This window comes from Shinella sedimenti (assembly GCF_022601905.1).
Lineage (GTDB): Bacteria > Pseudomonadota > Alphaproteobacteria > Rhizobiales > Rhizobiaceae > Shinella > Shinella sedimenti.
Genome location: NZ_JAKVIN010000006.1, coordinates 55,368 through 168,793 on the forward strand (window position 1 = coordinate 55,368; position 113,426 = coordinate 168,793).

General features: G+C 62.4%; 107 protein-coding genes and 2 riboswitches (2 of these 109 cut by a window edge). Of the genes, 47 read left to right on the forward strand and 60 right to left on the reverse strand.

The features are described 5' to 3' along the window. From thiO to MKI86_RS14670, 15 genes are all read right to left on the reverse strand, one after another. Nucleotides 1-419, reverse strand: the 5' portion of a protein-coding gene (gene thiO / locus MKI86_RS14600; protein ID WP_241601663.1) for a glycine oxidase ThiO. Its footprint begins 562 nt before the window's first position; only the first 419 of its 981 coding nucleotides appear in the window; it begins with the start codon at nt 417-419; its stop codon lies beyond the left edge, outside the window. A 2-nt stretch (nt 420-421) separates the two neighbouring features. Next, complete coding sequence (thiC, locus tag MKI86_RS14605) at nt 422-2,245, reverse strand: phosphomethylpyrimidine synthase ThiC (RefSeq protein WP_241601665.1); 1,824 nt, start codon at nt 2,243-2,245, stop codon at nt 422-424. A 90-nt stretch (nt 2,246-2,335) separates the two neighbouring features. After that, nucleotides 2,336-2,452: riboswitch (TPP riboswitch) on the reverse strand. 134 nt (nt 2,453-2,586) lie between these two features. After that, nucleotides 2,587-3,303, reverse strand: a complete 717-nt coding sequence (locus tag MKI86_RS14610; protein ID WP_241601666.1) for a Bax inhibitor-1/YccA family protein — start codon at nt 3,301-3,303, stop codon at nt 2,587-2,589. A gap of 27 nt (nt 3,304-3,330) precedes the next feature. Beyond that, a complete protein-coding gene (locus tag MKI86_RS14615; RefSeq protein ID WP_241601667.1) occupies nt 3,331-4,104 on the reverse strand; it encodes an anti-sigma factor family protein in 774 nt (257 codons plus the stop codon). Beyond that, on the reverse strand, nt 4,091-4,636 hold the full coding sequence (locus tag MKI86_RS14620; protein WP_241601668.1) for a sigma-70 family RNA polymerase sigma factor: 546 nt from the start codon (nt 4,634-4,636) through the stop codon (nt 4,091-4,093). The genes MKI86_RS14615 and MKI86_RS14620 overlap by 14 nt, the downstream gene beginning before the upstream one ends. A gap of 54 nt (nt 4,637-4,690) precedes the next feature. Continuing rightward, complete coding sequence (locus MKI86_RS14625; protein WP_241601669.1) at nt 4,691-5,128, reverse strand: YqaA family protein; 438 nt, start codon at nt 5,126-5,128, stop codon at nt 4,691-4,693. Between the two features lie 140 nt (nt 5,129-5,268). Continuing rightward, nucleotides 5,269-5,493, reverse strand: coding sequence for a hypothetical protein (locus MKI86_RS14630; RefSeq protein WP_241601670.1), 225 nt, complete (start codon nt 5,491-5,493; stop codon nt 5,269-5,271). Between the two features lie 121 nt (nt 5,494-5,614). Then, entirely contained in the window at nt 5,615-6,322 is a 708-nt protein-coding gene (locus MKI86_RS14635) for a TfuA-like protein (RefSeq protein ID WP_241601671.1), read from the reverse strand. Beyond that, the gene (locus MKI86_RS14640) at nt 6,319-7,503 is read right to left on the reverse strand and encodes a YcaO-like family protein (RefSeq protein ID WP_241601672.1); all 1,185 of its coding nucleotides are present in this window, start codon (nt 7,501-7,503) and stop codon (nt 6,319-6,321) included. Before MKI86_RS14640 ends, MKI86_RS14635 begins: the two co-directional genes overlap by 4 nt. A 4-nt stretch (nt 7,504-7,507) precedes the next feature. After that, on the reverse strand, nt 7,508-7,747 hold the full coding sequence (locus MKI86_RS14645; protein WP_241601673.1) for a hypothetical protein: 240 nt from the start codon (nt 7,745-7,747) through the stop codon (nt 7,508-7,510). Nucleotides 7,748-7,780: 33 nt separating this feature from the next. Then, entirely contained in the window at nt 7,781-9,598 is a 1,818-nt protein-coding gene (locus MKI86_RS14650; RefSeq protein ID WP_241601674.1) for an AfsR/SARP family transcriptional regulator, read from the reverse strand. A 7-nt stretch (nt 9,599-9,605) separates the two neighbouring features. Further along, nucleotides 9,606-10,043, reverse strand: coding sequence for a helix-turn-helix domain-containing protein (locus tag MKI86_RS14655; protein WP_241601675.1), 438 nt, complete (start codon nt 10,041-10,043; stop codon nt 9,606-9,608). Nucleotides 10,044-10,179: 136 nt separating this feature from the next. Beyond that, nucleotides 10,180-10,941 (reverse strand): amino acid ABC transporter ATP-binding protein, encoded by a 762-nt coding sequence (locus MKI86_RS14660; RefSeq protein ID WP_241601677.1) that lies wholly within the window; start codon nt 10,939-10,941, stop codon nt 10,180-10,182. After that, nucleotides 10,938-11,618, reverse strand: coding sequence for an ABC transporter permease subunit (locus tag MKI86_RS14665; RefSeq protein ID WP_241601679.1), 681 nt, complete (start codon nt 11,616-11,618; stop codon nt 10,938-10,940). Before MKI86_RS14665 ends, MKI86_RS14660 begins: the two co-directional genes overlap by 4 nt. Nucleotides 11,619-11,722: 104 nt before the next feature. Further along, entirely contained in the window at nt 11,723-12,496 is a 774-nt protein-coding gene (locus MKI86_RS14670) for an amino acid ABC transporter substrate-binding protein (protein ID WP_241601681.1), read from the reverse strand. A 355-nt stretch (nt 12,497-12,851) separates the two neighbouring features. Here MKI86_RS14670 and MKI86_RS14675 point away from each other — a divergent pair, with 355 nt between their 5' ends. The 5 genes from MKI86_RS14675 (at nt 12,852) to MKI86_RS14695 (ending at nt 17,981) form a co-directional block, all read left to right on the forward strand. Beyond that, nucleotides 12,852-14,018 carry a gluconeogenesis factor YvcK family protein gene (locus MKI86_RS14675; protein ID WP_241601684.1) on the forward strand — a complete coding sequence of 389 codons (1,167 nt, stop codon included), beginning with the start codon at nt 12,852-12,854 and terminating at the stop codon, nt 14,016-14,018. A gap of 163 nt (nt 14,019-14,181) precedes the next feature. After that, the gene (gene osmF / locus MKI86_RS14680; protein ID WP_241601686.1) at nt 14,182-15,093 is read left to right on the forward strand and encodes a glycine betaine ABC transporter substrate-binding protein OsmF; all 912 of its coding nucleotides are present in this window, start codon (nt 14,182-14,184) and stop codon (nt 15,091-15,093) included. Between the two features lie 52 nt (nt 15,094-15,145). Continuing rightward, nucleotides 15,146-16,306: an ABC transporter permease gene (locus MKI86_RS14685; RefSeq protein WP_241601688.1), complete on the forward strand. Its 1,161-nt coding sequence runs from the start codon at nt 15,146-15,148 to the stop codon at nt 16,304-16,306. Next, nucleotides 16,303-17,241 (forward strand): ABC transporter ATP-binding protein, encoded by a 939-nt coding sequence (locus MKI86_RS14690; RefSeq protein ID WP_241601690.1) that lies wholly within the window; start codon nt 16,303-16,305, stop codon nt 17,239-17,241. The genes MKI86_RS14685 and MKI86_RS14690 overlap by 4 nt, the downstream gene beginning before the upstream one ends. Continuing rightward, the gene (locus MKI86_RS14695) at nt 17,238-17,981 is read left to right on the forward strand and encodes an ABC transporter permease (RefSeq protein WP_241601692.1); all 744 of its coding nucleotides are present in this window, start codon (nt 17,238-17,240) and stop codon (nt 17,979-17,981) included. The genes MKI86_RS14690 and MKI86_RS14695 overlap by 4 nt, the downstream gene beginning before the upstream one ends. A 53-nt stretch (nt 17,982-18,034) precedes the next feature. Here MKI86_RS14695 and MKI86_RS14700 read toward each other — a convergent pair whose 3' ends face one another. The 8 genes from MKI86_RS14700 to MKI86_RS14735 all read right to left on the reverse strand — a co-directional run bounded on the left by MKI86_RS14700 (nt 18,035) and on the right by MKI86_RS14735 (nt 26,723). After that, a complete protein-coding gene (locus MKI86_RS14700; RefSeq protein ID WP_241601695.1) occupies nt 18,035-18,352 on the reverse strand; it encodes a Dabb family protein in 318 nt (105 codons plus the stop codon). An 8-nt stretch (nt 18,353-18,360) separates the two neighbouring features. Then, on the reverse strand, nt 18,361-20,016 hold the full coding sequence (locus MKI86_RS14705) for a GMC family oxidoreductase (protein ID WP_241601697.1): 1,656 nt from the start codon (nt 20,014-20,016) through the stop codon (nt 18,361-18,363). Between the two features lie 172 nt (nt 20,017-20,188). Beyond that, entirely contained in the window at nt 20,189-20,968 is a 780-nt protein-coding gene (locus MKI86_RS14710; protein WP_241601699.1) for a 3-ketoacyl-ACP reductase, read from the reverse strand. After that, complete coding sequence (locus tag MKI86_RS14715) at nt 20,965-22,473, reverse strand: FAD-dependent oxidoreductase (RefSeq protein ID WP_241601700.1); 1,509 nt, start codon at nt 22,471-22,473, stop codon at nt 20,965-20,967. The genes MKI86_RS14710 and MKI86_RS14715 overlap by 4 nt, the downstream gene beginning before the upstream one ends. An 8-nt stretch (nt 22,474-22,481) precedes the next feature. Further along, the gene (locus MKI86_RS14720; RefSeq protein ID WP_241601701.1) at nt 22,482-23,597 is read right to left on the reverse strand and encodes an ABC transporter ATP-binding protein; all 1,116 of its coding nucleotides are present in this window, start codon (nt 23,595-23,597) and stop codon (nt 22,482-22,484) included. A 3-nt stretch (nt 23,598-23,600) separates the two neighbouring features. Beyond that, a complete protein-coding gene (locus MKI86_RS14725) occupies nt 23,601-24,482 on the reverse strand; it encodes a carbohydrate ABC transporter permease (protein ID WP_241601702.1) in 882 nt (293 codons plus the stop codon). Next, nucleotides 24,479-25,360, reverse strand: a complete 882-nt coding sequence (locus tag MKI86_RS14730; RefSeq protein ID WP_241601703.1) for a carbohydrate ABC transporter permease — start codon at nt 25,358-25,360, stop codon at nt 24,479-24,481. The genes MKI86_RS14725 and MKI86_RS14730 overlap by 4 nt, the downstream gene beginning before the upstream one ends. A 151-nt stretch (nt 25,361-25,511) precedes the next feature. Beyond that, nucleotides 25,512-26,723: an ABC transporter substrate-binding protein gene (locus MKI86_RS14735; protein ID WP_241602515.1), complete on the reverse strand. Its 1,212-nt coding sequence runs from the start codon at nt 26,721-26,723 to the stop codon at nt 25,512-25,514. Between the two features lie 366 nt (nt 26,724-27,089). On the opposite strand from MKI86_RS14735, the gene MKI86_RS14740 reads away from it, so the two are divergent. Beyond that, nucleotides 27,090-28,142 carry a LacI family transcriptional regulator gene (locus MKI86_RS14740; RefSeq protein WP_256465736.1) on the forward strand — a complete coding sequence of 351 codons (1,053 nt, stop codon included), beginning with the start codon at nt 27,090-27,092 and terminating at the stop codon, nt 28,140-28,142. A gap of 47 nt (nt 28,143-28,189) precedes the next feature. Here the strand turns inward: MKI86_RS14740 and MKI86_RS14745 are convergent, their stop codons facing one another. From MKI86_RS14745 to MKI86_RS14765, 5 genes are read right to left on the reverse strand one after another with little or no spacing between them, the layout of a single operon-like run. After that, complete coding sequence (locus tag MKI86_RS14745; protein ID WP_241601704.1) at nt 28,190-29,695, reverse strand: aldehyde dehydrogenase family protein; 1,506 nt, start codon at nt 29,693-29,695, stop codon at nt 28,190-28,192. After that, nucleotides 29,695-30,474 (reverse strand): enoyl-CoA hydratase/isomerase family protein, encoded by a 780-nt coding sequence (locus MKI86_RS14750; protein ID WP_241601705.1) that lies wholly within the window; start codon nt 30,472-30,474, stop codon nt 29,695-29,697. The genes MKI86_RS14745 and MKI86_RS14750 overlap by 1 nt, the downstream gene beginning before the upstream one ends. Next, nucleotides 30,467-32,080 (reverse strand): acyl CoA:acetate/3-ketoacid CoA transferase, encoded by a 1,614-nt coding sequence (locus MKI86_RS14755; RefSeq protein WP_241601707.1) that lies wholly within the window; start codon nt 32,078-32,080, stop codon nt 30,467-30,469. Before MKI86_RS14755 ends, MKI86_RS14750 begins: the two co-directional genes overlap by 8 nt. A gap of 20 nt (nt 32,081-32,100) precedes the next feature. Continuing rightward, nucleotides 32,101-33,102: a Gfo/Idh/MocA family protein gene (locus MKI86_RS14760; RefSeq protein ID WP_241601709.1), complete on the reverse strand. Its 1,002-nt coding sequence runs from the start codon at nt 33,100-33,102 to the stop codon at nt 32,101-32,103. Further along, on the reverse strand, nt 33,099-34,142 hold the full coding sequence (locus tag MKI86_RS14765; RefSeq protein WP_241601711.1) for a LacI family DNA-binding transcriptional regulator: 1,044 nt from the start codon (nt 34,140-34,142) through the stop codon (nt 33,099-33,101). Before MKI86_RS14765 ends, MKI86_RS14760 begins: the two co-directional genes overlap by 4 nt. A gap of 372 nt (nt 34,143-34,514) precedes the next feature. On the opposite strand from MKI86_RS14765, the gene MKI86_RS14770 reads away from it, so the two are divergent. Both MKI86_RS14770 and ung read left to right on the forward strand, forming a co-directional pair. After that, a complete protein-coding gene (locus MKI86_RS14770; protein ID WP_241601714.1) occupies nt 34,515-35,681 on the forward strand; it encodes a dihydrodipicolinate synthase family protein in 1,167 nt (388 codons plus the stop codon). A gap of 89 nt (nt 35,682-35,770) precedes the next feature. Further along, on the forward strand, nt 35,771-36,466 hold the full coding sequence (gene ung / locus MKI86_RS14775) for a uracil-DNA glycosylase (protein WP_241601716.1): 696 nt from the start codon (nt 35,771-35,773) through the stop codon (nt 36,464-36,466). 15 nt (nt 36,467-36,481) lie between these two features. Here ung and MKI86_RS14780 read toward each other — a convergent pair whose 3' ends face one another. The 6 genes from MKI86_RS14780 to MKI86_RS14805 form a co-directional block, all read right to left on the reverse strand. After that, nucleotides 36,482-37,432 (reverse strand): nucleoside hydrolase, encoded by a 951-nt coding sequence (locus MKI86_RS14780; RefSeq protein WP_241601718.1) that lies wholly within the window; start codon nt 37,430-37,432, stop codon nt 36,482-36,484. 40 nt (nt 37,433-37,472) lie between these two features. After that, complete coding sequence (locus MKI86_RS14785; protein WP_241601720.1) at nt 37,473-38,708, reverse strand: NAD(P)/FAD-dependent oxidoreductase; 1,236 nt, start codon at nt 38,706-38,708, stop codon at nt 37,473-37,475. Between the two features lie 110 nt (nt 38,709-38,818). After that, entirely contained in the window at nt 38,819-39,661 is an 843-nt protein-coding gene (locus tag MKI86_RS14790) for a metal ABC transporter permease (protein WP_241601722.1), read from the reverse strand. After that, nucleotides 39,658-40,530, reverse strand: coding sequence for a metal ABC transporter permease (locus MKI86_RS14795; protein ID WP_269470866.1), 873 nt, complete (start codon nt 40,528-40,530; stop codon nt 39,658-39,660). The genes MKI86_RS14790 and MKI86_RS14795 overlap by 4 nt, the downstream gene beginning before the upstream one ends. Next, nucleotides 40,527-41,396, reverse strand: a complete 870-nt coding sequence (locus MKI86_RS14800) for a manganese/iron ABC transporter ATP-binding protein (protein ID WP_269470867.1) — start codon at nt 41,394-41,396, stop codon at nt 40,527-40,529. Before MKI86_RS14800 ends, MKI86_RS14795 begins: the two co-directional genes overlap by 4 nt. Continuing rightward, the gene (locus MKI86_RS14805; RefSeq protein WP_241601724.1) at nt 41,393-42,283 is read right to left on the reverse strand and encodes a metal ABC transporter substrate-binding protein; all 891 of its coding nucleotides are present in this window, start codon (nt 42,281-42,283) and stop codon (nt 41,393-41,395) included. Before MKI86_RS14805 ends, MKI86_RS14800 begins: the two co-directional genes overlap by 4 nt. Nucleotides 42,284-42,519: 236 nt before the next feature. Here MKI86_RS14805 and MKI86_RS14810 point away from each other — a divergent pair, with 236 nt between their 5' ends. The 3 genes from MKI86_RS14810 to MKI86_RS14820 all read left to right on the forward strand — a co-directional run bounded on the left by MKI86_RS14810 (nt 42,520) and on the right by MKI86_RS14820 (nt 45,957). Then, nucleotides 42,520-43,197, forward strand: coding sequence for a hypothetical protein (locus tag MKI86_RS14810; RefSeq protein WP_241601726.1), 678 nt, complete (start codon nt 42,520-42,522; stop codon nt 43,195-43,197). Between the two features lie 137 nt (nt 43,198-43,334). Further along, nucleotides 43,335-45,449, forward strand: coding sequence for a glycine--tRNA ligase subunit beta (gene glyS / locus MKI86_RS14815; protein WP_241601728.1), 2,115 nt, complete (start codon nt 43,335-43,337; stop codon nt 45,447-45,449). A 13-nt stretch (nt 45,450-45,462) separates the two neighbouring features. Then, nucleotides 45,463-45,957 (forward strand): 2-thiouracil desulfurase family protein, encoded by a 495-nt coding sequence (locus MKI86_RS14820; RefSeq protein WP_241601730.1) that lies wholly within the window; start codon nt 45,463-45,465, stop codon nt 45,955-45,957. A gap of 100 nt (nt 45,958-46,057) precedes the next feature. On the opposite strand, the gene MKI86_RS14825 is transcribed toward MKI86_RS14820, so the two are convergent. The 3 genes from MKI86_RS14825 to MKI86_RS14835 all read right to left on the reverse strand — a co-directional run bounded on the left by MKI86_RS14825 (nt 46,058) and on the right by MKI86_RS14835 (nt 48,221). Continuing rightward, nucleotides 46,058-46,528 (reverse strand): plant virulence effector HPE1-like domain-containing protein, encoded by a 471-nt coding sequence (locus MKI86_RS14825; RefSeq protein WP_241601731.1) that lies wholly within the window; start codon nt 46,526-46,528, stop codon nt 46,058-46,060. Nucleotides 46,529-46,633: 105 nt separating this feature from the next. Further along, on the reverse strand, nt 46,634-47,905 hold the full coding sequence (purD, locus tag MKI86_RS14830) for a phosphoribosylamine--glycine ligase (RefSeq protein ID WP_241601733.1): 1,272 nt from the start codon (nt 47,903-47,905) through the stop codon (nt 46,634-46,636). A gap of 76 nt (nt 47,906-47,981) precedes the next feature. Beyond that, complete coding sequence (locus MKI86_RS14835) at nt 47,982-48,221, reverse strand: hypothetical protein (protein ID WP_241601735.1); 240 nt, start codon at nt 48,219-48,221, stop codon at nt 47,982-47,984. A 191-nt stretch (nt 48,222-48,412) separates the two neighbouring features. On the opposite strand from MKI86_RS14835, the gene MKI86_RS14840 reads away from it, so the two are divergent. After that, nucleotides 48,413-49,192 (forward strand): MipA/OmpV family protein, encoded by a 780-nt coding sequence (locus MKI86_RS14840; protein WP_241602523.1) that lies wholly within the window; start codon nt 48,413-48,415, stop codon nt 49,190-49,192. Between the two features lie 78 nt (nt 49,193-49,270). Continuing rightward, a complete protein-coding gene (ubiA, locus tag MKI86_RS14845; protein WP_241601737.1) occupies nt 49,271-50,224 on the forward strand; it encodes a 4-hydroxybenzoate octaprenyltransferase in 954 nt (317 codons plus the stop codon). A gap of 3 nt (nt 50,225-50,227) precedes the next feature. Here the strand turns inward: ubiA and MKI86_RS14850 are convergent, their stop codons facing one another. Next, on the reverse strand, nt 50,228-50,389 hold the full coding sequence (locus MKI86_RS14850) for a hypothetical protein (protein WP_241601739.1): 162 nt from the start codon (nt 50,387-50,389) through the stop codon (nt 50,228-50,230). Nucleotides 50,390-50,547: 158 nt separating this feature from the next. Continuing rightward, nucleotides 50,548-51,111: a DUF6101 family protein gene (locus MKI86_RS14855; RefSeq protein WP_241601742.1), complete on the reverse strand. Its 564-nt coding sequence runs from the start codon at nt 51,109-51,111 to the stop codon at nt 50,548-50,550. 192 nt (nt 51,112-51,303) lie between these two features. On the opposite strand from MKI86_RS14855, the gene MKI86_RS14860 reads away from it, so the two are divergent. Then, on the forward strand, nt 51,304-53,979 hold the full coding sequence (locus MKI86_RS14860) for a DUF1217 domain-containing protein (RefSeq protein ID WP_241601744.1): 2,676 nt from the start codon (nt 51,304-51,306) through the stop codon (nt 53,977-53,979). 2 nt (nt 53,980-53,981) lie between these two features. Here the strand turns inward: MKI86_RS14860 and MKI86_RS14865 are convergent, their stop codons facing one another. Further along, nucleotides 53,982-55,412, reverse strand: a complete 1,431-nt coding sequence (locus MKI86_RS14865; protein ID WP_241601746.1) for an FAD-binding oxidoreductase — start codon at nt 55,410-55,412, stop codon at nt 53,982-53,984. Nucleotides 55,413-55,483: 71 nt separating this feature from the next. Next, nucleotides 55,484-56,458 (reverse strand): L-threonylcarbamoyladenylate synthase, encoded by a 975-nt coding sequence (locus MKI86_RS14870; RefSeq protein ID WP_241601747.1) that lies wholly within the window; start codon nt 56,456-56,458, stop codon nt 55,484-55,486. A 157-nt stretch (nt 56,459-56,615) separates the two neighbouring features. On the opposite strand from MKI86_RS14870, the gene MKI86_RS14875 reads away from it, so the two are divergent. Continuing rightward, the gene (locus MKI86_RS14875; RefSeq protein WP_241601748.1) at nt 56,616-57,680 is read left to right on the forward strand and encodes a diguanylate cyclase domain-containing protein; all 1,065 of its coding nucleotides are present in this window, start codon (nt 56,616-56,618) and stop codon (nt 57,678-57,680) included. Between the two features lie 19 nt (nt 57,681-57,699). Here MKI86_RS14875 and MKI86_RS14880 read toward each other — a convergent pair whose 3' ends face one another. Further along, nucleotides 57,700-58,314 (reverse strand): DUF6656 family protein, encoded by a 615-nt coding sequence (locus MKI86_RS14880; RefSeq protein ID WP_241601749.1) that lies wholly within the window; start codon nt 58,312-58,314, stop codon nt 57,700-57,702. A 294-nt stretch (nt 58,315-58,608) separates the two neighbouring features. Then, nucleotides 58,609-58,862, forward strand: a riboswitch (cobalamin riboswitch). Nucleotides 58,863-58,969: 107 nt separating this feature from the next. Here MKI86_RS14880 and MKI86_RS14885 point away from each other — a divergent pair. Both MKI86_RS14885 and MKI86_RS14890 read left to right on the forward strand, forming a co-directional pair. Beyond that, entirely contained in the window at nt 58,970-60,214 is a 1,245-nt protein-coding gene (locus tag MKI86_RS14885) for an aromatic ring-hydroxylating oxygenase subunit alpha (protein WP_241601750.1), read from the forward strand. A gap of 1 nt (nt 60,215) precedes the next feature. Next, a complete protein-coding gene (locus MKI86_RS14890) occupies nt 60,216-61,319 on the forward strand; it encodes an FAD-binding oxidoreductase (RefSeq protein ID WP_241601751.1) in 1,104 nt (367 codons plus the stop codon). Between the two features lie 80 nt (nt 61,320-61,399). On the opposite strand, the gene lysS is transcribed toward MKI86_RS14890, so the two are convergent. From lysS to MKI86_RS14915, 5 genes are all read right to left on the reverse strand, one after another. Beyond that, nucleotides 61,400-62,893, reverse strand: a complete 1,494-nt coding sequence (lysS, locus tag MKI86_RS14895; RefSeq protein WP_241601752.1) for a lysine--tRNA ligase — start codon at nt 62,891-62,893, stop codon at nt 61,400-61,402. 12 nt (nt 62,894-62,905) lie between these two features. Further along, the gene (gene gltX, locus MKI86_RS14900) at nt 62,906-64,375 is read right to left on the reverse strand and encodes a glutamate--tRNA ligase (protein WP_241601755.1); all 1,470 of its coding nucleotides are present in this window, start codon (nt 64,373-64,375) and stop codon (nt 62,906-62,908) included. A gap of 128 nt (nt 64,376-64,503) precedes the next feature. Next, a complete protein-coding gene (locus MKI86_RS14905) occupies nt 64,504-66,276 on the reverse strand; it encodes an SLC13 family permease (protein WP_241601757.1) in 1,773 nt (590 codons plus the stop codon). Between the two features lie 304 nt (nt 66,277-66,580). After that, complete coding sequence (locus MKI86_RS14910) at nt 66,581-67,333, reverse strand: TerC family protein (protein ID WP_241601760.1); 753 nt, start codon at nt 67,331-67,333, stop codon at nt 66,581-66,583. A 138-nt stretch (nt 67,334-67,471) separates the two neighbouring features. Further along, nucleotides 67,472-68,131, reverse strand: coding sequence for a TetR/AcrR family transcriptional regulator (locus MKI86_RS14915; protein WP_256465737.1), 660 nt, complete (start codon nt 68,129-68,131; stop codon nt 67,472-67,474). A 145-nt stretch (nt 68,132-68,276) separates the two neighbouring features. Here MKI86_RS14915 and MKI86_RS14920 point away from each other — a divergent pair, with 145 nt between their 5' ends. The 7 genes from MKI86_RS14920 to MKI86_RS14950 all read left to right on the forward strand — a co-directional run bounded on the left by MKI86_RS14920 (nt 68,277) and on the right by MKI86_RS14950 (nt 78,057). Beyond that, complete coding sequence (locus MKI86_RS14920) at nt 68,277-69,479, forward strand: HlyD family secretion protein (protein ID WP_241601771.1); 1,203 nt, start codon at nt 68,277-68,279, stop codon at nt 69,477-69,479. A gap of 26 nt (nt 69,480-69,505) precedes the next feature. Then, nucleotides 69,506-71,098, forward strand: coding sequence for a DHA2 family efflux MFS transporter permease subunit (locus MKI86_RS14925; protein ID WP_241601773.1), 1,593 nt, complete (start codon nt 69,506-69,508; stop codon nt 71,096-71,098). Between the two features lie 78 nt (nt 71,099-71,176). Next, nucleotides 71,177-72,295, forward strand: coding sequence for a metallophosphoesterase (locus tag MKI86_RS14930; protein WP_241601775.1), 1,119 nt, complete (start codon nt 71,177-71,179; stop codon nt 72,293-72,295). 82 nt (nt 72,296-72,377) lie between these two features. Continuing rightward, nucleotides 72,378-73,442, forward strand: a complete 1,065-nt coding sequence (locus MKI86_RS14935) for a LacI family DNA-binding transcriptional regulator (RefSeq protein ID WP_241601777.1) — start codon at nt 72,378-72,380, stop codon at nt 73,440-73,442. 10 nt (nt 73,443-73,452) lie between these two features. Continuing rightward, nucleotides 73,453-74,907, forward strand: coding sequence for a xylulokinase (gene xylB / locus MKI86_RS14940; RefSeq protein ID WP_241601779.1), 1,455 nt, complete (start codon nt 73,453-73,455; stop codon nt 74,905-74,907). A 24-nt stretch (nt 74,908-74,931) separates the two neighbouring features. Further along, entirely contained in the window at nt 74,932-76,242 is a 1,311-nt protein-coding gene (xylA, locus tag MKI86_RS14945) for a xylose isomerase (RefSeq protein ID WP_241601781.1), read from the forward strand. 306 nt (nt 76,243-76,548) lie between these two features. Next, nucleotides 76,549-78,057 (forward strand): globin-coupled sensor protein, encoded by a 1,509-nt coding sequence (locus MKI86_RS14950; protein ID WP_241601782.1) that lies wholly within the window; start codon nt 76,549-76,551, stop codon nt 78,055-78,057. A gap of 3 nt (nt 78,058-78,060) precedes the next feature. Here MKI86_RS14950 and MKI86_RS14955 read toward each other — a convergent pair whose 3' ends face one another. After that, nucleotides 78,061-79,092, reverse strand: coding sequence for a LacI family DNA-binding transcriptional regulator (locus tag MKI86_RS14955; protein ID WP_241601784.1), 1,032 nt, complete (start codon nt 79,090-79,092; stop codon nt 78,061-78,063). 218 nt (nt 79,093-79,310) lie between these two features. On the opposite strand from MKI86_RS14955, the gene MKI86_RS14960 reads away from it, so the two are divergent. From MKI86_RS14960 to MKI86_RS14980, 5 genes are all read left to right on the forward strand, one after another. Beyond that, a complete protein-coding gene (locus MKI86_RS14960) occupies nt 79,311-80,837 on the forward strand; it encodes a sugar ABC transporter ATP-binding protein (RefSeq protein WP_241601786.1) in 1,527 nt (508 codons plus the stop codon). 51 nt (nt 80,838-80,888) lie between these two features. Beyond that, nucleotides 80,889-81,899 carry an ABC transporter permease gene (locus tag MKI86_RS14965; protein WP_241601788.1) on the forward strand — a complete coding sequence of 337 codons (1,011 nt, stop codon included), beginning with the start codon at nt 80,889-80,891 and terminating at the stop codon, nt 81,897-81,899. Between the two features lie 106 nt (nt 81,900-82,005). Next, nucleotides 82,006-82,959 carry a substrate-binding domain-containing protein gene (locus tag MKI86_RS14970; RefSeq protein ID WP_241601791.1) on the forward strand — a complete coding sequence of 318 codons (954 nt, stop codon included), beginning with the start codon at nt 82,006-82,008 and terminating at the stop codon, nt 82,957-82,959. 182 nt (nt 82,960-83,141) lie between these two features. After that, the gene (locus MKI86_RS14975) at nt 83,142-84,194 is read left to right on the forward strand and encodes a sugar phosphate isomerase/epimerase family protein (protein ID WP_241601793.1); all 1,053 of its coding nucleotides are present in this window, start codon (nt 83,142-83,144) and stop codon (nt 84,192-84,194) included. Between the two features lie 108 nt (nt 84,195-84,302). Then, nucleotides 84,303-85,487 carry a Gfo/Idh/MocA family protein gene (locus tag MKI86_RS14980; protein ID WP_241601795.1) on the forward strand — a complete coding sequence of 395 codons (1,185 nt, stop codon included), beginning with the start codon at nt 84,303-84,305 and terminating at the stop codon, nt 85,485-85,487. A gap of 48 nt (nt 85,488-85,535) precedes the next feature. Here the strand turns inward: MKI86_RS14980 and MKI86_RS14985 are convergent, their stop codons facing one another. After that, complete coding sequence (locus MKI86_RS14985; protein ID WP_241601797.1) at nt 85,536-86,399, reverse strand: HD-GYP domain-containing protein; 864 nt, start codon at nt 86,397-86,399, stop codon at nt 85,536-85,538. 227 nt (nt 86,400-86,626) lie between these two features. On the opposite strand from MKI86_RS14985, the gene MKI86_RS14990 reads away from it, so the two are divergent. Next, the gene (locus MKI86_RS14990) at nt 86,627-88,000 is read left to right on the forward strand and encodes a GH1 family beta-glucosidase (protein WP_241601799.1); all 1,374 of its coding nucleotides are present in this window, start codon (nt 86,627-86,629) and stop codon (nt 87,998-88,000) included. A 14-nt stretch (nt 88,001-88,014) separates the two neighbouring features. Here MKI86_RS14990 and trhO read toward each other — a convergent pair whose 3' ends face one another. After that, on the reverse strand, nt 88,015-88,953 hold the full coding sequence (trhO, locus tag MKI86_RS14995) for an oxygen-dependent tRNA uridine(34) hydroxylase TrhO (RefSeq protein ID WP_241601800.1): 939 nt from the start codon (nt 88,951-88,953) through the stop codon (nt 88,015-88,017). A gap of 54 nt (nt 88,954-89,007) precedes the next feature. Beyond that, nucleotides 89,008-89,493, reverse strand: a complete 486-nt coding sequence (locus MKI86_RS15000) for a CYTH domain-containing protein (protein WP_241601802.1) — start codon at nt 89,491-89,493, stop codon at nt 89,008-89,010. A gap of 154 nt (nt 89,494-89,647) precedes the next feature. Here MKI86_RS15000 and MKI86_RS15005 point away from each other — a divergent pair, with 154 nt between their 5' ends. From MKI86_RS15005 to MKI86_RS15020, 4 genes are all read left to right on the forward strand, one after another. After that, nucleotides 89,648-90,286 (forward strand): 2-dehydro-3-deoxy-phosphogluconate aldolase, encoded by a 639-nt coding sequence (locus MKI86_RS15005; protein ID WP_241601804.1) that lies wholly within the window; start codon nt 89,648-89,650, stop codon nt 90,284-90,286. A 115-nt stretch (nt 90,287-90,401) separates the two neighbouring features. Beyond that, a complete protein-coding gene (locus MKI86_RS15010; protein WP_241601806.1) occupies nt 90,402-91,094 on the forward strand; it encodes a tellurite resistance TerB family protein in 693 nt (230 codons plus the stop codon). Nucleotides 91,095-91,190: 96 nt separating this feature from the next. After that, nucleotides 91,191-91,883 carry a GNAT family N-acetyltransferase gene (locus tag MKI86_RS15015; RefSeq protein WP_241601808.1) on the forward strand — a complete coding sequence of 231 codons (693 nt, stop codon included), beginning with the start codon at nt 91,191-91,193 and terminating at the stop codon, nt 91,881-91,883. Beyond that, a complete protein-coding gene (locus MKI86_RS15020; RefSeq protein ID WP_241601810.1) occupies nt 91,880-92,092 on the forward strand; it encodes a hypothetical protein in 213 nt (70 codons plus the stop codon). The genes MKI86_RS15015 and MKI86_RS15020 overlap by 4 nt, the downstream gene beginning before the upstream one ends. Here MKI86_RS15020 and MKI86_RS15025 read toward each other — a convergent pair. From MKI86_RS15025 to MKI86_RS15035, 3 genes are all read right to left on the reverse strand, one after another. After that, a complete protein-coding gene (locus MKI86_RS15025) occupies nt 92,089-93,093 on the reverse strand; it encodes a nickel/cobalt transporter (protein ID WP_241601812.1) in 1,005 nt (334 codons plus the stop codon). The genes MKI86_RS15020 and MKI86_RS15025 overlap by 4 nt on opposite strands. Continuing rightward, nucleotides 93,087-93,728, reverse strand: coding sequence for a DUF1007 family protein (locus MKI86_RS15030; protein WP_241601814.1), 642 nt, complete (start codon nt 93,726-93,728; stop codon nt 93,087-93,089). Before MKI86_RS15030 ends, MKI86_RS15025 begins: the two co-directional genes overlap by 7 nt. 70 nt (nt 93,729-93,798) lie before the next feature. Further along, nucleotides 93,799-94,704, reverse strand: a complete 906-nt coding sequence (locus MKI86_RS15035; protein ID WP_241601816.1) for a LysR family transcriptional regulator — start codon at nt 94,702-94,704, stop codon at nt 93,799-93,801. Nucleotides 94,705-95,304: 600 nt separating this feature from the next. On the opposite strand from MKI86_RS15035, the gene odc2 reads away from it, so the two are divergent. The 4 genes from odc2 (at nt 95,305) to MKI86_RS15055 (ending at nt 99,132) form a co-directional block, all read left to right on the forward strand. Then, the gene (gene odc2, locus MKI86_RS15040) at nt 95,305-96,438 is read left to right on the forward strand and encodes an ornithine/lysine decarboxylase (RefSeq protein ID WP_241601819.1); all 1,134 of its coding nucleotides are present in this window, start codon (nt 95,305-95,307) and stop codon (nt 96,436-96,438) included. A 92-nt stretch (nt 96,439-96,530) separates the two neighbouring features. Continuing rightward, nucleotides 96,531-97,121, forward strand: a complete 591-nt coding sequence (locus MKI86_RS15045) for a GNAT family N-acetyltransferase (RefSeq protein ID WP_241601821.1) — start codon at nt 96,531-96,533, stop codon at nt 97,119-97,121. A 196-nt stretch (nt 97,122-97,317) separates the two neighbouring features. After that, nucleotides 97,318-98,013: an OmpW/AlkL family protein gene (locus MKI86_RS15050; RefSeq protein WP_241601823.1), complete on the forward strand. Its 696-nt coding sequence runs from the start codon at nt 97,318-97,320 to the stop codon at nt 98,011-98,013. Nucleotides 98,014-98,115: 102 nt separating this feature from the next. Next, nucleotides 98,116-99,132 carry a serine hydrolase domain-containing protein gene (locus tag MKI86_RS15055; protein WP_241601825.1) on the forward strand — a complete coding sequence of 339 codons (1,017 nt, stop codon included), beginning with the start codon at nt 98,116-98,118 and terminating at the stop codon, nt 99,130-99,132. On the opposite strand, the gene MKI86_RS15060 is transcribed toward MKI86_RS15055, so the two are convergent. Beyond that, nucleotides 99,133-99,768: a LysE family translocator gene (locus tag MKI86_RS15060; protein ID WP_241601826.1), complete on the reverse strand. Its 636-nt coding sequence runs from the start codon at nt 99,766-99,768 to the stop codon at nt 99,133-99,135. Nucleotides 99,769-100,002: 234 nt separating this feature from the next. Between MKI86_RS15060 and MKI86_RS15065 the strand changes: the two genes are divergently transcribed. Continuing rightward, nucleotides 100,003-100,449, forward strand: a complete 447-nt coding sequence (locus MKI86_RS15065; RefSeq protein WP_241601827.1) for a glyoxalase superfamily protein — start codon at nt 100,003-100,005, stop codon at nt 100,447-100,449. Between the two features lie 3 nt (nt 100,450-100,452). Here the strand turns inward: MKI86_RS15065 and MKI86_RS15070 are convergent, their stop codons facing one another. Then, nucleotides 100,453-101,616, reverse strand: a complete 1,164-nt coding sequence (locus tag MKI86_RS15070; protein WP_241601828.1) for an outer membrane beta-barrel protein — start codon at nt 101,614-101,616, stop codon at nt 100,453-100,455. Between the two features lie 250 nt (nt 101,617-101,866). Between MKI86_RS15070 and MKI86_RS15075 the strand changes: the two genes are divergently transcribed. Then, nucleotides 101,867-102,181 (forward strand): hypothetical protein, encoded by a 315-nt coding sequence (locus tag MKI86_RS15075; RefSeq protein WP_241601831.1) that lies wholly within the window; start codon nt 101,867-101,869, stop codon nt 102,179-102,181. Between the two features lie 83 nt (nt 102,182-102,264). Here the strand turns inward: MKI86_RS15075 and MKI86_RS15080 are convergent, their stop codons facing one another. The 3 genes from MKI86_RS15080 to MKI86_RS15090 all read right to left on the reverse strand — a co-directional run bounded on the left by MKI86_RS15080 (nt 102,265) and on the right by MKI86_RS15090 (nt 105,307). After that, nucleotides 102,265-103,254, reverse strand: coding sequence for a WD40 repeat domain-containing protein (locus tag MKI86_RS15080; RefSeq protein WP_241601833.1), 990 nt, complete (start codon nt 103,252-103,254; stop codon nt 102,265-102,267). Between the two features lie 55 nt (nt 103,255-103,309). Further along, the gene (locus MKI86_RS15085; protein WP_241601835.1) at nt 103,310-104,437 is read right to left on the reverse strand and encodes a CobW family GTP-binding protein; all 1,128 of its coding nucleotides are present in this window, start codon (nt 104,435-104,437) and stop codon (nt 103,310-103,312) included. A 78-nt stretch (nt 104,438-104,515) separates the two neighbouring features. Continuing rightward, on the reverse strand, nt 104,516-105,307 hold the full coding sequence (locus tag MKI86_RS15090; RefSeq protein WP_241601836.1) for a creatininase family protein: 792 nt from the start codon (nt 105,305-105,307) through the stop codon (nt 104,516-104,518). Nucleotides 105,308-105,397: 90 nt separating this feature from the next. Between MKI86_RS15090 and MKI86_RS15095 the strand changes: the two genes are divergently transcribed. The 4 genes from MKI86_RS15095 to MKI86_RS15110 all read left to right on the forward strand — a co-directional run bounded on the left by MKI86_RS15095 (nt 105,398) and on the right by MKI86_RS15110 (nt 108,485). Then, nucleotides 105,398-105,934, forward strand: a complete 537-nt coding sequence (locus MKI86_RS15095; RefSeq protein ID WP_241601837.1) for a MarR family winged helix-turn-helix transcriptional regulator — start codon at nt 105,398-105,400, stop codon at nt 105,932-105,934. A gap of 56 nt (nt 105,935-105,990) precedes the next feature. Further along, nucleotides 105,991-107,019, forward strand: a complete 1,029-nt coding sequence (locus MKI86_RS15100) for a LacI family DNA-binding transcriptional regulator (RefSeq protein WP_241601838.1) — start codon at nt 105,991-105,993, stop codon at nt 107,017-107,019. Between the two features lie 12 nt (nt 107,020-107,031). Then, complete coding sequence (locus MKI86_RS15105) at nt 107,032-107,997, forward strand: 2-hydroxyacid dehydrogenase (RefSeq protein WP_241601839.1); 966 nt, start codon at nt 107,032-107,034, stop codon at nt 107,995-107,997. Between the two features lie 80 nt (nt 107,998-108,077). Next, nucleotides 108,078-108,485, forward strand: a complete 408-nt coding sequence (locus MKI86_RS15110) for a hypothetical protein (protein WP_241601840.1) — start codon at nt 108,078-108,080, stop codon at nt 108,483-108,485. Between the two features lie 6 nt (nt 108,486-108,491). Here the strand turns inward: MKI86_RS15110 and MKI86_RS15115 are convergent, their stop codons facing one another. Then, nucleotides 108,492-109,271 (reverse strand): gamma-glutamyl-gamma-aminobutyrate hydrolase family protein, encoded by a 780-nt coding sequence (locus MKI86_RS15115; protein ID WP_241601841.1) that lies wholly within the window; start codon nt 109,269-109,271, stop codon nt 108,492-108,494. 448 nt (nt 109,272-109,719) lie between these two features. Between MKI86_RS15115 and MKI86_RS15120 the strand changes: the two genes are divergently transcribed. From MKI86_RS15120 to MKI86_RS15130, 3 genes are all read left to right on the forward strand, one after another. After that, nucleotides 109,720-112,029, forward strand: coding sequence for a putative bifunctional diguanylate cyclase/phosphodiesterase (locus MKI86_RS15120; RefSeq protein ID WP_241601844.1), 2,310 nt, complete (start codon nt 109,720-109,722; stop codon nt 112,027-112,029). A gap of 168 nt (nt 112,030-112,197) precedes the next feature. Then, nucleotides 112,198-112,971, forward strand: coding sequence for an N-acyl amino acid synthase FeeM domain-containing protein (locus tag MKI86_RS15125; RefSeq protein ID WP_241601845.1), 774 nt, complete (start codon nt 112,198-112,200; stop codon nt 112,969-112,971). 254 nt (nt 112,972-113,225) lie between these two features. After that, nucleotides 113,226-113,426, forward strand: partial view of an aa3-type cytochrome c oxidase subunit IV gene (locus tag MKI86_RS15130; protein WP_241601846.1) — the 5' portion only. Its footprint extends 24 nt past the window's final position; only the first 201 of its 225 coding nucleotides appear in the window; its start codon is at nt 113,226-113,228; the stop codon falls past the right edge of the window.

Genomic DNA, 113,426 nt, shown 5'->3' on the forward strand with positions numbered 1-113,426 from the left:
CGCGGATCGAGATGCGCCTCCTCGCGGAAGAACAACGCCTTGCGGAACCGGCCGGCGAGATCCGGTTCGAGCGCGCCGATTGCCGTCTCGTCCAGCCATTCCCAGCCGGTGGTGCGCGAGGCGAAGCGGTCCAGTTCGCCCGTGTCGCGCCCGCCGGCTACGACGAGCGTGCCCCGACGCTGGACCTGTCCGGGCAGGGCGGCCTCCCACCAGTCGGCGGCCGTCCGCCCAAGCGAGAGGACCGGTTCCTCGGCGCTCTCGCGCTCGCACCACGGCGCCAGCATGCCGCCGGCAAAACCGGAGGCGCCGGTGCCGATGGCGTCGGCCTTTTCCTGCACGGTTACATCGAAGCCATGGCGGTAGAGTTGCCAGGCGACGGTGAGGCCGGCGACGCCGGCCCCCTTGACGAGGATGCGCATGGTCATTCTCCTGCGGGTGTCGTGCCAAGCGGCATGTAGAGATCGCCACCCTCGCGGAACTTTGCGGCCATCGCCTCCAGCCCCTCCTTCTGGGCTTCGGCGCGGATGTCGTGCGAGATGCGCATGGAGCAGAATTTGGGGCCACACATGGAGCAGAAATGCGCCACCTTGTGTGCTTCCTTGGGCAGCGTCTCGTCATGGAACGAACGGGCCGTTTCCGGATCGAGCGAGAGGTTGAACTGGTCCTCCCAGCGGAACTCGAAGCGGGCGCGCGACAGCGCGTCGTCGCGGATCTTTGCCGCAGGATGCCCCTTGGCGAGATCGGCGGCATGGGCAGCGATCTTGTAGGTGATGACACCCACCTTCACGTCGTTGCGGTCGGGCAGGCCAAGATGCTCCTTCGGCGTGACATAGCAGAGCATGGCCGTGCCGAACCAGCCGATCATCGCCGCACCAATACCCGACGTGATGTGGTCGTAGCCAGGCGCGATGTCGGTGGTCAGCGGGCCGAGCGTGTAGAACGGGGCCTCGCCGCAGGTCTTCAGCTGCTTGTCCATGTTCTCCTTGATCTTGTGCATCGGCACATGGCCGGGGCCTTCGATCATGACCTGGCAATCCTTGGCCCAGGCGATCTGCGTGAGTTCGCCGAGGGTTTCGAGTTCAGCGAACTGCGCCGCATCGTTGGCATCAGCAATCGAGCCGGGTCGCAAGCCGTCGCCCAGCGAGAAGGAGACGTCATAGGCGCGGCAGATGTCGCAGATTTCCTCGAAATGCTCGTAGAGGAAGCTCTCGCGATGGTGATGGAGACACCACTTGGCCATGATCGAGCCGCCGCGCGAAACGATGCCGGTGACGCGATTGACGGTGAGCGGGATGTAATGCAGCCGCACGCCGGCGTGGATGGTGAAATAATCGACGCCCTGTTCGGCCTGCTCGATCAGCGTGTCGCGGAACACGTCCCAGGTCAGGTCCTCGGCGATGCCGTTGACCTTCTCCAGTGCCTGATAGAGCGGCACAGTGCCGATCGGAACCGGCGAATTGCGAACGATCCATTCGCGGATGTTGTGGATGTTGCGACCGGTGGACAGGTCCATGACGGTATCGGCGCCCCAGCGGATCGCCCAGACCATCTTTTCGACCTCTTCAGCCATGGAGGAGGTGACGGCGGAATTACCGATATTGGCGTTGATCTTCACCAGGAAATTGCGGCCGATGATCATCGGCTCGGCTTCGGGATGGTTGATATTGGCGGGAATGATCGCCCGGCCGCTGGCGACCTCCTGGCGGACGAATTCCGGCGTGACGAAATCGGGAACATGCGCGCCGAAGCTTTCGCCGTCACGGATGAGGGCGTCCTTCGCGGCCTTGCGGCCGAGGTTTTCGCGAATCGCGATGAATTCCATTTCAGGCGTGATGATCCCGGCACGGGCATAAGCGAGCTGGGTCACAGCCTTGCCGTCCTTCGCCCTGCGCGGGCGGTTGCGAATGGGGAATTCCGGCGTCAGCCGCTCGCCGGTTGCAAAGCCGTTGTCCTCCGGGCGGATGTGGCGCCCTTCATAATCTTCGGTATCGCCGCGCGCGATGACCCAGCTTTCGCGCAGCCGCGGCAGGCCGCTTTCGATGGCGACGATGTGGTTTGGATCGGTATAGGCGCCCGAGGCGTCGTAGACGATGACGGGTGGCTCGCCCGAGGTCGGGTGAAGCGAAATCTCGCGCATCGGCACGCGGATCTCGGGATGCTGTTCACCGGCAATGTGGATTTTGCGCGAGGCAGGCAGAGCGCCGGTGGTGACGGTCGGGGTAAGCTTCTGGGCGGCAATATTCATCGTGAGGCTCCAAGTTCGGTTTGGAGACCCAGTCCTAGAGCCGGAATGATGGAAGAACGCAGAGACGGAATCCGGGTTCTCGGATGTCCTGCCACAGCGCTTGCACCGTCCCTACGCCAGTATGAACTGGATCAGGTTCAACGGGTCACTGCGCTGCGAAAGCCAGCAGTATCTCAGCCCCTTGTCGGGACCCCCCTGGTGAATGCCTTAAGCAAAGCCGCTGCCGGGCGATTTGTCAACATGCGTGATTTAGGTAAGTTTATACTTACCTGATTTGCGCCGCACAAAAAAGAAACGGCGGAGCAAAGCCCCGCCTTTCCCTTTGAAATCATTCGCGAAAACTATTCGCGTTCGCCGGTGAAATTCAGCAGCAGCTGGAAGATGTTGACGAAGTTCAGGTAGAGCGAGAGCGCACCGAATACCGCCATCTTCTGCTGGGATTCCTGGTCGATGTTCTCGGCATATTGCGACTTGATGTTCTGCGTATCCCAAGCCGTCAGGCCGACGAAGACGAGGATACCGATCACCGAAATCGCGAACTGCAGTGCGCTGGAGCCCAGGAAGATGTTGACTATCGACGCGATCACGACGCCGATCAGACCCATGATCAGGAACGAGCCGAACTTCGAAAGGTCACGCTTCGTCACATAGCCGTAAAGGCTCGTCGCGCCGAACATGGTTGCGGCGATAAAGAAGGTGCGGGCGATGCTCATGCCGGTGAAGACGAGGAACACCGAAGCGAGCGAGAGGCCCATGACGGCGCAGAACGCCCAGAAGGTCATCTGTGCCGTGCTGGCCGACATCGTCTGGATCTTGAACGAGAAGAAGAAGACGAAGGCGAGCGGCGCCAGCATCACCACCCACTTAAGCGGCGACGAGAAGATCGGCACGTAGAGCGCCGGCGTCGAGCCGACGATGAAGGCGACGAGGCCGGTGATGACCAGACCGGCGCCCATGTAGTTGTAGACGCGCAGCATATGCTGGCGCAGGCCTTCGTCGAAGAGGGCCGCGGACTGCGCCTGTGCGCCGTAGCCAAATCGCTGTTGTACGGGTTCCATCTCATATCTCCTTATGGAAACGGTTGATCAGTAGAGCGTGCGCGAAAGGTCGCGCGCGGTTTGTGTCAGGTCGTCGGCCTTGCGGCTTTCGGAGACCAGTGCATAGGCGACGTCGCCGATCTGCCAGTAGGCTGCGCGGGCATTGTCGGCGTGAAACAGCAGGACATGCTGCACGGCAAACGAACCCGGGCGTACGGCGAAGAGCGAGAGGCGCTCGTTTGCCTCCGGTTGCAGTACCAGTTCGACGCTTGGACCGTAGGCCGAGGGGAAGACCTGCGTATCGAGGACGGTCCAGCCTTTCGGCAGGTCCGGCAGGACGATGGCGGTGGCCGAGCGGATCTCCGCACGGTCGAACGTCTCCGTCTCCGGCTGCGATGCCATCGTGTCGCGCAGCAGCGTCGTTCGGTGGGCGCGCACAGCCTCCTCCACGAAGGCCGGCGGCTGCACCGAGGCGATGACCTCGGTCGCGCCGAAGGGCCCGAACACGGCATGGGCGATCCAGCCGGCCGCCACGAAGAGTGTAATCGCGGCGGCCCGGCGGAACACCGAAAGCATACGGCGGCGTGACAGCGAGCGCTCCAGCTGACGCGCGGCCTCGCGGGTCTCCTGCCGGATCACGGTGCGGTGGTCGGCGAGCGCCAGGCGCAGCTCGTCGCGCACGCGCAAATCCTTCATGATCTGCGCGGCGACGGCCGGGCGCTCGGACAGGTAGGCTTCCACCTCGATGCGCCGCCCGACGGCCAGCTGGTCGTCGACATAGGCGTTGAGATCGGCTTCGAGGATGGGGTCATTGCTGGTCATCGCCAGTGCCTCCGACAATCCTGAGATGCGTGACGGTCGCGGACGGGCCGCTTTGTTCGAATGTGCGCAAGCGCTCGCGCGCCCGGGCGACGCGTGACATCAGCGTTCCCACGGGAATGCCGAGGGCGGTCGCCGCTTCCTGGTAGGAAAGCTCCTCGATCGCGACGAGGTGCAGGGCCGCGCGCTGCTCTTCGGGAAGCGTGAAGAAGGCGTTGCGCAGCTGCGTGAGGCGCACCGAATGATCCTGATTGGCCGGTATCGCGGTCTCGGCAACTTCGGCCGCGCCATCGTGGCGGCGCTGCATCGAACGGCGCTGGCGCAAGCGGTCCACATGCGCATTGTGCAGGATCGACATCAACCAGTTGCGAACATTCGCACCGGTGCGGAACGTGCCCTGCCGTTCATACGCTTTCACCAGCGCATCGTGCACGAGATCCTCGGCGTCATCCGGATTGCGGACGAGCGAAAGTGCGTAGCGCCTGAGCGCCGCAAGCTGTCCGATCACGTTGAAGCCGGGTGTCTTTGCGTTCATGCCCCAATATACGAGAGCTGAACGGCTTCCATTCCATCGATTGCCGAAAAAAATTCAGAACCAGTGCAGAACGACTGCGGCGAGCAGGAGGTAGCGGCCGAACTTGGCGATGGAAACGACCAGCACGAAACGAAAAAACGGCTCGCGCATGATGCCGGCTGCGACCGTCAGCGGATCGCCGACCATCGGTGCCCAGCTCAGAAGCAGGCTCCACCAGCCGTATTTGCGATACCAGTTGCCGGCACGCTCGAGGCTTGCGGCGCTGACCGGAAACCAGCGCGCATGGCGGTATCGCTCGATGCCCCGGCCAAGCAGCCAGTTGACGACGGAGCCGAGCACGTTGCCCGTTCCGGCGACGATGATCAGGAGGGTGAGTGAATAGCTGCCGGCGGCGAGCAGGCCGACGAGTACCGCTTCGGATTGCGCCGGCAGAATGGTGGCGGCGATGAAGGCGGCGAGGAAAAGGCCGCCATAGGCCGCTAGCGCGCTCATCCGGACATCTCGGTCATACCGCTCTCCGTTCGCGCGCCGGAATGCGCGCCCGCCTCCGATAGACGGTGCGGTCGGCTTGGGAAAGGGTGTGAAAGGTCTTTATCGCCGTATGGGCGGCCAGCCAGCCCTTGCCTTTCCGATCAGCAGAGGGCGGAACGGTTCATCAGCATGATGTCGTTCGCCGTCAGCGTCATGCGCGACGGTTCGTCGATCTCGTTCAGGACGGCGCGAAGCGCGGTGTCGAGGCAATATTCGACGGCCTCGACCTCGAGGCCTTTTGCGGTTTCTACTGCAAAGGCGAGCATCCTCGCGAGCGCCATCAGTTCGGTGCCGCGGTCTTCCATTTCGATCGTATCGATTTCCATATGTGCTGGCCCCCGCCGCGTCGATCTTACCCCTGCCTGCGAGTATAGGCATGGCGACCGGCTTTGGCGCGTGACTCAGGCGTGACACACGCGGAATGCGAAATTGTGTGACTAAAGCGGTTTAAGATTGATTTGCGGCCATACGCCACAGAGAGGTGGCCCGAAACGTCCAATCACTGCGTTTTTCGGGCTTTTTGCCCGACCACGAGGTCATTTCTTGCACAAGCGCCAGGGCGTCCTGCCGTTTCTGGTTTACGGTCCATTCGGTCAGGAGTTGTGTCGTAACCGTCCATTCAGTCCGGTTTTGAGCCGCCTTGAGGATCGCGGGCCATGTGCGGTCCTTGTAGAAAAGCCGCCGCGCGGCGTCGCGAAGGCGTGCTGCTTCGCGCGTTTCGACGATCCGTTCGGCCTCCATCCGATCAAGCGTCGCGTCTACATTGACGAGAGGGAGAGAAAGCGCGGGGTATGCGAGTTCTGCCGGGCCATGCAGAAGCGCGACATCGGCATCATCCAACCGGCGTCCGCTCGCATAATCTTCGTAGATCTGTCCTATGCCCACCATGCCGAACGCGGCGCATTCGACGGCGCGCAGCGCGCCCATGCTGGCCGCGCCGAAGACCGCGACGCCTCCCTGCAAGGCATAAAGGATTTCCTTGTGCCAGACGGGCGCGACATGTTCGAAGCCGCCGTCGATGATGCCGATCGCCGTTGCACCGGCGCGAACGGCCACCAGAACGTCCCCATGCACGGCGGGTGGACGGACAGCCAAGACATCGCCGCAGAGCTTGGCGGCATCGGGCAGGCTCGGTCCAACAAAGAGAAGCTTCATGATGGTGCAAAGGCCATGCGGGAAAGCGCACGCATGCCGACAGCCTGGCGTCTTGCGCCTTCCGGGCTTTCGAGGCCGGGTACGACGACCTTGACGACGGAGATCGGCAGGGAGGAATCGCCAAGCGGCACGGCGACGATGGGTGCGATTTTCGCTGCGGCAAGCTTTTCCAGAACCCAGTCGAGCAGCGCTGCCGCATCGCCCTCAGGTGCTGCATAAAGGGTGGACGAACGTGGCGCAGCGTTGAACAAGGCCAGCGTTTCGGCCGCCAGCGGTCGGCTGAACGTTTCTGCAAACAGGTCGTCGCGCGCGCCGCTGATGTAAGTGAGGCGTGATTGCGCAACCTCGGTGAGTGCACGGATCGCGGCGCGGGCCGGAACAGGATGCGTGCCATAGCCGATCGTCACATCATGAAAGAGCGGCTGCTTTTTTTTGGCGAGCCCGGCATTGCCCAGGACGGCCGCATAGGTGGGGATGGCAAGGTCGCTGGTGAGGTCAAACAGCCGCAGGGCCAGCCCGGCATTGCGAAAACGGTCAGCAAGGTCGTCGATAACGGGATCGGCGAAAGCAGCAGGGTCGATGGCAGTCGACAGACGCTTTGCCCGCTGCAGCAGGCGCCACAGGCGATCGGCATCGCGTTCGACGCGTTCGAGGAGGCCGTGCAGCACCGCCTCCGTTTCCGAGTTTCCCGATGCCAGGCCGTCGGAGGATTGCCAGAAGCGGGGTGTGAAGTCGGTCCGGTCCAGGCAGACCGCCTCCTTCGGCACCCAGATGCGCTCGCCGGTCGCGACATCGCGGCCCGCGAGCCAATCGAGTGTTTCGTCTGCGGTCAGGAGCGATTGTCCGGTCGCCACGAAGAGGTCTAGCGGCAGGCATGTTTCACCTGCTTGGGCGAAATCCCGGCGCGCGGCGTGGCGGCTTGGCGCGAGGGGCTCGCCTGCGATTGCCCGTTCCAGCGCCTCCATGGCGGCCGATACCTTCGCATCGATATCGGATATGCCCTTGCCCTGGTTGATGACGATCGAGCGCGCATTCGGGCTCACGGCATTCCACACGGGGATGCCGAGGTGATCCAGTCCCGTCAGGCGGGAGAGGCGGGTGATGCCGAATCGGGGCAGCAAGGCCTCGATCCGGCTCCAGGTCTGTTCGGGGCCGCAGATGCGGTCCGAATAATGCGGCACCGGCTTAATTGTCCAGGAAGCCGCCGGAAACATCGAGGAAGCCGCCGGAAACGGAATCGGCGGACTTCGCCAGCGCGGCGAGATTGACGCCCTTGACGACGACGGCGCCGGCCTTGCGCAGATCGTCGGCTGCCTTCAGGTCGCCGGTTGCAGGCGACGTGATCTTGGACACGGTGCCGGCGTCAAGATCCGCAATCCAGAGACCGTCTTCGCCTGCAACGCCGAGCACAACAATTTTAGCCATTCAAACCTCTCCTTTTCATTTGGTGAAATACGCTTACTTGAAACCTGCTTTTTTCAGACCTTCGCGATAGTGCTGGCGGTGCCATTCTTCCTTGATCGGCACGACCGCCATCCAGGCATTGAAATCGAAATTCGGATTGATGTCATAGGTACGCCGAACGAAGAGCCGTGCTTTCTTCATGTCGCCGAGCATTGCCCAGCAGGCAGCCGAAAGCCGGTGTACCGGATCCTTATCCTTCATCTGTGAAATATAGGCGAGCGCCTCCTCGTACCGTCCCAGCGAATAGGCCGCGCTGGCGGCCGTCCAGAAATATTCGTCTGGCGGCAGAGGGTTGAGGTCGATCGCGTGCTCGATCTTTTTCAAACCCTCATCCGGCCGCGACGCCTGGACCAACGTGTCGGCGTAGCTTGCAATGACATTGGCATAATGCGGGCTAAGCGCCTCGGCGCGGTCCAGATAGTGCGCGCTTTCATCGAACTGGCGGGAGTAGAGCTTGACAACTCCGAGTTCGCGGTAGCCAGATGGCAGGCGCTCATCCGCTCGAATGGCGTCCTGCGCGTGGATTTCCGCCTGATGGAGAAGTGCTTCGTCGCCACGGGCCGTCACAAGCCATTCAAGGAAGTAACTGCGGGCGAGGCCGCTGAGCGCGGGCGCAAAGCTGGCCTGTAATTGCAAGGCGTCGCGGAAGCTCTTGCGGGCGCGTCGGATATCGCGCAGGTCGAGGTTTTTCAGCTGGCCCTGGCCAAAGAGGAAGTTGCGATAGGCATTTGCATCGCCCTCATAGCCGCTGCGCACCAGTTCGTTGTCCTCGATCCCCGTGGCGATTGCGCCGGCGATGCGATGGGCGATCATCTGGCGCGACCGCAGCAGGCCGTCGGATGAAAGCGGGAATCGTTCGGCCCAGATGACCTCGTCGCTGCCGAAGAAGATCAACTGAGCAAAGAGCGTATGGCCGGCACCTTCGCCCCGCAACCGGGTCTCGAGGATGTAGCTGATCTTGTGACGTTCGTAGGTCGCCGCGCGGTCCGTCTGGCCGGCAATCTGGGTGGCCGTGTGCGGCGCGATGATCGATATGGACCGCAATGCGCATAGCCCGATCGTCACATCCTCGATCAGGGCTTCGGAAAAACCGGCAGCGGCGCGCGAAGCGTGGTTCGTGGCGGGCGGTAGCAAGACGATACGCGGTGGGTTCTGGCGGGCCGGCGCAATCTCGACGTGGTCCTGAACGGGCAGGCAAGCGGACGGCTGGACCGTCATCAGGGCAGGGCGCGGCGTGACGATATGGCCTGTCAGGACGCTACGGACTTCATCATCGTCCGGGTTTGCCTCCAGCAGCCTCAGCGCCGCGGCGGACCGGACCTGACGCGAAGCACCGGGTGCCTGTCGGCTTCCTTCAAGCAGCGCATTCCGCAGCAGGGCCATGTGAGAAGCCCGTTGCAGGGCAATCCACTTGGTCAGAGCCTGCGTGTCCGGCCTTATGTTCTTCAGGAAGTCCTCGGTCAGCCGTTCCGCTAGCAGGGCGAGCGGGGCATTTTCGCCTATTGCATCCAGATCGCTCTCGATGCGTTCGGGGCCGAGCGCAATGGTGCTGTCGGTGAAGATCAGGAAACTGCGCGAGAGATCGCGCTGGCGCTTTTGCACGCGCGACACGGTCTGACGCAGACTGGCATAGGCGGCAGCCGGGTTGGCATCGTCCCAGAACAAAGCGGCGGCATCGGCGCGCGGTATGTCCGGCAGGCCGCGCGCCGTGAGATAGCTCAGGATCAGCAGTGCCTTTTCCGGGAAGACGATATCCTCGCCGCTCTCATCGAGCAGGCGCAGATGGCCAAGCGTCTTCAGCCGGGCCGGCATGCGGCAATCAGATCCGCTGTTCCGGTGCTGTTTCTGTGCGTTCGCTCGAGAGTTCGCTGGCCTTGGAAAGAGCGGTGGCGAGCGAAATGATCGACTTGCGCACGCCCGCATCCTCGATCTTCAGGAAGGCGCGGTTGAGATCAAGGCCTTCCTTCGACGAGACGAAGGTGGATACGTCACCGGTATCGTGGCCGGCACCCGTGGTTGCACCCGAAGCGTCGTCGTCCTGGAAGAAGAAGCTCGGTGGCACACGGAATACGTCGGAGATGGCCTGGAGACGGCTGGCGCTGATGCGGTTCGTGCCCTTCTCGTATTTCTGCACCTGCTGGAACGTAACGCCGAGACGATCCGCAAGCGCTTCCTGACTCATGCCCACCATGAGGCGGCGCAGGCGTACGCGGGATCCGACGAACACATCAATCGGGTTGGGGGTTTTCTTGTTCATGAGAGCTTTCTCCACTTCGATCATGCGGGGGCATGGCGTGGTCATATTAATCGGGGCCACTCTGCTTGAATCGCCCGGCCGATGCAACTGCTACAACGCAATTTCATCGCTACCGTAACGTGAGGCGACGTGTTGCCTAGATATCGTAACTGTGTGGCGCGCTCAGGGATGCAATGAACTTTTTCGTGCGCTCCTGCTGCGGCGTCGAGAAAATGCCGCGCGGCCCGCCCTGTTCTACCACGACACCTCCATCGAGGAAAACGACCGTATCGGCGACGCGCGAGGCAAGACGCAGGTCATGGGTGGCCATCACCATCGTCGTGCCTTCGCGCGCAAGGCGGCTCAGCACCTCGACCACCTCTTCCGCCAGCTCCGGATCGAGCGCGGAGGTGGGTTCGTCGCAGAGCAGAACGCGCGGCGATGGCGCAAGCGCGCGGGCAATGGCGACACGCTGCTGCTGGCCGCCGGAAAGTGTTGCCGGCCAGGCATCCGCCTTATGCGCCATTCCAACCTTTTCCAGGAGTTCCATGGCCCGGGCCCGGGCCTTGTCGGCCGGCCATTTCAACACCGTGATGAGACCCTCCATCACATTGCCGATCGCCGTCTGGTGCGGAAAGAGCTGGAAGTTCTGGAAAACCATCCCGGTCTGGCGGCGCAGCTTCTGGATGGCATCCCAGCCCACCGGTTTGCCCGGGACGAAATCGATTTTCTCTGTACCGAGGCGGATAGACCCGGAGGTCGGAATTTCCAGCAGGTTGATGCAGCGCAGCAGCGTGCTCTTGCCGCCCCCGGACGGCCCCACCAGCGCGGTGACGCTGCCTTCGGCGAGCTGCAGGCTGATGTCGCGCAGGACATGGTTGTCGCCAAAGCGCTTTTCGATATGTTCGAGTTCGATCATGTCCTGGCCTCCAGGAAGCCGCCATAGCGGGCAAAACGCTTCTCCAGCCGCACTTGCAGCGCCGATAGAACGGAGCTCAAGGCCAGATAGATCAGGGCGGCCTCGATGTAGAGGATCAGCGGCTCGTAGGTGGTGGCGACAATGCGCTGCGCGGTCTGGAAGAGTTCCGGCACCGTGACGGCCGCCGCGAGAGACGTATCCTTCACCAGCGAGATGAATGTGTTGGAAAGTGGCGGCACGGCGACGCGGCCTGCCTGGGGCAGGATCGTGCGGCGCATGGCCTGCGACCACGTCATGCCGATCGAATAGGCTGCCTCCCACTGGCCGCGCGGCACTGAGGAAATGACGGCGCGGATGATCTCGGAGGTATAGGCGCCGACATTGAGCGTGAAGCCGATGAGCGCGGCGGGGAAGGCATCAAGCAGGATGCCGACGCTGGGCAGGCCGTAGAAGATGACGAAGAGCTGCACCAGCAGCGGTGTGCCGCGAAACACCCAGACGTAGAAGCGGGCGATGTCGGAGAAGGGGCGGGGCGCAAAGAGCCGAACGACGGCCGTTAGCAGGCCGAGCGCCAGGCCGAGCACGAAGGAGAGAAGAGTGAGCGGAATGGTGAAGACGAGCGCAGCCCAGAGCAGGGGCGCAAGCGAGTCCAGCATCAGTTGAAGCCACGGCGGCACGGCGAAACCTCCGGAAATGCGACTGGCCGGGGGAAATCCCCGGCCAGTCGTAACGCCTATCTATATGCGAGGAAAGGACCGCCGCGAAGCGGTCACGCTGCAATTTACTTCGAGACGTCCTGGCCGAAATACTTGTCGGAGATCGTCTTGTAGGTGCCATCGGCCTTGATGTCGGCCAGCGCCTTGTTGATCGCCTCGAGCAGTTCCGGCTCGCCCTTGCGGATGATCACGCCGGAATAATCGGCATCGGCCTGTTCGGCGACGACCTTCACATTTGCGTCGGGCTTGTGCTTCTTGAAGTCGAGGAAGGACAAGCTGTCGTTGATCGTCGCGTCGGCACGGCCGGTCAGCACGAGCTGAATGGACTGGTCGAAGCCGTCGGTGCCGACGAGTTCAGCGCCAGCGCCCTCGGCGATCTTGCCGAAGTTGCTGGTCAGCGACTGGGCGGACTTCTTGCCCTTGAGGTCGGCGAAGCCCTTGATGCTGTCGTCGTCGCCGCGGACGATCAGAACGGCCTTGGAAGCGATGTAGGGCTCGGAGAAGTCGTATTTCTGCTTGCGCGCCTCGGTGATGCCGACCTGGTTGATCACGGCGTCGTAGCGGTTGGCGTCGAGACCGGCGATCAGGCCGTCCCATTTGCCTTCAAGGAACTCGGCCTTGACGCCCAGCTTCTCGGCGATGGCTTCGCCAATCTCGACGTCGAAGCCGACCAGCTTGCCGTCGGTGTCATGATAGGTGAAGGGTGCGTAGGTGCCTTCGGTGCCGATCTTCAGCGTGCCGGCCGACTGGATTGCGGCCAGGTTTTCGCCGGCATGGGCCGGTGCCAGGACGGCCACCTGAAGGGCTGCGGCTGCGGCAAGTGTCTTCAACCAGTTCATCTCGGGACTCCGTTTCTGGCTTGGATGTTCGATGGGCGATCAATCGCAGAAAACATTGCAAAACGATGGGCAGAAAACTGCGAATAGTTTCGGCAAATGCGAATATTTTTCTCATTCTCCGAAGCGCTCAGCGCTTTCGGACGGCTTAGTGAAGCAAGATATGGGCTGTGCATCCGCCGTTTCCAGGGTCTCTGCAGACGCTTGACCAGGTCCGCTTTCCTCCTCAAGGCTCGACAGGATTGTCGAGGAGAGGCTGAAGGATGCCATTTTCAGCGCGCCGAAGGCGGATTATACCAAGATTCTGATCGGCTTGGCCTACAATATAGTGGCCCGAACCGAAACGTAGGGAGACCGCATGGCCGAGGGCCGCCTGCCGCATATCGTTCTCTTCTCCGGCGGCACGGCCTGCCGGTCGACCAATCTCGCCCTCTGTTCCAAGCCGGTGCGGCTGACGCGCATCGTACCCGCCTGGGATAGCGGGGGCAGTTCGAAGGTGATCCGCGAAAGCCTCGGCCTCCTGGCTGTCGGTGACATCCGTCAGGCGTTGATCACAATGGCCTATGGCGAGGGACGGTCCGGCGACGTAGTGAAGCTTTGCAATGCGCGGCTTACCACCGGTGCGCGGGAGGATGCCCGCACGGAATTCGCCCTCTACGCTGAGGGGCGTCACCCGCTGCTGGAGCGCATGGAGCCCGGCCTGCGGGGTGCGATCCTGAATTATCTGCGCACGTTCCAGTCCGCGGTCGGCGACGACTTCGACCTTCGCAATGGCAGCATCGGCAACTTCATCCTGACCGGGGCGCATCTTGCCCATAACCGCGACATCAACACGGCCATCTTCGTATTCCGCAAACTCTGCGACATTACCGGCCATGTCTGGCCATCGACGGTTTCGCCGGCGGTGACGCTTTCCGCTGTGCTGACGGATGGCAGGGTAATCGACGGGCAGCATCGGGTGACGGCGCTCACCGATGAAGAGGGCGCGGCGGGTATTCGCGAGATTTCGCTTTCTGCAGGGGCGGACGGTGCGCCGGCCAATGACGCGGTGATCGAGAGTATCGAAAGCGCTGATGCCATCGTCTTCGGGCCAGGCAGTTTCTTTACAAGCGTGCTTCCGCACTTCCTGGTGGACGGCATTGTTGCGGCCATTGTCCGCAATGTACATGCAAGACGCATCTTCATCGGCAACATCCTGCAATGTCGCGAAACGCGCGGAATGGATCTGGCGCGCATGCTGGATGTGGCGGCGCGGGTGTGGCACGCCCAAGGTGGCTCGGAGATGCGCCTCTTCACCCATGTTCTGGCGAACCGCCAGTTGCTGCCCTTCGAAAAGAGCGCCGGCGCCTTCGCCTATCTTGGCAACGGCGCGCTGGATGAGACCTGCGCGCGGCTTGGCGCAGAGGCGGTCGTCGGGGAGTTCGAGGATGCCTGGCAGCGCGGCCAGCACGATGGCAGTGTCGTTGCGGATACGCTTTGCGCGCTTCTTCCGGTCCATGCGGGAATGCCACCGGCGAGTGCCTGATTTCCGGCATCTTTTGACGACCGATGGAACATTGTGTCGATCGTTCCGGCGCGATCTGTTTTTTGCCATTTGCCGCCATATATGGAATGCTTTGCCGGGACGGGCATTCCCGAACGTGATGAAAATGCCGTCACGGGTTTTTGCAATACGGAGAGGTTTTCACATGCGCCCAGTCGTCAAGTTTATCGGAGCAGCTTTCGCCCTCAGCCTCGCGGCCGGTGCAGCCAACGCCCAGGTCGTCGTCTCGTCGAAGATCGACACGGAAGGCGGCGTTCTCGGCAACATCATCCTGGCCGTTCTGAATGCCAACGGCATCCAGACAACGGATCGCGTACAGCTGGGTGCTACGCCCGTCGTGCGGCAGGCGATCACCGCCGGCGAGATCGATATCTATCCGGAATATACCGGCAATGCCGCCTTCTTCTTCGAGAAGGCAGACGATCCGGCGTGGAAGGATGCGACCAAGGCCTACGAGCTCGCCAAAACGCTCGATTTCGACGCCAACAAGATCGTCTGGCTGACGCCTTCGCCGGCCAACAACACCTGGGCGATCGCGCTGCGTAAGGATATCGCCGAGCCCAACAAGCTCGCGACCATGAGCGATTTCGGCAAGTATGTTGCTGACGGAGGCAAGGTGGTACTGGCGGCGTCCTCCGAATTCGTGAACTCCGCGGCGGCGCTGCCGGCCTTCCAGACGACCTACAGTTTCACGCTGAAGCCGGACCAGCTCATCACGCTTTCGGGCGGTGACACGGCTGCGACCATCGCCGCTGCCGCCAACCAGACGAACGGTGCCAACGCCGCCATGGTCTATGGCACGGACGGTGGCATCGCGCCCTCGGGTCTCGTCGTTCTCGAAGACGACAAAGGCGTGCAGCCGGTCTACCAGCCGGCACCGATCATCCGCGAGGAGGTGCTGAAGGCCAACCCGCAGATCGAGGAGTTGCTGAAGCCCGTTTTCGAGAAGCTCGATCTCGTGACGTTGCAGGATCTCAACGGCCGCGTTCAGGTGGGCGGTGAGCCGGCCAAGGCGGTTGCCGAAGACTTCCTGAAGAAGAACGGCTTCATCAAGTAATCCGACTTTCCCTCCGCCCATCCGGGCGGAGGGACCTATCCGAAAGGGGCGCATGGGGTTCAGGATCGACAAGCTCGGCGTGGTGATCGCCGCATTGCTGGCCTATGGCGGCTTTCTGGCGCCCTTCGCCAATTTCCGGGCAAATCGTATCGTGCCGGGCGAGGCGCGATGGATTGTCGAGGCGCTTCCGGCCGGTTACGGGGCAGCGCTGCTCGCCTTCATTGCTGTCGCCATCGTTCTGATCGTCCTGAATACGCCGACGTTTTTCCGGCTTCTGCTCGGTCTTGTCGCGCTGCTGGGCCTTGCGTTCCTCATTGGCCTCTCTGCCGGTCACCTGACGCCGCCTGAAAACACCTATGCGCGTGTCTCGCCCGCTTCCGGTTTCTGGCTGTCGAGCTTCGCCTTTGCGCTGCTGACGGCCGATGCGCTGGCGCGTTTGCGGCTCTCGCCGCTCGCCCGGATCGGCCTGCTGCTGGCCGTTGCCGCGACGGTCGTGGGCCTTCTTGTGTCCGGCGTATGGGACGGGCTTTCGATCCTCAAGGAATATGGAAGCCGGGCCGAGACCTTCTGGCTGGAGGCAGGGCGCCACGTCGTTTTGGCCCTCGGCTCGCTTGCATCCGCATGCCTGGTCGGCCTTCCGCTCGGCATTCTCTGCCATCGCGTTCCGTCGCTGCGCGCCGGAGTGCTGAACGGGCTGAATATCATCCAGACGATCCCGTCGATTGCGCTATTCGGTCTTCTGATCGCGCCGCTCGGCTGGATTGCGCTCAATGTGCCGGGGGCCTCCGCGCTCGGGATTCGCGGCATCGGGGCAGCTCCGGCCTTCGTGGCGCTTTTCCTCTATTCGCTGCTTCCCGTCGTCGCCAATACAGTGGTCGGCCTTGCCGGCGTGCCGCGGGATGCCAACGATGCCGCCCGCGGCATCGGCATGACCGGTCGCCAGCGGCTTTTCGGCGTGGAGCTGCCGCTGGCTTTCCCGGTCATCCTCACCGGCATTCGCATCGTGCTCGTGCAGAATATCGGCCTTGCCACCATCGCGGCGCTTATCGGCGGCGGCGGTTTCGGTGTCTTCGTCTTCCAGGGCATCGGGCAGACGGCCATGGACCTCGTGCTGCTCGGCGCGGTGCCGACCGTAGCACTCGCCTTCGCCGCCGCCGTGGTGCTCGATGCGGCGACCGAACTTTCCAATTCCAAACGTGGCAGGGCGGCATGATCGAGATCGAGAACATCACCAAGCGCTACGGCGACAACACCGTTGTCGACACTGTCTCGATGACGGTCGAGCCGCATACGATTACCGTCATCGTCGGTACGTCCGGCTCCGGCAAGACGACGCTGATGCGCATGATCAACCGTCTCGTCGAACCCAGCGAGGGCATGATCCGCATCGATGGCGCGGACAATCGCTCGATCCCCGGTTACGAACTGCGCCGCCACATCGGTTACGCGATCCAGGGCCACGGCCTGTTCCCGCATCGTACGGTCGGCGAAAACATCGCGACGGTTCCGACCCTGCTCGGCTGGGACAAGAAGCGCATCGCCGCCAAGGTCGAGGAGCTGCTGACGCTGTTCCAGCTCGATCCCGCAGCCTTCGGTCCGCGGTATCCGCATGAGCTGTCGGGCGGTCAGCAGCAGCGTGTCGGCGTGGCGCGGGCGCTCGCCGCCGAGCCTAACATCCTCCTGATGGACGAACCCTTCGGTGCGCTCGACCCCGTCATTCGCGCCAAGGCGCAGGACGATCTTCTGGCGATCCAGAAGCATTTTGGCACCACCATCGTTCTCGTCACGCACGACATGGAGGAGGCGTTCCATCTCGCCGACAAGATCGCCGTGATGGACAAGGGCCGGATCGTGCAATGCGCGGCGCCGGAGGAAATGCTGGTGAACCCGGCGACGGATTTCGTCGAAACCCTGATCGGCGCGGAGGAGAGGCCATTCCGGTTGCTGTCCATCGGTACCGCGGGGGACGCCGCTGAGGCGGGTGAGGCGCGGGGTGAGCCGATCGCTGCCTCCCTCAGCCAGCGCGGGGCCTTGTCTTCGCTGCTCTGGTCGGGTCGCGAGGCCTTGCCGGTGGTCGGCGCGGATGGTGCCCCCCTCGGTCGTGTCACGCTAGCCGGTCTTGCCCGGCGCGCCGCGAGGCCGCAATGAGGCGGTTCCTGCCCAACCTGCTGCGGCTGGCAGCGCTGATCCTGTTGATTGCATTTCTGGTGCGCCCTGAGCTTTTCGAGCCGCTGCTGAAGCCGCTGGTGCAGGCGAATGCGCCGGCAATCTACAATCAGGGCAGCCTGCTTTCGCTGACCCTGTCGCACCTCGCCACGGTCTTCACGGCAACCTTCGCCGCAACCCTCGTCGCGGTCGGGCTTGCCATCCTCGTCACGCGACCGGTCGGCGCGGAGTTCCTGCCGCTCTCGCGCAGCCTCGTGAATATCGGCCAGACCTTTCCGCCGGTCGCCGTGCTGGCGTTGGCCGTGCCGATCGTCGGTTTCGGTGAGAAGCCCACGTTGATCGCCCTGTTTCTTTATGGCTTGCTGCCGGTCTTCGAGAATGCCATGACGGGTCTTTCGACGCTGCCGAAGGCGATCGTCGAGGCGGCGCGCGGGACGGGCATGACGGCCTGGCAGCAGCTGACGCGGGTGGAGCTGCCACTGGCGCTGCCTGTCATCCTCGCTGGTATTCGCCTTTCCGTGACGATCAGCCTAGCCACCGCCACCATCGGCTCCACGGTCGCCGCCAAGACATTGGGCGAGGTCATAATTGCCGGGCTGCAATCCAACAACCTGGCCTTCGTGCTGCAGGGCGGCGTCGTCGTTGCGGTGCTGGCTGTCCTCATCTACGACGCCTTCTCGGCCGTCGAACGTGCGCTAGCGCGTAGGGCCGGTCGGGTCTAAAGCATTTCCAGCCGAAGCGGGATCGCTTCGACGTCGGACGATGCAAAAATGCTCTAGTCGCCCGTTTCGAGATCGTAGACGAGGATGCCGGCAACCCCGCCCTCGGCCGCCGCCACAAGCCGGCCACCGGTTGCCTTGTGCTCCGGGTCTTCAAGATAGGTGTCGCGTGAGAAACTGTCGGCGAAATCGACGATGAAGCCGTCGGAGAAGCCTTTGTCCATGCCTTCTTCGGGGCTGACATTGGTGCCGATATGGACAGCAAGCATGCCCGGCAGGTGGTCCCTGAGGGTGTCGATCTCGTTGAACAGCTCCGTCTTGTAGGCGGTGGAGATGGTCGGCTTGAAGCGAATGAAAACGCAGTGGCGGATCATGATGTCCCCTATCGGATATTGGCACGCGCCCTGGGGCGTGCATCGTTGCGCTCATATTGGAAAACCTGGGCCGGGAGCGCGGGCAGGCCTCGAATAATATCGGCGCCCTTTTCGCCCACCATGATCGTCGGGGCATTGGTGTTGCAAGAGGGCACGCGCGGCATGACGGAGCTATCGCAGACGCGCAGGCCGTCAAGCCCATGCACCTTCAAATCCAGCCCGACGACGGCATCCGTACCCGTACCCATCTTGCAGGTGCCGACCGGATGGTGGTCCGTCTTGGCATTGGCGCAGCCGTAATCGAAGAGGTCCTCGTCGGTGACGAATTTCGGCCCCGGAAGCCGTTCGGCCATGACGAAGGGCTTCAGCGCGGCCTGCTGCATGATCTCGCGGGCGATCTTCAGGCCCTCGATCGACATCTTCCTGTCGTGCGGGTCTTCCCAGTAGTTCGGGTCGATCAGCGGTGCGGCGGCTGGATCGGCGGACGAAAGCCGCACTGTGCCGCGGGAGCGGGGATGCAGGTAGGCCGAGTTCAGTGTGACACCGGCATTCTTCAGCTTTTCGACGCCCGCCTCGATGCCGGAGCCGAGGCCGAGATGGAACTGGATATCCGGCGAGCGCGCATCGGGATCAGCATACCAGAAGCCGCCGGTCTCGAAGAGTGACGAGGCGACGGGGCCGGAGCGGAACAGCACATATTGCAGGCCGGCCCAGACCGTGCGGTGCAGCTTGGCGACGCCGTCATAGGTATGGTCGCCGGTACATTCTGAAATCACGAACAGATCGAGATGATCCTGCATGTTGGAGCCCACGCCGGGCAGGTCGTGCTTCACCTGAACGCCGACTGATCGGAGGTGGTCCGCCGGGCCGATGCCGGATTGCTGAAGCAGTTTCGGGGAGCCGATGGCGCCTGAGGAGACCAGCACTTCGCGTTCGGCCCGGATGGTCTCGACGCTCGTGCCGGTCACGACCTCGACGCCGACGGCGCGCGTTCCTTCGAGCACGACGCGGGCGACGCGGGCGCCTGTGCGGATCGTCAGGTTCTTGCGGTCCTTGATTGTCGACAAATAGGCAAGCGAGGCGGAGGAGCGGCGGCGATTACGCTGGGTCAGCTGGTAGAAGCCCACGCCGGCCTGCTGGCGGCCGTTGAAATCATGGTTGTAGGGAATGCCGAGTTCCTGGCCGGCTCGGATATAGGCGTCGCAGATCGGCAGCGCCGAGACCGGCATGGAGACGCCGAGCGGGCCGCCGTAGGAATGATAGTCGTCGGCAAAGCGCTGGTTGTCCTCGGCGCGCTTGAAGTAGGGCAGGATCTCCCGATAGCTCCAGCCCTCGCAGCCATCTTCGCTGGCCCACAGGTCATAGTCGGCGGCGTTGCCGCGGGTATAAAGCTGTGCGTTGATCGAGGAGCCGCCGCCGATGACCTTTGCCTGCGTATAGCGCAGGACGCGGCCCTTCATGTGCTTTTGCGGCACGGTCTCCCAGCCCCAGCTTGCAACGCCTTTGGTCATTTTCGCAAAGCCGGCCGGCATGTGAAACAGCGGGTTCCAGTCACCGCCACCGGCTTCGAGAAGCAGGACGCGAACGCTCGGATCTTCGGAAAGCCGGTTCGCCAAAACGCAGCCGGCCGGGCCGGCGCCAGTAATGATATAGTCGTAGGTCATGCCCTGGTCCTCAGAATGGTTCGGTGCCGTGGCGGTCGTGGGTTGCCCCCTCATCCGCCTGCCGGCACCGTCTCCCCGCAGGCGGGGCGAAGGAATTTGCCACGCCCTCTCGTATCTTTCGCCCCGCTTGCGGGGAGAGGGCGGGGTGAGGGGCACCCCCGCGCCGTGCCGTTCACAGCCGCCCGATCGAAAGTCCGCCGTCGAGATTGATCACCGAGCCGGTGGCGAAGGCGAATTTTCCCGTTGCCAGCGCTGCTGCGGCCGAACCGATATCCTCCGGCTCGCCCCATCGCTTCATCGGTACCAAGCCGCTCTCGATGAGTGCGTCGTACTTGGCGGAGACACCGGACGTCATGTCGGAGCGGATGATGCCGGGGCGGATTTCGAAGACAGAGATGCCGGTATCGGCGAGCCGCAGCGCCAACCCCTGGCTGAAGGCCGCGAGCCCTGCCTTGGTCATGCAGTAATCAAGCCGCTCGGGAGAGGTGAGGCTTGCCGAAACGGAGGTGATGTTGATGATCGAACGCGGTCCGGCGGCCTGTTTGGAATGCAGCATCGCCTTCAGCACGGCCTGCGTGAAGAAGACGGTGCCGCGCAGGTTGGTCGAAACGATCGTGTCGAAATGGTCCGGGGCGAGATCGAGAAAGTCGCCGCGCACGACGGAGGCGATGCCGGCATTGTTGACGAGGCAGGCAATCGCGCCAAGCTGGTCTTCAATAGCCACAACGGTCCGCGCATGGCCCGGGAGATCGGCAAGATCGCCCTTGACGTAGATGGCGCGCGCGCCGATCGCCGCAAGGTCGCTGATCACGCTTTCCGTCGTCGCATCGCCGTCGCCGATGCCGGTTATGGCGATATCGAAGCCTTCCGATGCCAGGGCCTTTGCGATGCCCAGGCCGATACCGCGGCGGCCGCCTGTGATGATGGCGACGGGTCTGTCCGGTGTCGTCATGCGGCCAGATCCCTGGATTGGATGTGATTGGCGACACGCAGCGCCTGCGCAGCTACCGTCAGCGCGGGGTTCACCGCTGCCGAGGTGGGCAGGTAGGAAGCATCCACCACGAAGAGGTTGGGATGATCATGGGCGCGGCACCAGATATCGAGAGGCGCCGTCGCCGGGTCATTGCCAATGCGCACGGTGCCGCACTGATGTGAAGGCGTGCGTTTGTCGAAGGCGCGCGCGAGCACGATGGGGAAACCGGCCTGCTTCAGCGCGGTCTTCAGTTTGGTCACAAGGTCGAGATGGGCCTGCCAGTTGGTCCGCGTCCATTTCATGACGATGCGGTCGCGATCCACCGTGATGCGGCTTTCGGGATGCGGCAGGTCCTCGCTCATGGCGTAGAAATCGATGGCGCGGGCGGCGACCTGCTCCAGCAGCCATTCCGGCGCGGAGGGCATGTTGGCCTTCAGGATTTTTCCCGATACGCGGCCGAGGAGCTGGACATTGCCGAGCGGAGGGCCACCGTTGCCATCCGACAGATAGTAGTCATTGAAGCCGAAGCTCTTCTGGTAGACCGAGGTGTTTCGGTAGAAGAGCGAGATGCCGATCACGGCGCTCGAATTGTGGTTCATGAAGTTGCGGCCGACCTGATCGGAGCTGTTGGCGAGCCCGTTCGGGAAAGCCTCTGAGGCCGAGCGCAGCAGGAGCGCAGCCGATTGCACGGCGCCGGCCGATAGGATCACGAGTTTCGGTGAAACGCTTTCCGGCTGATTGCCGCGCATGTAGTGCACCGTCGATATGGTGCGGCCATGCGGGGCGGTGGCGAGCCGGGTCACCCGGCAGTTCGTCCGCAATTCGACATTGGGATGTTTCAGCGCTTCGGCAAGGGCCGTGCTTTCCGCATCCATCTTGCCGTCATTGCTGTTCGGATGCGCATCCCATGGCGTCTTCGCCTTTGCCAACCAGCGGTCGATATCGACGCCGAGCGGCAGCGAATAGGGATGAAGGCCGTGCGCCTTCATTCTGGCGCGGACTTTCGCGATGGCAGGTTCATCCGGCACGGGCGGAAAAGGATAGGGCGCGGAGTGGTGCGGCTCGGTCGGGTCTTCGCCCAGCGCGCCGCGCACATTGTAGAGCTTTTCGGCGGCCGAATACCACGGCTCCAGCTCTTCATAGGCGAAGGGCCAGGCGGGGGAGACGCCCTCGCTGTGGCGCATCTCCTCGAAGTCCTCCTTGCGGTAGCGCACCAGTACCGCGCCGTAGAATTTCGAGTTGCCGCCGACATTGTAGTAATTGCCGGGGTTGAAGGCGGTGCCGTCGGCCTCGTACCACATCTCCTTGGGGCGGAAGTGGCCGCGCTGGAAAATCGCACGCTGGTCGCGGTTTTCCGGACGGTCTTGTAGGTGGTCGCCCGCCTCCAGAATGACGATCCTGGCGCCCGTCGGGGCAAGCGCGGCGGCCATGGTGGCGCCGCCGATGCCCGATCCGATGATGACGATGTCCGGCTGCGTGGTCATGGTTTTTCTCAGGCGATGCGAAGCTGGCTGGCCGGATCGAAGAACACGGCCTTGTCGAGGTTGAAGGCAAGGCGCGCCGTCTGGCCGGCGGCGATGCGCACGTCGGCGCGAAGCCGCGCGACGATCTCCTTGCCGCCGAGATGGGTGACGGCGAAGGTGTCAGCGCCTGCAGGTTCCACCACCTCGATCAGGCAATCGCCTTCGCCGACAGTGCGGGCATTGCGGTCCGCGCCATCAGGATCGGTCAGGGCCTCGGGACGGATACCGAAGATCACGTCCTTGCCCTTGTAGGCGGCAAGCCCGCCCGGTGCGTTCGGCACTGACAATACCAGCGGTTCGGCCTGATGGCGGGCCAGCGAAACGGCCACGCCGGAGCCGTCCTCCACGATCCGCGCCGAGAGGAGATTCATCGCGGGCGAGCCCATGAAATCGGCAACGAAGGTATTGGCAGGGTTGTTGTAGATTTCGGCTGGTGTGCCGAACTGCTGGAGAACGCCATCCTTCAAGACGGCGATCTTGGTGGCGAGCGTCATCGCCTCGATCTGATCGTGCGTCACGTAGACGATGGTGGTCTTCATGCGGTGGTGCAGGCGTTTGATTTCCGTACGCATGTCGACGCGCAGCTTGGCATCGAGGTTGGACAGCGGCTCGTCGAACAGGAAAAGCTTGGGGTCGCGCACCAGCGCCCGGCCCATGGCGACGCGCTGGCGCTGGCCGCCGGAAAGCTGGCCGGGCTTGCGGTCGAGCAGATGGCCGATCTGCAGCATGTCGGCGACCTGCTTGATCGCCTTGTCGCGCTCTTCTTTTGGCACGCCGCGGATTTCCATGCCGAAGGCGATGTTTCCACCCACCGTCATGTTCGGATAGAGCGCGTAGGACTGGAATACCATGGCTATGTCGCGCTTGGAGGGATGCAGGCCCGCGACCGAGCGGCCATCGATGGCGATGTCGCCCGAGGTGATGGGCTCCAGCCCGGCGATTGTGTTGAGCAGCGTGGACTTGCCGCACCCGGAGGGACCGACGAGCACGAGAAAGCCGCCCTGCTCGATCTCCAGATTGATGTCCTTGAGGATTTCCAGCGCACCATAGGACTTGCGCAGATTGCTGATTTTCAGGAACGACATGGGCTATCCTTTCACGGCGCCGGACATCAGGCCGCGCACGAAATAGCGTCCGGAGACGACGTAGACGATCAGAGTGGGGAGTGCGGCGAGGATCGCGCCCGCGAAATGCACGTTGTATTCCTTCACACCCGTCGAGGACTGGACGAGGTTGTTGAGCGCCACCGTCATCGGCGTGGTGTTCGCGCCGGAGAAGGAGGCGCCGAACAGGAAGTCGTTCCAGATATTGGTGAACTGCCAGATGACCGAGACGACGATGATCGGGCCGGAGGACGGCAGCAGGATGCGGTAGAAGATCTGGAAGAAGCTCGCGCCGTCGATCTGCGCCGCACGCACCAGTTCGGTCGGGAAGTTTTCATAGTAGTTGCGGAAATAGAGCGTCGTGAAGCCGATGCCGTAGATGATGTGGACGAAGGTCAGGCCCCAGATCGACCCGGCGAGGCCCACCATGCCGAGAATACGCGCCATCGGAATGAGCACGATCTGAAACGGTATGAAGCAGGACAAAAGCAGCAGGCCGAAGAAGACATTCGAGCCTTTGAACTGCCACTTGGTCAGCACGTAGCCGTTCAGCGCACCGATGATCGTGGAGATCGCCACGGCCGGAACGACCATCAGAATCGAGTTGATGAAGAAGGGGCGCAGGCCCGTCGGCTGCACGCCGATCTGAGCTGTCGACCAGGCGGAAATCCAGGGTTCGATGGTCCATTGCTGCGGCAGGTTCAGCATGCCGCCCTGGCGGATTTCTTCCAGTGGCTTCAGCGAATTCACCAGCATCACGTAGAGCGGCAGCAGGTAATAGATGGCGAACAGGGTGAGGGCGGAGTAGATCAGCGCGCGCGTCAGCCTGTTGTGCGAGATGACGTTTTCGGGGCTGGAAACGCTCATCGGCCTTTGCCTCCGCGGATTTCGGAATAGAGGTAGGGGATGATGATCGAGAAGATCATGACCAGCATGATGATGGCCGACGAGGCGCCGATGCCCATCTGGTTGCGGGTGAAGGTGTAGGAATACATGAATGTCGCCGGCAGTTCGGTCGCCTGGCCGGGGCCGCCGCCGGTCAGTGCCACGACGAGGTCGTAGGCCTTGATGGCGAGATGGGCGAGCACGACGAAGGCGGACAGGAAGACCGGCCGCATCAGCGGAATGATGATGCGGCGATAGATGGTCGAGGTGGAGGCGCCGTCGATCTGCGCTGCCTTGATGATTTCGTTGTCGACGCCGCGCAGGCCGGCGAGGAACATGGCCATCACGAAGCCGGACGATTGCCAAACGGCCGCGATGACCACGCAGTAGATGGCGTAGTTGCGGTCCTTGATCCAGTTGAAGGCGAAGCTCTCCCAGCCCCAGAGATGCATGGTGTTCTCAAGTCCGATGCCGGGATCGAGGAACCATTTCCAGGCCGTGCCCGTAACGATGAAGGAGAGTGCCATCGGATAGAGGTAGATCGGCCGCAGGATGCCTTCGACGCGGATCTTCTGGTCGAGCAGGATAGCAAGCCCGAGCCCCAAAACCGAGCAGATGACGATATAAAGCGAGGCGAAGATCGCGAGGTTGGAAACCGCCCGCCACCAGTGCGGCAGGGCCCAGAGTTTGTAATAGTTGCTCAGTCCCACGAAATTGTAGGACGGCAACATCTTGCTGTCCGTCAGCGACAGGAAGCCCGTATAGGCGATGAAGCCGTAGACGAAGACGAGCACGATGAGGAAACTGGGTGCCAGCACAAGCTTCGGCAGAAGCTCCTGCAGCCGGCTTCGGCTATCCATGGTCGATACCACCGTTGAAATCGGGTTGCAGGGCGGCGCGTGGCCCCCTCATCCGGCTGCCGCCACCTTCTCCGCCGGGGAGAAGGGCTTTGCCGCGACGTTCAAGTTCCCTCTCCCCGGTGGGGAGAGGGTAGGGTGAGGGGCTAGCCCCTTACTTCGCGGCCTCGACGGCGGACTTCAGTTCTTCGACGGCTTCCTCGGAGGAAAGCTCACCGTTGAACTGGCGGGTCACGACGTCATAGATCGCGTTCTTGACGGACGCCGGGTTGGCGTGGCCGTGGGCCATGGAGCCGTAGAGCGTGCCGTTCGCATTGGCTTCCGCGAGGTCCTTGATGGCCTTCTTGCCGCAGGCGTCGAAGGCTTCGTCCGAGACATCGGTACGGGCGGGTGCGGAACCCTTGACCACGTTGAAGGCCGACTGGAAGGTCGGGCTTTCGATGGCCGAGGCCATGACGAGCTGGGCTGGAACCTTGTCAGCTGCGACCTTGAACATGGCGAACTGGTCGGAGTTGAAGGTTACCGAACCCTGCGTGCCCGGATAGCGCATGCAGACAAAATCCTCGCCGGGCTTCTTGCCGGCCTTGATGAATTCGCCCTTGGCCCAATCGCCCATGAACTGCACGCCGGCCTTGCCTTCGATGACCATGGCGGATGCCAGGTTCCAGTCGCGGCCCGAGAAGTTGTCGTCCACATAGGAGCGCAGCTTCGTCATGCGGTCGAAGGCTTCCTTCATCTGGGCGCTGCCCAGCGTTTCCGGATCGAGATCGATGAACGCCTTCTTGTAGAAGTCGTTGCCGAATGAAAGCACGACCGCGTCGAAGATCGTCGCGTCCTGCCACGGCTGCCCGCCATGGGCGACCGGCGTGATGCCCTGTTCCTTGAACTTGTCGAGCAGGGCGACGAGTTCGTCCCAGTTCGTCGGCTCCTCGCCGCCGGCCTTGTCGAGGGCCGCCTTGTTGATCCACATCCAGTTGGTGGAGTGGACGTTAACGGGGGCTGCTATCCAGTGGCCGTCATACTTGGAGAACTGCTGCAGGGCAGTCGGGATGACCTTGTCCCAGCCTTCCTTGCTGGCCACTTCATCCAGGTTGCCGAGCGCGCCTTCCTTGGCCCAGTCGAGAATGTCGAAGCCGAGCATCTGCACCGCGGTCGGCGCATTGCCGGCCGTGACGCGGGCGCGCAGCACGGTCATGGCTTCCGTGCCCCCGCCGCCGGCAACCGGCATGTCGGTCCAGGAAATGCCCTTGGTTTCAAGATCCTTCTTGAGGACTTCGAGTGCGGCGGCTTCGCCGCCCGAGGTCCACCAGTGCAGCACTTCGACATTTTCGGCGGCGCGAGCGGCAGTGCCGCCCAGGCCCATCATGACCGCGGCGATCGCGGTGGTGGTCACAAACTTGCGCATCGTTTTCCTCCCGGTTGCAAGTTCAAAGGCGAGAACCTCCTCCCGCCGATGTCCCCGACGCGCTTGGCGTCGGAATTGTCTCTCTGGCTCAATGCCGGTGTAATTTAAAACGTTGTAAATTTCCGAAGTCAAGTCGCCATGGCATGGCACCGTATCACGATTTCAGAAGGCTTTAAATTCGGGCCGACAGCGCGTTTTCAACGCGGCCCGACACTTTGTGCGCCACATTGCAAACGTTATAAATCCTGTGCGCTGCAAGATTGCAGAGCTTCTGATGGCTCGGTATGGTACGGGCGATTGATCGTCCCCAGCCGAAGAATTGCAGCCGTGTCCCCAATCGAAAAGTCTGTCGCCCGCGAAACCGCTTCCAATATCTCCCGAGCGGGCAAGCCGACGCTTAAAACCATCGCCGAGATGACGGGCCTTGCCATTACGACGGTCTCGCGTGCGCTCGGCAATGCACCGCAGATTTCGGAGAGCACGCGCCGCCGGGTTCACGCTGTCGCCGCCGAAATCGGCTATCTGCCGGATCGCGCTGCCCAACGCCTCAAGACTGGCCGCACCAATGTCATCTCCGTGCTGCTCGATCCGCATGAGGAAATCCTCGGTTTCGGCACCTCGATCATGCACGGTCTTGCGCGTGCGCTGCAGGCGACGTCCTACCACCTCATCGTCACGCCGAACTTTCTCGACGGCAGCAATGTCGATGCGGTCAACTACATCATCCGCAACGGCATGGCCGATGGCCTGATCTTTTCGCGCACCGAGCCCTTCGATCCGCGCGTGCGCTTGCTTCTGGAAAACGGCTTTCCCTTCGTGACCCACGGGCGCACGGAATTCTCCACCCCGCATGCCTTCGTCGACTATGACAACTTCGCCTTCGCTTACGAAGCGACCAAGCGGCTGATCGCCAAGGGCCGGCGCAAGGTCACGATCATCCTGCCCCCCAGGCGGCTGACGTTCCACCAGTATATGCTGCACGGCTTCATGACGGCCGTGCGCGAGGCGGGTGTCTCCTACGAGATTGCCGATGCGCTCGACCTCGACAGTCCTGCCGACATGATTCGCGACTATGTGCGCCGCCGCAGCGCCGAGCCCGATCCGCCTGACGGCTACACCTGTCCGGGGGAAGTCTCCGCGCTTGCCACCATTACCGGCATGAGCGATAACGGCTTCACGCTCTGCGCGGAATACGACATCGTCGCCAAGCAGACGTCGCGCCTGCTCAGCCAGATCCAGCCGAAGGTCGAGACGATCTACGAGGATCTGCCGGCTGCGGGCGAAGCGATGGGACGGCTGCTCCTGCGCCGCATTGCCGGCGAGAACGCCGAAGACCTGACCATGCTCCTGGGACCGCAGTTCGGCTTCCCGACGCCCTGAGCGGGTGGCACGGCCGGTCCCCTTCCTGGTTGTCGGGACGGATCTGCTCATCGCGGCATCCACCAGTCGGTGCGCGCGCCGATATGCATGTTGAGCGTCTTGGTCTCCGTGTAGTCCTCCACCGCATGGCGACCGAGTTCGCGGCCGAGGCCGGACTGGCGATAGCCGCCGAAGGGCAGCTCGGAGGCGCCGTCCATGAAGGTGTTCATCCAGACCGTGCCCGCGCGCACCTTGCGGCCGATGGTCAGGCAGGTGTCGAAATCCCGGCTCCAGACCCCGGCCGACAGGCCGTAATCGATAGCGTTTGCGATGCGGATGGCGTCTTCCGTCGTATCGAATGTCAGTACCGAAAGCACCGGGCCGAAAACCTCTTCGCGGGCGACGGCCATATCGGGCTGCACGCCGGAGAGGATCGTGGGCGCCATGAACTGGCCGAGACCGAGATCGAGCGCGCCGCCACCGAGTGTGACCGAGGCGCCGGCCTTCGATGCGCCCTCGACATAGGCGCCGATCTTGTCGAGATGCTGCGGCGTAATGATCGCGCCGACCTGTGTCGTGGGATCGAGCGGATCGCCGACCTTGACCTTCTTTGCAAGCTCGGCAATGCGCGCCGTCACGTCATCGGCGATGGACGTGTGCAGGATCAGCCGAGATCCAGCATTGCAGCACTCACCGGCGTTGAAATAGGCGCCGAAGACTGCGGCATCGATGAAGGCGTCGAGATCGGCATCCGGGAAGACGATCTGCGGATTCTTGCCGCCGAGTTCCAGCGAAACCTTCTTCAGCGTTTGCGCCGCATTGGCCATGGTGAGACGGCCGACACCGGTGGAACCCGTGAAGGAGACCATGTCGACATCGGGATGCGTCGTCATCGGCGCGCCCACTTCCGGGCCGGTGCCGGTGACGATGTTGACGACACCGGCGGGCACGCCGGCCTCGATGAGAATTTCGCCGAGAACCAGCGTGGAGCCGGAAGTCAATTCCGAGGGTTTGACGACCGTCGTGCAGCCAGCGGCCAGCGCAAAGGGTAATTTCTGGCTTACGATCAGGAAGGGGAAGTTCCATGGCGTGATGATGGATACGACGCCGATCGCCTCGCGCAGCACGACGCCGAGCGTGCCGTCGCCGAGCGTGTTGTAGCTTTCGCCGTGCAGGTCGCGTGCGAGGGCCGCGGCATAGCGCCAGATATCGACGGCCCCGCCGAGTTCGGCCTTGGCCTGGCTGATCGGCTTGCCGCTTTCGATCGTGTCGAGAAACGCGAGTTCGTCGGCGCGTGCGGCGATGAGGTCTGCTGCCTTGAGCAGGATGTTGGAGCGCTCCGCCCCGGTCATGTTCGGCCACGGGCCATTGTCGAAGGCCTTGCGCGCGGCGGCGATGGCGCGCTCGGCATCTGCCTTTGTGCCGGCCGGATAGCGGCTGACGACGACGCCATGGCCCGGCGCGACGCGCTCGATTGCGCTGCCTGCGCCTTGCGTCCACGCCCCGTCGATCAGCATGCGGAAGTCGCGTGCCTTGAAATTGTCGAACGCCTTCGGCCTTACATGCGCGGTCATCACCATTCTCCCTTGAAATCTGCGGGGCGCTTGCCCGTGAAGGCGGCGACGCCTTCCTTGAGGTCCCCGGTCTTGGCGACGAGGATGGAGCCAAGCGCTTCCACCGCCGCGCCATTGTCCTCACCGTTCGCAACGGAAATCATCAGCTTGGAAACCTCCGTCGCCGCCGGCCCGAGCGCGGCGATGCGGGCTGCGTATGCCAGGGCCGCTTCGACGACTGTTCCCGTTTCCACGACCTGATCGACGATGCCGAGTGCCATTGCCTCGACCGCCGTCAGGACCTCGCCGCCCAGCAGCATGCGCCGCACGGGCTGTGCGCCGAAGCGCTTGACCAGCCGTTGCGTGCCGGACCAGCCAGGCACCATGCCGAGACCAGCTTCCGGCAGGCCGATCTTCACCTGCGTTTCGGCGATGCGGATATCGGCGGCGGCTGCCAGTTCCAACCCGCCACCCAGCGCGTGTCCGTTTACGGCGGCGATCAGCGGCATGCGCAGCGTCGCCAGCCGTTCGAAGACCCGGTGGCCGAAGCGCACCCAGGCATGGCCGAACTCATTGGCCTCCATGCCCGCCCAGGCGCGGATGTCACCGCCGGCGGAAAAGGCCTTACCCTCGCCGGTCAGGATTGCGACGCGGGCCGCAGCATTGGCCTCGACCACGTCGCAGGCCGCAGAAAGCTCCTTCAGCATGCCGATATCGAAGGCATTCGCCTTTTCCGGCCGCGCGACGGTGATCGTCGCGATGGCCCCTTCAATGCTGACCTTGATGCGCGGCTCAGCCATGGTTTGCTCCCACCAGCTTGCGCGGTGTCTTCTGCGGCAGGGTCAGGCCGATCGGCGCGTCGGTGAAGAGCGCGGCATCCATAACCTTCACATCCGGCGAGACGATGAGATCGAATTCCGACTGGTCGAGAATATGCGCCTGGAGGTCGATGCCGGGTGCGATCTCTGTCAGCACGATACCGTCAGGCGTCAGCTTCAGCACGCAGCGCTCGGTGACATAGGTGATGTCCTGGCCCTGCGCTACGCCGCGCGGGCCGGAGAAGGTGACATGCTCGACGGCGTTCACCAGTTTTTTGAGCTTGCCTTCCTTTTCGATGACGAGCTTGCCATTCTCGATGGCCAGTTTCGCGCCGGCATTGAACATGCCGGAGAAGACGATCTTCTTGGCCCGCGCCGTGATGTCCACGAAGCCGCCGGCCCCGGCCGTTACATGCGGCCGGAAGGAAAGCTTCGAGACATTGACCGAGCCGTCCTTGCCGATTTCGAGGAAGGAGAGCAGCGAAGCATCGAACCCGGCGCCCTGGAAATAGGTGAACTGATAGGGCGAGGGCATGAAGGCATCGGCGTTCGAGGCGCAGCCGAAGGCGAAGTCGAGCAGCGGCACGCCGCCAACGGCACCCTGCTCGATCACCCAGGCCACCGCACCGTGCAGGCCTTCTTCCAGCAGGATCCGGGGCACATTGGCGGAAATGCCGAAGCCGAGATTGACCGCGCTGCCGGCCTCGAGTTCCTGCGCAACGCGGCGGGCGATGACCTTCTGGATGTTGAATTCTGGCACACGGAATGTATCGAGCGGCCGGAAAATTTCGCCTGATATAGCGGGATCGTAGAGCGTCTGCGTCGTCTGCTTCTGGTCCGGATCGACCACGATATAGTCGACGAGGACGCCGGGCACGCGAACATCGTGCGGCTTGAGGGAGCCGTCCTTGGTGATGCGCTTGACCTGCGCGATGACGATGCCGCCGTTGTTGCGGGCGGCAAGCGCCTGGTCGAGCCCGCCGAGATAGGCGCCCTCGTGTTCATAGGTCAGGTTGCCGCGTTCGTCTGCGGTGGTCGCGCGAATGATTGCCACTTGCGGCACGATGGCCTTGAAGTAAAGCCACTCTTCGCCGGCAAAGGTGATCTTCTCCACCACCGCCTCCTGCGCTGCGGCGGCATTCATGGCGCAGCCTTCGCGGGTGGGATCGACAAAGGTGTCGAGGCCGACCTTGGTGATCACGCCGGGCCGCTTGGCTGCGGCCTCACGGTGCATGTCGAAAAGGATGCCCGAGGGGATATTGTAGGCCGGAATCTCGTTGCCGGTGATCATCTGCCAGATCAGGGGCGGCTCGGACGAGGAGGGGCCGGAGGGATAGGAGCCGCCGATGATCCTCTTCAGGAGGCCCTTCCGGGCGATATGGTCGACACCCTTGATGCCGCTCATGTCGCCGGCTGCGATCGGGTGCAGCGTGGTGATGTTCCTGGGGTGGCCGGTCTCTTCGAAACGCGAGCCGATCGCCTGCAACATGAGGTCCGGGCAGCCGAGGCCCGACGACGAGGAGACCGAAACGACGGCTTCGTCAGGAATGAGGTCTGCGGCCTCGCGCGGTGTGATGTGCTTGCCCATTGTCCGTTCCGAATTTCGTATCAAATGCCGGGCGCGATCTTGACCGCGCCGCCGTTGCGCGCGGCCTCCACCACGGCAAGCCCCGTCACCAGCGACCAGATGCCGTCTTCGCCCGTCGCGGAGGGCTTTCCGTTGCCCGCGATGGCGGCATGGAAAGCCGAAAGCGCGGTTTCATAGAGGTTCGCCTGGTCGAGCGGCAGGTTGTGCTCGCCGTCGGCATCGCGCAGCGTTACAGACCCGGTCGCGCGCTGCGTCATGACGTTGCGGCCGATCAGCGAGCCTTCGGTGCCATGCACTTCAAGCCCCGTTTCAGCGAATTTCGTCGTGAAGCCATCGTGGAACTGCGCTACCACGCCATTCTGGAAGCGCAGCACGCCCATCACGGCGTCTTCCAGCCCGGCCTTGCCCATGCCGCCCGATTGCGAGAGGGCGATCGCTTCCACCGGGTCGCTGTCGAGAACGAAGCGCAGCGTATCCGCGTCGTGTACGGTGATATCGAGAATGACGCCACCGCCGGCTTCGGGCTTTTCGAGGCGCCAGCCCTGCAGATGAGGCGGCAGGTAGACGGCATGGAAGACGCGGGCCGCCAGCGGCGTGCCGATGCGGCCGGCCTTGATGGCCTTGCGCATGGCGCGGTGGGTGGCCGCGTTGCGCAGATGGTGGTTGGTCGCCAGGACGACACCGGCATCCTTCGCGGCCTGCACCATGGCGCGGGCGTCGTCCAGCGACATGGCGAGCGGCTTTTCGCACAGGATATGCTTGCCGGCTTTCGCGGCGGCGAGCGCCTGGTCGCGATGCAGTTCATTGGTCGTGGAGATATAGACGGCATCGATCGCGGGATCGTTCACGAGGTCGTCGAGCGATGTGACGGCCTTGGCGATGCCGTGGTCGTCGGCGTATTTGCGGCCGCGTTCGGCGTTGCTGCTCATGACGGAGACGACGTCGCCGCCGGTGGCGCGGATTGCGCCGATCATCCATTCACGGGCAATCGTGCTTGCCCCGATCAAACCCCACCGCGTCATGCAGACATCCTCCCTGCTTTTTTTTCTCCCGCCCCGCAGCTCTGGCGCACGACGAGGCGCACGGAACCGACGATGGCTTCGGGCTCCACCTTGCCCGTATTGATCTGCTTCAGCAGCAGTTGCGCGGCACGGCGGCCCATGCCCTGCGGATCGACGGAAACCGTCGTCAGCGCCGGCACGGCGGTCTCGGCCTCGATCACGTCGTCGAAGCCGACCACTGCAAAGTCGCGGCCGGGCTCCCTGCCGGCGGCGCGCAGTCCGTCACAGACGCCGAAGGCGGCCGCGTCGTTGAAGCAGAGCGCGGCCGTCGGCGGAGCGGTGAGCGACAGGGCGCGCTCGATGGCGGCGACGCCACCGGCGCGCGAGGCCGTCGAGCCGATCACCAGCATATCCGGCGCCTCGAAGCCTGCTTCCACCAGCGCATCGCGCCAGCCCTGCACCCGTTCCGCAAAGACGGTGGTGTTGGCGATGCCGCCGAGAAAGGCGATGCGGCTGTGGCCGAGCGAGACGAGGTGCGCGACGGCGGCCTTCGCGCCGGCATAGTTGTCGGAAACGAGGGAGGAGACCTTGGCGCCCACCACATTGCGCACCACGGATACGACCGGGATGCCGCTGGCGGCCAGCGGTTTCAGGTCGGCGGCTTCCGTTCCCCGGGCGGGCGAGATGATCAGGCCGGAAATGCCGTGTTCGCGCATCGAGGCGACGACCTCGCGCTGGCGATCCACGCTTTCGGCGGAATTCGACAGGAACTGCACATAGCCGGCGGATTGCATGACCATGTCCATGCCGACGGCGAGCTCGGCGAAGAACGAGTTCGTCAGGTCGTTCACGATGATGCCGATGATGCGCGACGAGGCGGACTGGCGCAGGTTTGCCGCACCGCGATTGTAGACATAGCCGAGCTCGCGGATGACCGCGTTCACCTTGGCGCGCGTCGCCTCGTTGACGAGCGGGCTTGCCTGCAGGACGAGCGAGACGGTCGACTTCGACACGCCGGCGGCGCGCGCAATGTCGACAACGGTCACCCGGCTTCTGCTCACGGTCATCCTCCCTGCATCGGGCTTCGCGCCGTCTTGTTGTTCCGTAATTAATTGGATCGTTCCAAATATGTCAAGTGTATTTTGGGTGAGCCTTGACCGTGGGTAAGCGATGAGTGAATTCGCCAGATATCGTGACAAGTGAACTCAGCGGCACCCAGCTAGCGCTATCGTAATCATCAGAGAGGCATCATAACGCTTGCGAATCCCGTAAACTGGCTTGTCGCCTTGCGGCGTTATGAGGCTCGTTAGCTGAAGCCGAAAGGGGATATGTCACCGCAAAGGACGCAATGTCGCACGAAGCAGACGAAGGAATAGCGCTTGAAATTTGGAACGATCTAAATTATTGCGCTAAAAAACCTTTGGGAGGATGTCGTGTCTATCAGCCTTTCCCTGCCGCGCGCCGATGGCGGCGTCGAAGCCTATGCCCTCTCGGGTACACCCACCGCGCGTCCGGCCTCAGCGCCATCATTCAACCGCATCGCCTATGCAGCCGCGCACGTGGTTTCCGATCCGCGCCGCGATGCCCGGCCCTGGGAGGCGCCGGCCATCGACTGGGAGCGTACGATGGCGTTTCGCCATCACCTCTGGTCGCTTGGTTTTCGCATTGCGGAGGCAATGGACACCTCGCAGCGCGGCATGGGGCTCGACTGGGCCGGTGCGCAGGAACTCATCCGCCGCTCGCTTGCCGAGGCGAAGACGGTGCCGGGCGCGGACCTCGCCTGCGGCGCCGGCACGGATCATCTCAACCCCGCGGATGCCCGTTCTCTTGATGATGTGATCGGGGCCTATGAGGAGCAGGTCGCCTTTGTCGAAAGGCATGGCGGTCGCGCCATCATGATGGCGAGCCGGGCACTGGCGCGCATCGCTCGCTCCCCGGACGATTATCGCAAGGTCTACGGTCGCATCCTCGGCCAGGCGAAGGACAAGGTCGTGCTGCACTGGCTGGGCGACATGTTCGACGCGCAGCTGCGGGGCTACTGGGGTTCGCAAAGCTTCGAGCCGGCGCTCGATACGGTTATCTCGATCATCGAGGAGAACCGCGCCAAGGTCGAAGGCATCAAGATCTCTCTTCTCGACAATGCATATGAGGTGGCGCTGCGCGATCGCCTGCCGGAGGGCGTGCTCTGCTTCACGGGTGATGACTTCAACTATGCCCAACTGATCGAGGGCGACGGGGTGAGGTACAGCCATGCGCTGCTCGGTATCTTCGATGCCGTCGCGCCACAGGCCTCGCAGGCCTTGGCGTCCCTTGCGGCTGGAGACGTCGCACGCTTTCGGGCCGTTATCGCGCCGACGGTTCCGTTGTCCCGCAAGATCTTCGAAGCGCCGACGCAATATTACAAGGCGGGTGTCGTTTTCCTCGCCTGGCTGAACGGCCATCAGGATCATTTCACCATGCCTGCCGGCATGCAATCCGCCCGCGGCGTCGTGCACTATGCGGATGTGTTCCGCCTCGCCGACAAGGCCAATGTGCTGGACAAGCCGGAACTGGCGGTCGCTCGCATGAAAAGCCTGATGACGGTGCTCGGCATTTCCTGAGATAGCTGTGGATGACCGGCCGTTTGGCCGGTCGATTGCGCCGTCAGACGCTAAACTTCGGTCATGGAATGCGTGACCTGGAGCAGGATATGACGGCTGGCGACGTGAAGATCGGCGAAAGCTGGATGGCACCACTGGCGGCGGAATTCTCCAGTCCGTACATGGCCGAGCTGAAAGCCTTCCTGCTGGAGCAGAAGCAGGAGGGGAAACGGATCTTTCCGAAGGGTGCGGAATATTTCCGGGCGCTCGATCTGACGCCGCTCGACGAAGTACGTGTCGTCATCCTCGGACAGGATCCCTATCACGGCGAAGGGCAGGCGCACGGCCTATGCTTTTCGGTGCAGCCGGGCGTGCGCATTCCGCCTTCGCTCGTCAACATCTACAAGGAATTGCAGGCGGATCTCGGCATTCCCCCAGCGCGGCACGGCTTTCTGGAGCATTGGGCGCAGCAGGGCGTGCTGCTCTTGAACAGCGTGCTGACGGTAGAAATGGGCCGCGCGGCCTCGCACCAGGGCAAGGGCTGGGAGCGTTTCACCGACGCGGTAATCCGTGCGGTCAATGAGCAGGAAAAGCCCGTCGTCTTCATTCTCTGGGGATCATACGCCCAGAAGAAGGCGGCTTTCGTGGATAGCCGCCGTCACCTCGTGCTGCGGTCGCCGCATCCTTCGCCGCTATCGGCGCATAACGGCTTCTTCGGCACCAAGCCGTTTTCCAAGGCGAATGCCTTTCTGGAAAAGCACGGTCGCAAGCCGATCGACTGGCAACTGCCGGCGACGCCTCAGTAGCGCGCCGGCTGTTTCTTAACGCACCAGCGTCTCGTCGAGCAGCGCCATCACCTTCTCCGCATCAATGCCGATGCAGGCATGCTGGCTGGGCAGGCCGTCCCAATCGCCCGGCGGGAACGCGCGGCCGTCCGGCTTCTGGATGGTCTGGCCATCCGCGATGCCGCCGGCCACGACGCGGATTGCGCCGCTTCGCGTGGTGAAGAGTTCCGGCGCCACGAGGTAGACGCAGGCGCAACTGTCATGCACCACCATACCCTCGTCCTTCACATGCCGGCCGTAGAAATCGATATAGAACTGCGAGATATCGGAGAGCAGCTTGAGGTGCCTGCCGTTGGCTGCGGTGAGTTCAGCCAGACGCTTGCGCGTCATCACGGTTTTTATCGTCACGTCGAGACCGACGACGATAACCTTCCAGTGCGCGCCCATCACCACGTCGGCCGCTTCCGGGTCGCCGTGAATGTTGGCCTCGGCGGCGGGCGTGATGTTGCCGGGCACATCGAAGGCGCCGCCCATAATGATGACCTGCTTCACAAGGCCCGCGATTTCAGGGTCTTCCTTAAGGGCATCCGCAAGGTTCGACATGCGGCCGACGGCAATCAGCGTCACTTCGCCTGGATTGGCGCGAACGGTGTCGATGATGAAGCGATGGGCCGGACGCGGATCGATGGGAAGATCGATCGTCTCGGGTACACCAATATTGCCCAACCCGTCATGGCCGTGGATCATCACCGGCCAGTCGGCGGTATTGCGCGCCGGATCGTAGGTCTGGCCGTTGCCCTTGGCGACGGGTGCACTGATGCCCCATTCCCGCTTGAGAAACAGCGCGTTGCGCGTGGTCGTCTCGATAGAGGCATTGCCGAAGACGGTGGTGATGCCGATCAGGTCGATTTCGGGATGATTGTGCAGGAACAGCAGCGCCATGGCGTCATCGACGCCAGGGTCCGTGTCGAAAATTACCTTATGCATATGTTTCTCTGTCTTGTTTTTCTTATGAAGAGCGTGCCGCCTACTGGAAGCGGGCGATGGAGAAGGGGGTAAGCGCATCGTCGCGTTGGCCGGCCAGCAGCCGGGCGACGTGACGGCCGGTCGTGGCTGAAAGCGTCAGGCCGAGATGGCCGTGGCCGAAGGCGAAGGCAATGCGCGGGTCGCGCGGGTGCAGGCTGATCACCGGCAGCGAATCCGGTGTGGAGGGACGCCGGCCCATCCATTCCGTGCCGCCTTCCTCCTGAAGATCTGGCACGTAGCGGCGCATCTTCCTGCGCATGGCGGCGGCGCGCTTGTAGTTGGCAGGTGCTTCGGGAGATGCGAGCTCGACAGCGCCGCCGATGCGCAGTGCGTTCTCGAAGGGTGTCGCGACAAATCCATGCTCGGAAAAGAAGACGGGCATTTCAAGCGTCGTCGACGGGTTCATGAAGGTCGTGTTGTAGCCGCGCTCTGTTTCCAGCAGAACCTTGAGGCCCAGATCGGCGACGAAGCGGCGCGACCAGACACCGGCGGTAATCACCAGCTTGTCAAAGGTGAATTCCCGTCCGCCTTCGGTCCTGACGATGACGCCGTCTGCACCCTGCGCCACAGAGGCGATCGTCGCGTCCAGCAACGTGGCGCGCTCGCGCAGCACCGCCTGCAGGCGGCGAAGGAACGTCAGGGGATAATCGAAGGTGCGGTAGCCGTCGTTGAAAATGGCACCTGCGAAACTGCCCTGCAGGGCGGGCACACGACGGCGTGCTTCCTCCGGATCGAGTTTCTCGACATTGCAGCCTATCAGCCGGGCATTCCCGGTCTCGTGGGCAAACGCCTTGTCGCGCGCCGCAATACTGTCGAAGACCGTCAGCGCGCCGGTGTCGCGCATGTGGCCGGAAATACCCGCAAGATTGCCGAGATGCACATGGTCGGCCTCGGCCGTTTTCATGAGATGAAGCAGGGCGGTGCGACTGGCGGCGACCTTGCCGGCGCGCGCGGAGAGCAGCAACCGGACGAGCCATGGGGCAAGCGCTGGCAGGTCCTGCCAGCGCAGGGTGAGGGGGCCAAGCGGATCGAGCAGCCATTTCGGGACGGAGAGCAACATGTCCGGCCGGGCGATCGGGTCGATTTCCGGCACCGCCAGGATGCCGGCATTGCCGACGGATGCGGGGAGGCCGCCGGCATCGCTCTCCAGAATGGTAACGCTGTGGCCTTGCTCAAGCAGATGAAGGGCTGTGGCGCAGCCGATGATGCCGCCGCCGACGATTCCGATATGCGCCATGCCGTCCCGTTTGTGTCGATTTCAACGCTGGCGGCCGAAGCATGCCGGCCGTTTGCGCCGGACGATAAACGCAAACGGCATGGCTGTCGACAGCGCACAAATCGTCGCGATCAGACCTGTTCGGCCGGCCTGCGGTTGCGCGCGACCTGCCGCACGAAGGCGATAACGAAGAGGATCGACATCAGAAGCACGATCGTCGGCGCCGGCGCGCTATCGATGATGAAGCTCAGCCAGATCCCGAAGAACGAGGACCCGACAGCCACGAGCACGGCGACGGCGAGCATTGTCGGAAAACGCCGCGTCAGAAGTGCGGCGATGGCTCCAGGCGCCACGAGCATGGCGATGGCGATGATGATGCCGACAGCCTTCAACGCGCCCACGACGACGAGCGAAAGCACGGCCAGCAGCCCGTAATGCAGCAACCTGACCGGCAGGCCGATGGCCGATGCATGCTGCCTGTCGAAGGCATGAACCAGCAGGTCCTTGCGGAAGGCGAGGATGAAACCTGTGGAAGCGGCAGCGATAACCCCGGTTTCCAGAAGGTCGGAGGCACCGATGCCCAGCATGTCGCCAAACAGGATGTGGTCGAGGTGGATATCGGGCTGGATCTTCACATAGAGCACCAGACCGAGCGCGAACATGCCGGAAAAGACGATGCCGAGAACGGTATCCTCCTTCACGCGGCTGTTATCCTTGAGATACCCGGCCGCCAGCGCGCAGAACAGGCCCGCGACGAAGGCGCCGGCAGCGAAGGGGAGGCCGAGCACATAGGCACCGACGACGCCCGGCAGTACGGCATGGGAGACGGCATCGCCCATCAGCGACCAGCCCTTGAGGACGAGGTAGCAGGACAGGAGCGCCATCGGCACGGCGATCACCAGCGTCACCAAAAAGGCATTCTGCATGAAGCCGAGCCGGAAAGGCAGAAGCGCGAGTTCAAGCGTTTCAGTCATGACGGAAGGCTTTCCGTGGTTTCGAGTGCCAGGCGGCTTTTGCGGCGGACGGCGAGCAGTCCGTGTTTCGGTGCGAAGAGGAAAGCCGCGAGGAAGATCGCTGTCTGTAGCACGACAATGATGCCGCCGGTCGCTCCGTCGAGGAAATAGGAGAGGTAGGCGCCGACGAAGCTGGTTCCCGCGCCAAGCGCGGCGGCGATCACGATGAGACGCTGGAAGCGATCGGTCAGGAGATAGGCGGTCGCGCCCGGAGTCACCACCATGGCGACGACCAGAAATGCGCCGACGGTCTGCATGGCGGCGACCGTGGAGGCGCTGAGCAGGGTGAAGAACAGGATCTTCAGGCCCGTCGGATTGAGACCGATGGAGCGGGCGTGACTCTCGTCGAAGAAGGCGACCATCAGGTCTTTCCACTTGAGAAGGAGGATGACCAGCGTGACGAAGCCGATGATGGCGAGCTGGATCGTATCCTCGCGGGTAATGGCGAGGATATTGCCGAGCACGATGGTCTGGATGTTCACCGGGGTCGGCGAAAGCGAGACCATGAAGAGGCCGAGGCCGAAGAAGGAGGAGAAGATCATGCCGATAATGGCATCCTCCTTCAGCCGCGTCTGACGATTGAGGAAAAGCATGGCGGCGGCGGCGAGCCCGCCGGAAAGGAAGGCGCCCACCGCGAAGGGCAGGCCCAGCATGTACGCGCCGGCCACGCCCGGCACGATCGAGTGCGAGAGCGCGTCGCCGATGAGCGACCAGCCCTTCAGCATAAGATAGGCCGAGAGGAAGCCGCAGATGCAGCCGACCAGCGCGCTCACCCACATGGCATTGACCATGTAGCCATAGGCGAAAGGCTCGATGAGCAGATCGATCACGGCGCCTTCTCCTGCTCGCGCTCGCTATAGATGACGAACGGGCGCTCGTCGTCGGTAATCACCTTGACCGAACGCTTGTCTTCGTCGTCGTGCAGGTCCTGGCCGCCGAGGATGAAGTGACGCAGCACACCGCCGAAGGCCTTCTCCAGATTGGCCTCTGTAAAGGTTTCGGCAGTGGGGCCGGAGGCGATGACCGTGCCCTTGACGAAGACGGTCCGGTCGCAGAAATCCGGCACGCTGCCCAGATTGTGCGTGGAAACCAGCATGACGCGGCCTTCGTCGCGCAGCTTGCCGAGCAATTCGATGATCTGTTCCTCGGTGGTGACGTCGACGCCGGTGAAGGGCTCGTCGAGTAGGATCACCTGGCCCTCCTGCGCCAGCGCACGTGCGAGGAACACACGCTTTCTCTGACCGCCCGAGAGCTCGCCGATCTGGCGCTTGCGAAAAGCGCTCATGTTTACGCGCGAAAGCGCCTCGTCGACCATGTCATGATCATGTTTGGAGGGGATGCGCAGCCAGTTCATGTGGCCGTAGCGGCCCATCATCACGACGTCCTCGACCAGCACGGGAAAGGTCCAGTCGACCTCCTCGGCCTGCGGCACATAGGCGACGAGGTTCTTCTTCAAGGCTTCCTTTACGGAAAGGCCGAGGATCGTCACCTCGCCTGCGGCGATGGGCACGAAGCCCATGATCGCCTTGAAGAGTGTCGACTTGCCGGCGCCGTTGACACCCACAAGGGCGGTGATGGTGCCTTTCGGCACGGAGAAGCTGGCCTGCCGAAGGGCGGTGTGCCCATTGCGATAGGTGACCGTCACATTCTCGGCGACGATGCCGGCGACCTTCTTGGGCTTGCTTCCCATCATCATTTCGAGAGACCTTCCACGATTGTCTCAGACGTCACGCGTAACAGGTCGAGATAGGTCGGCACGGGACCGTCCGCTTTGCTGAGCGAGTCGACATAGAGCACGCCGCCATAGGCAGCGCCCGTTTCCGCCGCGACCTGCTTGGCCGGGTCGGCGGACACCGTGCTTTCGCTGAAGACGACATGAATATTGTGCTCGCGCACCGCATCGATCACCGTCTTCACCTGCTTGGGGGTGCCCTGCTGGTCGGCATTGATCGGCCAGAGGAAGAGTTCCTTCAGGCCAAAATCGCGGGCGAGATAGCTGAACGCGCCTTCGCTGGTGACAAGCCAGCGCTTTTCTTCCGGCAGCGCGCCGATCTTGGCTTTCATCTCCTCGCCGAGCGCCTTGATCTTTTCGCCATAGGCCTTGGCATTGGCGTCGTAGGTTGCGGCGTTTGCCGGATCGAGTGCGACCAGCGCTTTGCGGATGTTCTCGACATAAACAAGCGCGTTGTCCGGCGACATCCAGGCATGGGGGTTCGGCTTGCCCTGATAGGGTCCTTCGACGATGCTCATGGGTTCTATGCCGTCGCTCACGACAATGTTCGGCACGTCACCGAGATTGGCCAGGAACTTCTCGAACCAGAGTTCCAGGTTGAGGCCGTTCCATAGCACCAGCTTGGCGTCCTGCGCTTTTAGGATATCGCGCGGCGTTGGCTGGTAGTTATGGATCTCGGCACCGGGCTTAGTGATGGATTCCACCACGGCGGCATCGCCCGCCACGTTGGCTGCGATATCCGCGATGATCGTGAACGTGGTCACCACTTTCGGCTTTTCCTGTGCGAAGGCGGGCGCCGTGGCGAGAAGCGGCAGGCTGAGGATAAGCGCATTGAATGAACGACGGAGCATGAATGGCCCTAAACTGCTTTTGCGAATGAGTTGCATTAAACTATAGGGCCCTTTCCCGCGCTGTCAACGCTATTGCAAATCATTCGCAACTATGTGCCGAAATGGACCTTTTCCCTTAAAACTTCCGAAACGCCCTGCTTGTAGAGTGCAGTCAGTTCGCGCGCTCTCGGCGCGTTCGTGGTTCTGCGTTCAAGAGAAGTCCGTCGCCCGTGAAGTTGCTCCCGATTTCATTCCGCTTGTCCCGGAAGCTTCTGATCATCGTTGCCGGTGTGACGGTGCTGACCGGCGCGTCCGGTGCCGCGGCCATCTTCGTCGGCCGCGATGTGCTTCTCGGACCCTCGACTGAAACAGTGTCCGGTGCCGCCTGCACCACCGTCACCACCGTCAGGCTGGATCGCGATGGGCAGCAGTGGCTGCGCAAATATGTGCGCTCCGATGCCAAGGACGGGGAGGTGCGCATCAAGACGGCGCTGCGCGTTGCCGGCGCCGTTTCCAATGCGGAGGAGGCCGATCTCTACCAGGTGATCATGCTGGATGCCGCTGGTCCGGTTTATCGCGCGGACATGCGTGGCCGCGCCATCGGCGCTGAAGTCCTCTTCGCGCGCGACCCCTCCGCCATCCCTGGTATGAGCGCGCCTTTCGTTGCCCGCTATACAGATGGAAAGCCGGCGGGCAATGGCGAGTTCTATGGCGAACGCAAGGAGCTTTCGCTCGACGAGATCAAGACCATCGTCACCGCCATGACGGAACGGGAAGACTGTATCGATCCCAATGCGGTGGCCGAGGCCGACAAATCCGGCGGCCATGGCGAGGCGAAGACGGAGGAGGGCGGCCACGAGGCCCCGGCCGATGGCCACGCCTCTGCCGACAAGGCCGACGAGGGCTCGCACGAGGTTGCCTCGAGCGGTCACTGACGGCGTTTCCGCCCGCCGCATGGCAACTTTGCCGTTGTACAGCACCACCCAACTTTGCTAGCAGAAGCACACGATTTTGACCCCGTACCGGCCGGTGTGCCGACCTTCTCCTGATCGAGAGGGTGAGGAAAGTTGACATGCCCGATCTTCTGCTTGAACTCCGCTCCGAGGAAATTCCTGCCCGCATGCAGCGCAAGGCGGCAGGCGACCTGAAGAAGCTGGTCACCGACGCGCTCGTCGAGGCGGGCCTTACCTATGAGGGCGCACGCGAATACTGGACCCCGCGTCGTCTGACGCTGGATGTCCGCGGCCTCAATGCCCGTTCAAGCGATGTACGCGAGGATATCAAGGGGCCCGCGACATCTGTGCCGGAGCAGGCGATCCAGGGTTTCCTGCGCAAGGCCGGCCTTTCCTCGATCGCCGAGGCCCATGTCCACAGCGATCCGAAGAAGGGGGACTTCTACGTCGCCCACGTCGTCAAACCGGGCCGCGTGGCCGATGAGATCATCGCCGATGTGATGCCCGGCATTATCAGGAATTTTCCCTGGCCGAAGCCGATGCGCTCCGGTGTGGAGTCGGCCAAGCCCGGTTCGCTGCAATGGGTGCGCCCGCTGCAATCCATCGTCTGCACCTTCGGTTCGGAAACCGAGGAAACGCGTGTCGTGCCGTTCGAGATTGGCGGCATCGTTGCGGGCAACGTTACCTATGGCCACCGTTTCCACGCTCCGGAGCCGATCACCGTGCGCCGTTTCGAGGATTATGCCGCCAGCCTCGAGAAGGCCAAGGTGGTGCTCGATGCGGAGCGCCGCAAGCAGATCATCGCGACCGACGCTAACAATATCGCCTTCGCCAACGGCCTTGAACTGGTCGAGGACGAAGGGCTTCTGGAAGAGGTGTCCGGCCTCGTCGAATGGCCGCAGGTACTGATGGGCACTTTCGAGGAGGATTTCCTGTCGATCCCGTCGGAAATCATCCGCCTGACTATCAAGACGAACCAGAAGTGTTTCGTGACCCGCAAGCCGGGCGCCGACACGCTCTCCAACCACTTCATTCTCGTTTCGAATATCGAGGCGAAGGATGGCGGCAAGGAGATCGTGCACGGCAACGGCAAGGTCGTGCGCGCGCGGCTCTCCGATGCCAAGCATTTCTGGCTGCGCGACCAGGGCGACCTGCCGGATCTCGACACGCTGAAGGCCTCGGCCGAAAAGTTCGGTCTCGATCTTTCGAAGCCGCTCGACCAGCGCATGGCCAAGCTCGACGCCCTCAACGTGACCTTCCACGCCAAGCTCGGCACGCAGGGCGAACGCGTCGCGCGCATCCGCACGCTCGCAGCGGAACTCGCCCCGATCATCGGCGCCGATCCGGCGCTGGTTGATAGAGCCGTGGTGCTCGCCAAGGCGGATTTGCGCACTGAGGCCGTCGGCGAGTTCCCCGAACTCCAGGGCATCATGGGCCGCAAATACGCGCTCCTGCAAGGTGAAGATGCGTCGGTGGCCGAGGCCATCGAGGATCATTACAAGCCGCAGGGCCCGTCCGACCGCGTGCCCTCGGGCAAGGTCGGTCTCACGGTCGCGCTGGCCGACAAGCTCGATACGCTGATCGGCTTCTGGGCGATCGACGAAAAGCCGACCGGCTCGAAGGACCCCTACGCTCTGCGCCGCGCCGCGCTCGGGGTGATCCGCATGCTGCTCGAAAAGAACATCCGGCTGCCGCTCCTGACGGTGGTGAAAGACGCCGATCTCGTGTCCTTCTTCCACGATCGTCTCAAGGTCTACCTGCGTGACATGGGCGCGCGCCATGACCTGATCGACGCGGTCCTGACATCTGACGCCGACGATCTGCTCATGGTGGCCCGTCGCGTGGAAGCCCTGACAGCGTTCATCACGTCCGAGGAAGGTCGCAACCTGCTTGCCGGCACCAAGCGTGCGACGCAGCTGCTGGCCGCCGAAGAGAAGAAGGGCACGGTAGTCGAAGTCGCCGTCTCGCCCGATCTTCTGACGCTGGATGCCGAGAAGGCGCTTCACGCAGCCATCGACACGGCCTCCAGGGATGCCGCTGCCGCTGTGGCCGGGGAGGATTTCCGCTCCGCCATGGCCGCGCTTTCGACGCTTCGCGCGCCGGTCGACCAGTTCTTCACCGACGTTCTCGTGAATGACGAAGACCCGGCGGTCCGAGCCAACCGCCTGGCGCTGCTCTCCGCCATCCGTGCTGCGACCGGCACGGTTGCCGATTTCTCCAAGATCGCGGGATGAGGTGCCGGCGCTGATGACCGGGAAGATCCTCATCAGCGCGTGCCTTGCGGGGCTGCCGGTCCGCTACAACGGATCGGCCAAGCCGTTGCTTCACGAGGCCGTGGATCGCTGGCGTGCGGCGGGACGGCTGGTGACGCTCTGTCCCGAACTGGCCGGCGGATTCGCCGTGCCTCGGCCTCCCGCGGAAATCGAAAACGGCCTGGATGGCGACGATGTGCTCGACGGGCGGGCGCGTGTGCTGGAAATTTACGGCCTCGATGTGTCGGCGGCCTATATTGAGGGCGCGCGTATCGCGCTCGACGTGGCTCTCGCAAATGGTTGCAGGCATGCGCTGCTCATCGACGGCAGCCCGTCCTGCGGGTCAGGCTTTATCTATGATGGCTCGTTTTCCGGCGTGCGGCATGGCGGAAAGGGCGTGACGGCGGCGCTTTTGCGTCGAAACGGGATTGCCGTCTACTCTGACCTTGAAGTGGATGCGCTGGCGCGTGATCTCTCGGAGACCACCTGACACGCATACGCCCCTGCTTGAGGTCAGGGGCGCAACGTCCGCTTTCGCGAATTCCCGTCAGTCTGGAGGGACCGAGAGGCAGGGTCCTTCCAATATGGGGTCATTCCACGCGAAGTTCAAACTTTGCCGGATCAAACTCCCGTGAGGTGGCAACGGCGGCGGTCGTCGTCTCATGGGCTGCATCCGTGCCGAGTGCGCTCGTCTTGGCGCTTGTGTCGACGGTTTCGGCCACCGCGTTCTCGTCCAGCGGCTTTTCGGCCTCGGCCGCCTGGACCGTCTCGGTGGGCGCCTTGTTGACGAACAATACCGGCGAGCCACCCATCCACGCTTCCGTACGGAAAATCTTGCGCTCGCCGTTCTGTTCGCGGATTTCGATCTTCTGCGTGCCGGGCGCGATTGCATCGACGTGATAGGTCGATGTCTTTGCCTTCGGCTTCAGCGCGGGGCACTCATCGCAGCGCACCGTCGAGATGCTCGAGGATGAGGTGGTGGCAGGCACGATCTCGATCGAGCCGGCAAAGGCGGGCGTGGCGAGCAGGAGCAGGCCAAAGGTCGGCAGCAGGGTACGCATCAACGGGTCTCCCTCATGGTTGAGGGAAGAATAGCCGCGACGGGTTACGGTCTCGTCAGGAGAGATGGTAAAATTTGAGCAAACCGGGCAGCCGTGGTTGCAGTCTCAGGCCTGTTCGCGGGCAACGGCGCGCCAGCCGATATCGCGGCGGCAGAAGCCGTTGTCCCACGCCACCGCGTCGACGGCGGCATAAGCGGCCTTCTGCGCTTCCGCCACTGTCGGCGCGACGGCGGTGACATTGAGAACGCGTCCGCCCGTTGCAACCAGCTGTCCGTCCTTGAGGGCTGTCCCGGCATGGAACACCTTCGTTGCCGCGCCGTTCGTCGGCAGCGACAGGATGGGTGTGTTTTTCTCGTAGCCACCCGGGTAGCCCTTCGACGCCATCACGACAGTCAGCGCCGGCGCGTCGCGCCATTCGGCGGTGACCTTGTCGAGCCGGCCAACGGCGGCCGCGTGGAGGATGGGCAGCAGGTCGCTTTCGAGCCGCATCATCAGCACCTGGCATTCGGGATCGCCGAAACGCACGTTGTATTCAATGAGTTCGGGGCCCTTGGCGGTGATCATCAGGCCGGCAAAAAGCACGCCCTGGAACGCATGGCCATCTGCCGCCATGCCGCGGATCGTCGGCTCGATGATTTCCTTCATCGTGCGCTCGACCATGTCGGGCGTCATCACCGGGGCGGGCGAATAGGCGCCCATGCCGCCGGTATTGGGGCCGGTATCACCATCGCCGACGCGCTTGTGATCCTGTGCCGAGGCAAGCGGCAGGGCATTCACGCCGTCGCACAGGCAAAAGAAGCTGGCTTCCTCGCCATCAAGGAACGCCTCGACGACGACTTCTGCGCCAGCGGCACCAAATGCGCCGTCGAAGCAGTCATCGATCGCGGCCAGCGCCTCGTCCAGCGTCATGGCCACGGTCACGCCCTTGCCGGCAGCAAGGCCGTCGGCCTTAATGACGATGGGGGCACCCTGTTCGCGGACATAAGTCTTGGCAGCTACTGCGTCCGTAAAGCGCTGGTAGGCGCCGGTGGGGATGTCGTATTTCGCGCAAAGGTCCTTGGTGAAACCCTTGGAGCCCTCGAGCTGCGCAGCCGCAGCCGATGGGCCGAAGACGTCGATACCCTTGGAGCGCAGCACGTCGGCCATTCCCGCAACCAACGGCGCTTCCGGGCCGACGACGACGAAGGAGACGCCGTTATCGGAACAGAAGGCCGCAACGGCTTCGTGGTCTTCGATATCGAGCGCCACCAGCGTCGCGCATTCGGATATGCCGGGATTGCCGGAAGCCGCATAAAGCGCGGTCAAAAGCGGCGACTGCGCCAGCTTCCAGGCAAGGGCGTGTTCGCGTCCGCCTGATCCGATCAACAGAACCTTCATGCCCGTACCCTCGATCCGTCAGTGATTAGCAGGCGGGTTAAGGGGACGGGGGCGAAAGGTCAAGGGCCGGGGACCCTCAGAGGGTCGCAGCACCCTTTTCCTCGACAGAACGGCCGAGGTTTTCCAGTTCGGTGTCGATCAGGTGTACGTCCTCGTACCAGCCATCATCATCCACCATCGCGCTTTCGGTGGCGGCGCGCTGAAGGGCGCGTGCTTCGCTGCGAAGTTTCTCGAGCCTTGCGATCTTCTCCTGGCGGGAAAGGCCCGTTTCGCTTCGGATTTCCTGAAGCTTCAACTCCATCGTGCTTACGGTCATCGGAAACTCCTTGTTTCAATTTCCTAAAACGCAAACTGGAGCGAATCGTTCCTGTAACGGGCGCGGACGCGATGGTTAGCAAATCGGTAATCAAACATGGATAATTCTGGGCAATCAAAGTTCACGGCGGCCTGCTGCGGGGCCGCCGGTCAAGCGAGGATTGTGTTTTGAGTATCCGTGTTACGACCGCAATGACTGCGGCTGCGCTTCTGCTTGCGCCCGTATCCGCCAGCGCCGGCGACTATTTCTGGTCCGGCGACTGGTATCTGAAGGTGGGTGCGGCCGGGTTTTCCGCTCCGCGCTACGAGGGGTCCAAGAAGTACCTTTTCCAGGTCACGCCGCTGATCTCGCTTGGCAAGGCCGGCAGCACGGTTCGCTTCTCCTCGCGCAACGACAATCCGTCCTTTGCGCTCATCGACAACGGCGCTTTTCGCGCCGGCGCGACCGGCAAGCTGATCATGCCGCGCGACGAGGGTGACTCGGACGATCTCAAGGGCCTGACGCCGGTCAAGTTCGGCGGTGAGCTCGGCGCTTTCGCCGAAGTCTATCCGACGGATTTCCTGCGCCTGCGCGGCGAAGTGCGTCATGGTATCCGCAGCCATCATGGCGTGGTTGCCGATATTGCGGCAGATGCCTTCGTCGACGTCGTGCCTAATGTCCGGGTTTCGGCAGGCCCGCGCATGACCATTGCGTCCAAAGACTACATGAAAACATATTACGGCGTGAAGCCGAGCGAAGTGGCGGCGTCCGGTCTCTCGGCCTACGATCCGGGCGGCGGCATCCAGTCCGTCGGCGCGGGTGCCGCGATCACCTGGCAGGTCAACGAGAAGATCGAGACGAGTGCCTTTGCCGAATACAAGCGCCTTGTCGGCCCGGCGGCGGACTCGAGCATGGTCAAGCAGCGCGGCGACCGCGATCAGTTCCTGATCGGTGTCGCGGCGACCTACAGGTTCGATTTCACGCTCCGCTAAACCGAAAGCGCCGTCGCGGGCTTATGGTTGCGACGGCGTGCCGCTTGACCGGAACGTGGACGCTTGCGATCAAGGTGCATGATCACCACCTCGACCGATTCCGGCCGCGTTGCCGACGCACCGTCCAACAACTGGGTCTATCGCGCGCTGCCGCGCGCACTCTGGCCCTACGCGCAGCTTGCGCGCTGGGATCGGCCGATCGGCTGGCAGCTGCTCATGTGGCCGTGCTTCTGGTCGGCTGCGCTCGCCGCCAATGTCGCGGCCGCCGCGGGGACGTTCGACTGGACGCGATTCGCCTTCCATCTCGCACTGTTCTTTATCGGCTCCGTTGCCATGCGGGGCGCAGGCTGCACCTATAACGATCTCGTCGACCACGATATCGATAATGCGGTGGCGCGCACCCGCTCGCGTCCGCTGCCGTCCGGCCGCGTTACGCGCCGGCAGGCGAAGGTGTTCATGCTCCTGCAAACGCTGGTCGGCCTCGTTGTGCTGCTGCAGTTCAACCTGTTCGCCATGCTGCTTGCGATCGCTTCGCTGCTGATCGTCGCGATCTATCCCTTTGCGAAACGCTTCACGGACTGGCCGCAGTTCTTCCTCGGCATGGCGTTTTCCTGGGGAGCGCTCATGGGCTGGGCCGCTGAATTTGGCAAGCTGTCCCTTGCAGCCGGCGCCCTCTATGTCGCCGCAATCGCCTGGACCGTCGGTTACGATACCATCTACGCCCATCAGGACAAGGAAGATGACGCACTCATCGGCGTGCGCTCCACCGCGCGCCTGTTTGGCGAACGAACCAAGCAATGGCTGGTCGGTCTTTACGGCCTGACCGTTGGGCTGATTGCCGTCTCTTTCTGGCTTGCCGGCGTCGGCCTCGTCGCGTGGCTGGGGCTCTTCGTCGCAGCTTTCATGCTGGCCTGGCAGATCAGGACACTCGACATCGACGATCCAAAGCAGTGCCTGGCGCTCTTCAAGTTCAACGGCGTCGTCGGCCTTAGTATCTTCCTCGCGCTGGCTGTCGCCATTCCCTTTGCCTGATCCTTAACCGCGGTGCGTGCCGTTCTGCGAGCGAAGGCCTGCGCGACGGAGCGTTGCGGGATGCATGGCAAGCTCGAAGCCGCGGCGTGGCGGACGTCCATGTGAGACGAGGGATGCATCCGCCTTGCGGAGATGGATGAGGAGTGTGGTGAAGAGCTTTGCCATGTGATCCGTCCCTTGCGTTCGTTTCCGGCCTGACCGGTGTTGAACGCTATGTGGCACGAAGGGGCGGAGGCGGCTGTTCCTGCGGGAACAGGCTGGCGCGAAAAAGCCGGCCGCAGGGAACGGCCGGCTTTTCATGGAGGTCATAGGTCGGCGCATGCTCAACGGCGGGCGATGATTTCCCGTCCGTCGATCTTCATCTGGACGCCGAGCTTGCCCGTCGTGCGGCGCACGAGGAAACGCGGACGGCGGTCCGCAAAGTAGGAATGGCGACGGCGCGGCTTGGCCGGGCGGCTGCCCACGGTGAGATTTTCATCGAGAGGCCGGGCCACGCCATCGGCTTCAACCATCAGCATGGGGATGCGGTAGGCATCCGACCAGCTGCGCCAGTCGGCGGCGATATCGCAAAGATCGTGCGCCACCAGCAGCGGAATGCAGAGATCCGGGTCGTCGTGGTGGAGTTCGAGGGTGACGGTCACGTCGCCGTTGCCATGGTCGATGGCGCGGGCGGCGACGCCCTTGAAGGCGCGAGCCGGCAGCGCGATGGAAAGCGGAAGGCCGCTCGACGGCAGAACCTTGCGCAATACTGCCCCGCGCTCGTCGAGGGTGATGGTGGCATCGGTTCCCTCGGCGCGCAGCTCGAACGATACCTGCTGCGGGAAGCGCTTGGGATCGAGCCGGAGCGTGTTGCCGGCCCATGCCGGCTTGGAAACGGTATTCAGCATGTCTTTCGCCCTTGTTTTCCTTGAGAGCCGGTATCCGGTCTTCTCATCGGGACTTTTCGTCCTCTGAGAGCGAGAATAAGCGCGGTCCCTTCCGAGCCGCTTAAAAATTGCGGTTAAGAAAACTTTGCGGTTCCCGATGGTTAGCAAAACCGAACCGGCTAGGGTTTCGAACTTATGAACGCCGGCGGGGCAATGTGTGCGGTGCCGTGCCGACAGGTCGGGACAAGCCTCGACGGCGACAATAGAGCCGATCGGCTTGCCGATGACTGGAAGGAACGGTTCCCGATGCTGTCGACCTATACGAGCTACAACCTCATCGCGAAGGACCTGTTGAAGTCGCTGGACAGAACGGCGACGGAGACGGTCAATGCGCGCGATGCCGCCTATTACAAGGAGAATATCGGCAAGGTTACCTCGGTCGACGCGTTCCTCGACGATCACCGGCTCTATTCCTATGCGGTCAAGGCCTATGGTCTGGACGACATGGGTTACGCCAAGGCCTTTATGCGCAAGGTGCTCGACAGCGACCTTGCCGACCCCAACAGCTTTGCCAACAAGCTGACGGACGAGCGCTACCGTAACTTTGCGAGCGCCTTCACCTTCAACACCTCCACAACGGCGACAGCCCAGACCGAAGCGCAGCTCGATGAAGTCATCGGCCTTTACACCGCGGGCGCAGCCAATGCCGGATCGGCGATCAAGGAGGAGAGCCGGTACTACAATGCCGTGATCGACCAGATCACGAACGTCGATCAGCTTCTCAACAACGATCGGCTGCGAAGCTATGTCTTCACGGCCTTCGGTATCGACCCCAAGACATACTCGCGCGAGGCCGTGCGTGGTGCGCTTTCGAGCGACCTGAACGATCCGTCCAGTTACATCAACACGCAGTTCGGTGCCGGTGTGATTGCAGCCCAGGAGGCCCGGCAGGTGGCGAGCGATGCGCTGGCCCCGCTACAGCTGCGCGAGACGCATCTGACACGCATCACCAAGCTCGAAACCGACATCCCGGCCTTGCAGACCCAGATCACCGACCTGGATGCCGAGATCGCCCGGCTTTCGACCAATCCGGATGGGCTTGGCGCTGCGGAGCTTCAAGCGCTCATCGACAGCAAGGAGGCGGCGAAGGCGACCCTCCAGACCCGCCGTTCGGATTATCAGGCGGAACTGGTCGAAAAGCAGACCGCCGTGGCCGATCTCGATGCGGTGCTGGTTCCGCGCGCGGAAGCGGCGTCCCGCATCGCGTCGCTCAAGACGGAAATCGCGCGTCAGGACACGATCATTTCGAGTGCCAACAAGTACTTCATGCTTGCAGCGGCGTTTAATTTCGCAGCGGACGGGACGGCGGTGGCCGGAACGGTTCAGGATACAAGCCAGAAGACGAGTACTCAGGAACTCTACACGCTTTCCAATCCGCGTGTGACGACGGCTGCGGCCCTGATCCATCAGGAGTATTTCGAAAGCCGGATCGGCAGCATCACCACCGCACAGGAAATTGCCGATGACTCGCGCCTCGTCGCCTATCTGAAGGTGGCCTACGGGCTCGACAAGCTTTCGGTCGGCAGCCTGACGATCCGCAATATCATCACGAGCGATCCTGACCCGAACAACCCGTCGAGCTACATCAACGCCTTCGGCGGCGCCGACAAGGCCAATTATGTCGCGTTGCGCGCGGCCTTCAATTTTCAGGAGGACGGAACGCTTGCTGCGGGTGACAGCGCGCAGACGGCCACACAGACGGCGAAAACCGCCGGCGCATATCTCACACATTATAATGACAAGGACGAAGAGGCCGACGCGCTCGCCATCAAGCGCTTCAAGGGACAGATCGGCGCCGTGAAGACCTTGCAGGACTTCCTCGGCGAGTCCACGCTCTACAGCTTCGCGTTGAAGGCCTTCGGCATCGATCCGGCCAAAGTCTCGGCGTTTACAATCAAGAATGTGCTGAAAAGCGATCTCAACGACCTGAAAAGCTACGTGTATCAATTGAAGGACGAGCGCTTCGTCGAACTGGCGAAGGCGTTCAATTTCGGGCCGGACGGCAATGTGACGGCGCCCAAGCTGGCGCAGTCGGAAGCCGAAATTCTCGTGATGTCGCGCGCCTATCTGACGGCAAAATCCCGTTTCGGCACGAAAGACGACAAGGAGCTGGCGCAGAAGGAGGCGGAATATTACTCCGCCCAGATGCAGAAAGTGGAGACCGTAAAGGAGTTTCTGTCCGATGCACGCCTCGTGGCTTTCGTACTAACGGCTAACGGGATCGACACCAAAAGCGTCGATGCGGAGTTCATGGCGAAGATCTTCACCTCCGATCTCGACGATCCCAAGAGCTTCGCCAACCAGCAGTCCAACCGCGCCTATCGAAAGATGGTGGCCTCGTTCAACTTCAATTCCGATGGCAAGGTCGTGCAGCCGGATGCCGATGCCGTGCAGTCGCGGCGCGGCATCTACGAGACCATCGACAGTCATGTCCGGCAGATGCTGGAAGAGGAAGCGGGCAGCGACAATGCCGGCGTACGCCTCGCCCTCTATTTCGAGCGCAAGGCCCCGTCGGTCAGCAGTGCCTATGACATTCTTGCGGACGACGCACTGTTTGCGGTCTTCAAGACGCTGTTCCAGCTGCCTGACGAGGTCGGCAGCGCCAACATCGACGCGCAGGCCGACATGATCAAACGTCATCTGGACCTGAAGGACCTGCAGGACCCGGAGAAGGTCTCCAAGATGATCGTGAAGTTCTCGGTTCTATACGATCTGGACAATCAGGCCACGACCGATCCCGCCCTGTCCGTGCTGACCGCTTCGGGTTCGGCCGGCATCAGCGCCGACCTCATGATGTCGCTGGCGCAGCTGCGCACCGGCGGCGCCTGACGTCAGGCCGTCAAGACCTTGCCGGGGTTCATGATGCCGGCGGGGTCGAAGGCGCGCTTTACCCTGCGCATCAGATCCATCTCGATCGGCTCGCGCACCGCGGCGAGTTCGTCGCGTTTCAACTGGCCGATGCCGTGCTCGGCTGAAATGGAACCATGATATTTCAGCACGATGCCGTGCACCAGGTGGTTCATCTCGCGCCAACGGTCGAGGAAGGCCTGCTTGTCGGCACCCACGGGCTGGGAGATGTTGTAATGGATATTGCCGTCGCCCATGTGCCCGAAGGAGCAGATGCGCGCGCCGGGAATGGCGGCCATGACGGCGGTGTCCGCTTCCGCCATGAAGTCCGGGATGGCGGAAACCGGCACCGAGACATCGTGCTTGATCGATCCGCCTTCCGGCTTTTGCGCCGGCGACATGCTTTCGCGCATGTGCCAGAGCGCCTTGCGCTGTTCCTCGCTTGCCGCGACCACCGCATCCTCCACCAGCCCTGCCTCGAGACCTTCGGACAGAAGCGCCTCCATCATGCGCGTGGCGGTCTCGGCGGCATCGGAGGTCGAGATGTCGATCAGGACATACCAGTCATGTACGGTGGCGAGCGGGTCGCGCACGCCTGGAATGTGCCTGGTGGTGAAGTCGACGCCGAGGCGCGGCATCAGCTCGAACCCCGTAAGCGCGGTACCGCACCGGCTGGAAGCGCGCTCGAACAGCGCCAGCGCGTCTTTGACCGATTGCAGCCCGGCAAAGGCGACCTCGTGACCGAGTGGACGGGGAAACAGCTTGAGCACGGCGCCGGTGATGACGCCGAGCGTGCCCTCCGCGCCGATGAACAGGTCGCGCAGATCGTAGCCCGTATTGTCCTTCTTGAGGCGGCGCAGCCCGTTCCAGATCTCGCCCGTGGGCAGAACGACCTCGAGCCCGAGGCAAAGCTGGCGCATGCCGCCATAGGCGAGAACAGCGGTACCGCCGGCATTGGTGGAAAGGTTGCCGCCGATCTGACAGGATCCCTCCGAACCGAGCGACAACGGGAAGAGCCGGCCCACCGCCTCGGCTTGCGCCTGGATGTCGGCCAGGACGCAGCCGCCATCCGCGACGATGACATTGCCCACCGGATCGATATCACGAATGCGGTTGAGGCGAGAGAGCGAGAGCACGACGTCAGCGGCTTCTTCGCGCGGGACGCTGCCGCCGACATGGCCGGTATTGCCGCCCTGCGGCACGATCGCCGTGCGTGTTTCCGTGGCGAGCGCCAGGATATCGGCGACCTCCTGCACGGTGCCGGGCCGCAGCACCAGCGGCGAGACGCCATGATACAGGCCGCGGCTTTCGATCAGGTAGGGGGCGATATCGCCGTCGTCGACAAGGGCTTGGGCCGGGCCGACGATGGCGGCGAACCGCGCGATGAGGTCGGGGGAAAGGGTCGCCTTGACCATGCGTCGTCGTTCCTTCCTGTGCATCTCCCGCCGAAGCGCATTGCCTCGGCGCCAGGGAGTGCCGTCATAATCTAGCTGCGCGGCGCGGCGGCCCTTTGCAGGCGGTCGTTGATAGCTTCGCCAAGGCCGATCGCCGGAATCGGCGAGAAGGCGATGGAGCCGGCTCCGATTGCATCGGCATGCTTCATATAGCCGAACAGGTTGGCCGCCGCTTCGGCGAGGTTGCCTGCCGGGCTGAGATCGAGCACGAGCGCGGCGGTATCCTCGCCCGGAAGCGGCTTGCCGCCGAAGCGTATGAGCACTTCACCGGGTTTGACATCGCTTGCGTTAAGCCGCACGGGGGCAACGGGCGCATAGTGCGAAGCCAGCATGCCGGGCGCCTCGATGGCAGCACCGGCCTTTTCGTTCCGCTGGACGCGTCGGCCCGTTACGCGTTCGATCTCGGCGACATCGAGGCCGCCGGGGCGCAACAGCCGGATCGTGTCGCCCTCGACCTTGAGGATGGTCGACTCCAGCCCGACAGTCGCCGGGCCGCCGTCGAGAACGAGTTCCAACTTGTCTGTGAAGTCGTCGGCGACGTGGCGGGCCGTCGTGGGGCTGATCCTGCCCGACGTGTTGGCGCTCGGTGCCGCCAGCGGACGGTCGAAGGCTTCGAGCAGGCGGCTTGCAAAACCCGCTGGCACGCGGATGCCGACCGTATCGAGGCCGGCGCGCGCCAGCGGATGGATGGCACTCTCGGGACGAATGGGCAGAACAAGCGTCAGCGGGCCTGGCCAGAAGGCTTGCGCGAGTGCCCGCGAAACGGGATCGAAGACCGCATGTTTCTCCGCCATCGCGAGATCGGTCATGTGGCAGATCAGCGGGTTGAAGCGCGGCCTGCCCTTCATTTCATAAATGCGGGTGATCGCCAGCGGATTGGTGGCGTCGGCTGCAAGGCCGTAGACGGTTTCCGTCGGAATGGCGACGGGCACGCCGCGGGACAGGGCCTCGCAGGCGCGCTCCAGGGCTGCCGCCGCATGCGTTCTCGTGTCCACGATATCAGCCATTCTGCCCTTCCGTTTCGTCGGCTTCCTTTACAGGGGTTTGGCGGGGAATGCCAAGAGGCCAGCCCATTGCCTAAAATTGGAGCGACCTGATTAGACTGGCCGTAAGGGCGCACTGATATGCCTGATGGTAACAGGTTGTGCCCACAGGTTCCGGTTGATGACACATAAGAAATCCTCCACGATCGATGTCGCGCTTCGCGTTGCGACGGCTATGAAGCAGATGGGCATCGAGGGCCTGCCGCGAAATTACGAACTGGTCTATGAGGCCTATTCGGGCAACAATCCGGATCTCGTGCGCGAGTTCATTGCGCTGGGCAAGTACAAGACCCAGGCGGGGCTCGACGAACTCGGCCGCAAATATCTGCCGCATCAGCATGAGGCGAGCGTGCTGCAGCGCTCGGCGGGCGCGATCACCAATGAAATGGCCAACTTCATGGACCTGCTCGGCCAGGAGCGCGCATCGCTTTCCGATTATGGCCGCCTGATTGGCGAGGCGTCGCAGGTGATCCGCAATGCCAGCGGCATGGGTGAGGGTGCGCTGGGCAGTTCGCTTGAAGCCCTTCAGCGGGCGACGGAGCTACGCGTCACGCATACGGCCGAAATGGCGCAGAAGGTTGCGGCGCAATCGGCCGTCATGGACGGGATCCAGAAAGAGATGGCGGAATTCGAGGCGATGAAGTTCATCGATCCGCCGACGAAGCTGGGCAATCGCCGGGCCTTCAACAAGGCGCTCGCCGGCATTTATGCCAATCCCGAATTGCCCATGCTGTGCGGCGTTGCCATTGCCGAAGTCGATGCGGGACGGCGCTTCTCTCCCGGGCAGATCGAGGCCCTCTCCGACCACCTTGTGACGTTTTATGGCGGCCTGATCCGTCAGGTTTTTCCCGGTGAGGATCTCGCCGTTCGCTTCGACGGGTTACGCTTCGGGTTCCTGTTCCACACGTCGGAGGAAGCGGAGGTGCTGCGGCTCATCGATCAGTTGCGTGCCGCCTTCGAAACGGTGGCATTGCGCGATCCGCGCACGGGCCGCAATCTCGGCCATCTCACGCTTTCCGCCGGCGTATGCATGTCCGATCGGGCCGATAGCGCGCTGGCACTTTCATCCGCCTGCGAGCAGGCATTGGCTGAGGCACGGGCAGGCGGCGGTGACAGAGTTGTGGTGCACGGACCGGGTGCATCAGGCGCTTCCGGACGCGACTGGATGCTTTACCGGGCGTCCTGAGCCATCAGGCGCTACCCGCCTACATCGCCCGGATGGTCTTGCGCAGCGCCTCGCTGCCTGCGCCCAGCATCAGGACGTTCTTCATCGCCAGCTTCGGGTCATCGGTGCGGAAGAGCACGCCGTTTCCACGTATCTTGCAGTCAATCTTGAGCCGGCCGGCTTCTTCTGCGGGTGTGATGGCCACGGCGAAGTACATGCGGCCCGGCTTGCGGGATGTGTTGTCGAAAAACTGTTCCCCGTGATCGCTGTCAGCGCCGATATCAGCCTGAAAATTCGCCATGTAGAAGGCCCATTGCACATTCTCGAATTCGGCGAAGCGGGAGTTGGCGACCGTGATGTGGCAATAACCGAGATGCGGCGTCCCGGTGAGCGTGCGGTGAAAGATCAGGCGGGGAAACTGGATGGACTGATGGAAGCGGTTGATGCGGCCATGGGTGACGCTGCCGGCCCGCTCCAGTTTGCGGCCCGTGCGCTCGGCGACTTCTTCGTAGCTGAGATACCGTTTTTCGGTGGGGCTCCAAGTCGGCGTGCGATCGATCCGCCCGGTGCGCAGGAATTCGGTATGCGCAGATCGGGGCGGGTTCGCACGCTTGAAAGCGACAGCGTCGTAGTATCGGAAACCTGTCTGCTGCACCGTCGCACCCCATCGCCGCGCCCTTGTCGACGGAAGATTATGGAAACGTCGTTAAACTTTCCTTTCCGAAAGGGCCCACTTTCCAGATGCACCCTTTGTGGTCGCAATATGACAACATATCAGCCTGCGGCGACTTGCTGCCGAAACTATTCGCATTGCGCTGCAAAATTAGGCGCATCGCATTGATACTTCTGACTTAATGAAGGCGATGGAGATGATGTTTCCGCATAGGCTGCTGTCGTCAAAACATGATGCCATGTCGTTTTCCGGCGTGCCGCCGGGTCTTTCTTGCGGTTAGATAAGAACACTCAAGGTGCCGCCTCCAAGGGAGGGGTGGAGAATTGGGAAGCCGGTTTAAATCCGGCGCTGCCCCCGCAACGGTGTTGGAGCACGGTGCAGCAGGAAGCCACTGGACGGGAGGTCCGGGAAGGCGCTGCACCAGGTCCGGAAGGCATTGTCCCAAGGCGAGCCGCGAGGCTTTCTGACAGGGGCATGACCGGCCAAGGACACTCCTCAGCCCGGAAACCAGCCTGGAGTAACGATCGTGACTGGCTGCGGCGGGCGGCCGGGAAGCGTGCAGACCGTGCGGCTTTGCCGCCGGATGCCGTCTCCTTAAGCGCGCCTCAGCAAATTTTGGATATTCTGAGGATCCGGCATGGACATTCACAGCGACGTGCTCCGCAAGCTCAAGAACCGGCGCGAAGGCCACAGCCTCGAGCAGGCCTTCTACATCGACCCCGACTACTACAAGCTCGATCTTGAGACGATCTGGTACCGCGACTGGCTTTTCATCGGCCACGACTGCGAGATCCCCAAGTCCGGCAATTATTTCACGGTGCAGGTGGGCGATTATCCCGTGGTCGTCACCCGCGACCGGACCGGCACCATTCGTGCCCTTCACAATTCCTGCCGCCACCGCGGTTCGCGTGTGTGCACGCAGCACAAGGGCTCCTCCGCCAAGCTCGTCTGTCCCTACCACCAGTGGACTTACGAACTTGACGGTTCGCTGCTCTTCGCACGCCACATGGCGGAGGATTTCGACAAGACCCAGCACGGCCTGAAGCAGATCCACTGCCAGACGGTCGGCGGCTATATCTTCATCTGCCTTGCCGACGAAGCGCCGGATTTCGCGCCGTTCCGCAATCTGGTCGATCCCTATCTCGCCCGCCATCGCCTCGGCGAGACGAAGGTCGCCTTTGAAAGCACGATCATCGAGAAGGGCAACTGGAAGCTCGTCTGGGAAAACAACCGCGAGTGCTACCACTGCGCGGCCAACCACCCCGAACTCTGCCGCACCTATCCCGAAGCGCCGAGCGCGACGGGTGTGCAGGGCGCCAAGGATGATCCCGTTATCGCCGAACACTGGGCAAAGTGCGAAGCCGCCGGCCTGCCGAGCGAGTTCAAGATCTCGCCGACCGGTCAGTTCCGCGCGGCGCGCATGCCGCTCATCCAGGATGCCGAGAGCTACACCATGTCCGGCGCACGCGCCGTCCAGCGGCCGCTGTCGAGCGACGTGCTGGAAAGCCATATCGGCACGTTGCTGCTCTTCCATTATCCGACGACCTGGAACCATGTGCTGGCCGATCACGCCATTACCTTCCGCGTCCTGCCGCTTGGCCCTGAGCTGACGCAGGTCACGACGAAGTGGCTGGTCAACAAGGATGCGGTCGAAGGCGTCGACTACCGTCTCGACGAACTCACGCATGTCTGGACGGAAACCAACGACCAGGACCGCCGCATCGTCGAGGAGAATGCCTTCGGCATCCGCTCGCCGGCCTACCAGCCCGGCCCCTACTCGCCCGAAGACGAGGGTGGCGTGATGCAGTTTGTCGAGTGGTACACCAACTTCATGGTGGAGCGGCTCGACGGCGCCAAGAAGCCGCTGTCGCGGGTAGCCTGACATGACGGTCACGAGCGATTTTCGCCATTTCGACGAACTCCAGCCGTGGAACGATCGCCAGCACATGCTGGAATGCATCGCCGTCACGGTGGAGACGACCGATGTGATGACCTTCACCTTCCGTTCCGATCGCGACAACTGGTTCCGGTATCTGCCGGGCCAGTTCGTCACCTTGGAATTGCCGGTGTCGGAAGACGACCCGGTCATGCGGACCTACACGCTGGCCTCGACCCCTTCGCGCCCCTTCTCCGTCGCCGTGACGGTGAAGGCGCAGAAGAGCTCGATCGGCACGCGCTGGATGTTCGATCATCTGCGTCCCGGCATGAAGCTGAAGGCGTTCGGCCCGCTTGGTGATTTCTCCTTCGTGCGCTATCCGGCGGAGAAGTACCTCTTCATCTCGGCCGGCTCCGGCGTGACGCCGATGATGTCGATGACGCGGTGGATGTCGGATTGCAGCCCGCAATCGGACGTTGCCTTCGTCAGCTGTGCCCGCACGCCGGAGGATCTGCTGTTCAAGGCGGAACTCGAATGTCTCGCAGCCCAGATGCCCAATCTTTCCCTGGGCTTCGTCGTTGAAGGCCACAACCCGCGTGATGGGTGGCATGGCGTGCGCGGCCGCATCGATGCTGCCCGCCTGTCGCTGCTGGCGCCCGATTTCCGTGATCGCACCGTCTTCTGCTGCGGCCCGGAACCCTTCATGCGCGGCGTGCGCGACATGCTCAAGGTCTGCGGCTTCAACATGGACCGCTATCATGAGGAAAGCTTCCAGCCGGCGGCTGCTCCGGCGCCGGAGGAAATCGCGATCCGGGCAGGTGCGGGTGAACAGGAGGTCGATGCCAATGCGGTCTCGACCGTTACCTTCACCATGGCCGGCAAGGACGCGAAATGCGCGCCCGGCCAGACCATCCTCCAGACGGCGCGTTCGGCTGGCGTGCGTATCGGTGCGGCCTGTGAAGGCGGCCTTTGCGGCACCTGCCGGGTGATGAAGATCTCCGGCGAGGTCGAGATGCACCACAATGGCGGCATTCTCGATGATGAAATAGAGGAAGGTTACATCCTCGCCTGCTGCTCACGGCCTATCGGCGACGTGTCGATCGAGGCGTAAGGCAACGCTGCGCGATTTTAACAGAAAGCCCCGTCACCGGCCGGTGACGGGGCTTTGTCTTTTGGGAGCGAGATCCGACCTCAGTCAGCCTTCGCGCGACGGGCCGGGAAGAGGATGACGTCGCGGATCGACGGGGCGTTGGTCAGCAGCATGATCAGGCGGTCCACGCCAATGCCGAGGCCGCCGGCGGGCGGCATGCCCTGGTCGATGGCATCGAGGAACTCGTCGTCGAGCTGCTTGTCCTTCTCGCCGCGCGCATGCGCCTGATTGAGTTGCTCGACCATGCGGGCGCGCTGCTCTTCGGGATCGTTGAGTTCGGAAAATGCGTTGCCCAGCTCCCAAGCATTGCAATAGGTCTCGAAACGCTCGACAAGACGCGGCTCGCCCGGCACTTCCTTGGCGAAGGGCGAGATGTCCTTCGGGAAGTGGGTGACGTGGCTCGGCTGGATCAGCGTGCCTTCGACCTTCTCCTCGAAGATGAAGGCTAGGCACTCGCCCCAGGTCCAGTCCTTCTCGACTTCGAACCCGGCAGCCTTGGCGGCGGCGCGCGCTTCCTCATCCGTCTTGATGGCGAGGAAGTCGATGCCGGTCGCTTCCTTCACTGCATCGGGCATCGGCACGCGCTTGAACGGGCCCTTGAACGAGAGTTCCTTGTCGCCATAGGCGAACTCGGTCGAGCCGTGAATCTTGATGGCCAGCTCGGCGAAGAGGCGTTCCACGAGGTCCATGATGTCCTCATAGTCGGCGTAGGCCCAGTAGCACTCCATCATCGTGAATTCGGGATTGTGCCGGGTCGATACGCCCTCATTGCGGAAGTTCCGGTTGATCTCGAACACCTTGTCGGTGAGGCCCGAGACCAGTGTGCGCTTCAGAAAAAGTTCCGGCGCGATGCGCAGGTACATGTCGAGCTTCAGCGTATTGTGATGCGTCTTGAAGGGCTCTGCCGTTGCGCCACCGTACACCGAATGCAGCATGGGTGTCTCGACTTCCATGAAGCCGTCGTTTTCCATGAAGCGGCGGATGCCCGACACGATCTTCGAACGCTGCTGGAAGCGCAGCTTCGATTCCTCGTTGGTCATGATGTCGAGATGGCGCTTGCGGTAGCGGATTTCGACATCCGAAACGCCATGCCACTTTTCGGGCATCGGCAGCAGGGTCTTCGTCAGCATGACGATTTCCTGAGCGTTGATCGTCAGTTCGCCGCGCTTGGTGCGGCGTACGACGCCCGTCACGCCGATGATGTCGCCGATATCGATCATCGGGAGGAGGTCGCGGGCCTCCTGCGGGGTCGTGTCCTTGTGGCTGAAGATCTGGATCTTGCCCGAGGCGTCATGGATGTCCATGAACATGCCGGAATTGCGCGAGGAATAGACGCGGCCTGCGACCGTCACGACGTCGCCGCTTTCCGTATCGGGTTCCAGCGTCTCGTATTTGTCGGCCAGCTCCGCATTGGTCATCGTGCGATGGAAATGCGCCGGATAAACATCGCCGACCGTGTTGCGCAGCTGGTCGAGCTTCTGGCGGCGGACTTCCGTCGGATCGGAGGAAAGGGCGGTTTCTGTCTTGTCGTTCATTCTTCTAAGTCCTTACTTTCCGCTACCGACCATCGATGCCACCACCTGTGCGGCGACCTTGAGGCGCTGGCGCACGACGGAGCGGCCGAGGATGGCCATCGAGTCGAACAGCGGCAGCGAGCGCGACGAGCCGGAAACGGCGACGAAGAGCGGGGCCACGACGACCTTCAGCTTCTTGCCGAGCTTGTCGGCGCTGGCGCGCAGTTCCGCCTCGATGCTTTCGACGGTCCATTCCGGCATCTTTTCGAGATCCGGCTGCACCTGGTTCAGCACTTCCAGAATCTCCTCCGGGGTGGACTTCACCTTGGCGAAGGCCTCCGGCGTCAGGCCGAGATCCGATTTCAGCAGGAAGCCGGCAAGGTCCGGCAGTTCGCCGAGCTTGGAGATGCGCGATTGCGAGAGCTTGAGGCCCTGGCGGACGCGATCGTTCTCCATCGCCCATTCCAGCACACGCTGGTTGAACTGTTCCTCGGTCAGCTGCTCGCGCAGCCAGCGGCCGTTCAGCCAGTCGAGCTTCTGGATATCGAAGATGGCGCCGGCCTTGGACAGGTTCTCTGGATCGAACTTTTCGGCAAGCTGATCCATGGTCAGCAGTTCCTCACCCTCGGCGATCTGGATGAAGAACAGTCCGAGGAAGTTCATCAGCGCTTCCGGCAGGTAGCCGAGCGCCGAATAGTAGGAGATCGAGGTCGGGTTCTTGCGCTTGGAGAGCTTCGACTTGTCGTGATTGCGCATCAGCGACAGGTGCATGAAGACCGGCGGCTCAAGCCCGAGATACTGATAGATCAGGATGTGCTTCGGCACCGAGGCGAGCCATTCCTCGCCGCGCGCCACATGGGTGATCTTCATCAGGTGGTCGTCGACCACGTTGGCCATGTGGTAGGTCGGCATGCCGTCGGCCTTGAGCAGAACCTGCATATCGACCGCATCCCACGGGATTTCGACTTCGCCATAGACGCCGTCGACGAACTTGCAGGAGCCTTCGGTCGGGATCTTCATGCGCACGACATGCGGCTCGCCGGCTTCGACGCGCTTCGTGACCTCTTCGGCAGAAAGCGTCAGGCAGAGGCCGTCATATTTCGGCGGCTTGCCGGCGGCGCGCTGGGCCTCGCGCATCTGCTCCAGCCGCTCGGGCGTGCAGAAACACTTGAAGCCATGGCCGTTGGCAACGATCTTGTCGACGTAAGGACGGTACATGTCCTTGCGGTCGGACTGGCGATAGGGGCCGTAGGGACCGCCGATGTCAGGGCCTTCCGACCATTCCAGGCCGCACCATTTCAGCGCGTCAAGCACTTTCTGTTCGAATTCCGGCGTGGAGCGCGTGGCGTCCGTATCCTCGATGCGCAGGATGAAGGTGCCGTTGTGCTTCTTGGCGAAGAGGTAGTTGAACAGCGCGATATAGGCGGTGCCGACATGCGGTTCGCCGGTCGGGGAGGGTGCGATGCGTACGCGAACGCCGGATGCGGTTCCGGAAGTGCTCATGATGTGGCCCGTCTTGACTTATGGAGGGGATAGCCCGGTTTCGAGCCGTTTCACACGGCGGAAAGAGGCTTTCCATTGGGCTGGGTGAGACCATATTCAGCCCGGCGCGTCAAGAAAAACTCGGCCTGTTACTGTACGGGCCAAACGGCGAGCAGTGCCGGAACGCTGACGATGACGATCAAGACCGAAAGCGGCAGGCCGACGCGTGGGTAGTCGGAGAACTTGTAGCCGCCCGGCCCCATGACGAGCGTGTTGCACTGGTGGCCGACGGGGGTGAGGAAGTCGCAGCCCGCGCCGATCGCCACAGCCATCAGAAAGGCCTCTGGCCTGTAGCCGAGCGTGCCGGCGAAGCTCGCGGCAATCGGGGCCATCACAAGCACGGTCGCGGCATTGTTGAGGAAGGGGGTCACGGCCATCGCGGTCAGCAGGATCAGGGCTATTGCGCCGAAGGGCGGCAGGTGCACGGCGACCGCGCCGAGCCATTCGGCGATGAGTTCGCTGGCGCCCGTCGTGCGCAGGCTATCGGAAACGGGGATGAGGGCCGCCAACATGACGAGGATCGGGCCGTCGAGCGCGGCATAGGCCTCGCGAAGGGGTACGGCCCGGAACAGGACCATGGCCACCGCCGCGGCGAAGAATCCGGTGGCGACTGGCACGACGCCGAGCGCAGTGGCCGCCATGGCGGCAACCAGGATCAGCACGGGTATCATCGCGCGCCGCGGGGAACCGAGCAGGATCTCGCGCTGGGCGAGGGGCAGAAGTCCGAGTTCCGGCAGGAGCGACGGCAAGGTGCGGTTGTTGCCCTGAATGACGATGAGATCGCCGGGGCGCAGGCGCACTTCCGAGAGCTTTTCCCTCAGGCGCTGGCCCTGCCGGCTCACCGCAAGCAGGTTGATGCCGTAGGAATGGAAAAGACCGATGCTGCGTGCCGAGAGGTCGATCAGACGGGATTCCGTGCCGACCACGACTTCGATCGCACTGATTTCTCCATCCTCTCCCCGCTCAAGAAGGATCGGCTTGCCCGAGAGCGCCAGCCCTGCGGCCGAAACCACCTTGTCGAGCCCGCCGGCCGTGCCCTCCATCAGGATCGTGTCATTGGCCTGAAGGACGATATCGGGTAGCGGCCTCAGATGGACATTACCGCGGATAACGGCTGTCGCGATGACCTCGCCGTCGCCGTTGCGCAATACCGCGTTCAGGGACTTGCCGACGGATGACGAACCGTCCTCAACCGTCGCATCGGAGGAATAGGGGGCGGCCTCCAGCGATTCCTCGATGCTGGCATTGTTGTTGCCGCGCTCCGGCACGAGGCGGTTGAAGAACAGCATGAAAAGGATGCCGCATACGGCAAGGGTCGCGCCGACCGGCGTAAAGTCGAACATCGTGAAGCTCTCGCCGGTGATTTCCTGGCGCATGCGGGACACAACGATATTGGGCGAGGTGCCGATCTGGGTCATGAGGCCGCCCAGCAGCGCGGCGAAGGCCATGGGCATCAGGAACTTCGAGGCAGGTGCGCCGGATTTGCGCGCGAACTGGAAGGCGAGCGGCATCATGATCGCGAGTGCGCCGATATTTTTGATGAAGGCGGAGAGCACAGCGACCGACACGAGCAGCAGGGCAAGCTGTGCGCGCATCGCGGTGAGATTCGGGAAGAAGCGCTTCACCGCAATGTTGACGATCCCCGAGCGCGCGACGGCCGCACTCACCAGCAGTGCGCTGCCCACGATGATCACGATATCGTCGGAGAAGCCAGAAAACGCCTTGTCGAAGGGCACGATACCAAGCGCCAGTGCAAGAAGCAGCGAACAGCACGCGACAATATCATAACGGAACCGACCCCACATGAATGCCGCCATCATCAGCGCGATGACGGCGAAGGCGAAGGTCTGCTCTAGGGTCATGTCGGGGTCCATGCATGAAGCGAAGGTCTGCGGAAATTCCGCTGGGGTGGCTGCGGTTCCCTTATACACGGCGGGAGACGCCTGCCGTTTTTCAGGAACAATCCTCGTCCCGCACGGTTTGCAAGGAGAGGGCGGACCGTGTCAACCGGACCCGACGGAGATGGAGAACACGGGGATTTTTCCGGTTTCTTCCCGTGGCCAACGAAACGGCAGGCGAGCTCCCAACCCGTCCGGTCCGCCTTCAGCCCCGATCAAGGCCCTAGAAAAGAAAACCGGCGGGATCTGTCATCCCGCCGGTTCTTTATCAATGATGGGTAGCGCCCTTGTTTTTCTGCCGTGCCCGGCGAGAAAACATGTTCAAGAGCTCGACGAGCGCCGAGAAGGCCATGGCGGCGTAGATGTAGCCCTTCGGAACATGGAAGCCCATGCCTTCGGCGATCAGCGTGGTTCCGATCATCAGCAGGAAGGCGAGCGCCAGCATCACGATGGTCGGGTTCTTTTCGATAAAGTTCGCCAGCGGCGTTGCGGCGAGCAGCATGACCGCCACGGCAAAGACCACGGCGACGACCATGATGGGAAGATGCGGCGTCATGCCCACGGCGGTGATGATGCTGTCGACCGAGAAAACCAGGTCGAGCAACAGGATCTGGCCGATCGCCGCCCCGAAGTTCGTTGCGACCGTGCGGCCGACCATGTCTTCCTTGTGGTCGATCGGGTCCACATTGTGATGGATTTCCTTGGTGGCCTTCCAGACGAGGAAGAGACCGCCAGCGATCAGGATGATGTCCTTCCAGGAAAAGCCGTGGCCGAAGAGTTCGAAAATAGGGGTGGTCAGCTTGACGATCCAGGCGACCGTGCCCAGCAAGGCCAGGCGCATGACAAGCGCAAGCCCGATGCCGATGCGCCGCGCGCGTTCGCGCTGCTCCACCGGGAGCTTGTTTGTCAGGATCGAGATGAAGATGAGGTTGTCGATGCCGAGAACGACTTCCATCACGATGAGCGTGACGAGTGCAATCCAAGCGGCCGGGTCTTGCATGAGTGCAAGAATGCTGTCCATCCGGTGTGTTCCTCTCCAAGGTACGGTGTGTGAACGGTTCCGTATGTATGAGGAAATTGACGGCTGACAAGCGGCCGGACCTCCCGGCACACATTATTTCACGTATTCGTTATAAGATTGCGGCTGTCGCGGATGTTTTCAGGGCCTGGCGCGGTAGGCGGCGGTGAAAACGCGGATCGCGGAGGCGACATTCTTCTCGATCGTCGCTTTCAGCGGCGCTTCCTCCATTACGCCGAAAATGCGTGGCTTGAAGAGGCCGACGGTGGTCAGTTCCATGAACTGTCGGGCCGCATGCGCGGTGTCGTCGCAGACGAGGACGCCCGCCGCCACCTGCCTGTCGAGATAGGCCTGGAGAACCGAGACGGGATTGACCGTCGATGTGGAAAAGAAATTGCGACACAGTTTCGGCAGGCGATGATTGGCGGCGATCACCATGCGCATGGCGCGAATGGTGGAATCGGTCGTGACATGGGTGGCGAAGAGTGTACCGAACTCTTCCAACGCTTTTTCCAGCTGCTGATTTGCATCCAGCACATGGCGGACCGATTCCGTGAGCTTGCTGCGCTCGCGTTCGACCATGTCCTCGAACAGGTCCTCCTTGTTCTGGAAATACACATAGATCGTGCCCTTGGAGACGCCGGCAGCACGCGTGATGTCATTCATGCTCGCGGCTTCGAAACCTTGCTTCATGAAAACGCGTTTAGCGCCGTCGAGGATCTGCTCACGCTTTGCCGGGTCTTCCCCGGCAGCGCGCCTTCCCGGCTGTGCAACGGTCAATCTGTCTTCCGTCGTGTCCATCTATCGTTGTGTGTCCGAAACCCTAGGTGAAACTATTTCGAACCGGTTGGTTCGATTTCACTTGATATGGGGGAAAAATAGCATTATGTCAAATCGAACCGAACAGTTCAGTTCGAACATTTATCCAGAGAATGGTGACGCTCGCATGTCGACTTCCCATGGCGCCGGCGCGGCAAAGGTCCGCCCGGTCAACGACGATTTCGAGAAGGAGACCGGCGAGGCCGCACCGGCCGCCGCTGATGTCTCTCCCTCGGCGGATGCCGCTCGCGAGCCGGAGAAAAAGAAGGGCGCGCGCCGTTTCGTGCTGCCCGTCATCGCGCTGGCCTTGCTCACCGGGGTCGGCTGGTTTGGCTATCAGTGGTGGACCAACGGCCGGTTCATGATCTCGACGGATGATGCCTACATCGAAGGCGACATCGCCTCCATCTCGCCGAAGGTCTCCGGCTATGTGGCCGCCGTCAATGTCGTGGCGAACCAGACGGTGAAAGCCGGCGATCCGCTTGTGACGCTCGATGACGGTGACTACCGCATCGCTCGCGAACAGGCAGACGCCCAGATAGCGACCCAGAAGCTGGCGCTCAACCGTATCGACGCGCAGATCGAAGGCGCCAAGGCAAGCCTTGCCCAGGCGGAAGCGCAAAAAACCGCTTACCAGGCTGCCCTCGAAGGTGCGCAGGTCGCCGAAACGCGCGCGAAGGAGCTGAATGCGAAGGCTGTCGGCACGACCGCCTCGCTGGACAGCGCCACCGTCGCACTCGATCAGGCAAAGGCGAACCTTGTCGGCGCGGATGCCAACATCGTTTCGGCCAGGGCCAACATCGCTGTCCTGCAGGCCCAGCGTGCCGAGGCGGAAAGCACGGTCCGGTCGCTTCAACTGGCAAGCGACAAGGCGGAGCGTGACCTTGGCTTCACCGTATTGAAGGCGCCCTATGACGGTGTCGTGGGCAACGTTTCGGTCCAGGTCGGCGATCTCGTCTCGGCCGGGCAGAGGCTTGCCGCGCTGGTTCCGGTCACGCAGCTTTACGTCGAGGCCAACTTCAAGGAAACGCAGATCGCGCATCTGGTGCCGGGCTCGAAGGTGCACCTGCATGTCGATGCCTTCGACAAGGACGATATCGTGGGCACGGTGACGTCGATTGCGCCGGCATCCGGTTCGGTCTTCTCGCTGCTGCCGGCGGAAAACGCCACGGGCAACTTCACAAAGATCACGCAGCGCGTGCCGGTCCGCATCGCCATCCCGCAGGACGCGTTGGACACGGGCAAGCTGAGGGCCGGGCTCAGCGTCGTCGTCGATGTCGACAGCCGAACGGCGCCGACCGATACGGCGGCAGTGGCGAAAGCCGAATAGGCCTCACGAACGAAGGAGCGCGGGCGATGGCCGCGACCGCTCAACCGACTGCTGGCGCCCTTACGGCGGCGCCGGCGCAGTCAGACAAGGTTCCCGTCCGCCGGATGGTCGCGTTCTTCGCGATGGTCTTCGGCATGTTCATGTCGATCCTCGACATCCAGATCGTCTCCGCCTCGCTTGCCGAAATCCAGGCAGGCCTGAGTGCGGGCGCAGATGAAATCGGCTGGGTTCAGACCTCCTACCTGATCGCCGAAGTCATCATGATCCCGCTGTCCGGGACGCTGGCGCGCATCGTTTCGACGCGCGTGCTGTTCGCCACGTCGGCGGCGGGATTTACTATTGCGAGCGCGCTTGCCGCAACCGCGACGAATATCGATCAGATGATCATCTACCGCGCCATCCAGGGCTTTATAGGCGGCGGCATGATCCCGTCGGTCTTTGCGGCGGCCTTCACCATCTTTCCGCCGTCAAAGCGCTCGGTTGTGTCGCCGATGATCGGCCTCGTCGCCACGCTTGCCCCGACCATCGGCCCGACCGTCGGTGGCTATCTAAGCCATGCCTTCTCGTGGCACTGGCTTTTCCTCGTCAATATCGTGCCCGGTATCATCGTGACCGTGCTGACCTGGAACCTCATCGATTTCGACAAGCCGCAGCTCAGCCTCATGAAGAAGTTCGACTGGCTCGGACTTGCCGCCATGGCGGTCTTCCTGGGCGCTCTGGAATATGTTCTCGAAGAGGGCAATGCCAACGACTGGTTCAATGACGAATACATCGTCATGGGCGCCGTCGCCTCGACCCTCGGCGGCCTGATCTTCTTCTACCGTGTGTTTTCGGTAGACTTTCCCGTGGTGGACCTGCGCGCCTTCACGAACCGGAATTTTGCGTTCGGCTCGCTGTTTTCCTTCGTCATGGGCATTGGCCTCTACGGGCTGACCTATCTCTATCCGCTCTATCTGGGGCGCATCCGCGGCTACGATTCGCTCATGATCGGCGAAACCATGTTTGTCAGCGGCCTTGCGATGTTCTGCACCGCGCCCATCGCCGGCGCCTTGTCGAGCCGCATGGATCCGCGCTTCATGATGATGATAGGCTTTTCGTGCTTTGCCTATGGCACATGGATCATGAGCAGCCTGACGACGGACTGGGACTTCTACGAGTTGCTCCTGCCGCAGATCCTGCGCGGCTTCGGTCTGATGATCTGCATGGTGCCGATCAACAACGTTGCCTTGGGAACCCTGCCGCCCGACAAGATCCGAGGCGCCTCTGGTGTTTTCAACCTGACGAGAAACCTTGGCGGTGCCGTCGGGTTGGCCGTGATCAACACGATCCTGACGCAGCGGCAGCAGGAGCACTATGCCCGGCTTTCAGAGCATGTGCAGTGGGGCAATCCTGCCGCGATGGACCAGTTGAACAGCATGGCCTCGAACTATAACGCGCACGGTCTCGACGGCAGTACGATCGCCATTCAGAAGATGTCGGGGCTCGTCCAGCAGCAGGCCACGATCCTGTCCTTTGCGGATGTCTTCTTGCTCCTGACGGCTTTGTTCGGCAGCCTTGTCCTGTGCGCCTTCATCATCAAGAAGCCGCAGTCGGGCGTCGGAGGTGGCGGCGGGCACTGAGTCCGCTGTCATGCCTCTTGCCCCGGCCTGGGCAATACCATCAGAATGCGGGTCTGGAATCGCTAGCCGGAGGCCCGCATGCCCGCCCATATTTCACGTCGCCATCTGCTGGCCGCAGCCGGTGGGCTCGGTCTTTCGACGATTCTGCCGGGGCGGCGTGGCCTCGCGCAGGCGCAGCGTCCGGCGACGGACGTAACCTTCCTGTTTTCATGCGATGTGCATGCCTGCCTCGTTTCCGCCGACGCCCTCAGCCCGAATTGCGCGGATGAGGGCAAGACGGACGCGGCATTGCTGAAGCATGTCGCGGCGGTCAACGGGATTGCCGGCCTTGCCTGGCCCGGCGAGATTGGCGGCAGGCCTACGGGTCTCGCCAGTGCGGGAAGCCCCATATCCGCGCCGCTCGGCCTCGTGTTCGGAGGCGACATGACGGATGACGGCGGCGGGCAGGTAAAGGTGCCGGGCGAAGGGCGCCAGCTGCAGCAGTTTGCCAGCCGCTACCAGCAGGGTACCGGGCCGGACCGGGTGCATTATCCTGTCTACACCGGGCTTGGAAACCATGACCTCGATCAGGACGGCGTGCCGCCGCATGCCGACTGGTATCGCCGCGAGTTGCGTGATTACATCGAACTGAACCACCGCTCGACGGTGTTCTACAAAGCCCCTGTGCCGGTCACCAACTACGATATCGACTCCGACAACTACTCCTGGGATTGGGGCGGGCTCCATCTCGTCCAACTCCAGCGTTTCGGCGGTGACACGACGAAAGGCGCCGTAAACGGCCTGCCCTGGCTCCAGCAGGATCTCGCCACCTATGCGGCAGACGGCCGGCCGGTCGTGCTGTTCCAGCACTACGGGTGGGACGATTTCTCCACCGAACACTGGGATCCCACAGCCAAGACCTTCGATCCGCATGGCGCCGGACCCGCGCACTGGTGGAGCGACGAGGCACGCTCCGCCCTGCTGGCGACGCTCGCCAAGTACAATGTCATCGGTATTTTCCACGGTCATGAACACCCGACGCCGATGATCTACAACCGCAACGGCCACGATATCTTCAAGCCCATCGCCGCCTTCATGGGCGGTCTTGCCGTTGTGCGCGTGACGGATAGCTTCATGGATGTGGCACTTGCCCATGCCGGGGAAAGCGCTGCCGACATCGTGTTCACCCACGCTTTCAGCAAGCGCCTGAACGGTTAAAAAAACCGGTTTTGAAACGTCGATCCATTTTTTGATTTACGTACATCAAAAACTCCTCTAAGGGTCTGGCCACGGAGGAGACATGCGACCGACAGTTCACGACATTGCCGAACGGGCAGGCGTAAGCCTTGCGACCGTCGATCGGGTTCTGAACGATCGGCCGGGCGTGCGCGGCGTGACGCGTGCCAAGGTTGAAGCCGCCATTGTGGAGCTTGGCTATGTCCGCGACGTGGCTGCCGCCAACCTCGCCAAGAGCCGTGTCTATCCCCTCGTCTTCATTCTGCCGGAGGGCGACAATCCGTTCATGCGCGGTCTTGAGGATGAGGTTCGCCGCGCTGGTGCCCATTCGCTGGTCGAGCGTACGCAGCTTTCCGTGGTCACGGTCCCCGCCTTCGACGGCAGAGCGCTCGCGCGGGAAATCGACTCGGCCATCGAACGGGCGGTCGCCGGCATCGCTGCTGTCGCGGTCGATGCACCGGAGGTGCTGGCTGCCATCGGCCGGGCGCGCGAGGCCGGCATACCCTTCGTCACGCTCGTGTCGGACCTTGCCAATTCCGGTCGCGATCATTTCATCGGCGTCGACAACATTGCGGCCGGCCGCACCGCCGGCAGCCTGATGGGTCGCTTCCTAGGCCAAAGGCCCGGTCCCGTTGCAGTTCTCGCCGGATCGATGCGCGTGCGCGACCACGGTGAACGCCTCGAAGGCTTCCTTGCCGCCATGTCGGCCATGCCGGTGTCCCGGGCGATCCTTCCTGTGCTGGAAGGCCAGGACGATCCCGAGCTTTCCTTCCAGCTCATCGCCGAATGCCTCGCTGAGGTGCGCGATCTTGCCGGCATTTACAGTCTCGGCGCCGGTAACCGCGGCCTTGTCAGGGCGCTTGCGGCCGGCACGGGCCGAAACCTCTGCGTGATCGCGCACGAAGTGACCGATGAGACGCGTGCCGCGCTCGAGGGCGGGCTGGTCGATGCCGTACTGAACCAGGATGCCGGCCACGAGGTGCGCAGCGCCATCCGTGTACTGCGTGCCAAGGCCGATGGCTTGCCTGTCATAGCCGCGCAGGAGCGCATCCGGCTCGAAATCTTCATCAAGGACAATCTTCCGTCCGAACCGGGCATGGACGATACGCCCGGCCCGGCCGGCAACTAGGGAGAAACGCATGTATCTCGGGATCGATCTCGGCACATCAGGCGTCAAGGCTATGCTGATCGGCGCCGACCAGACAGTGGTCGGCTCGGCGTCCAGCAAGGAAGTCACCACCTCGCGCCTGCATGACGGCTGGTCCGAGCAGGACCCGGCCGACTGGATCCGCGCGACGGAAGAGGCGATCGCCGGCCTGCGGGCCGCCCATCCTGATGCGCTCTCCGCTGTGCGCGGCATCGGCCTTTCCGGGCACATGCATGGAGCGACGCTGCTCGATGGCGACGACAAGGTTCTCCGGCCCTGCATCATGTGGAACGATACGCGCAGCCACCGTGAGGCGGCGGCGCTGGATGCGGATCCGCGCTTCCGCAAGATCACCGGCAACATCGTCTTTCCGGGTTTCACTGCACCGAAACTCGCCTGGGTGAAGAACAACGAACCGGATATCTTTGCCAAGGTCCGCTGGGTGTTGCTGCCCAAGGATTATCTGCGCCTTTGGCTCGCTGGTGAGCATCTTTCGGAAATGTCGGATTCGGCGGGCACGTCCTGGCTCGACACGGGCGCGCGCAAATGGTCCCAGGAACTGCTTGCGGCGACGGGGCTCGATGAGAGCCAGATGCCCGGCCTCGTGGAAGGCACCGCGCCTGCGGGAACGCTGCGGCCGGAGCTTGCTGCAAAGTGGGGCCTCGGCGAGGGCATCGTCATCGCTGGTGGTGCCGGCGACAATGCGGCCTCCGCCTGCGGCATGGGAACGGTGCGCGAAGGTACGGCCTTCGTCTCGCTCGGCACATCCGGCGTGCTTTTTGCAGCCAATGCCCGTTATTTGCCCAATCCGGAAAGCGCCGTGCACGCCTTCTGCCACGCATTGCCGGATACCTGGCACCAGATGGGCGTCATTCTCTCGGCCACCGATGCACTGAACTGGCACGCCCGCGTGACCGGCGCATCCGCTGCTGACCTGACGAAGGAACTGGGCGATGCGCTGAAGGCGCCGTCTCACGTCACCTTCCTGCCTTACCTCTCGGGTGAGCGCACGCCGCATAACGACGCCACGATCCGCGGCGCCTTCCTCGGCCTCGGCCACGAGGCGGACCGTACGGTGCTGACGCAGGCCGTGCTGGAAGGCGTGGCCTTCGCCATTCGTGACAGTCTGGAAGCCCTGAAATCCGCGGGCACCGAGCTCACACGCGTTACGGCCATCGGCGGTGGTTCGCGCTCGCGCTATTGGCTGAAATCCATCGCGACCGCGCTTGACCTGCCCGTCGATCTGCCGGCGGATGGTGATTTCGGTGCTGCCTTCGGTGCGGCGCGCCTCGGCCTCATTGCCGCGACCGGCGCAAACCCGACGGATATCCTGACGCCTCCCGCGACAGCGGAGACAATCCATCCGGAGACGGCGCTGTCTGCCGCCTACGAGGACGCCTATCAGCGCTACCGCCGCCTCTACCCCGCGATCCGCGCTGCCTACTGACCAACGAAAACGAGAGGAGACACCATGTCCACAGGCTTCTTCGGCGATATCGCCAAGATCAAATATGAAGGCCCCGAGAGCACCAACCCGCTCGCCTTCCGCCATTACAATCCCGACGAGATCGTCCTCGGCAAGCGCATGGAAGACCATCTGCGCTTCGCCGTTGCCTATTGGCACACCTTTGTCTGGCCGGGCGGCGACCCCTTCGGCGGCCAGACCTTCGAGCGTCCGTGGTTCGACGACACGATGAAGGCAGCCAAGCTCAAGGCAGACGTAGCCTTTGAATTCTTCCAGCTGCTCGGCGTGCCGTTCTACTGCTTCCACGATGCGGACGTGCGCCCGGAAGGCAAGGACTTCGTGGAAAACACGAAGAACCTCAACGAAATCGTCGACTATTTCGAGAAGAAGCAGGCCGAAACCGGCGTCAAGCTACTGTGGGGCACGGCGAACCTGTTCTCCAACCGCCGCTATATGGGTGGCGCCGCCACCAATCCGGACCCGGATGTCTTCGCGTTCGGCGCCGCCACCGTGAAGACCTGCCTCGATGCCACCCATCGCCTCGGTGGTGACAACTACGTGCTGTGGGGCGGTCGTGAAGGCTATGAGACGCTGCTCAACACCAATATCGGTCAGGAACTCGATCAGCTCGGCCGTTTCGTCAATATGGTCGTGGAGTACAAGCACAAGATCGGTTTCAAGGGCGCGATCCTTATCGAGCCGAAGCCGCAGGAGCCGACCAAGCATCAGTACGACTACGATGTCGCGACGGTCTATGGCTTCCTCAAGAAGTACGGCCTGGAAAAAGAGGTCAAGGTCAATATCGAGCAGGGCCATGCCATCCTTGCCGGCCATTCCTTCGAGCATGAACTGTCGCTCGCCAATGCGCTCGGCATCTTCGGTTCGATCGATATGAACCGCAACGACTATCAGTCCGGCTGGGATACCGACCAGTTCCCCAACAATGTGCCGGAAATGGCGCTGGCCTTCTACCAGGTTCTGGCCGGTGGCGGCTTCACGACAGGCGGCACGAACTTCGACGCGAAGCTGCGGCGCCAATCGATCGATCCGGCGGACCTGCTGATCGGTCACATTGGCGGTATGGATTGCTGCGCGCGTGGCGTGAAGGCTGCGGCGAAGATGATCGAAGACAAGGCGCTGTCGGCACCGCTTTCTGATCGCTACGCCGGATGGCAGACGCCCGAGGCGCAGAAGATTCTCGCCGGCGGGTCATCGCTGGAGGCACTGGAAGCCTATGTAGTCAATGGAAATGTCAATCCGCAGGCGCGTTCCGGCCGTCAGGAGTATCTGGAGAACATCGTCAACCGCTACGTTTGATTGTATTCCACTGGTAATGCGAAGGGCGCCGATGGCGCCCTTTTGCGTTTCAGGATGCCAAAACCATGGGTGTGACGGATCTACTGCCTAACGTTACGTTATGTGTTCGTCCAATATTTTGCAGGTTGTATTCTGTATCGTTTCAGATTTCAGATAACGTTGTAGAATTGATATTTTTCAATTTAAGTGCGAATTTTATCCAAAATAGAGGCTTTGTTTACTATCATTCCCAAGAATTGAAGGGAATCAGGGGTGCTGTGGCCTCAACCTTTGATTGATTTTATGGCGGCCACCAGGACTATTCCGATGACGGCGCAGGATGCCAAGACCAAGCAACTGAATGATCGCCTCGAGTTCGTCGATCTCGACGTAACGCAGCGCGAAGCACTCAGGCGCGCTCTTCCCACGATTTCTGCCTCGCTGGATGGAGCGCTCGACACGTTCTATCGCAAGGCGCGCGCGACGCCGGAGACTGCCCGCTTCTTTTCCAGCGAGGCGCATATCCAGGGCGCAAAGGGACGGCAGATCAAGCATTGGGAACTGATCGGCTCCGCGAAATTCGATGCGCAGTATGTCGATGCGGTCACCACGATCGGCAAGACCCATGCCCGCCTTGGGCTCGAGCCGCGCTGGTACATCGGCGGCTACGCACTGATCCTCGATTCCATTCTTCAAAGCGTCATCTCAAAGCATCTCGAGGGTTTCCTTTTCCGCAAGAAGGCCGCGGCGCTTGGCGAGGAGGTTTCGTCCGTCGTCAAGGCCGCGCTCGTCGACATGGACTACGCGATCTCGGTCTATCTCGAGGCGCTGCAGGAAGAGCGTGACAAGGGCGAGTCCGAACGGCAGGCGCAGAATGCGGAGCAGGAGGAGGCGCTTGCCGCGCTCGACACGTCGCTGAACCGGGTGGCCGGGGGTGATCTGACCGCCTCCATCACCAAGCCGCTCGCGCCGCAGTTCGAGCGGCTGCGCTCCAATTTCAATGCCGCGATCGGCAAGCTCGACGATACGCTGGGCTCCATCGCCGCTGTGGCCGAGGACGCGGCCGGCAATTCCAGCGAACTGGTCGCCGCGACGGACGACATGTCCCGAAGAACCGAGCAGCAGGCGGCGTCGCTGGAAGAAACTGCAGCGGCAGTCGAAGAAATCACCACCATCTCGCGTGAAGCGGCCAATCGCGCCGACGAGGCACGCCGTGTCGTTGGAAGCGCCACCGAGGAGGCGCGGCGCTCCGGCGACGTCGTAGAGCAGGCGGTTTCGGCGATGAGCGCGATCGAGGATTCCTCGCGGCAGATCACCCAGATCATCGGCGTGATCGACCAGATTTCCTTTCAGACCAATCTTCTGGCGCTCAATGCCGGCGTCGAAGCAGCGCGCGCCGGTGAGGCGGGCAAGGGCTTTGCCGTGGTGGCACAGGAGGTTCGTGAACTGGCGCAGAAATCCGCCGCAGCGGCCAAGGAGATCAAGACATTGATCGACAAGTCGTTCGAAGATGTGCTGCTCGGGGTGTCGCTGGTCAACAAGACAGGCGAAGCGCTGCGCCATATCGGTGAGCAGGTTGTGCACATCAACGGTCATATCGATGCGATCGCCAGCTCGGCGCGCGTGCAATCCGCCGGAATTTCCGAAATCAACACAGCGGTCGTCAGCATGGATCAGATGACCCAGAAGAATGCCGGCATGGTTGAGGAAACCAATGCCGCCACGCACAATCTGATGCAGATCAGTACCAACCTGAAGGGTCTGGTCGACAGCTTTACGGTCTCGGCCGGGCGCGCCCGAGTTGCCCCCATTGCCGAATTGAGGCGGTACGGCTGAGATCTACCGCTTCAGGAAACGCCGCGAGGGAGCCGAGACGGAATTGCGCACGATAAGGTCGGGGCGCAGCAGGATTTCCGTTTCGGCCGGCTCGCTGTCTGAGAGCAGTTCGAAGAGCAGCGCCATGGCGCTTTTGCCGATGGCCGTGCGCGGCTGGCGGATCGTGGTCAGCGACGGCGACATGAAACTCGCCTGCGGCACGTCGTCGAAGCCGGTGACGGAAAAGTCTTTCGGTACATCGTAGCCGCGCGCGGCGAGCCCTATCATCACGCCGATGGCCGTCTGGTCGTTCACGCACATGAAGGCGCTCGGCAGGGTGTCACGCATGAAGAGCTGCTCGAGTGCGAGCCGCCCGCTTTCGATGGTACCATCGCCTTCCAGTACGATCCGTTCGCTTTCCGGCACACCGGCCGCATCCAGCCCCGCGTCATAGCCCTGGCGCCGTCGGCTGTAGGCAAGGCGCGTGCGCGAATCGCCGACGAAGGCAATCTTTCGGTGACCTTCGGCGATCAGCAGGTCAATCGCCTTGCGCGCGCCCTCGATATCGTCGACGCCGACATAGGGAATGCCGCCGTTATAGACGGGTTCGAAGACACCGACGCTGGGCGGCAGGCGGGCGGTCATCGTCTGGTGCCCGAAGGGGAGGATGCCAGTGAAGAGGATCAGACCGGCAGCCTGGTTCGAATTCAGGAATTTCAGATATTCCAGCCCACGCTGCGGATCGTTCTGCGTATGGCCGATCAGGATGCCGTAGCCGTGCGCGCGTGCCTCATTTTCAAGGCCGACGAGGATGTTCGAGAAGTTCGGGTCGCCGATGTCGGGCGCCACGACGAGGATCATGTTGGATCGACCAAGTCGCAGGCTGCGCGCCATCGCATTGGTCGTATAGCCGGTGATAGCGATCGCCTGGTTCACCTTCAGCCGCGTCGAGTTGGCCACTTTTTCCGGTGTGTGGATGGCCCGTGACACGGTCGCGATCGAGACTTGCGCGATACGCGCGACATCCTCGATCGTGGCTGGACTGGACATCGACAAACTGGCTCTCACTCGGCGGCGGCGGTTCCAGAAATGTGAAACGATTCTCTATCCGGAACGGCTGGTACAAACGATTTGCGGGACACTACACAGACTGGCCCGATGGTCAAACGACGCTTGATGAAAATTCCTGATGTCCGATGATGTAAACCTTTACATAGATCGTGTAAAGGTTTACATAATGCCCAAGCGGTCGAGGAGTCGCAGGGAGGAAATCGATGAATCCGGACGTTGCCGACGGCGCACCCGTTGTTCTAGCCGCACGCCGTGTCTCCAAATCATTCAATGGCGTGCAGGTGCTTTTCAGCGTCAATTTCGAGCTGCGCGCCGGTGAGATCCATGCGTTGATGGGAGAGAACGGCGCCGGCAAGTCGACGCTCGTCAAGATCCTTTCGGGCTTCGAGCAGCCAACCTCCGGTGAAATTCTTCTCGATGGCCAGCCGACCAAGCTGCCGCCAAACGGTCAGGCCGAGGCGCTGGGCATCGTCATCATCCACCAGGAATTCAATCTGGCGGAGCACCTTACGGTATCCGAGAGCCTTTTCCTCGGTCGCGAGGTCACGCGGTTTGGAGTACTGGATCGCAAGTTCATGCGCGCGGAGACGCGCCGCGTGCTCGATCAGCTCGGCTCGCATGTCGATGAAAACGCTCTGATCAGCTCGCTTTCCATCGCCGACAAGCAGATGGTGGAAATCGCCAAGGCGATCAGCCGCGATGCGCGCATCATTTTCATGGACGAGCCGACGGCCGTTCTCTCACGCGAGGAAACCAATTATCTTTTCCGGCAGGTGCGCAAGCTGCGGGAGCGTGGCACGTCGTTCGTCTTCGTCTCGCACAAGCTGGACGAGGTGATGGAGCTGACCGACCGCGTGACGGTGCTGCGCGATGGCCAATGGGTGAAGACGGCGCCGACCAGCATTCTCGACGGCGAGTCGATCGCCCAGCTGATGGTCGGTCGCGAGCTTTCCAGCCTCTATCCCGCCAAGCAGGAGCCGAGCGTCGACGAGGATGTGATGCTTTCCGTCGCTGGGCTGTCTACACAGTATGTTCAGGACGCCAGCTTCGATGTGCGCAAGGGTGAAATTCTCGGCTTCTCCGGCTTGATCGGGTCAGGGCGCACCGAGCTGATGGAGGCGGTCGCGGGCCTCAGGTCCCGCACTGCGGGAGAGGTGTCCGTACGCGGCACGCCCGTGCCGGCGGGCGATGTGCATGCCGCCAATCGCGTCGGCATTGCCTACATGACGAAGGACCGCAAGCATAAGGGCCTGCTTCTGAACTCCGGTATGACCGCGAACCTTACCCTGCAGTCGCTGGACAGGCACGGCGAGCATGGTTACCTGAGCCCGAAGAGCGAAGCGGCCGCCCTCGAGCGGGCGCGGCGACGCTTCGACATTCGCGTGCGCGACGGTCGCGTCGTCGCCGGCCGCATGTCGGGCGGCAACCAGCAGAAGCTTCTTCTCGCCAAGGTCATGGAAACCGAGCCCGACGTCATCATCATCGACGAGCCGACACGCGGCATCGATGTGGGCACCAAGCAGCAGATCTATCATTTCATTTCCGCGCTCGCGCGCGATGGCAAGTCGATCATCGTCGTCTCCTCGGAGATGCCGGAGATCATCGGGCTGTGCACCCGCGTTGCGGTGATGCGGGAAGGGCGGATCGTCGGCATTCTCGAAGGCGAGGAGATCTCCGAGCAGGAGATCATGCGCTATTCGGCCGGCTTGAAGAAAAAGACCGCTGCCTGAGCCTCGAATGGCGGGCGGCACGACAACAAAACACTCACGTCGGGGACGAACATGACGGCAAGCGAAGACGCGGCAGAAACCAGCGCGAGGGGCCACACCTGGCGAGACATCGATCTGAGAGCGGTCGCGCCCTTTGCGGCGCTGGCACTGCTCCTCATCGTGGGTGCGCTGGTCAATCCGAATTTCATCGGGCTCAACAACCTCGCGAACGTGGCGACACGCAGCGCCTTCATCGCGATCATCGCGGTCGGAGCGACCTTCGTCATCTCATCCGGCGACCTTGATCTTTCGGTCGGATCCATGGTGGCCTTCGTGGCCAGCATCATGATCCTCTTTATGAATTCCGGCGCGATTGCTGATCCGTCGCTGATGCTTGCGGCGGCGGTGGCGCTGACGATCATCATCGGCGCCGGCTGTGGCCTGGCGAACGGCCTGATCACAACGGTCGGCAGGATCGAGCCCTTCATCGCCACGCTCGGCACGATGGGCATCTATCGCGGTCTCACCACATGGCTGTCGCAGGGTGGCGCCATCACGCTGCGCGAACCGGAATTGCAGACGCTCTATCGGCCGGCCTACTTCGGCACCATCCTGGGCGTGCCTGTTCCGATCGTCGTCATCCTGGCGGTGACGATCGTCGCGGCCTTCGTTCTCTACCGCACCCGGTATGGCCGCCATGTAGTCGCTGTCGGCTCCAACAGTGATGTCGCGCGCTATTCCGGCATTCCGGTGAACCGCGTGCGCACCATCGCTTTCGTCATCCAGGGCGTCTGCGTGGCGATTGCGGTGCTGCTTTACGTGCCGCGTCTCGGTTCTACCTCGGCCACCACGGGCATCCTGTGGGAATTGCAGGCCATCACCGCGGTCGTCGTCGGCGGCACGGCGCTGAAGGGCGGGGCAGGGCGCGTCTGGGGCACGATCTGTGGGGCGTTCATTCTCGAGCTGGTCGGCAACATCATGCTGCTCTCCAACTTCATCAGCGAATATCTGATCGGAGCCATTCAGGGCGCGATCATCATCATTGCGATGCTCGTCCAGCGCTCGCTGGTACGCAAGTCGTAAGCCAGGCAATTCCGGCCACAGCACAAGGCGGCCGGGATTGCGGGAGAATAGCCGGGTTCACAGGTCGCCCGGCCACGAAGCAAGACCTGCTTTTGGGAGGAAACTCATGCGCAAGAAACTATTGGGCCTAACGGTCGCCGCGGTTGCCGCCTTTGCCGGCTTCGCCCACGCTCAGGAAGAGAAGAAGGTAACGATCGGCGTCTCGATCCCGGCCGCCAGCCACGGCTGGACGGCTGGCGTGATCTATCATGCCGAACGTGTCGCCAAGCAGCTGATGGCAAGCCATCCGGGCCTCAACGTCGTCGTCAAGACCTCGCCGGACCCGGCAAGCCAGGCCAACGCCGTGCAGGATCTTGCCACCCAGGGCATCGACGCGCTCGTCATTCTGCCGACCGACCCGGATCCGCTGGTCAACGCCGTCAAGGAAATCAAGGGCAACGGCACCTTCGTCGCACTTGTCGACCGTGCACCGAGCGTCAACGACAGCACCGTGCGCGACCTCTATGTCGCCGGCAACAATTTCGCGCTCGGCGAAGTGGCCGGTCAGTACATCAAGGACACCACGCCGGAAGCTGAAGTCGTCGTCATCCGCGGCATGCCGATCCCGATCGACCAGGAACGCCAGAACGGCTTCGACAAGGGTATCGAAGGCTCGGGCGTCAAGGTTCTCGACCGCCAGTACGGCAACTGGAACCGCGACGATGCCTTCAAGGTCATGCAGGACTACCTGACCAAGTACCAGAAGATCGATGTCGTATGGTGCCAGGACGACGACATGGCTGTCGGCGTACTCCAGGCCATCGAGCAGGCTGGCCGCACGGACATCCAGTATGTCGTCGCGGGCGCCGGTTCGAAGGACATGATCAAAAAGGTCATGGACGGCGACAAGATGATCCCCGTCGACGTACTCTATCCGCCGGCAATGGTCGGTACCGCCCTTGAAATGGCGGCTGCCCACTTCTACGGCCAGGTCCCGGTCCGCGGCGTCTATACGATCGATGCCACGCTGGTGACGAAGGACAACGCGAAGGATTTCTACTTCCCGGATTCCCCGTTCTGATCCAATGCTGATGCGCCGCCCGGGACATTGCGCTCCGGGCGGCTTTTCTTTGGCGGGCCTATCGATTTTCGCATTGCCCGCGCCGTCGAAGGTCGATAGTTTTCAAGAATCTGCGGTACGTACCGCAAGAACATCTTCAACCGGTCGCGAGGAGCGTCCGGCTGCATGGGAGGAAGCCGAATATGAAGACGATCAAGGGTCCGGCCCTGTTTCTCGCACAGTTCGCCGGAGATGCTGCACCTTTCAATTCCTGGGACAGCATCACCAAATGGGCTGCCGATATCGGCTACAAGGGCGTGCAGGTTCCCAGCTGGGACGGGCGGCTAATCGATCTGAAGAAGGCGGCGGAATCCAAGACCTATTGCGACGAATTTGCCGGCAAGGCGCGTGAGAACGGCGTCGAGGTAACGGAACTTTCCACCCATCTGCAGGGCCAGCTCGTTGCCGTTCACCCCGCCTATGACGAAGCCTTCGACGGCTTTGCGGCACCCGAGGTGCGCGGCAATCCGAAGGCGCGGCAGGCCTGGGCTGTCGAGCAGGTAAAGATGGCGCTGACAGCATCGCGCAATCTCGGCCTGGATGCCATGGCGAGCTTTTCCGGCGCGCTGGCGTGGCCGTTCGTCTACCCCTGGCCGCAGCGTCCGGCCGGTCTGGTGGAGACCGCTTTCGACGAGCTCGCAAAGCGCTGGAAGCCGCTGCTCGACCACGCGGACGAGAACGGCGTGGATGTCTGCTATGAAATCCACCCTGGCGAAGACCTGCACGATGGCATCACCTACGAGATGTTCCTGGAGCGCACCGGCAACCATGCCCGCGCCTGCATGCTCTACGATCCTTCGCACTACGTGTTGCAGTGCCTCGACTATCTCGACAATATCGACATCTACAAGGACCGCATCCGCATGTTCCATGTGAAGGATGCGGAGTTCAATCCAACAGGCCGGCAGGGCGTGTATGGCGGCTACCAGGGCTGGGTCAACCGCGCCGGTCGGTTCCGCTCCCTGGGGGACGGCCAGGTCGATTTCGGAGCCGTCTTCTCCAAGATGGCGGCCAATGATTTCGCCGGCTGGGCCGTGGTCGAGTGGGAATGCGCGCTGAAGCATCCCGAGGATGGAGCCCGCGAGGGCGCGGAGTTCGTCAAGGCGCATATCATCCGCGTCACGGACAAGGCCTTCGACGACTTTGCCGACGGCGGCACCGACGAGGCGGCCAACCGGCGCATGTTGGGCCTTTAAAGGCGACCCTTCCTGCGAGCGTGGTGAGGCAACATATCTCCTTCGCCCCGCTTGCTGGAAATAGGTGGCGAGCGGGCCGCCCGAGAGAAACGTAAGGAGGAACACAGGATGGCAATCGAAGGAAGCGCGAACGAAACGCGCGAACGCCGTATCCGGCTCGGCATGGTCGGCGGCGGTTCCGGCGCCTTTATCGGCGCGGTGCACCGCATGGCTGCCCGGCTCGACGATCACTATGAACTCGTTGCCGGCGCGCTGTCGTCCTCGCCGGAAAAGGCCGAACAGTCGGCGCGCGAACTGGGCCTTGACCCCTCGCGCAGCTATGGCAGCTTCAAGGAAATGGCGATCCGCGAGGCCAAGCTCAAGAACGGTATCGAGGCTGTGGCAATCGTCACGCCGAACCATGTGCACTACGAGGCTGCCAAAGAATTCCTCAAGCGCGGCATCCATGTCATCTGCGACAAGCCATTGACCTCCACGCTCGGCGATGCGCGGAAGCTCAAGAAGCTGGCGGATGAAAGCGACGCTCTGTTCGTTCTGACACACAACTACACCGGCTATCCGATGGTGCGGCAGGCCCGCGAGATGATCGCGAACGGCGATCTCGGCACCATTCGCCTCGTGCAGATGGAATATCCCCAGGACTGGCTGACCGAGGACATCGAATCGAGCGGCCAGAAGCAGGCGGCGTGGCGCACGGACCCTTCGAAATCAGGTGCCGGCGGCTCGACGGGCGACATCGGCACCCATGCCTATAATCTCGGCTGCTTCGTCTCGGGCCTTGAGCTTGAAGAACTCTCGGCCGATCTGGACAGTTTCGTGCCGGGCCGCAAGCTCGACGACAACGCCCATGTCATGATGCGCTTCAAGGAAAAGGACGGTGCGCGCGCCAAGGGCATGCTGTGGTGCAGTCAGGTCGCGCCCGGTCATGAGAACGGCCTGAAGGTCCGGGTCTATGGCACGAAGGGCGGACTGGAATGGGTGCAGGCCGATCCGAACTACCTCTGGTACACGCCGTTCGGCGAGCCGAAGCGCCTGATCACCCGCAATGGTGCCGGTGCCGGTGCCGCCGCCGGTCGCGTCAGTCGCATCCCGTCCGGTCATCCGGAAGGTTACCTTGAGGGCTTTGCGAACATCTATTCGGAAGCCGCACGCGCGATCTACGCCAAGCGTAATGGTGCGGCCGTTGATGCGGCCGTTGTCTATCCGACGGTGGATGACGGGCTGAAGGGCATGCTCTTTGTGGATGCCTGCGTGCAGTCTTCGAAGAAGAACGGTGCCTGGGTCAAGGTCTAACGGTTCAAGTTAAGCAGCCGCTGCATCCTCGCAGCGGCTGCTATTGCTTTACGAGAACATGCTTCCGAGGCGCAGCACCAACTTCTTGTCGAACATCTGGCTGTGATCGAACATCCAGTTGATGGCGTCCTTGGTGGACCAAGCCTTTTTATAGGGTCTGGCGCTGGTCAATGCCTCGAACACGTCGCACACGGTTGCCAGCCGGACTTCGGCGCGAATCTTCTGCCCAGAAAGCCCGAGCGGGTAGCCGCTGCCATCGAGGGCTTCGTGGTGAAACCGGCATATATCCAGCACGATATCTGAAACATTGGCCTGCTGCCTGAGCATGCGATAGCCGAGTTCGGGATGATTGCGGATCATCTGCCTTTCATTGGCATCAAGGCGATCGGTCTTGTTGAGCACCGCGTTGGGGATCATCAGCTTACCAACGTCGTGGAGCAGGCCTGCAACGCCAAGTTCGCGGATTGCCTCGTCTTCGTAGCCGAGCGACCGGGCGAGCTGCATCATCAGGGCACTGACCGCTAATGAATGCACATAGGTTCCTTCATCCTTGGTCTTCAGGCGTGTGACTTCGAGAAAGACATCCGGCGCTGCCTCGATACGCTCTGAAAGTTCACCGGCAACAGGGCCGAGCGAATCGATTTCAAACGTGCCGGACTGCACTGCCGTGAAACTGTCTCGCAAGGACTGTGTTGCGGCGGATACCGCCTCGACTGTCCGTTGCTGCTCTTCTTCCCTTCTCTGGGGCGCCCCGTCCATCAAGGCTCTCACGTCGATCGTGCTTTGTTGCTGGTTGACCAAGGCGTGGGTGGCAGATGTTGCCAAAATGGCGCGCACCGCTTCTTCGGATTGAATAAGAAAGCGTCTGGCCTGAAATTCAGTGACCGGGCATTCCACCGTTTCGATGAACATACCCTTTCGCACGAGATGCTTCGGAATTCTGAGTACCACGCCCTTATCCCCGCAGAACCTGACAGAGCTTATCCCGAGAAGCCTAATTACTGATTAAGCGTCATCTGATTTACATATGAATGGAAGATAGCTAGGGAGGCTATCGCGACAGAGAAAGCGATTGATTTTTCCGACTGTCACTTTTACTGCAACGTTGCAGTAATTTCGATGACTTTGAAAGGCCCCTGATGACCGATCCCAGGATTTTCGCCGAACGTTTCCCCGGCGATTTCGTATTCGGCGTGGCGACGGCGGCGTTCCAGATCGAGGGCGCGACCAAGGCGGATGGCCGGAAAGCGTCGATATGGGATGCCTTCTCCAACATGCCGGGACGGGTCTACGGGCGCCACAACGGCGATATCGCATGCGATCACTACAACCGGCTGGAACAGGATCTCGACCTGATCAAGGACCTCGGCGTAGAGGCCTATCGCTTCTCCATTGCATGGCCTCGGATCATCCCGGAGGGAACGGGCCCGGTAAACGAGAAGGGTTTGGATTTCTACGACCGCCTTGTCGATGGCTTGAAGGCACGCGGCATCAAGGCGTTCGCGACGCTTTACCATTGGGACCTGCCGCTCATGCTGGCCGGCGATGGTGGCTGGACGGCACGCCAGACGGCCTATGCTTTCCAGCGTTACGCCAAGACCGCGATCGCGCGCCTCGGCGACCGGCTCGATGCCGTGGCGACCTTCAACGAGCCGTGGTGTTCGGTGTGGCTCAGCCATCTCTATGGCATCCATGCGCCCGGCGAGCGCAACATCGACGCCGCGCTGCATGCGCTGCACTTCACAAACCTTGCCCATGGCCTTGGCGTTTCGGCCATTCGCTCCGAACGGCCCAATCTGCCGGTCGGGCTCGTCCTGAACGCGCACAGCATCTATCCGGGCAGCGACAGCGCCGAAGACGAAGCGACCGCGGACCGTGCCTTCGATTTCCACAACGGCGTTTTCTTCGGGCCTGTCTTCAAGGGGACGTATCCCGAGCGCTTTCTTTCGGCCCTCGGGCACCGCATGCCGAAGATCGAGGCCGGCGACATGGAGACGATTGCCCAGCCGCTCGACTGGTGGGGTCTCAACTACTACACGCCGATGCGCGTCTCGTATGATCCGTCCGAGACGGCGATCTTTCCGGCGACCATCGACGCGCCGACGGTGGCCGACACCAGAACGGATATCGGCTGGGAGGTTTACGCGCCGGCACTCGGCGACCTCATCCGCAAGCTCAATGCCGTATACACTCTACCGGATTGCTATATCACGGAGAACGGCGCCTGCGACAACACTGAGGTTGCGAATGGGGAGGTGAACGACCGCATGCGGCTCGACTACATCGTCGACCATCTCGGCGTCACCGCGGACCTGATTGGAGAAGGCTACCCGGTGCGCGGCTATTTCGCCTGGAGCCTGATGGACAATTTCGAATGGGCGGAAGGCTACCGCATGCGGTTCGGCATCGTTCATGTCGACTACGAAACGCAGGTGCGCACGGTGAAGAAGAGCGGCCACTGGTACGGTGCGCTGGCCGGGCATTTCCCGAAGGGCAATCATCGCGCCGGCTGATCCCGGCGCCAGGGTCACTTGCCGAGATGGCGCTCGCCGCGCTGCCTGGCAAGGTCCATCTGCTTCTGCCGCTGTCTGAAGCGGAGGCGATCGTCCTCGCTGCGCGTGTCGTGGCAATGCGGACAGGACACGCCGGCTTCATAGAGCGGTGAGGCGATATCGTCCGGCGTGAGCGGATGACGGCATGCACGGCAAAGCCGGTGCTCACCTTCTTCGAGGCCGTGCATCACGGAGACGCGTTCATCGAAGACGAAACAGGCGCCCTCCCACAGGCTTTCCTCCTGCGGGATCTCCTCGAGATATTTCAGGATGCCGCCCTTGAGGTGATAGACCTCATCGAAACCCTGCTCCTTCATGAAGGCCGTTGCCTTCTCGCAGCGGATGCCGCCTGTGCAATACATGGCGATCTTCGGCTTGTTGTGCAGGCCGGTGTTTTCGCGCACCCAATCGGGGAATTCGCGGAAGGTCTTGGTGTTGGGATCGACCGCGCCCTTGAACATGCCGATGGCGGTCTCGTAGTCGTTGCGCGTGTCGATGACGATAGTATCGGGATCGGAGATGAGCGCATTCCAGTCCGCCGGCGCGACATAGGTGCCGACGGAACGGGTGGGGTCGATGTCCTCGACGCCCATGGTCACGATCTCCTTCTTGAGGCGCACCTTCATGCGCAGGAAGGGCATGTCGGCCGCATGGCTTTCCTTGTGCTCCAGGCCTGCGAATTCCGGCTGGCTGCGCAGGAAGGCAAGCACTGTGCGGATGCCGGCCGCCCGGCCGGCGATGGTGCCGTTGATACCCTCATGGGCGAGCAGCAGTGTGCCGCGCACGCCGTTCTCCTCGCAGAGTGCCTGCAAGGGTGCGCGCAGCTCCGCAAAGCGCGGAACAGAGACGAAATGATACAGCGCGGCCACCAGGAAGCCGCTTTCTTCAGTCGGTGAAGCAATCTCGTTTGTCATGGTCGCCACATACAGCTTCGCCGCATTTCCCGCAATGCGGCGTGACGTAGCGGTTCAGGTCAGCTGGCGGAGACTGGCGCCGTTGCTGATGCCGAGCGCCATAGACTGGTTGGAATACTTGCTTTCGCCGGTCACTTCGCGGCCGACCCAATCTGGGAGCTCCGGCTCGTCGAGACGAGAGGCAAGCTCCACTTCCGCGATGACGAGACCGCGATGGACGCCTTCGTAGACATCGATCTCCCAGACATGGCCCTTGTGGGGCACCCGGTAGCGCACCTTCTCGATCACCTTGCCGATCGCATGGCGCAGCATGTCCTCGGCTTCATCGCGATCGACGTCGAATTCGTATTCGTCGCGCACAAGGACGGCATGACCGATCTTCAGGGTGATGCGTGCGCGACCGTCGCCATAGATGCGTACCCGGAGCGAGCGGTCATCCTGCGCGACGATATAGGCTTGTCTTATGGCGATGCCTTCATCCGCGAAGGCGCGCCACCGCTGGCTCGACACCAGGAACTTCCGCTCGATCTCTTTTGCCATAGGCACGCTTTCGCTGTTGGAGACACGTCAGGAGCGGGCAAACACTACACCATGCAGGTGTCATGACAAGTCCAAGAATCGCGCTTAAGGCTCGACACGTGGTCGCAGACGCGATATGCCCGATTTCAATTCAATCGTTTTAAAAGGTGGTGTCATGAGCGATAAGAATGCCAAGTTGCTTTCGGTCCTGAAGCTCCAGCCGGTCGTGCCGGTTCTTATCATCGAAGACGTCAAGACGGCCGTTCCTCTGGCACGCGCACTCGTCGCCGGCGGGCTAAAGGCAATCGAGATCACGCTGCGCACGCCCGCCGCCCTGGAAGCGATCCGCGCCGTCGCCAACGAGGTTGAAGGTGCCGTCGCCGGTGCGGGCACAGTTCTCAATGCCGCTCAGTTCGAGGCGGCGGTCGAGGCCGGTTCGCAGTTCATCGTCAGCCCCGGCACGACCCAGGAGCTGATCGACGCGGCCGCTGATTCCGAAATTCCGCTCCTGCCAGGTGCAGCGACCGCAAGCGAGGTCATGGGTCTTCGTGAGGAAGGCTATGAAGTGCTGAAATTCTTCCCGGCCGAACAGGCCGGCGGCGCCGCCTATCTGAAATCGCTGTCTTCACCGCTCGCCGGTACGCTGTTCTGCCCGACGGGCGGCATCTCGCTTGCCAATGCCCGCGACTATCTTTCGCTGCCGAACGTCGTGTGCGTTGGCGGTTCGTGGGTCGCGCCGAAGGATCTCGTCGCAAAGGGCGACTGGGCAGGCATCGAGAAACTGGCTGCCGAAGCGGCTGCTCTGAAGGGCTGATTGCGGCTTATAGAATTTGCAAACGGGCGGCCCTGGCCGCCCGTTATGCGTTTGTAATCGTCAAAGGTCATTCCTATCTTGCCTGATAGACGGCAGGAACAACGGAGACCGCCCCATGTTTGACGCGAAGAAGTTGCTTGATCAGTTCCTCGGTTCGCAGGTGCCCGGCGCCGGTGGAAGCGTTCGGGACCGTGCAGGTCAGGTCACGCAACTTGCCAAGGACAATCCGCTCGCCAGCATCGCCATCGCCGGTGTCCTGCTGGGCACGGACAGCGGCCGTAAGGTGGCCGGTTCCGCTTTGAAGATCGGCGGCCTCGCTGCCATTGCCGGCCTCGGTTACCAGGCCTACAAGAACTACCGCGACGGACAGAACCCCGCTGAAACCCCGCAGGGTGGTACGCCTGAACTTCTGCCGCCGCCGTCCGATTCCGGCTTCCATCCGCAGGCGGTGAGCAGCGACTTCGCGCTCATCCTCGTGCGTGCCATGATTGCGGCCGCCCGCGCGGACGGCCATATCGACGATGCCGAGCGTGCCCGTATCATCGACAAGCTGAAGGTGTCGGGTCTTGGTGACGATGCCGCGACGTTCCTCGAAACGGAACTTGCCAACCCGGTCGATATCGACTCGATCGTCGCGGCCGCGCAGACGGAAGAACAGCGCGTCGAGCTTTATACAGCCTCGCGGATAGCCATAGAGCCGAAGTCGCGCGCCGAGCGCGGTTATCTCGATTTGCTCGCCGGCCGTCTCGGCTTGGCGGATGGGCTGGTCGACCATATCGAAGCGACGGTTTCGGCCGCCACCGTTTGATTAACGAGGGGGGCGGCGGAACGCCGCTCCCTGCTTTGCGCATTGCGCGGAACCGCCCGCTGCTCTATCCCTTCGGCACGACCGATGGAGGATATCATGCGCGATCTCAAGGACTGGAAAGGGGCACCGCCTCCCGCTCCCGTGTTGCTCGAAGGCCGTTACGTGCGACTGGAGCCCTATGATCGCGCGCGCCATCTCGATGCGCTGTGGGACGCGTTCGGCGGCATGGCCATCAATCCGTTGCTGCGCTATTTCGCGCAGCCCGATTTCACAGGTATCGAGGCTTTCGATGCCTGGTCTGACGCGGTGATCACGTCCGGCTGGGTGCGCGAGGTCATCGTGGACAAGGCCAATGGCAAGGTCGTCGGCATGGCGCATTACATGCGGCCGGATCCGGCGAACGGCGTCGTCGAGATCGGCGGAATTGCCCATGGCAGCGGCATGTCGCGTTCGCCGCTCTCCACCGAAGCGCAGTATCTGCTTGCCAGGCACGTCCTCGAAGACCTTGGATACCGTCGTTACGAATGGAAGTGCCACAACGACAATGCGGCCAGCAAGCGGACCGCCGCCCGTCTCGGCTTTTCCTTCGAGGGCGTTTTCCGCCAGCACATGTTGTCCAAGGGCGAGAACCGCGACACGGCGTGGTTCTCGATCATCGACGGCGAATGGCCGGTGATTGCGAAGGCTTTCGAGGCGTGGCTGGCACCGGGCAATTTCGATGCGGACGGCAATCAAAAGCGCAGGCTTGAGGATATCAGGGCCGGCATTACGGCAGGAGGCGCGGCATGAGCGGCGACAACAAGGCACGGTCGACGGCGCTCGCCGCACTGATCATTCTTCTCGGAACGGGCGTGGTATTCTACTTCGTGCCCCGCATCATGGTCGCGCTTGGCGACCTCTCGCCATGGCTGGCCGGAGCGTTCGGCGCGGCGATGGTGCTGTGCTTCTTTCTGCTCTTCTGGCTGCGGGCACGCTATCAGCGCAACCGCGAAAACTAGAGCTGGAGTGAGGCTCCGAGCAGGAGCAATCCCAGCACCATGACCATCAGCGCACCGGCGATCTCGATTGCCGTGCCGACACGTACGGCTGCCGAGGCGTTGCCAGCAAAGCGCACGGCAGCACCCTTGGCCGTTACCGCGAGCGTGGCAAGGATCGAGACGGTGATGGCCGTGCCGATCGACATGGCGAGAACGGCTAGCATCCCGCCGAGATAGAGGCCGTTGAGCAGCGCGAAGCTCAGGACTATCAGAGCGCCGGAGCAGGGGCGAAGGCCCACCGCGACAATGGCCGACCATGCTTCGCGCAGCGCGAAGCGGTCGCCTTTCAGCAGCGACGGGTCCGGCGCATGGGCATGGCCGCAGGTCGAGCACACCTCGCCTGCATGATGATGGTGCTCGTGCGAATGATGATGGCCGTGGTCATGGACTTCCACGGCCTGCGCACCCAGCGCCGAGGCCCGGCGTGCGGGGCGCAGTTTCCGGAAGAGCAGCCAGGCACCGAAAAGCGTGATGAGCGCGTAACTTCCCGTCTCCAGCGCGCGGGTGGCGTCCGTCATCGAGACCGTCGTGCCGCGCAGGAAAAGATAGGCGGCGCCCACCAGCAGAATGGCGACGACGCCCTGAAGGATCGACGAGAGGAAGGAGAGCAGCACGCCGCGCCGAAGCTCCACCTCGTTCGCCAGCATGTAGGACGAGATGACCGCCTTGCCGTGGCCCGGACCGGCGGCATGGAAGACGCCGTAAGCAAAGGAGAGACCGACCAGCGTGGATGCCGCCCAGGGGTTTTCGCGCATATCCTTCAGCGCGCCGGTCATCATTCTATAGAAACCCTGCTGCTGCGCGTTGATCCAAGAAAACAGGCCGCCGAAAGCCCCATTGGTGTTGAAACCGGGCTCCGCAGAGCCGATGCCGAGCGGCGACTGAGCGTGGGCAAGCGTTGCAGTAGCGGCGATGGCGAGCGTGACGACGGCAAGGGCGATGGCGCGGTTGCGGGTCAGCATGTCAGCTCCAGACGGGTGGCGAACATTTTCGACATGTCGGTGCCTGCCGGGTCATTGAAGAAGGCCTCGGTCAGGCTGGCCTGGTTTTGTGCCAGAACTTCATCTGGGTCGGGGCGCACGACCTCGCGCTTGCAGGCCGCAAACTTGTTTCCGACCACGACGAGATCGTCGTCCGAGGCGAAATCCATCGCGGCATACATGGTGGGGTCGTAGACGCCGAAGGTGAGCTTGCCCTTGAGCGGCATGACTTCGCCCGGCTTCACCGTGAAGAACATCAGGAGCTGGCCGTCCTTGTAATCGACATTGATTGCATCCGGCTTCGCCACTTTCACCGTTTTTCCACCCTCGGTGATGGTGGTGTAGTAGCTGAACTCCTCAAGCGACTCGAGCACCGTCTTGCCCACTTCGGCAAGCTCGTCCGGATCGAGCTGGTTGTTGCCGTTCTTGTCGAAGTCCATCACGACGCTGGCGGAGAACATTTCGTCGAAACGCCAGACATTGCGCAGCTCGCTGACGGTGCCGTCCTCGTTTGCGGTCACCTCCAGCCGCGCTTCCGCGAAGATGTGCGGATGGGCGAAGGCCGTGGCCGGTGCCAGCAGGGCTGCGCCGGCGAGCAGGCGAGGCAGAAAGCGCATGAAGTTCAGTCCTCTCGGCGATAGGAATCGACCGGATGAATCTAACGCAAATGGGTCGGAATTGGGACCCTCAGGCTTCGATACCCGGATTGCGGCGAAACCAGCCATGCAGGAAGTCGACGAAGGTGCGCACCTTGGCCGGCAGATAGCGTCTGTGCGGGTAGATCGCGTAGATTCCGCGGTCGGTCGGCAGATAATCCTCAAGGACCGAAACGACATTGCCCGCGTCCAGGCAGGGCCGGGCAATGAAGGCAGGCACCTGCGCAACACCGAGGCCGCTTGCGGCCGCGCGTATGGCGGCGGTCGGGCTGTTGACCTCGATATGCCCTCCGACCGGTACGCTGAAGCCCGCGCCCTTATCGTCCACGAAGCGCCAGTTGCTGTGCGACTTGCCGTTCGTGTCGATGATGCAGGGCAGGTGGGCGAGATCGCTCGGGTGATTGATCGGCCCGGTGCGGTCGAGGAATTCCTGCGTCACGCAGATCTTGAGAAGGAAGTCGCCGAGCTTGCGGGCGATGAGGGCTGAATCCTCCAGCCGCGTGATGCGGATCGCCACGTCGAAGCCTTCCTCGACGAGATCGACGAAGCGGTCGTCGGCGACGATCTCAAGCGACAGTTCCGGATATTCCTTGCCGAAATCGATGAGCGACTGGCCGATTTCGGCATCGACGAAGGTGCGCGGCGCCGAAACCTTCAGCTTGCCGCGCAGGTCCGTGTTCTTTTCGCGAACGAGGTCGGCGAGGTTGTCGATCTCCTTCAGGATGTCGGAGGCTGTGCGATAATAGGTATGGCCGGGCTCCGTCATCGAGAACTGGCGGGTGGTGCGGTTGAGCAGCAGCGCGCCGAGTTCGTCTTCCAGTTCGCGTACATATTTGGACAGAAGCGCCTTGGACCGGCCGGTCTTGCGCGATGCAGCGGAAAATCCCTCGGCGTCGACGACGTCGATGAAGGCCCGAATTCGGGTCAAAGTGTCCATGTGTCCCCACTTAAATAGACGTGCCGCTGGATCGCATGTGCGGCCTGCGGCTGAAGTCGGCGCTTGGGTCGCCGATCGTAGAAAAAAGTTCCATCAAAAGCCAGTTTCGCGAATGTCGTGGCTGGCGGATTATTTTCAATAGCGCGAGGCAAAAAAAGCTCTTGATTACGACAGCGATTCTTCCTATCTCCCGTGCTGCCCAAAGTCGCACGTGCCTGTGGGTGTCCGCCGACCCTCGATTTGGTGAGGATAATCGGTAAGGTACCTGGAACTAACCGCTCCAGTCGCTATTCCGGCCAACCGGGAAATGCGAGGACATCTTGAAGCAACGACGGTGCGGGCCTTTCTGGTGTCTGCCGGCTTTCCATCAGCCGGGGTTACTGAAGAGGCACACCTTCATTGCCGGACGTGCGGTCGGGTTTCCCACCAATCCAAGGCAGACAAAGCCGAATTGAAGCCTAGGCGGGCTTTGGTTCACCGTTCGCGCTGATGCGCATGCTTGGTACCGGGGTCTCCACCGGCTGGTTCCAGAGCGTGTTCGTATCCGCCCTTTGTCCTCTGGGATTATCCCGGAGCAACCTGGATATGGGGAATACCGAGATGGCAACCGCACGTATCATCGACTTTCTGAACACCCGACGTCCCGACGGCCCGTGCCTCGTGGTCGACCTCGACGTCGTGCGCGACAATTTCAAGGCTTTCCGCCACGCCCTGCCGGACAGCGCGATCTACTATGCCGTCAAGGCAAACCCGGCGCCGGAAATCCTGCGCCTTCTCGCCAGCATGGGCTCCAACTTCGATTGCGCCTCTGTCGCGGAAATCGAAATGGCGCTGGATGCCGGCGCGACCGCGAGCCGCATTTCGTTCGGCAACACGATCAAGAAGGAGCGCGATGTCGCGCGCGCTCATGCGCTCGGGGTCTCCCTTTTTGCCGTCGACAGCCATGAGGAAGTCGAGAAGGTCGCACGCGCCGCCCCCGGCGCCCGCGTCTTCTGCCGCGTCCTCACGGATGGCGAAGGTGCGGAATGGCCGCTTTCGCGCAAGTTCGGCTGCGTGCCGCAGATGGCCGTCGACGTGCTCGTCTATGCCCACCAGCTGGGCCTGACGTCCTATGGCGTGTCCTTCCATGTCGGCTCGCAGATGACGAAGCTCGACGCCTGGGATGCGGCTCTTGCTGATGCCAAGCGCGTTTTCGTTCAGCTGGCCAAGCAGGGCATCGAGCTGAAGATGGTCAATATGGGCGGCGGTTTCCCGACGAAGTATCTGCGCGATATCCCGTCAGCTGAAGCCTACGGCAAGGCGATCTTCTCGGCGCTCAAGAAGCATTTCGGCAACCAGATCCCGGAAACCATAATCGAGCCGGGCCGCGGCATGGTCGGCAATGCGGGTGTCATAAAGGCGGAAGTCGTTCTGGTTTCGAAGAAGTCGGATAACGATGCGCATCGCTGGGTCTTCCTCGACATCGGCAAGTTCGGCGGCCTTGCCGAAACTATGGATGAGGCGATCCGCTACCCCATCCGCACGGCGCGTGATGCCGATGAGATGGAGCCCTGCGTTCTCGCCGGCCCGACCTGCGATTCGGCCGACGTGATGTACGAGAAGAACATGTATCCGCTGCCGATCACCCTTTCGATCGGCGACGAGGTTCTGATCGAGAGCGCCGGTGCCTATACGACCACCTATTCGGCGGTCGCCTTCAACGGCTTCGAACCGCTCAAGGCTTTTGTCATCTGACCACCTCGGCGCTCCCGTCCCTGCGGGAGCGCCACCCTCACAATTCGTTCCGGATACCGTTTGAATCGGTTTTGAGCACGGGAGGCCCAGAGATGGCCACTGTTCTTGATTCTGTCCGCGCGTTCTTCGCGCATGCCGCCTTTACCATCGACCAGGAAAACGCCGGCGACGTGCTCGCGCGCGAGCGTCTGCTCGACCGCGTCATGGGCGAAGCTCGCTTTCGCAAGTCGTCCGAGAAGCTGCGCCGCGGCCGCCTGCCAGCCGAAGGTTTGGCGCTGGTCGCGCGCGATGCGGATGGCCATGTCATCGGTACCGTGCGTCTGTGGAATGTCGAAGCCGGCGTCGATGCCGATGGCAATGCGGTCCCGGCACTCCTGCTCGGCCCGCTTGCCGTCGATTGCCAGCACGAGGGCAAGGGCATCGGCGGCGCGCTCATGCGGGCTGCCATCACCGAGGCGCGCGACCGTGGGCACGGTGCGGTGCTTCTGGTGGGCGACCCCGAATATTACGAGCGCTTCGGTTTCTTTGCCGCCAAGGCGCAGCATCTCGTCATGCCCGGCCCCTTCGAGCGCCGCCGCTTCCTGGCGCTGGAACTCAAGGACAACTGGCTGGATGGCGCTGCCGGCTTGCTCGTCGCCAGCGGTCGCCGCCGCGTCATGCCGGCTACGCGAAAGGCTGCCTGAAGAAAGGCCGGTGGTGCGCCGGCCTTTCCATTCTTGACGCTTGTCATTGTTTTAATTGAGCGTTTGCCAAGTCTCGTGTTGATTTCCGAACAATCTTCCATTTGCGCACCTTTCAATTGATCCATCTCAAATGCTTCTCCTGCACTGCGCTCTCATAGTCGCGTCGCAAAACGAGTCGTGATGATGGAGAGACGACATGAAGAGAGATGGGATTGTGCGGATCAGGCTTGCGGCGCTTGCCGCAGCTGTGACGCTGATCGGTGGCGGCGCTTTTGCGGCTGATCTTGCCGAGCGCATGGCGCCGGCGGAGGCACCGGTGGATATCGCGGCACAGAGCCCCTGGCAGATCCGTGTGCGCGGGCTGGGCGTCATCACGAACGATTCGGGCTATGTGGACGCGATCCCAGGTTCGGGCCTGAGCTACTCCGACACGGTCGTTCCGGAACTCGACATTTCCTATTTCTTCACGGACAATATCGCGGCGGAACTCATTCTCGGCACGACCTATGCGAACGTGAATGCCGCCGATTCCATTTCCGGCCTCGGCAAGGTCGGCAAGACCTGGCTGCTGCCGCCGACGCTGACCCTGCAATACCACTTCACCGATTTCGGCGCATTCAAGCCCTATGTCGGCGCGGGCGTGAACTACACGCTGTTCTATAACCAGTCCGGGTCCGGTGATTTCACCGATCTCGACGTCAAGAACAAGGTCGGCGCTGCCCTGCAGGTCGGCTTCGACTACATGATCGACCAGCATTGGGGCGTGAACTTCGACGTGAAGAAGCTCTTCCTGGAGCCCGAGTGGAAGGTCAACTATCAGGGGACACCGCTGACCGGCAAGGCGAAGCTGGACCCGTGGCTGGTGGGCGCCGGTATCACCTACCGCTTCTGAGAACGGAGCCGCCCGTGGCCGGGTGCACACAGGTTTTCAACACTGCGTGAAGCCCGGCCATCGGCCATGAAATAGCGCTGCCGGTCGCCTATCTGCCTTCCCATGAGGAAGCAGCTTTTCATCATTGGCCTTGCCCTGGCGTTGCCGCTCGCCGGCGCCTGCGCGCAGGAACCCGTTATTGCCCGGCCGGCGCAGACGATCGCGGAGACGCTGTCTGCGGCGACATCGTTGTCGCAACTGAAGGCGGTCGTCGTCGCGCATAACGGCAAGATCGTCGCCGAGCGCGGTTATGACGGGCATACGCCGGCCGAAAGCGCGAATATCAAATCGGCGTCGAAGTCGATCATCTCGGCTCTTGTCGGCATCGCCATTTCCAAGGGCCTGCTCGAGGGCGTCGACCAACCCATCGCGCCAATCCTCGCCAGCGACCTGCCGGCGAAACGCGATCCGCGGCTCGACCGCATCACCATCGGCAACTTGCTTTCGATGCAGGCAGGGCTGGAGCGCACTTCCGGCGGCAACTACGGGCGCTGGGTGGCCAGCCGTAACTGGGTGCGCGCGGCCCTCGCCATGCCCTTCGCCGACGATCCGGGTGGGGCGATGCTCTACTCCACCGGCTCGACACATCTTCTCTCGGCGATCCTGACGAAGGTCGGCGGCAAGTCCACACTGGCGCTGGCGCGCGACTGGCTCGGACCGCTCGAAGATTTCCGCATCGGCGCCTGGGATCGAGACCCGCAGGGCATCTATCTCGGTGGCAACCAGATGGCGATGAGCACACGCTCACTGCTGGCCTTCGGCGAGCTCTACCGAAATGGCGGGCGCACAGCGGAGGGCACGCAAATCGTGCCGGAGGACTGGATCCGCCAATCCTGGCAGTCGCGCACCAATTCGCGGTTTTCCAACGACGGCTATGGCTACGGCTGGTTCGAGCGGGTCATCGGCGGCAAGACGGTCCATTATGCCTGGGGTTTTGGCGGCCAGATGCTCTATATCGTGCCCGATCTGGCCCTGACCGTCGCGATGACCTCCGACGAGGGTGACCCTTCCGCCCGCTCCGGCTATCGGGATGAGCTGCATGACCTCCTGGCCAAGATCATTGGCACTGCCGGAAGCTGATCAGTTCGCGGCGCGGCGATAGAAGGCGAGCGAGCCTGCTAGCGCCAGCATCACACCGCCGCAGATGCGGTCGAGCCAGGCAGCGCCCGATGTCTTGAGCACGCGCACGGCCTGCGAGCCGAGTGCTGCGTAACCGAACATCACCAGGAAGTCGATGGCTGCGAAGACTAGCGCGAGCAGGGTATATTGCTGCGTCTGTGGGGCTGATGGATCGACGAACTGCGGCAGGAAGGCCGAGAAAAACAGGTAGCCCTTGGGGTTGGTGACGGCGACCAGCAGGCTTTTCGAGAAGATCGCCCGCGCTGTCGTGCGGCCGGCGGCCTGTGCGTCGTCGAGGGCGCGGCCGAGCGCGCCGGTGGAGCGCAGCATCTGGATGCCGAGGAAGGCGAGATAGGCCGCACCCAGCCATTTGACGAAGGTGAACCAGAATTCCGAGGCCGCCAGCAGTGCGCCGAGGCCAAGCGCAACTGCGCCGATCAACACGAAGTCCGACAGAACGGCGCCAACCATGCCTGGAAGTGCGCGGCGGATGCCGTAGCGCGAGCCGTTGGTGAGGGCGAGAAGCACGGTGGGGCCGGGTGTGGCAATGCCGATGAAAGCGACGGCGGCGAAGGCAATGAGGGTAATGGACGTCATGGTGGTTCCTCCTGCGAAAGTGCTCCCACGCTTCTGGCCGTCGTGCAAGCGGGGGATTTGACAGACGGGCGGTGAAGACCTATGTGCAGGGCAGGGTGAGAGCTCCTGCCGTCCGCGAGCGCGAGCTTTGGTGAAGTCTCTCTCAGAATAATCGGTCTTCCAGCATCACGCATGCGAACCGGTGGCAGTGCGGGCTCCCTCCGAAATGACGCATGCAGACACTGGAGATCCGACATGCGTCCTCTCTCGACGCCCCTACCTTCCCTCGACACCTTGAAAGATCAGGCAAAGCGCCTGCGTGCGCGCTTTGCTGACGAGATGCAGCCCGTTTCGCATTCGCGTGCCCTGGAGCTGATCGCGGCCCAATACGGCTTTCGCGACTGGAATACGTTGCATGCCGCGGTCGGCAACCGGCCGCCGTTCGATCCTTGGATGCTCGGCTCGCGCGTGCGGGGCAGCTATCTCGGCCAACCGTTCGACGCTGAGGTGATCGGCGTACAGGCGCTGACCACCCAGCCGGGTCGTTACCGCATGACACTGCATTTCGACACGCCCGTCGATGTGGTGACCTTCGACAGTTTCTCCGCCTTCCGCCAGCGGGTCAGCTGCACCGTCGATGAAACGGGGCGGACACTGGAAAAGACCTCGAACGGCCGGCCGCATCTGGAACTGGAGTGGTGAGGCTCAGAACGAGCCCTGGAACCGTGCCGCGAGACCGTTGACCTTGAAGTCGGCGGTCTCGTCGGCCTCTTTGCGCACGAGATGACTGTATTCCAGCGCCACGGCCGCGCCTTTGGCAAGCGTGTAGGTGAGGGTCGCCGTCGTGGCATTGGTGCGGGTCCGGTAGTCGTAGGTCAGCCAGTCACTATAGGCCTGCTCGAAGGCGAGGCTGAGCTTCAGCTTCTCCGTCAGCGCAGTTTCGAGCGTAAGGCTGACCGTGCGGACGTCCTCGCCCATAGGGTCGTCTATGTCGGCAAGCGCGATGTCTCGTGACAGCTTTCCCTTGAGCACGACCGCGTCGGTGATTGCCCAGGCGAGTTCGGTTTTCAGAAACGGACGGGTCGGATCGACGGTCGTGCCCAGTTGCGGGCTCTGCACGCGCACGAGACCCGCCTCCGCCAGCAACGTTACTGCGCCGAACACGCGCCCGAAGGCGATCGAGCCGCGCAGGGTCTGTGCGGGATAGCGCTCGAAATTGTCCTGGGGATCGCCTGGAATACGGTTGGTGCGAAACTGCACCGTTGCGCCCACCTCGCCGCCGAGCAGCGGGCGGATATGCCCACCCGTCACTTCGTAAAGCGTGTTGCCGCCTTCAAGCTGCACGCGCGGCAGGTCGGGAATCGTCAATCGCGCCTTGCCGGGGCCGAAGCGGGCAAGCGATGCTGTGAGGTGGCTCTTGCCGCCGGCATGTTCAATGGTGACGCCGGTGCTGGCATTGGCCAGAATGTCCGTCTGCCGGTAGCCTAGGAGAAGGCCGGGCAGGGCGAGCAGGATGTCGCCGGTCTGCCGGTGTTCGATGCCGCCTCGAAGCGTGAACTTGACGGTCTCACCGATGTCGCGCGTGAGGCCTAATTCGATCCCTGCCGCGCGCTCGTCCGCAAAACGGTATCGGGGCACCTGCCGCGCCCGCGTGGTCACCGCATAGGCGACGTCGGTTTCCTCAAGGTCGAAACTGCCGCGAAGGCTCAGTCCGGCTTCGGCAAAGGAGGCTGGAAGGCGCGTCGTATCCTTGAAGATATTCGATGTGCGGCCACCTCCGAAGGTGTAATCTATGGCTGAGTCCGCAAGCGACGGATTGCTGCCTGCCAGCAGCAGGATGGTGGCCAGCGTGCCATGAAAAATACGCATCCGGTTCCGCCCCCGTGTCGGTTCATGGCTTGAAACCTAGACTTACGTGGTTAAAAAACTCTCAAAGGTTGAATATTTGGGACATATTGAGGATATATATCCGTATTGGTTGCATTCGATAGGTATTCATTAAACTTGTCTACGTTATGGTTAACTCTTTGCTATATCCGGCAAATCCGGTTGTGTTGATGGAATTGTAAATTACCATTGGTTGTGCATCCATGAGGTGCGCAACCAACGGAGAGAGACCATGAACAAGACCCGTATCATCGCCATCGCCACCGTGATTGCTCTTGCCGGTGCCGGCCAGGCTTCCGCCGGCGGCCTGCTCGGCCTCGGTATCCTCAGCGGCAACAAGACCAAGACTGGCGGCATCGTGATCGCCCCGAGTGTCGGCGTGGGCGTCGGCAACGTCCTCAGCGACAACAACGGCAACAACATCCTGAACGGTGTGCTCAACAACAATCTGAACGGCACGCTTTCCGGCGTGCTCAACGGCTCGGCCCTCGGCATTCTGAGCGGCAGCGGCGGCAGCGATTGCGGCTGCAAGAAGCGCAGACACTGACCGTAATCCCCACCCTGTCCCTGCGGTCAGTGGCCCGGGAGAGCTCGCTCTCCCGGGTTCATCATGTTGGGGCGTGTTCGGTATCAGCCGGCCAGATCGATGACGCCGCAGTCGCCAGTTTCACTAGCGAAGGCAAGCAGTTTGCCATTGCGGTTCCAGCCCATCGACGTGATGGCGCCCTTGCCGGGGCGGCGCAGCAGGACTTCGCGGCTGTCGGCGAAACGGGCCGCCAGCACCATGCCGTCGGAATAGCCGATGGCGACGACATCTTCCGCCGGATGACAGGAGACGCAGGTGACCATGACATCGGCGCGGGTGCCGAGTTCGAGCGGCGGCTTGCCCATCGGGCCGTCCTTGGCCGAGAACGGCCAGACGATGGCGGCGGGCGCGCCGGACGAAGCGAGCCACTTGCCCTTGGCGGACCAGGAGAACGACTTCACCTTGGCTGGGTAGCCCGTCATGCGCATATGGCGGGTATCCGCACCCGCTTTCGGATCGAGCTTCCAGCCGTGCAGGGCGTTTTCCTGCATGGTGGTGACGACGAAGCGGCCGTCCGGCGAGAAGGTGATGCCGTTATGCGCGCCCTTCCATTCCAGTTCGACCGGCTGGGCCGCCATCGCGACCCAATGCAGCGAAACGCCGTTGTAACGGGCGATCCCGATGCGCAGGCCTTTCGGCGCGAAGGCCATGCCCTCGACGGAACGACTTTCGGAGAATTCCTTGATTGTCCCGTCGGCTAACCGGACGCGCGCCGTGCGGCCTTCCGCGAAGCCGATGGCGCCCTGTGGACCGGCCGCGACGACGGATATCCACTTTCGCGGCACCTCTGCCAAAACCGTCGCGGTGCCGTCGGCGGCAATGCGCTGGACCTTGCCGTCTTCTCCGCCGGTGATCAGCGTATCGTTCGCCTCGTCGCGCACGCAGGCAAGCAGGCCGTCATGCGCCTCGGTGGCCTTCTGGCCATGGTCGAGGCGGTGGATGATGCCGGAGGCGGAAGCGAAGAACGGCACGTCGCCGAGAAAGGCGGTCGCGACGACGTGGCCGTCGAGATCGAGAGGGGCGACTGTCGGCATTACACGTCTTTCCTGCCTGTGGTGTTATCCGAAAACCGCTTCACACTTTTCCGGATCATGCCTTCTGTGCCTCGCAGGCCTTGAAGGTCCGTTCAATCTTCTCACGGTCGAGGTCGCGGCCGATGAAGACGAGGCGGCTTTCCCGCTTCTCACCGTCCTTCCAGGCGCGCTGGTGATCGCCTTCAACGATCATGTGCACGCCCTGAACGACATAACGCTCCTCGTCGCCGGCAAAAGCGATGATGCCCTTGAGGCGCAGGATGTTCGGCCCGTCGGTCTGGGTGATCTTCTGGATCCAGGGGAAGAAGCGTTCAGGGTTCATCTCGCCGCCGCGCAGCGAAATCGACTGCACCGTAACGTCATGGATCGGCGAAACGCCGTGGTCATGATCATGGTGGTGGCCGTGGTCATGATCGTGGTGGTGATGATCATGATCGTGCTCATGATGGTGGTGATCGTGGTCGTGCCCATGATGATGGTGATCATGGCCGCAATCGGGGCCGCAGACATGGTCCGGATGATCGTGGTCGAGAAAGTGAGGATCGTTCTCGAGCGCGCGCTCCAGGTTGAACGCCCCCTGGTCGAGAACCTTGGTGAGGTCGATATCCGAGCGGGTCGTGCGATGGATGCGGGCGGACGGGTTGATCACGCGCACCGTCGCCTCGATCCTTGCAAGCTCTTCCGGGCTCACGAGATCGGTCTTGTTGATGAGGACGACGTCTGCGAAGGCGATCTGGTCCTCAGCCTCCCGGCTGTCCTTGAGGCGCAGCGGAAGGTGCTTGGCATCGACCAGTGCGACGACCGCGTCGAGTTCCGTCTTCTGGCGAACATCGTCGTCCATGAAGAAGGTCTGGGCGACGGGAACCGGATCGGCAAGGCCCGTCGTCTCGACGATGATGGCGTCGAAACGGCCCGGGCGGCGCATCAGGCCTTCCACCACGCGGATCAGGTCGCCGCGCACGGTGCAGCAGATGCAGCCGTTGTTCATCTCGTAGATTTCTTCATCGGACTCGACGATCAGGTCGTTGTCGATGCCGATCTCGCCGAATTCGTTGACGATGACGGCGTATTTCTTGCCGTGGTTCTCCGTAAGGATACGGTTGAGCAGCGTCGTCTTTCCGGCGCCGAGATAGCCGGTGAGCACGGTGACGGGAATGGGCTTGGGAAGAGCTGTTTCGGTCATGGGAACCTCGAGGGATGGGACGTTTGGGTCCGTCGTCGCGACTGATATAGGAGATCGAAAGGGCCAGCGCAAATGCCGTCAGCGAAGTGTTTCGACGTCAAATCCGTCAACATCCTCGAGAAGACCGACGAGACCGCGCACGGCGTGCATGATCAATCGCTCTCCCTTTTCGGCGGTCGCGGCGCTTGCGTCGCCGGCAACGCCCGCCGGATTGAGATCCGACATCTTCCAGCCGAAGGCATGGGGGCCATAGGCGCGCAGATGGGCGAAACGCGCGGCGAATTCCGCCTGCCGGGAGCCGAAGCGCTCCGCCTTGTCCATCCGGACCTTTTCCGGGTGCAGCGCCAGCATCACCGATGTCTCGATGTCGCCGCCATGGATGTCGATCGCTTTGTCTTCCGGCGTGATCCAGCCTTCGGGCTGGCCGAACCGCGTCCAGGCCGTGGCCACGACGAGCATGTCGAAACGCACGCGTGCTTCCGTTGCCACGATGGTCATCAGGGGCGCGTTGCCGCCATGTGCGTTGAGAAGGACAAGCTTGCGCAGGCCGAAGCGGTTTAGATCCGCGGCGATGCGCAGCCACCGTTCGATGGCGACGGCATAATCCAGCGAGCGCGTGCCGGGCACGTCGAGATGTTCCGGCGAATAGCCGATGGGCTCTGTCGGCAGGAACGTCACGGGCAGATGCGTCGGCAGGACGGCCATCAGGCGCTCCGCGATGCCCTCGGCGATTAGCGTGTCGGTTTCGAACGGGAGGTGGGGTCCGTGGCCCTCATGGGCGCCGAGCGGCAACACCGCGATCCAGCCGGCGCGGTCCTCCGGCGCAAGCATCGGGTCGTTTTCGGTCCACCGCATCTTCGGATGCGCCATTCCTGCCTCCGATCCTCACTTGCCGCCAGCCTTCAACCTGAGTCATACAAGGACAGGCCCATGATGCAAGGGCGAGGAGCGAGGCGATCGATGGGCAAGAAGCACAAAGACGGCAAGGACGGAAAGAAGGCCAAGAAGAAGAAATCGCACGATGCGGTTTCCGGCGCGGGTCTCGCCGCGGCCGTCGTGAATGCCGCGCGCTCCATGCGTACGGTGCTTTCGCGCAATCTGCTCGCCACCGGCCTCTATGCGGGACAGGACGGCGTTATCCTCGCGCTTGCCGAAGAGGGCGGGCTGACCGCCGGGGCGCTTGCTAACCGGCTCGGTGTCAAGGCGCCGACCATGACGCGCACGATCGGGCGGCTCGAAGCGCAGGGTTTCGTCGAACGGCGGGCCGATGGCACGGATGGTCGCCTGACCGTCGTGCATCTCACGGAGTCTGGGCACGCCTCCGTGGAGAAAATCACCGAGGCGGGACGATTGAGCGAGCAGCAGGCCGCCGAGGGCCTGAGCGAAAAGGACGTGCGCAATCTCCTGAAACTGCTGCGCGCCATGGACGAAAACCTGCATGGCGCCGTGCCGGACGAGGCCCGCGACAGCGAAAAGACAGTTGCCGACGAGATTTAAACTGTTTAAATAAACGGTTTTAAACGCGCAGGGTGGCGCGGTCGTCTGGAGGGGTCGTGGCACAGAAAATCAAGCTTTCCACCATCGCGGATACGCTCGGCGTTTCCACGGCGACGGTATCGCTTGCGCTGAGGGACAGCCCGCTGGTGGCGGCGTCGACGCGCGACCGGATCAAGGAGCAGGCCCGCGCGCTGGGCTATATCTATAACCGCCGCGCGGCGAGCCTTCGCACGTCGCGCTCCGGCATCATCGGTGTCGTGGTGCACGACATCATGAACCCGTTCTATGCGGAAATCCTGAAGGCCATCGAAAGCGAGCTGGACCGCGACCGGCAGACCTTCATCCTCTCCAACCATTACGATTCAGTCGAAAAGCAGCGCAACTTCGTCGAGACGCTTCTCCAGCTGGGTGGCGACGGCGTGATCATGTCGCCGGCGATCGGCACGCCGCCGGAGGATATCCGGCTCGCCGAGGATAACGGCATGCCGGCGATCCTGATCGCGCGCTCGATCGACGGACTGGATGTCCCCATTTTTCGTGGCGACGACAGCTATGGAATTTCGCTTGCCACCAATCACCTGATCGGCCTTGGCCACCGCACCATCGCCATGGTGGGCGGGACGGACCAGACCTCCACCGGCCGCGACCGCTATCAAGGATACGTCAACGCCCTGCGCAAGGCCAATATCGAGGTTGATCCCAGCCTGCGCATTCCCGGGCCGCGCACCAAGCAGGGTGGTTTCGAGGCGGCGGTGCATTTCCTCTCGCTTCCGCAAAAGCCGACAGCGGCCGTCTGTTGGAACGATCTCGTGGCCATCGGCCTGATGAACGGCATCGCGCGCGCCGGCCTCGTGCCCGGCCGCGACGTCTCCGTTACCGGCTATGATGACCTGGAGGAAGCGGCAATCGCCACGCCCGCGCTGACCACCGTCTGGAACGGCCAGTCGGAAGTGGGACGCAATGCCGCGCGCGCGCTTCTCGACAAGCTGTCCGGCAGCCACGAGCCTGACGGCATTCATCTCATCAAACCGGAAATGCGCATTCGCCAGTCCACCGGGCCGCTGAAGCCGCATCCGGAAGGCTGAGGAGTTTCTTTCATGAACAGACCGCGCATCCTTATTCCAGGCATCATCCGTGAACGCGTGGTTGAACGCCTGAAAGACGCCTTCGATATCGTGCGTATCGACAGTGCGGACCCGGCTCTGGTGGCGCGATCCGAAGCCGCAGCCGTGTCGGGTGTAGCTGTTTCCGGGCGGCTCGATGCGGCGATGATCGCGCATTTGCCGGCGTTGGAGATCATCTCAAGCTTTGGTGTCGGTTATGATGGCGTGGACGTGTCGGCGGCTGCTGAACGCGGCATCGTCGTGACCAATACGCCTGACGTTTTGAATGACGAGGTCGCTGATACGGCGATCGGGCTGCTGCTCAATACCGTACGCCGCCTTCCGCAGGCCGAGACGTGGCTGCGCGAAGGGCGCTGGCAGCGCGACGGGGCCTTTCCGCTCTCGCCGCTCAGCCTTCGTGGTCGCAAGGCCGGCATCTACGGTCTGGGGCGCATAGGCATGGCGATCGCACGACGGCTGGAGGGCTTCGGCCTCGACATCGCCTACCACACCCGCCAGCCGCGCGAGGGTGTACCCTATACGTATCATTCTTCACTGACGGCCTTGGCACAGGCCGTCGACATCCTGATTGCCATCGTTCCCAAGACGCCGGAAACGCATCGGACGATCAATGCGGATGTTCTCAAGGCTTTGGGCAGCAACGGCGTGCTGATCAATGTCGGGCGCGGTTGGACGGTCGATGAGTCGGCGCTCGTTGCTGCCTTGAAGAACGGAGTTATCGCTGCCGCCGGGCTCGACGTGTTTTATGACGAGCCGAACGTCCCCGACGGCCTGCTCGATTTGCCGAACGTATCGCTTTTGCCGCATGTCGCCTCGGCCTCGGTCGCCACGCGCGATGCGATGGCCGATCTGGTCGTCGATAATCTCATCGCGTGGTTCGATCGCGGGCAGGCCCTGACTCCAGTGCCGGAAACGCCCTTTACCCGAAAATCAGGTTAGTATCCGGAAAGTCTTCGTTAACCATTCGGCAAGCTTGCGGGCGCATGCTTTTCCTGTCGAATCGCGCAAAGGAGATCTCCATGAAGACACTCACAATCGCCGCTTTGGCCGCTGTCGTGTCTCTGGGGCTCTGGGCTGTCGGCCGCGACCGGACACCGGACGTGGATCCCATCGTTTCGAGCTCCATTCCCGCTGGTGCGGCCGGACACAGCTACACAATCACCAATTCCGTTGCGAAAACGGCCTGTCTTGCCGAACGGGGCGCGGCGATCTCCGGGCGCAGCACACGCTTTACAGCTGATCCGGACTGCGATGCAGTTTGGCCCGGCCTTGCCGGCGCGCGGACATGGACGCAGAATGGCGACGGCACGGTCGATGTGCTGGATGCGCGTGGCGAAGCGCTTCTCACTGTTGTCGATGGCGACGGGCTGGCCTATGAGGCCGTCGAGCCGGCAAATGCGATGGTCACCTTCGTCGCGGCAGACTGAGCCGGCCTACTCGGCCGCTGTCTGGCGCGCCATGCCCTGCCTGGCGGCGGCGTAGTCGCGAACGGCCTCACCGAAGGCCGCAAACAGTTTGTTGGACGGCTGATCGGAGCCGACCCAGTATTCCGGGTGCCACTGAACGCCGACCGCGAATGCCTTCGCGCCGATGACGGAAACCGCCTCGATCGTGCCGTCTTCCGCGACCGCTTCCACGGCCAGACGCGGTGCCATGTCCGAAATGGCCTGCCGATGCAGCGAGTTGACCTGGATCTCACCAGTGCCGACGACGCCTGCAAGGCAGCTGCCTTCCTTGACGATCACCTTCTGGCGGATACCGTAGGCAACGTCGAGTTCGGGCGTATCGGGCTTGCGATGGTCCCACATGCCCGGCTGTTCCTGAATCTCATTGGCAAGCGTACCGCCCAGAACAACGTTGAGTTCCTGAATGCCGCGGCAGATGGCGAGCAACGGAATACCGCGCTCCAGCGCGCGCTTGATGAGCGGCAGGCTGGTCGCATCGCGGGCGCGATCATAGGGGCCTTCTGCATCAGTCGCCTCCTTGCCGTAAAGCGACGGATGTACATTCGTACGCGAGCCGCTGACCAGAAGCCCGTCCACCCGGTCGAGGATGCCGTCGAAGTCATTGTCCGCATCAAGTGCCGGCACGAGAAACACGGTGACATCGGCGCCCTTTACGGCGGCACGCACATACTGGTTTGGGGTTGCCTGCCAGACGTTGCCTTCGATCTCCCTGATATCGGCTGGAATGGCGACGACGGGTTTCGACATGCGAGGCTCCGAGAAAAGAAATACCAAAAGAGGATTTGATATCAAATCTGGTTTCAGTCAATTCCTCTTTTCGGGCGAAATGACGACGACGGCCGTTTCCCTGCTGCGTGGCGCCGGTTTGTGAGATCACCAGTTTTCACGGGCACATCGGCAAATAATCGTTAACCACAAAACGGCGAATCCAGGTTGTACTCGACGATTACTCCCATGCGTTTTGAATAAATACTTTCGCGTTTTTTCACGCCTAGAGTTGCAAGTTTAACCTATGACTGGTTGAGTATGTTTACTTTCGGCCTTTATTTTGCAATATTTGGTTGAAACTATCTTTTCCGCGTTGGGGGTGCACGCGAAAATTGCCGAGTGAGTCCCCAGTTATTGGGTAATCTCCCGAAATCATTCATTAAATTTTGGCCGGTAACCCTCGCATGCCATAGGGAGTGCCGAGTCCATGACGGATAAGGGTCAAAACACACTGCCGGCTGATGTATACCTGTCGTTCGTCAGCTCGCTGTACGGAAACCGTCAGACCCTTTTCGTGGGCATGATTTCGCATGTCATCACGCTCTCCTTCGTATTCGCCAAGACTTCCGATCCGTTCTTCCTGCTGTGGAGCGCGCTGGTCGTGCTCATATGGTCTCTGCGCGCGCGCGGCATGCGCCGTTTCGACCGGGCCGACAAAGCCTCGCTCGACATGGCGGGCATTCGCTATTGGGAGAACTGGTACAATCTCGGCGCCGTCGGCACGACATTCGCGCTGGGCACCGCGTGCTGCTACAGCCTTGTGGTCAGCCGCGACGCCTTTGCGGAAATTGCCTGTATCTCGGTGACTTTCGGCACCATGGTTTCGGTCGTCGGTCGCAACTACGGCTCTCCCCGGACCGTCAACTACATGGTTCTAGCGGCTTGCCTGCCGATTGCGGTCGGCTTCCTGGCCCTGCAGGATTTCTATCATGCCGTCCTCGCATCGTTGGTTCTGCCCTTTGCAATGACGACGCGTTCGATGGCCAACGGCGTTCGCACGTTCCTTTACGAAAACGTGCTGGCGGCGCGTGACCTTGCGACCATCGCGGACCGTTTCGACACGGCGCTGAACAACATGCCGCACGGTCTTTTCATGCTGGATGCGGACCACCGCATTCTGGTCGCCAACCGGCGTGCCTGCGAACTTCTGCATCTCGGCAGCCAGGAACGGCTGAAGGATTGCCACCTCGATCTCGTGCTGCGCTATGGCGTTCGCAACACGTTTTTGAACCTTGAGCAGAGCAAGGCTATCCTGCGCCAGCTCCAGGAGCTTCTGAACGGCGACCGCTCGCGGGCGCTCTTGCAGGTGAGGGAAGGGCTTTACCTCGAATTCACCGCGGCGCGCCGGGAAAACGGCGGCGCTGTCCTGATTTTCGAGGATGTCACGGCGCGTGTTCGAGCGGAAAAGAAGATCCTCCATATGGTGCGCTATGACAGCCTGACCGGCCTTCCGAACCGCGCCTATTTCGCCGATCTCGTTCAGGATGCGCTTTCGGAGCGCAAGAAGCCCGGCATGGTCGGCTTCATGGTGCTCGATGTCGACGACTTCAAACATGTGAACGACATGAAGGGTCACATCACGGGTGACCGCCTCCTGTGCGCGATCAGCGAGCGGCTGCGGCGGCTGGCCGTGGACAAGATCATTGTAAGCCACCTGATGGGTGACGAATTCATCCTGTTCTTCCCGAATGAGGCAAACCGTCGCGATCTGGAAGCGCGCATGCGTCGCTTCCACGAGCAATTGCGCGGCACCTATGAATTCGACGGCATGACATTCCTCGTCTCATTCAGCGCGGGATGTGTGACGGTGCCGAGCGATGAGTTCCGGCTGGATGAAATGCAGATTCGCGCCGACCTGGCCCTGTTCGAGACGAAGTCCCGCGCCAAGGGCAGCGTCACCGTCTTCGAAGAAGAGATGGACGCGCGATACGTGGATCGCCAGAAGCTCAAGGAAGATCTTCGCGAGGCGCTTGCCACCGACGCGCTCTCCGTCGCTTACCAGCCGATGTTCGTTCCCGACGGCACGAGAATAGAATGCTGCGAGGCGCTGTCGCGCTGGACGCATCCTGAGCGCGGCGCCGTCGCGCCGAATGTCTTCATCCAGATCGCCGAAGAGATGGGCATCGTCTCGGAAATCACCCGCTTCATGATCAACCGCGCCTGCGCGGACTGCGTGACGTGGCCGTCGCATATGAGCGTTTCCGTCAATCTCTCCGTTCAGGACCTGCGCGGTACGGCAATTATCGGTGTCGTTTCGGAGGCACTGGAGGCGGCTGGGCTTGCGCCGCATCGGCTGCATCTGGAGGTTACCGAAAGCTGCCTGATGGAAGAGCCGGTCAAGGTGCAGGCTATCCTGCAGGAACTGCGCGCCCGCGGCATTACCATCGCCATCGACGATTTCGGCACGGGCTATTCCAGCCTCAGCTATCTCGATCAGCTTCCGCTCGATGTCATCAAGATCGACCGGTCCTTCGTGCGCAACATCGGCGAGGACGCACGCCGCTTCAAGCTGCTGCGCGGCACGGTCAACCTGTCGCGGGAACTGGGGCTGCGGATCGTCATCGAAGGTGTCGAGACGCAGGAGCAGCTCGCGCTTATCAACAAGTATCACTGCGCGGATCTGGTCCAGGGCTATGTCTTCGCGGCACCCATGTCGCCCGATGCCCTCCGTGACCGCTACGAAAGCCTGGCTCGCAAGCCGGCTGAGCCCCGCCGTCGCGGGCGTCGCGTCGCCTGATCCATCTTCCCTTTGCCTGAAAACCCACCGCGTGCATCAGTTTATGCAAATTTAGCGTTAACCATATATTAAGGTTAATGAATGGTATTTTACACAAATTGTCTTATATCGCTGATTATCGATTCCGGGGATGTCGTATCGCCGGTGTGTATTCGGGGGTGTTGGGCAATGGCGAGCGTCGGAACGGTAGCCAATCGCTTTTCTGAGAAACTGCTGGGGTTGCTCGACGGCGTGGAATACCGCCGCGTCGAGACGAGCGAGGACATGGAGGATATCGCCCGCATCCGCTACAAGGCCTACAAGGCCGGCAGCGTGATGCATCTGGGCGAGGAAACGCCGCTCCTCATCGACGAAGTCGATTTCGATAGCCATGCCTATGTGTTCGGCATCTATTATGAAGAGCGCCTGATCTCGACGGTGCGCCTGCACCATGTCACGCCCGACCACCGCGTGACCTCGTCGGGCAAGGTGTTTCCGGATGAGACAAAGGCGTTTCTCGATGCCGGTCTGACGCTGATCGACCCGGTGCGGCTGGCAGCCGATCCCGAAATCTGGAGCGAAATGCCCGCCATTCCCTATCTGACATTGCGGCTGGCGACGATGGCGGCCGACTATTTCGATGCCGATCGCGTTCTTCAGATGGTGAAGCCCGCGCATGCGGCGTTCTACAAGCGGGTGTTCGACGGTGACTTCGTCGCCTCGCCGAAAAGCAACCAGGGCAAGTTCATCATCGATCTGATGCTGATGGCGACGCGCTGCAAGGACGTGCGGTCCTCTCTCTATGCCCGCTTTCCGTTCTTCCAGTCGGAACCCTTCGAACGGCGGATGCTCTTTGCCCGTGGCGAAGATATGCCGTTCAGCCCCCTGACGGTGCGGCCAACTGCGCGCCTTGCCGACACTCATCGCCGGATACAGCTGTCGGGCGGCGCCTACGCTGGTTAACGCTTGCGCCTTTATGTCGCAGTGCAGGCCGGTTTCACCTGAAACCGGCCTGCATCGTTTCCGGAAGGGGAAAGTGGCAAAGGCTAAGTTCCCCTTGCCGTTGCGCTTTGGCGATCCATTGTGTATGGCCTGAACAACGTGCGCTTCTGGCGCTTGGGGAAGAGCTGGGCCGCTTCGCAGGCCCGATGGTTATAAGCGCTCATCGGATGGGGGATTTCCGGCTGGCGAGCGTGGCTGCTTAGGAGAAGGTGACTATGGCTGAACATCATACCGGACCGATCGAAATGGGCGCTCCGATGGATTATCCCGAGCACGAGAAGACCTACGGTCTCTTCATCGCGGGCGCCAAGTACGGCACGCTGATCTGCGTTGCGCTGTTGATCGCCATGGCTGCCGGTTTCTTCACCAGTGCCGGTTTCTTCAGCGCCTTCCTGCTTTTCATCATTCTCAACGTC

Coding starts and splice junctions, on each gene's coding strand:
- thiC (WP_241601665.1), bottom strand. CDS start 2,245: ATGAATATTGCCGCCCAGAAGCTTACCCCGACCGTCACCACCGGCGCT.
- MKI86_RS14610 (WP_241601666.1), bottom strand. CDS start 3,303: ATGGAACCCGTACAACAGCGATTTGGCTACGGCGCACAGGCGCAGTCC.
- MKI86_RS14615 (WP_241601667.1), bottom strand. CDS start 4,104: ATGACCAGCAATGACCCCATCCTCGAAGCCGATCTCAACGCCTATGTC.
- MKI86_RS14620 (WP_241601668.1), bottom strand. CDS start 4,636: ATGAACGCAAAGACACCCGGCTTCAACGTGATCGGACAGCTTGCGGCG.
- MKI86_RS14625 (WP_241601669.1), bottom strand. CDS start 5,128: ATGAGCGCGCTAGCGGCCTATGGCGGCCTTTTCCTCGCCGCCTTCATC.
- MKI86_RS14630 (WP_241601670.1), bottom strand. CDS start 5,493: ATGGAAATCGATACGATCGAAATGGAAGACCGCGGCACCGAACTGATG.
- MKI86_RS14635 (WP_241601671.1), bottom strand. CDS start 6,322: ATGAAGCTTCTCTTTGTTGGACCGAGCCTGCCCGATGCCGCCAAGCTC.
- MKI86_RS14645 (WP_241601673.1), bottom strand. CDS start 7,747: ATGGCTAAAATTGTTGTGCTCGGCGTTGCAGGCGAAGACGGTCTCTGG.
- MKI86_RS14650 (WP_241601674.1), bottom strand. CDS start 9,598: ATGCCGGCCCGGCTGAAGACGCTTGGCCATCTGCGCCTGCTCGATGAG.
- MKI86_RS14655 (WP_241601675.1), bottom strand. CDS start 10,043: ATGAACAAGAAAACCCCCAACCCGATTGATGTGTTCGTCGGATCCCGC.
- MKI86_RS14660 (WP_241601677.1), bottom strand. CDS start 10,941: ATGATCGAACTCGAACATATCGAAAAGCGCTTTGGCGACAACCATGTC.
- MKI86_RS14670 (WP_241601681.1), bottom strand. CDS start 12,496: ATGAACTGGTTGAAGACACTTGCCGCAGCCGCAGCCCTTCAGGTGGCC.
- MKI86_RS14675 (WP_241601684.1), top strand. CDS start 12,852: ATGGCCGAGGGCCGCCTGCCGCATATCGTTCTCTTCTCCGGCGGCACG.
- osmF (WP_241601686.1), top strand. CDS start 14,182: ATGCGCCCAGTCGTCAAGTTTATCGGAGCAGCTTTCGCCCTCAGCCTC.
- MKI86_RS14685 (WP_241601688.1), top strand. CDS start 15,146: ATGGGGTTCAGGATCGACAAGCTCGGCGTGGTGATCGCCGCATTGCTG.
- MKI86_RS14690 (WP_241601690.1), top strand. CDS start 16,303: ATGATCGAGATCGAGAACATCACCAAGCGCTACGGCGACAACACCGTT.
- MKI86_RS14695 (WP_241601692.1), top strand. CDS start 17,238: ATGAGGCGGTTCCTGCCCAACCTGCTGCGGCTGGCAGCGCTGATCCTG.
- MKI86_RS14700 (WP_241601695.1), bottom strand. CDS start 18,352: ATGATCCGCCACTGCGTTTTCATTCGCTTCAAGCCGACCATCTCCACC.
- MKI86_RS14705 (WP_241601697.1), bottom strand. CDS start 20,016: ATGACCTACGACTATATCATTACTGGCGCCGGCCCGGCCGGCTGCGTT.
- MKI86_RS14710 (WP_241601699.1), bottom strand. CDS start 20,968: ATGACGACACCGGACAGACCCGTCGCCATCATCACAGGCGGCCGCCGC.
- MKI86_RS14715 (WP_241601700.1), bottom strand. CDS start 22,473: ATGACCACGCAGCCGGACATCGTCATCATCGGATCGGGCATCGGCGGC.
- MKI86_RS14720 (WP_241601701.1), bottom strand. CDS start 23,597: ATGTCGTTCCTGAAAATCAGCAATCTGCGCAAGTCCTATGGTGCGCTG.
- MKI86_RS14725 (WP_241601702.1), bottom strand. CDS start 24,482: ATGAGCGTTTCCAGCCCCGAAAACGTCATCTCGCACAACAGGCTGACG.
- MKI86_RS14730 (WP_241601703.1), bottom strand. CDS start 25,360: ATGGATAGCCGAAGCCGGCTGCAGGAGCTTCTGCCGAAGCTTGTGCTG.
- MKI86_RS14735 (WP_241602515.1), bottom strand. CDS start 26,723: ATGATGGGCCTGGGCGGCACTGCCGCTCGCGCCGCCGAAAATGTCGAA.
- MKI86_RS14745 (WP_241601704.1), bottom strand. CDS start 29,695: ATGACCGCGCATGTAAGGCCGAAGGCGTTCGACAATTTCAAGGCACGC.
- MKI86_RS14750 (WP_241601705.1), bottom strand. CDS start 30,474: ATGGCTGAGCCGCGCATCAAGGTCAGCATTGAAGGGGCCATCGCGACG.
- MKI86_RS14755 (WP_241601707.1), bottom strand. CDS start 32,080: ATGGGCAAGCACATCACACCGCGCGAGGCCGCAGACCTCATTCCTGAC.
- MKI86_RS14760 (WP_241601709.1), bottom strand. CDS start 33,102: ATGACGCGGTGGGGTTTGATCGGGGCAAGCACGATTGCCCGTGAATGG.
- ung (WP_241601716.1), top strand. CDS start 35,771: ATGACGGCTGGCGACGTGAAGATCGGCGAAAGCTGGATGGCACCACTG.
- MKI86_RS14780 (WP_241601718.1), bottom strand. CDS start 37,432: ATGCATAAGGTAATTTTCGACACGGACCCTGGCGTCGATGACGCCATG.
- MKI86_RS14785 (WP_241601720.1), bottom strand. CDS start 38,708: ATGGCGCATATCGGAATCGTCGGCGGCGGCATCATCGGCTGCGCCACA.
- MKI86_RS14790 (WP_241601722.1), bottom strand. CDS start 39,661: ATGACTGAAACGCTTGAACTCGCGCTTCTGCCTTTCCGGCTCGGCTTC.
- MKI86_RS14800 (WP_269470867.1), bottom strand. CDS start 41,396: ATGATGATGGGAAGCAAGCCCAAGAAGGTCGCCGGCATCGTCGCCGAG.
- MKI86_RS14805 (WP_241601724.1), bottom strand. CDS start 42,283: ATGCTCCGTCGTTCATTCAATGCGCTTATCCTCAGCCTGCCGCTTCTC.
- glyS (WP_241601728.1), top strand. CDS start 43,335: ATGCCCGATCTTCTGCTTGAACTCCGCTCCGAGGAAATTCCTGCCCGC.
- MKI86_RS14820 (WP_241601730.1), top strand. CDS start 45,463: ATGACCGGGAAGATCCTCATCAGCGCGTGCCTTGCGGGGCTGCCGGTC.
- MKI86_RS14825 (WP_241601731.1), bottom strand. CDS start 46,528: ATGCGTACCCTGCTGCCGACCTTTGGCCTGCTCCTGCTCGCCACGCCC.
- purD (WP_241601733.1), bottom strand. CDS start 47,905: ATGAAGGTTCTGTTGATCGGATCAGGCGGACGCGAACACGCCCTTGCC.
- MKI86_RS14835 (WP_241601735.1), bottom strand. CDS start 48,221: ATGACCGTAAGCACGATGGAGTTGAAGCTTCAGGAAATCCGAAGCGAA.
- MKI86_RS14840 (WP_241602523.1), top strand. CDS start 48,413: ATGACTGCGGCTGCGCTTCTGCTTGCGCCCGTATCCGCCAGCGCCGGC.
- ubiA (WP_241601737.1), top strand. CDS start 49,271: ATGATCACCACCTCGACCGATTCCGGCCGCGTTGCCGACGCACCGTCC.
- MKI86_RS14850 (WP_241601739.1), bottom strand. CDS start 50,389: ATGGCAAAGCTCTTCACCACACTCCTCATCCATCTCCGCAAGGCGGAT.
- MKI86_RS14855 (WP_241601742.1), bottom strand. CDS start 51,111: ATGCTGAATACCGTTTCCAAGCCGGCATGGGCCGGCAACACGCTCCGG.
- MKI86_RS14860 (WP_241601744.1), top strand. CDS start 51,304: ATGTGTGCGGTGCCGTGCCGACAGGTCGGGACAAGCCTCGACGGCGAC.
- MKI86_RS14865 (WP_241601746.1), bottom strand. CDS start 55,412: ATGGTCAAGGCGACCCTTTCCCCCGACCTCATCGCGCGGTTCGCCGCC.
- MKI86_RS14870 (WP_241601747.1), bottom strand. CDS start 56,458: ATGGCTGATATCGTGGACACGAGAACGCATGCGGCGGCAGCCCTGGAG.
- MKI86_RS14875 (WP_241601748.1), top strand. CDS start 56,616: ATGACACATAAGAAATCCTCCACGATCGATGTCGCGCTTCGCGTTGCG.
- MKI86_RS14885 (WP_241601750.1), top strand. CDS start 58,970: ATGGACATTCACAGCGACGTGCTCCGCAAGCTCAAGAACCGGCGCGAA.
- MKI86_RS14890 (WP_241601751.1), top strand. CDS start 60,216: ATGACGGTCACGAGCGATTTTCGCCATTTCGACGAACTCCAGCCGTGG.
- lysS (WP_241601752.1), bottom strand. CDS start 62,893: ATGAACGACAAGACAGAAACCGCCCTTTCCTCCGATCCGACGGAAGTC.
- gltX (WP_241601755.1), bottom strand. CDS start 64,375: ATGAGCACTTCCGGAACCGCATCCGGCGTTCGCGTACGCATCGCACCC.
- MKI86_RS14905 (WP_241601757.1), bottom strand. CDS start 66,276: ATGACCCTAGAGCAGACCTTCGCCTTCGCCGTCATCGCGCTGATGATG.
- MKI86_RS14910 (WP_241601760.1), bottom strand. CDS start 67,333: ATGGACAGCATTCTTGCACTCATGCAAGACCCGGCCGCTTGGATTGCA.
- MKI86_RS14915 (WP_256465737.1), bottom strand. CDS start 68,131: ATGGACACGACGGAAGACAGATTGACCGTTGCACAGCCGGGAAGGCGC.
- MKI86_RS14920 (WP_241601771.1), top strand. CDS start 68,277: ATGTCGACTTCCCATGGCGCCGGCGCGGCAAAGGTCCGCCCGGTCAAC.
- MKI86_RS14925 (WP_241601773.1), top strand. CDS start 69,506: ATGGCCGCGACCGCTCAACCGACTGCTGGCGCCCTTACGGCGGCGCCG.
- MKI86_RS14930 (WP_241601775.1), top strand. CDS start 71,177: ATGCCCGCCCATATTTCACGTCGCCATCTGCTGGCCGCAGCCGGTGGG.
- MKI86_RS14935 (WP_241601777.1), top strand. CDS start 72,378: ATGCGACCGACAGTTCACGACATTGCCGAACGGGCAGGCGTAAGCCTT.
- xylB (WP_241601779.1), top strand. CDS start 73,453: ATGTATCTCGGGATCGATCTCGGCACATCAGGCGTCAAGGCTATGCTG.
- xylA (WP_241601781.1), top strand. CDS start 74,932: ATGTCCACAGGCTTCTTCGGCGATATCGCCAAGATCAAATATGAAGGC.
- MKI86_RS14950 (WP_241601782.1), top strand. CDS start 76,549: ATGACGGCGCAGGATGCCAAGACCAAGCAACTGAATGATCGCCTCGAG.
- MKI86_RS14960 (WP_241601786.1), top strand. CDS start 79,311: ATGAATCCGGACGTTGCCGACGGCGCACCCGTTGTTCTAGCCGCACGC.
- MKI86_RS14965 (WP_241601788.1), top strand. CDS start 80,889: ATGACGGCAAGCGAAGACGCGGCAGAAACCAGCGCGAGGGGCCACACC.
- MKI86_RS14970 (WP_241601791.1), top strand. CDS start 82,006: ATGCGCAAGAAACTATTGGGCCTAACGGTCGCCGCGGTTGCCGCCTTT.
- MKI86_RS14975 (WP_241601793.1), top strand. CDS start 83,142: ATGAAGACGATCAAGGGTCCGGCCCTGTTTCTCGCACAGTTCGCCGGA.
- MKI86_RS14980 (WP_241601795.1), top strand. CDS start 84,303: ATGGCAATCGAAGGAAGCGCGAACGAAACGCGCGAACGCCGTATCCGG.
- MKI86_RS14985 (WP_241601797.1), bottom strand. CDS start 86,399: ATGTTCATCGAAACGGTGGAATGCCCGGTCACTGAATTTCAGGCCAGA.
- MKI86_RS14990 (WP_241601799.1), top strand. CDS start 86,627: ATGACCGATCCCAGGATTTTCGCCGAACGTTTCCCCGGCGATTTCGTA.
- trhO (WP_241601800.1), bottom strand. CDS start 88,953: ATGACAAACGAGATTGCTTCACCGACTGAAGAAAGCGGCTTCCTGGTG.
- MKI86_RS15000 (WP_241601802.1), bottom strand. CDS start 89,493: ATGGCAAAAGAGATCGAGCGGAAGTTCCTGGTGTCGAGCCAGCGGTGG.
- MKI86_RS15005 (WP_241601804.1), top strand. CDS start 89,648: ATGAGCGATAAGAATGCCAAGTTGCTTTCGGTCCTGAAGCTCCAGCCG.
- MKI86_RS15010 (WP_241601806.1), top strand. CDS start 90,402: ATGTTTGACGCGAAGAAGTTGCTTGATCAGTTCCTCGGTTCGCAGGTG.
- MKI86_RS15015 (WP_241601808.1), top strand. CDS start 91,191: ATGCGCGATCTCAAGGACTGGAAAGGGGCACCGCCTCCCGCTCCCGTG.
- MKI86_RS15020 (WP_241601810.1), top strand. CDS start 91,880: ATGAGCGGCGACAACAAGGCACGGTCGACGGCGCTCGCCGCACTGATC.
- MKI86_RS15025 (WP_241601812.1), bottom strand. CDS start 93,093: ATGCTGACCCGCAACCGCGCCATCGCCCTTGCCGTCGTCACGCTCGCC.
- MKI86_RS15030 (WP_241601814.1), bottom strand. CDS start 93,728: ATGCGCTTTCTGCCTCGCCTGCTCGCCGGCGCAGCCCTGCTGGCACCG.
- MKI86_RS15035 (WP_241601816.1), bottom strand. CDS start 94,704: ATGGACACTTTGACCCGAATTCGGGCCTTCATCGACGTCGTCGACGCC.
- odc2 (WP_241601819.1), top strand. CDS start 95,305: ATGGCAACCGCACGTATCATCGACTTTCTGAACACCCGACGTCCCGAC.
- MKI86_RS15045 (WP_241601821.1), top strand. CDS start 96,531: ATGGCCACTGTTCTTGATTCTGTCCGCGCGTTCTTCGCGCATGCCGCC.
- MKI86_RS15050 (WP_241601823.1), top strand. CDS start 97,318: ATGAAGAGAGATGGGATTGTGCGGATCAGGCTTGCGGCGCTTGCCGCA.
- MKI86_RS15055 (WP_241601825.1), top strand. CDS start 98,116: ATGAGGAAGCAGCTTTTCATCATTGGCCTTGCCCTGGCGTTGCCGCTC.
- MKI86_RS15060 (WP_241601826.1), bottom strand. CDS start 99,768: ATGACGTCCATTACCCTCATTGCCTTCGCCGCCGTCGCTTTCATCGGC.
- MKI86_RS15065 (WP_241601827.1), top strand. CDS start 100,003: ATGCGTCCTCTCTCGACGCCCCTACCTTCCCTCGACACCTTGAAAGAT.
- MKI86_RS15070 (WP_241601828.1), bottom strand. CDS start 101,616: ATGCGTATTTTTCATGGCACGCTGGCCACCATCCTGCTGCTGGCAGGC.
- MKI86_RS15075 (WP_241601831.1), top strand. CDS start 101,867: ATGAACAAGACCCGTATCATCGCCATCGCCACCGTGATTGCTCTTGCC.
- MKI86_RS15080 (WP_241601833.1), bottom strand. CDS start 103,254: ATGCCGACAGTCGCCCCTCTCGATCTCGACGGCCACGTCGTCGCGACC.
- MKI86_RS15085 (WP_241601835.1), bottom strand. CDS start 104,437: ATGACCGAAACAGCTCTTCCCAAGCCCATTCCCGTCACCGTGCTCACC.
- MKI86_RS15090 (WP_241601836.1), bottom strand. CDS start 105,307: ATGGCGCATCCGAAGATGCGGTGGACCGAAAACGACCCGATGCTTGCG.
- MKI86_RS15095 (WP_241601837.1), top strand. CDS start 105,398: ATGGGCAAGAAGCACAAAGACGGCAAGGACGGAAAGAAGGCCAAGAAG.
- MKI86_RS15105 (WP_241601839.1), top strand. CDS start 107,032: ATGAACAGACCGCGCATCCTTATTCCAGGCATCATCCGTGAACGCGTG.
- MKI86_RS15110 (WP_241601840.1), top strand. CDS start 108,078: ATGAAGACACTCACAATCGCCGCTTTGGCCGCTGTCGTGTCTCTGGGG.
- MKI86_RS15115 (WP_241601841.1), bottom strand. CDS start 109,271: ATGTCGAAACCCGTCGTCGCCATTCCAGCCGATATCAGGGAGATCGAA.
- MKI86_RS15120 (WP_241601844.1), top strand. CDS start 109,720: ATGACGGATAAGGGTCAAAACACACTGCCGGCTGATGTATACCTGTCG.
- MKI86_RS15125 (WP_241601845.1), top strand. CDS start 112,198: ATGGCGAGCGTCGGAACGGTAGCCAATCGCTTTTCTGAGAAACTGCTG.